A 112,063-nucleotide genomic window follows, 5' to 3' on the forward strand; every position below is an offset into this window, starting at 1 on the left:
CGGGCGCTGAGAGAAAAAACGCGGACAGCCTGCACCACCAAACAAATCTTTCCCGCCTTGACAAGCACCCCCGCGCCGTAGTCACAATCAAGCTTCGGGGTGCCCCACGCAACAACGAGGCGCGATGTCGCCGCCAGGCGACGAGCTACCCCACGGACTCACCCAGCCCGCAACCCAGCCAACTCCGCCCCCACCACCCCCACCGCATACCGCAACTGATCCTCCCGATGCTCGCTAGTAATAAAGAACCTCAACCGAGCCTGCTCCTCCTCCACCGCCGGATACAGAATCGGATCCACCACGACCCCCCGCTCATACAACGCCGAAGCCAACCTCAACGTCACCTCCGACCCCCCAACCACACAAGGCACGATCGGCGTCCCCCCAGCCGCCCCAGTAGGCAACCCGACCGCCGTGGCCAACTCCAAGAACAACCGGGAATTATCCCGCAACCGCACCAACCTCTCCGGCTCCTCCCGCAAAACCCGCAACGCCGCAAGGGAAGCCGCAGCGTTAGCCGGAGTAATCCCCACGCTGTAAACAAACCCGGGCAACGAATACCGCAGCCACCGCACCACCCGAGCCGACCCGGCGAGATACCCCCCGCACCCGGCCAGCGACTTCGACAACGTCCCCATCCAAAGATCAACCCCGGCACGATCAACCGCGAAGTGATCCCCGACCCCGGCCCCCCGAGGCCCCATCGTGCCAATACTGTGCGCCTCATCGACCATCAGCAACGCCCCATAACGCCGCTTAAGTTCAATCAGCGCAGGCAAATCCGCGACGTCACCGTCCATGCTGTACACGCCTTCGACCACAATCAGCACCCGCCGGAACCGCGACCGAGACCGACGCAACACGTCCTCCAGCCGTGCTGTGTCATTGTGCGGAAACGGTTGCCGCGTAGCCCCGGACAGCGCACAGCCCTGCAGAATGCTGTCGTGCGCCAGCGAATCATGCACGATCAGATCGCCCGGCCCCACCACATGCCCGATCGCCCCGACATTCGTCGCATGCCCGCTCACCAGCACCAGACTGTCCTCGACCCCGAGAAACGCGGCGAGCTCCGTTTCCAAGTCACGCGACAGATCCCGGTCCCCGGCGAGCAACCGGCTGCCGGACACCGAAGTCCCATACCGCTCGACAGCCTCATGCACCGCCGCGGTCACCGCAGGATGCCCGGCCAGCCCGAGATAGTTGTAGCTGGAGAAGGACAAATACTCGCGACCGGACACCGACGTCGTGGCATCCATCCGCCCCTGATGCTTGCGGAAGTACGGATTCGGCACCCCGAGATCGTCGAATTCCTTCAGCCGCGCCTCGATCGCCGCCGCCTCCGGGAACTCCTCGATCGCCGCGCTAGCCAGATCCCACACCGGTTCCGGTGCGGCCGGCACCGGAGCGGAAGGTGCCAAAACCGTTGCGGGAGCGAGCATCCCGGCCACCGCGCCCACCGTCAGCGCACCCGACTGCTCGACCTCCAACGGCAAGCCCGGGAACCGCTTGCGCAGCCGGCCTTCCAGCTCGGTGAGCATCAGCGAATCGAACCCGAGGTCGTCCACGAGCAACTGTCCGGCATACAGCTCGTTGACCGGAAACGCTGTCGTCCGCGCGACTTCTTCGAGCACGACCGCCAGCACATCCCGCGCGGACGTCGTCTCCTCCGGTTCCTCGACCGGCACCGCAGTGGCCCCCAGCGGCTCCAACGTCTGCGCCTTGGCGAGCTTCGCGTCGTCGACGACCCAGTGCCGTCGCGGGCTGAGCGGGCTCGGCGGCAACGTGCAACGCGGCAGGCCGTCCGTGACCGGTCGCAGCCCGACACCGGTCACCGCACGCGAAGCCAGCTCAGCCGGGGTGCCGTCCTCGACCGATTCCTCCCCCGGTGACACGATGCCCGCGAACACGCCGGGAAGCAGCTCGCCGCTCTGCCCGGATTCGAGCGCGACCGACGCGGTGACGAGCTTGGAAACCGCGTCAGCGACGTCGTCCGCGGCCACCGCGAGCCGCTCCGGAAAGAGCGTCCGGCGGGCGAGGGTGCCCGCGACGGCGGCCAGCGGCGGATTCTCCCTGCCGAGCGTGTCAGCCATCTCCCGGGCGTGCCGAGCCAGCCCGGTCCGGTCCCGCGCGGTGAGCAGCAACAGCCGCGGCGTCTCGGCGGACGAAGTTTCCCGCGCCGCCTCCTCAAGCACCACATGCACATTCGAGCCGCCGAAACCGAACGCGCTCACTCCGGCCCGGCGCGGTCCGGCGCTGTCCCACGGCGTGAGCTGCCCGGCCACCCGCAGCCCGGCTTCCCGCAGCGGCAGATGGTCCGCCTGCTCGAAATCCGGCTGCGGCAGAATCTGTCCCTTGTGGACGGACAAAATGGACTTGATCAGGCCGGCGATCCCCGCGGTGCCAAGGGAATGCCCGACCACCGACTTCGCCGCACCGAGATACGCCGGTTCGTCCGCGCCGCGGCGCAGCTCCGTCAACGCGCTGATCTCCACGTCGTCGCCGACCGCGGTCGCGGTGCCGTGCGCCTCCAGGAAACCGACCGACGCCGGATCGACCCCGGCGTCCTCGTAGGCCCGCCGCAGCGCCCGCAACTGGCCGGATTCCTGCGGCATCATGCCGCCCTTCACCGTGCCGTCATTGGACAATCCGACGCCGCGGATCACCGCGTACACCCGGTCCCCCGCCGCTCGTGCGTCCGCGAGCCGGCGCAGCACCAGGACGCCCGCCCCCTCGCCGAGCACGAATCCGTCGGCCCGGCGGTCGAACGGACGGCATTCGCCGGTGCGCGAGATCGCGCCGATCCGGCACAGCCCCACGAACAGGTCCGGGGTCAGGACCAGCTGCGCGCCGCCGGCGACGGCGATCCGGCACCGGCCCGCCCGCAGCGCGAACACCGCGTTCGCCACCGCGGTCAGCCCGCCGGAGCAGGCCGAATCGAGCACGTAGCTCTCCCCGTGCAGGTCGAAGACGTTGCTGATCGAACTCGGCCCCATGTTGAGCAGCAGCCCGGCCATCGCGGTGGCGTGCAGGCCGCTGACCGCGGACGCCGCCTCGGCCATCGCCGGATCCCCCGCCCGGCCGAACTCGCCGCCGATCAGCTGTTTCAGCCGCAGATGCAGCGTGCTCAGATCGCGGTAGCCGCTGTCACTGAGCGACATGATCACCGACGTGTCGTCGCGGTCGAACCCCCCGGCCTCCCATCCCGCGTCCTGCAGCGCTTCGCGGGTCAGGTCGACCAGCAGCCGGTGCTGCGGGTCGAGCGATTTGGCCCGTCGCGGCGGGATCTTGTAGTGCCCCGCGTCGAAGTCCCCGACGTCCTCCAGCAGCGCCATCCGGTCGGAGTAGACCGCGGTGCTGTCCCGGAAATCGTCGTTGTAGAACGCTTCGCGCCGCCACCGCGAATCCGGCACTCGCCGAAACTGCGGTTTGGGCTCGCTCAGCAGATCCCAGTACTCGTTGACGTTGCGCGCTCCCGGAAAACGGCATCCCATTCCGACAACGGCGATGTCCTGGCTATTTTCGGATTCTTCCCACCCAGATCTCGCAGACCCCATGGCATGACTTCCTCGTGCCGATTCCCACCCAGTCGACACCGAGATTGCCCGTTCTTACCCGGTTTTTCAAGGGCATTGGGCAAGGTGCGGAGGAATGCACAGAAACTCAACTCACGGTAGCCAAGCGATCACGCCACCAGGCCACAGTCGCGGTCGCCTGATCTTTCTCGTCAGCCGGAGTGATATCGAATAAGTCCTGTGCCGCGCGGGAATCCAGGACGAACGGGAGGTCGAACTGGTAGCGGACCTCTCGCAGCTCGCGCAGGATCGGCGACACGAGCGCGCCCGCGTTCAGTAACATTGGGGAAAGGCGTTGCACAGCCACTGGGGGCACTCCGGCGGCCTCGCACAACAGCGCGACCATCACCCGAGCGGACCGCGGCGGACCAGTCGGCGCATGCCACGCCTTGCCCCACGCCTTTTCCTCCCGCGCGGCCGCGACCAGCGTGCGCGCGACATCCGGAAGGTAGCTCCAACTGTGCGGCGCGTCCGGATCGCCGAGTACCTGCACTTTCTTCTGCTGCAGCACGTTCGGCACCACTCGAGCGGCGAGATGGCCGCCGTCGGTCACTCCGGGGCCGAAGAAATCGGAGGCGCGCACCTCGACCATGCGGATCCGGCCCTCGTCGTGCAATGCGCGCAAATGTCCGGACAGCAAAGCCCGGATCCGGCCCTTGGCTCCGGTGGCCGTGAGCGGCAGATTCTCCGTGAGCGGACCGTCGACCGGACCGTAGCCGTACAAATTCCCCAGCGACACCAGCAGCGCGCCGTTCGTTTCGGCCGCGGCGCAGATCGAGTCCCGCAGCGGCGGCCAATCGGTCGCCCACCGATGATACGGCGGGCTCGCGCAACTGTAGATCGCTGTCGCGCCCTTGGTCGCTTCGGTGAGCGCGGCCTGGTCGGCGGCATCGAGCGAGACGCGCTCCAGCCCCGGTTCGTTCTCTCCGGGCGAACGGGTGATCACCCGTACCCGCTCGCCTTGTCCGGCCAGCAAAGCGGCGGTGGCCGCCCCCGCGGGCCCGTGCCCGATCACCACCTGAAGACCCATGGCGACACCCTAGCGAGCAGCGCATCCTGTTGCGGCCGTTCACGACCTGGTCACCCGCCGTTCACTCCGGCGGTCGCCCCAGCGGTTTTCGAGCAGCTCGCGAACACCCGGGATCCACTCGGAATTATCCCAGGCCAGGACCAGTTTTCCGGCCCTAGTTCAGCCCGTTGCCGTGGTGTATGGTCGCCGATCGTGGACAATTCCGCCAAGGCTGCCCCGCACACCGTTCCGCCCACCGGGCACTGACCGCATTCCGGGGGCGCGAGTGAACACCCTGAAGATCATTCTGTTCTCGTTGTCGGCGATCTCCTCGTACGCGGCCTTGCTGTACAAGCTTTTCTCGATGCGCCGCTCGTGGCGCGACCCGGCCTACATCGTGCTGATGACGACGCTGATCCTGCAGTGCGTCACCTTCACCCTCGGCGCGATCTCGCTCAGCATCGGCTCGCTGTTCGGGATACCTAATCTGGCTATCTTGATCTTGCACCTGGCCGCGGTCGCGTACTGCATCAGCGCGCAGCTCCTGCTGATGCTGTGGGCGAATCCCCCGGCGGAAATCCGCACGCCGATCCAGGCGTGGATCGGTTCCGGCGCGGTGCTGTTCGTAGTGCTGACCGTGCTGTTCTTCATCGGCAACAAACCGGGCACCCCGGGCACCGCCTTCGCGGTGGGCAGCAGCGACCCGGTGATCCTCACCTATCTGCTGCTGTTCATCATTTCGCAGGCAGTGCCGTGCGTGACGATCTACCTGCAGTGCCTGCCGTACGCGCGGAGCACGTCGAGGGTGTGGCTGCGCCGGACATTGCGGACGCTCGCGGTCGGCGCGGTGGTGCTGTTCCTCTACTGCGCCACGCGCGCGGTGAACATCGTGAGCCCGGCGCTCGGCTGGCACCTCGGCACGTGGGCGATCGCGCCGTCGGTGTTCAGCGCGCTGGGCATCGTGATCGTGTCGTTCGGGCTGACCATGCCGTCGTGGGGCGAGCACGTGTCGTCGGTCGCGCGGTGGCAGCGAAATTACCGTTCTTATCGCGCGCTCTACCCGCTGTGGCATTCGCTGTACGAATCCTCGCCGGGCATCGCGCTCGAGCCGCCGACCGAGGGCGACACGGATCGGCGCTGGTCCGACCTGCACTACCGGCTGCATCGCCGGGTGATCGAGATCCGCGACGGCTGGCGTGCGCTGCGGCCGTACATGGACCGCGCCGACACCCCGGACGGCGACCAGGCGATCGCCGAGGCGCGCAAGATCCGCCAGGCGCTGGAGGCGAAGACGTCCGGAGTCACTCCGGCGGAAAACCAGGACAACGGCGCGTTCGACGACCACGACGCGAAGACGTTCGCCGCCGAAGTCGCCTGGCTCACCCAGGTTTCGGAGGCTTACGCCAAGCTCGCCTGAGGCTGCGGCTGGTCGCTCAGCAGCGTCTGGCCCTTCGTCAGCCACGCGAAACCGAACGCGAACACCGCGAGCGACTCCAGCCAGAGCGTCGGATGCAAGGCCGCGGTGGCGGCGCTGAAGAACAGGCCGTTGACGACGATCAGCACCAGGCACGCGAGCATCACGATGCCGCACGTCCGGTAGACGGCGTTGCGCGAACGTTTGCGCTTGGTCGGCGCGCCGTCGTCCTTGGTGAACAGGAAGAGACAGAAGAACGCGAGGGTGAGGAAGAAGATCGCGGCGAACACGAGGTGTGCGACGCCGATCGCGTGCTGGGTGGGGGTCGGCGAGGCCGGCTGGGTCGGGAACAGCGCGACGCCGATGCCGGCGATCGCCGCGACGTTCGCCGCGATGTCGTCGACGCGGCCGTAACCGCGGTAGGCGATCAGGAACACGCCGATCGCGCACAAGGTGCCGACGAAGACGTTCCGGAGATCGCTGTAGTAATAGCCGCTCAGCGAGCCGAGCAGACCGCCGCCTTCCAGCAGCTCCTTGCCGACGATCACGACGATCGGCAGCAGGATCCCGAGCACTCCGATGGCGCGGCGCAGGAACAGGTAAGAGCGCACGAAAGCGGTCATGGCACGGCCTTCCCGAAAGTCGTGCACTCTTTGTACCTGCTCCGTCACTCGCCCACCGGGCAAACGGGAAAGGCCACCGGTTCAGCCCAGCAGATTGTCCAGCTCGGCGAGCAATTTCGCCTTCGGCCGGGCGCCGACGAACGACGCCACCGGAGCCCCGTCGCGGAACAGCATCAGCGTGGGCAGGGCCATCACCTGGTAGGCGCGCATGGTTTCGGGGTTTTCGTCGGTATTGATCTCGCGCACGGTGAGGCCCGGCCGTTCCGCGGAGATCTCGGCGAGCACCGGCGCGATCATCCGGCACGGCGGGCACCAGTCCGCGGTGAAGTCGACCAGGACGGGCTGGCTGTGCTCCAGGACGTCGGCGGTGAAGGTGGCGTCGGTCGTCATCAGGACTCCTCGGGGTCGGCACTGCACGGGTCGGCCGGGCGCACGGTGGCGGCGGCGAGCTTGTCGAGCAAGGCGGAGCGAACTGCGGCGAGGTCGCGCATGCAGGCCTCGACCTCTTCCAGCTTTCGCCGGTACACGTCGACCGACGCGGGGCACGCGTCGCCCGCGTCGTGGCCGGTGCGGAGACAGTCGACGAACGGACGGGTGTCGTCGAGGCTGAACCCGACCGTGCGCAGGGTCTGGATTTCGGTGACCAGCCGCAGGTGGTCCTCGTCGTACTCGCGATAGCCGTTCGCCGCGCGCGCCGCCGGGAGCAGGCCCTGCGCCTCGTAGAAGCGCAGAGCCCGCGTGGTGGTCCCGGTCCGCTGGGCCAGTTCGCCGATCCGCATGTCTTCGACGCTAAACCTTGCCGTCAGCGTCAAGGCAAGGCGTGCGCGCGAGGCTGCGGATATTCGCGGAATTTGACCGCGTTCGCCGCGCGGCTGCCCATGTACTCGAAGACGCGGCGGCCGATCGGACCGGTCAGCTTGCGGTACATCTTGTTGCGCTTGTGCAGCTTCTCCTCGGTCGCCGGGACCAGGAAGTCCGCCGAACCGGCTCCGTTGCGCTGCCCGATGCGGGCGGGCTTGCGCAGCCGCTGCTCGTAGCGGGCGAACGCGGTCACGTGGTCGCCGCCGGCCGCGGCGAGTTCCCCGGCCAGGATCTGCGCGCCCATCATCGCGAGTCCGGTGCCGGACCCGCCCGGACCGGCGCACCAGGCGGCGTCGCCGAGCAGCACGACCCGGCCGCGGGACCAGCTGTCGAGCTTGATCTGGCCGACGGTGTCGAAGTACAGGTCAGGCGCGTCGGCGACGGCGGTCAGCAGCTGCGGGAGTTCCCATCCGGCTCCGGCGAAGACCTCGGTGACGATGTCCTTCTGCCGGGCCAGGTCGGGGCGGCCGTAACCGTCCGGGTCGCCGCGGAAGGCGAGGCCGACGGTGACGACCGCCGGGTCGCGGTGGCTGGTGACGATCGCGCCGAGGCCGGGTTCGTTGTAGAGCAGGCCCTCGTGGTCGAGGCGGAGGTGGTTGGGCGCGGTGAAGCCGGCGACGTGGTAGCCGAGGTCCGTGCGGAACTTCGCCTCCGGACCGAACGCGGCCGTCCGCACGCCGGAGTGGATGCCGTCCGCGCCGACGACCAGGTCGAACCGGCGCGGGGCACCGTGGCGGAAGGTGACGTCGACGCCGTAGGCGGTCTCGGTGAGCGAGGTGACCCGGTCGCCGAAGACGTACTCGGTGTAGCCCTTGGTGTGGTCGTAGAGGATGCGGGCGAGGTCGCCGCGGAGGACTTCCAGCTCGCCGTTGGTGAACCCGCTCGGCAGGGTGAAGGCGGGCTGTCCGGACGGGTCGAGCTGCACCTGCTCGCGCACCGCGGTCTCGTGCTCCCGCAGGTCGTCGAGCAGGCCCATCGCTTCGACGAGCTTCATCTGCTCGCCGCGGAAGTCGACGGCCTGCCCGCCCGGCCGCAGCTGCGGCGCGGCCTCCACGACGGTCACCGAATAGCCGTAACGGTGCAGCCAGTAGGCGGCGGACGGGCCCGCGACGCTGGCGCCGGACACGAGAACGGTCTTGCTGGTCATCTCTGCTCCCCTGGGTCGGTAGGCGATGCGGCAAGACTGCGGCGCACCGCTTACCGCGCCCGCACGGAGCGCTGACGATCTCGGTCAGTCCTGTGCGAGCCGGGTGAGCATCCGGGAGAAGACGCGGCCGAGCAGCTCCAGCTCGGGGCCGCTGACCTGGTCGAAGAAATACCGGCGCACGAGTTCGCCGTGCTGGCGCTGCGCCGCCGCGACGGCCGCCCGCCCGGCGTCGGTGAGCCGGACGTTCGCCCCGCGCGCGTCCTCGGTGCAGTTCTCCCGCACGACCAGCCCGCGTTTGCACATCCGGCTCACGTGATGCGACAGCCGGCTGCGATCCCATTCGACGGTCGCGCCGAGTTCCCGCATCCGCAGCACGCCGTCCGGTTCGTTCGCGAGCGGGACGAGGAGGGCGTAGTCGGCTCCGGAGATCCCGGCGTCGCGCTCCAGCTGCCGGTCGAGCGCACTGCCGAGCGCCCGCTGCACGCGCTGGTAGGAACACCAGACCTCGGCCTCGCGCCGATCGGGCACCACGTCCGCCATCCGGCGATTCTACAAAGAGAGGGCGGGATTCCGCGTCGGTGCGTAAGTTGGGAGAGTGACCGGGTCCGCGCGAGAAACCTTCTTTCGAGCCTTCCACGCAAGCCATCCGGCGGTTACCTCGCGCGCGTTCGGCGACGGGCGGAGCGCCGACGGACGGTCGAGTTACGAGCTTCTTCGCGACGAGATCGCCGGTCCCGGGCGCGTGCTCGATGTGGCTTGCGGCGACGGATTCCTGCTCGACCTGCTTGCCGCGGCCGGACACCAGGCGATCGGGGTCGACGTGTCGAGCCCGGATCTGGCTCTTGCCCGGCAGCGTTCGGCGACAGTGGCGGAGGGACGGGCGCAGCAACTGCCGTTCGCGGACCACGCGTTCGATTCCTGCGTGTCGCACATGGCGTTCATGCTGATGACTGACATCGATCAGGCAGCAGCGGAGCTGGCGCAGGTGCTCCGGCCGGGCGGGCAACTCTCGCTCGTCCTCAGCGGCGGGGCGGACGGAGGCGAGGCGCGCGCACTTTTCGGCAAGCTGTTGCGGGAAATCCTCGCCGGCGTACCGCCTGAGCAGCGCTTGCCCCCGCTCGGCGACAAGCGCACCCGGAATCAAGCCGGACTGGACGAAATCCTCGTCCCCGCCGGGTTCGCTCCCGTTCGGTGGCGCACCGAGGAGATCGATTTCAGCGGTTCGCTCGATCAGGTATGGGATTTCGTCTCGGCCGTCTACAACCTCTTTCCGCTGAGCGAATCGGCTTGCCACGCGCTGAAAACCGCCTTCTACGCCGAAGCTCCCGCTCTGACCAGACCCGATGGGCTGATTCCGCTTGCCTTCTCAGTGCATCTGGCCACCACCCGGACCGTCCACATAGGACACTAAACCCGCCCTAGTGGCACCCGTCACCTTCTGGCAAGATCGAGGGCTCTGACGTCTCCAGTTCACGCCGAAGGGGCAGGGCATTGGGTCTGGGCAGGAAACTGGCCGTCGCCACCACCGCGGTCAGCGCGGCGACGGCGTTGTTCACGGCGGCACCGGCAAGCGCCGCGCCCGCGGCGATCGACTGGAAACCCTGTCCTACCGGGCAGGGAGCCGAATGCGGCAAACTCACCGTGCCGCTCGACTGGGACCATCCCGGCGACGGCACGATTCAGCTCGCGCTCGCGCGGCGCAAGGCCACCGATCCCGCGCACCGGATCGGTTCGGTGCTGATGGATCCCGGCGGGCCGGGCGGCGCGGGGGCGGGCGAGGTGCAGAGCGGCTGGACTCTGTCGCCGAAGGTCGCCGCGCGATTCGACACGGTCGGGTTCGATCCGCGCGGGGTCGGGGAAAGCACCGCGATCAAGTGCGGCCTCGACGAGATCACCGCGAAAAACCCGGTGCAGCCGAAGGATTCCGCCGAGTTCCAGCAGCTGCTCGCGTACAACCGCGGGCTCGGCCGCAGCTGCGAGCGCATCACCGGACCGCTCGCCACCCACTCAGACACGCGCGGCGTCGTGCGCGACATGGACGCCATCCGCGCCGCGCTCGGCGACAAAAAACTCACCTACTACGGCGTTTCCTACGGCACGCTGATGGGCCAGCAGTACGCCGAGGCGTACCCGGACCGGGTGCGCGCGCTCGTGCTCGACAGCAACATGGACCACTCCATCCGCAGCACCTGGGAGTTCCTCAAGACGGAAACCCAGGCCACGCAAGAGTTGTTCGAGCAGTTCAGCGACTGGTGCGCTCGGACGACGTCGTGCGCGCTGCACGGCCAGGACGTCAGCGCGGTGACCGCGGACCTGTACGCCCGCGCCGAACGCGGCGAACTCGGCACTCCGGACGACAAACTCGACCCGATGGCGCTGGTCGGCATCTTCGCGCAGAACTTCTACGGCCCCACCTGGGGCAAGCTCGCGCAGAACCTGGTCAGCCTGCGCGACGGGAAGCCGATCGGCTCGGCCTTCGCCAAGGACGACCTCCCCATCCCGAACCCGTTCAACAGCATCTTCTGCTCGGACTGGCGGCTGCCGATCACGTCGTACCCGCAGCTCGACAGCTACCGCCGCGCGCTCACCGACGTGTCGCCCGACCTGCACTTCTCGCCGCTGGGCTGGAGCGCCGCGGCCGGCTGCGCGGGCTGGCCCGCCCCGGTGCGCAATCCGCAGCACCCGCTGTCGGTCCAGCGGGGCGTGCCGATGTTGATGCTGAACAGCCGTTACGACCCGGCCACGCCGTACAGCTGGGCGGTGCGCGCGTCGCAGCAGTCCGGTGCGCCGCTGCTCACCTACGAGGGTTGGGGCCACGGCGCGTACTTCAAGAAGAGCCAGTGCGTCATCGACGCCGCGGACTCGTTCCTGATCGACGGCACGAATCCAGGCCGGGGCAAGCATTGCCCGGCGGTCGAGCCGAGTGTTCAGTCCAGGATGGACGGTCTGCGGCCGCCGGCTACGCAGCCGTACTGACCTAACGGAAAGCGGGGCCCTGATCGGATCAGGGCCCCGCTTTTTCGTGGCTGCGGCGGCTCAGTAGTCGTCACGCCCGGTGAACTGCTGCTCCAGCAGTTCGGCCGAACCGGCGACGAGTTCGAGCGGATCGGTGAACTCGTTGAGGTCGAGGTTCAGCAGCGGCAGCGAATGCCGCAGCACGAGGTGCTCGCCCATCACCACGAGCCCGCCGACCACCAGTGTCTGGCCTACCTCGCTCAGCACGGTGAGCAGATCGACCTCGTCCACCCGGGCGAACGGGGTCGCGATCTGCACCCAGTCCTCGCGCTGGTCGAAAATCTCCCGGGCGATCACCACGACCTGCGCCCGCCCCGTCGTCTCCGCGTCGTCGCCGAACAGGACCCGGATCCGGATTTCGCCCGGGTCGTCCCGGATCACCCGGTAGGTCTGCCTGATGAAGGCGACCAGGTCATTCCACTGCGCCACGCGCTTTCCTCCCGTTGGTAGGCAACGAAGATCAGCGTAGCGGGACCCGGCCGTCCGTGAAGGGAACCTTCACGGACTCTGATTCCCTCAGGGTTCCCCTCACGGACTTCGGTCAGAGCAGTTTCCAGGCCCCGGTCAGTGCGTCGCGGAGGATCTGCTCCATCTCGTCGAACTGCGGCTGGTCGCAGATCAACGGCGGCGACAGCTGGACGACCGGCTCGGCGCGGTCGTCGGCGCGGCAGTAGAGACCGCCCTCGAACAGTGCGTTCGAGAGATAACCGCGCAAAATCCGTTCCGATTCGTCGGCGGTGAAGGTCTCCTTGGTCGCTTTGTCCTTGACGAGTTCGATGCCGTAGAAGAAACCGGTACCGCGCACGTCGCCGACGATCGGCAGATCGGTCAACCGGTCGAGGGTCGCCCGGAAGGCGGTTTCCTTTTCCAGCACATGGCCGTAAAGGTTCTCGCGCTCGATGAGGTCGAGGTTGGCCAGCGCGACCGCGCACGAAACCGGGTGCCCGCCGTAGGTCGAGCCGTGCATGAAGGTCGCCTCGCCGCCGGCGAACGGCTCCATCAGGCGGTCGCTCGCCAGCACCGCGCCGAGCGGCGCGTAACCCGAGGTCAGCCCCTTGGCGGTGGTGATGATGTCGGGCTGGTAGCCGTAGCGCTTGGCCGCGAAGTCGTAGCCGACCCGGCCGAACGCGCAGATCACCTCGTCGGACACCAGCAGCACGTCGTGCTTGTCGCAAATCTCGCGGACCCGCTCGAAATAGCCCGGCGGCGGAACAAAGCAGCCACCGGTGTTCTGCACGGGTTCGAGGAATACCGCGGCGACCGTATCCGCGCCCTCGAATTCGATTGCCTGCTCGATTTGGTCGGCGGCCCATCGCCCGTACGCCTCATAGTCGTCGGCGTGTTCGGGAGCGCGGTAGAAGTTCGTGTTCGGCACGCGCAGAGTACTCGGCACGAGCGGCTCGAAATCGGCCTTCGCACCGGGGATTCCGGTGATGGACAACGCGCCCTGCGACGTGCCGTGATACGCCAGCGCGCGGCTGATCACCTTGTGCTTAGTGGGTTTTCCGGTCAGCTTGAAGTACTGCTTGGCGAGCTTCCACGCCGTTTCCACGGATTCGCCGCCGCTGACAGTGAAGAACACGCGGTTGAGGTCGCCCGGCGAGGCGGCGGCGAGACGCTCGGCCAGTTCGAGCGCGGGCGGGTGCGCATGGCCCCAGAGGGGGAAGTACGCGAGCTGTTTCGTTTGCCGCGCAGCGGCTTCGGCCAGTTCCTCGCGGCCGTGGCCGACCTGCACCGCGAACAGCCCGGCGAGGCCGTCGAGGTAGCGCTTGCCGGTTTCGTCCCAGATGTAGGCGCCCTCGCCGCGCACGATCACCGGGATGTCGGCGGTGTCGGCGCGGCTGTGGCGCGTGAAGTGCAGCCAGAGGTTGTCGCGTGCGGCGGTGCCCGAGCCGGTGGTGATCCCGGCGGGTTCGGCGGTCGTGGTCATGGCTCCTCGAAACGGGCCTCGAAGCTGCCGGCACGCACCGTGGCGTACCGGCCGGACTTCTCGGTTATCGCACGAGCCGACGTCAGTTGGCAAGCGGATCCGTCGTCGATGCCACCCACAACGACTAATTTCATTAGTCTCATCGAGACAGACCTTCGGATTTCGTCGTCACCCGCGGTGCGTGCCCCACTGGTACGACTGTTTCCGCAGCTTGAGGTACACGAGCGTCTCCGCCGTGCGCACTCCGGGCAGCGTGCGGATGCGGTTGGAGATCACGTCGAGCAGCGCCTCGTCGTCGGCGCAGAGCACCTCGCACAGCACGTCGAAGCGGCCGGCGCAGAGCACGACGTACTCGATCTCGTCCATTTCGGCCAGTGCGTCGGCGACCGGATCGAGCGGGCCGTCGACCGTGATCGCGACCATCGCCTGACGGAAAAGCCCGATCTGCAAGGGATCCGACACCGCGACGATCTGGATGACGCCCGAATCGGACAGCCGCTGCACCCGCTGGCGGACCGCCGCCTCGGACAGCCCGACGGCCTTGCCGATCGTCGCGTACGGCCGTCGTCCGTCCTCTTGCAACTGGGCGATGATCTGCTTCGAGATGTCGTCGACCACCGGCGGCGCGGGCCGGTTCGGGTCCTGGCTCTGCATCCGGGGATCATCTCGGGTCGGACCCCGCGCGGGCAACCTGGGACGTGGCGAATGGGCGCCCAGAGTGTCCGGATGGCCCGCCGCCCCCGGTGGTCGACAACGGATTTCGTCGTCTTTCCGGCGTTGACAACGGCAAACCCGTCCTGTTCCATCCGTCGAATTCCAGCGCCGCCGACGGAGGGATCCCCATGCCGCCTCATCCGGTCCCCGTCCAGACCGACACTGCCGCCGGTTCGCCCGCGCCCCGCTCGCTGACCAGATCGATCGGGGTCGGCGGCGGAACCCTGCTGACGCTGAGCTGCGTGACCCCGGCGTCGTCGTTGTTCGTTCTCGTCCCGCCGCTGTTCGGCTCGCTCGGCACCGGCACCGCGCTGGCCATCGGTCTCGCCGTGCTGCTGTGCGTCGGGATCGCGTTCTGCTACTCCGAACTCGGCACGCTGGTGCCGAGTTCGGGTGGCGAGTACGCCATGGTGTCGACGGTGGTCAGCCGGTTCGCCGGATGGATCACCTTCATGCTGTCGTTCATCGTGATCCTCGTGGTGCCGCCGATCATCGCGATCGGAGTGGCCGACTACCTCGCGGTCATCGTGCACGTCGATCCGTCGGTGGCGGGCGCGCTGGTGATGCTGGCGTCGACCGGGATGGGCCTGGTGAACCTGCGCTCGAACGCGTGGCTGACCGGGATCTTCCTGGTGATCGAGGTGGTGGCGATCATCGTGGTGTCCGTGCTCGGGTTCGCGCACGCCGGCCGCCCGGCCGCGGTGCTCGTGCGGCCCAGCCTGGACGGCGTGCACCCGATCGCGCTGGTGTCGGTGATCGCCGGGCTGGCGGTGGCGTTGTTCGTGGTGCAGGGGTTCTCGACCGCGGTGTATCTGGCGGAGGAGATGCGGGAGCCGCACAAAACGGTCTCGCGGACGGTGTTCTGGACCCTCGGCATCAGCGCGGTGGTGATCCTGGTGCCGGTCGTGGCGATCACGCTGGGCGTGCCGGATCTCGCGACGCTCGGGAATCTCGACCTGACCGCGCTCGTGGTGAGCTGGAGCAGTTCGACCTTCGGCACGATCGTGAGCCTGTGCATCGCGGCGGCGATCGTGAACGCGGTGATCGTGATGGTGATCCAGAATTCGCGCGTGCTGTACGCCTCGGGACGGGATCGCGCTTGGCCGGAGCCGGTGAATCGCGCGTTGAGCGTGGTGAGTCCGCGCTTTGGTGCACCGTGGGTGGCGACGCTCGTGGTGGGCGTTTCGGAAGCGGTGCTGTGTTTCGTGCCGGTGGAAACGCTGAGCGGCGTGACCGGGGTGGCCGTGGTCGCGCTGTACCTGGCGATTTCGGTGAGCGTGCTGTGGGCGCGGCGGCCGGCGCATCGGCGGCCGCAGGTGTGGCGGATGCCGGGGTGGCCGGTGGTGCCTGCCGTGGCGGTGCTGGCGCTGGGATATGTGCTGGTGTCGCAGAGCTTGCTGGACCTGGCGATTACCGCTGGCGTGCTGGTGGTTTCGGCCGGGTACTGGTGGGGGTATCTGCGGCGGCGGGCGGATCGGTGGCTGGTGACGATTCCTTGACGCGGGCGCTGGTGAGAATGGGCAGCTCGGCCGGGTGCGTCGCCGCGTTTTCATTCGGCCGGGGTGCCTGTCTCGCTTTGCCGGACGTGGTCAAGCGGTTCGAGCAGGTGGTCTCGCAGGAGCGCGGTCATCTGCTCGGCTGCCGCGGCCATGACCAGCTCCGGGTAGGCCTGGCCTGTCTTGTCGCGGAGGCGGCGGAGCGGTTCCGTTCCGGCAACGGCGGCGAATTCCGCTCAGCCGTCGAGGGAGATTCCGTAGCGGGCGAACGGTTCGCGTCGATGCGGGACATCGCCGCGGTAGGTGAATCCAAGCCGTTCCATCGCCAACTCAGGCGGCCATTGTGGACGGAACGGTCAGCGAGGCATTGACCCGCGCGATGAATTCCGCGTTGGACTTCGTCGTGCGGACCTGTTCCAGGAACTGTTCCGCGGCTCGCTTCGGGTCCTGGGCGGCCAGTGCGCGGCGGACCTCGTTCATCACGGCGAGTTCTCGCGGCGGGACGATCAGTTCGTCACGGCGGGTGCCGGAGCCGAAGAAGTCCACCGCGGGGAAGACCCGGTGATCGGCGAGCATGCGGTCCAGGCGGAGTTCCGAGTTGCCGGTGCTTTTCAGTTCCTCGAAGAACACTGTGTCCGCCAACGAACCCGTGCCCACCAGCGCGGTCGCGATGATGGTCAGCGAGCCGCCGTCCTCGATGTTCCGTGCCGCGCCTAGGATTTTCTTCATCGGGTGCAGCGCGCTGGCGTCAACGCCTCCGGACAGGATTCGGCCGGAGGTGCGGGCTGCCAGGTTGTACGCGCGGCCCAGGCGAGTCAGCGAATCTAGCAGCAGCACGACATCCCGGCCGGTTTCGACCAGGCGTTTCGCGCGTTCCAGAGCCAGTTCGGCGACGGCGGTGTGTTCGGCGGGTTTGCGGTCGAAAGTGGACGCGACTACCTCGCCGTGCACCGAGCGGCTCATGTCCGTCACTTCTTCGGGGCGTTCGTCGGCGAGCAGCACCATCAGGTGCGCCTCCGGGTGGTTGACCGCTACGGCTTGCGCGATCGCTTGCAGCACAGTGGTTTTGCCGGTGCGCGGCGGGGCGACGATCAGCGCGCGCTGGCCTTTGCCCAGCGGTGCGACCAGATCGAGGACGCGCGTGGTGAGCTGGTGCCGGCTGGTTTCGAGGACCAGTCGCTGGTTCGGGTGGATGGGGGTGAGCTTGTCGAAATCGGGACGCTTTTCTCCGGGCGGACGGCCGTTGACCGAGACGAGTTCGCCGTCGTCGAGGACGAGTTCGTCGCCGCGGCGCAGGCCGTGGGTGCGGATGAGCGAGAGCGGCACGGACGGGCCGCCGGGGGCGTAGCCCAGCGCGGCGGTCTTGCCGTGGATGTCGAGAATTCCTTGCTGTGTCATGGTTTGTGGCTCCTTGAGCAGTGACAGTCGACGCGAGACGCGGACCGCCGAGTGAGACGAAGCAGGTCAGGCGACGGGCTTCGGGAAAGACGCCGATCCTCGTCGCGTGGACTCACACTGACGGAACGGGCGGAACCCCTGGGCGGCGGGGCCGACTTCCTGGGGTATGCGGTGAGAGTAGCGCATCGGGTCCGGCCGCACAACTGCGCACCGCACGGACTGCGCGCCCAAAAAAGGGCCTCGTGAGCGGCTACCCGGGAAAACCGGCGCTCACAAGGCCCCAACAACGCTGGCCGCGGGTCTATTCCCGGCGGCCCGCGGCGGTCACGGCATCTCCCACGGAGCCCGCGGCAGCACGTGCCCGGTCTCCAGCAGCGACTTCAGGTTCGACAGCACCGCCGCCCAGCCGCCGGACACGTCCTGGTGCGCCTTTTCGTCCGGCAGGTCCTCGTGGGTCACCGTCAGCCGGACGATGCCCTCGTGCTGTTCGATGTCGAACGTCGCGCGGGACGGCTCCTGGTCCTTCGGACCGTTCGGGTCGAACCAGGTGGTGACCAGGCGCTTCGGCGGGACGGCCTCGACGACCTCGCCCTCGACGTCGGCGATCCCGGACCCGTCGGCCCGCACGTGCGCCCACCGCGAACCCTTGTTCCAGTCGGATTCGTTGCGGTGGCCCCAGTACTGCCCGGTCAGCTCGGGATCGGTGAGCGCGTGCCACACCTTCTCCGGCGTGCTCTGAATGTAGGTCACGTACACAAAACTCGGCTTCATGGCTTCCTCTGCTCGACGTTTGACGGCACTGAGCATCCGCAGCCGCGGCTGCTCGAACCGGTCCACCCACCGCTCCTGCATCTCGTGCAGCGGCACCGGATTCAGGTAGTGCAGCTTTTCCCGGCCGCGGCGCACGCTGCTCACCAGATTCGCCGCCTCCAGCACGGCGAGGTGCTGGGTCGCGGACTGCCGCGTCATCTCCAGCCGGCGGCACAGCTCGCCCAGCGTCTGCCCGTTGTCCTCGCGCAGCTGGTCGAGCAGGTACCGGCGGGTCGGATCCGCCAGCGCCTTGAACACTTTGTCCAGGTCGGGTTGCACACTTACAGTAAGGCAGGCAAATGCCTGCCTGTCAAGTCAGCGGGAGTAAATACAGGTCAGCGCCGAGGCGAGTTACTGATCGCCTCGGCGCTGACTACTCAAAGTGTTCAGAAGACCTCAGGAGCGAGGGAAGGGGCCGCCATGTCGGCGTCGAACGGGAACATCGGCCGGACGATGCCGGAGTGGCCCAGCCGGAGCAGGTCCTGGTCGACGCCGCCGGGGGTGAGGGCCAGCAGCCAGTCCGCGGCCATGTCGTACAACTCCGGTTCGAGGTAGCCGATCTTCACGATCACGACGTCCGCCTCGCGCGGGCGCAGGCCGAGCGCGTGGAAGTCGGATTCGAGGTGATACGGCTTGCGGCGCGCGGTCACGATCACCCGCAGACCGCCGACGGCCAGCGCGACCGCGGTTCCGGCGACCGGGTCGTCGGCGTCGATCGCGGCCACCTGCGCGGTGAGCGCGACCGGACCGTGCGGGCCGGAGTCGACTTTTCCGCCCAGTTCCACCGAAATCGTCGCGCCAACGCCAGCCGCTACTGCCGTCTCGACGGCTTCCGGGTCCACAATGGCCGCGTACAAAGTGGTCAGCGGAGAGTCCACAATGGCCGAAGTGTTCAGCAGGACGTCGAGGCTCCACGACGTGTCCCCGGCGCCGCCAGCGGTCGGGTTGTCGCCGGAATCGCTGATGAAGAACGGCCTCGAGGTCGAGGCGACCGCCTGCGTGAGGCATTCCGGCAGGGTGCCGGTCGGGGCGACGAAAGCGAAGTCGTGCCGTGCGTCCCAATAGGACCGCGCCAGGTACTCCGCTTCCTTGGTGATCACCGAAACGTCGTCGCCCATCACCACCACCGCGGCCTGGCAACGTGGCTCGTCGGCCCACGCGTAGCCAACCCAGATCGCTGCGTCCAGGACTCCGTCGAGCGCCTCGACGTCGTCCACCGCCGCGTAAATGCTCTTCGCCGGTTCGAGCCGGGTGCTCGTCTTCTCCCCCGGCAGCAAAACCGGGACCTGGACCCAAGCCTTCTTCGGCCGGCCGCCGGACCGCAGCCGCGACACCAGGTTCCGCGCGGCCCGCTCGCGGGTCTCCCACGCGTCCTCGTGCGGGGCCATCCGGTAGCAGGTGATCAGGTCCAGCGCGGCGACCAGTTCGCGGGAAACGTTGCCGTGCAGGTCCATCGACGCCGACACCAGGACGTCCGGGCCCACGATGGAACGGATCTCCTGCGCGAGCGAAGCCTCCACATCGGACCGGCCGGCCACGCTCATCGCGCCGTGGATGTCGAAGAACAGCCCGTCCAGCTCACCCGCCGAACGCAGCCGGTCCAGGATTTCCCCGGACAGCTCGGCATAAGCCTCCTCGGTGACCGCACCGCCCGGAAGCGACCTGGCGTCGACCAGCGGTACCCATTCCACCTCGGAAGCCCAGTCCGCGTCGAGAAAGTCGTAGCGGGCCAGCAAATCGTCGCCGCGCGAGACGCGGAAGTCGTCCACAGTGGATCGATGCGGCGAAAACGTACTCGATTCGATGGCGATTCCGGTGATCCCGACCCGCAGCTTCTTCATCGTCCACTCCGTTTGATCGCTTGCTCGAACACCGCGTCCAGCGCGAGCGCGCCCGCGCCGTAAAGCCCCGCGTCCGCACCGAAACGCACCCGGTCGATCCGCAGTTCCCTGGTAGCCAAGGGAAGACACCGTTCGTACAGCGCACCGCGCACGGCCGCGACGAACGCTTCCGAACCGGACAGCGCGCCGCCGAGCAGCACTTCGTCCGGGTTGCTGAAGTTGACCACCGTGGCCAACACTTCCCCGAGCCGCAGCCCGGCGCGCCGCACGGCCGTGGTCGCTTCGGGATGCCCGTCCTCGGCGGTGGCCATCACCTGCGCAGTGGTCTCCAGCTTCAATCCCTGCGCCTGCAACTGTCCAACGAGTGCGGCACCGCTGGCCACCACTTCCAGACAGCCGCGATTCCCGCAGGTGCACGGCTGATCCTCAGCCGCGGGCACGCGCACGTGGCTGATGTCGCCCGCGACCCCGGCCCGGCCGCGATAAAGCTCGCCGCCCAGCACGATTCCGGACCCGATGCCGGTACCGGCTTTCACGACCAGCAACGTGCGGCCGGGCGCGCCGGACACGGATTCGCCCAGCGCCAGCATGTTCGCGTCGTTGTCCACGACCACCGGCAGTTCGAAGTGTTCCGCCAGCGCTTCCCGCACCGCGAAACCGCGCCAGCCGGGCATCCGCGAGGGCAGCGTGATGGTGCCCGCGTTGACATCGACCGGACCAGGGAACGCGACGCCGACACCGAGCGCGCGGCCCGGACAATCCGCGCCCGCCATCACATCGCGCACCGCGGCCGCGAGCCCGGCGACCAGTTCGCGCGGCTCCTGGCTGATGTCCAGCGGCCGTTCGTGCACCTCCAGCAGATTGCCCGCGATGTCGAGCGCGCCGATCCGCACGTGCCGGGAGCCGACGTCGGCGGCCCAGACGTGGCCGAACTCCGCGTTGACCGACAGCAGCTTCGGCCGCCGTCCGCCCGCGGACCGGCCCTCGCCGGACTCGCTCAGCACCCCGGCGGACATCAGCGCCTGCGTGCGCACCGACACCGTCGATTGCGGCAGCCCGAGCGCTCGCGCCAGGTCCATGCGCGACGTCGCGTGGCCGTGCGCGACCAGCCACAACAGCCGCAGCGGTCCGGCCGGATCCACCGCGTCACCTCTTTCATCAAGATTGATGTAACTAAACCGTTCGACAGGACTCTTGGCATTTCCCGTCTCTCGTGCAAGATTACCCGACAGCCAGGACGCGGCATACCACCTGGCAACGGTCTTTAATCAGAGTTGTTGGAAGTGATGCGAATGGCTCGACGCCCGTGGCGCGCCGCGCTCGGGGTCACGCTCGCCGCCGCGCTGGCGTTGTCCGGCTGCGCGGCGAGCCGGGAACCCCACGGCGGCGGTTCCGGCACCCCGAAAACCGGCGGCACCGTGCGGTTCGCGCTGCCCCCGTCGGCGACGCCGAACTGGATCATGCCGCTCTCGATCCCCGGCTACGGCGGGTCGTACAACGGCATGATCCGGTCGACCATGTACGTGCCGCTGTACAGCTACGACGGCGGTTCCGGCTCGGTCAACCTCGACGACGCCGCGAGCGCCGCGAACGTGCCGAGCTACTCCCCCGACGGCAAGACCGTGACCATCACGCTCAAGCCGCTGACGTGGTCCACCGGCGAGCCGCTGACCAGCCGGGACGTCGAGTTCTGGCTCAACCTCGCCCGGGCGGGCAAGGACAACTGGGGCAAGTACTCGAAGGGCTCGATCCCGGACAGCATCACCGGATTCCACGCCGTGGACGACCGCACCTTCACGTTCACCCTGGACAAGGCGTACAACCCCGACTGGTTCACCGCCAACCAGCTCAGCCTGATCGTCCCGATGCCCCGCGCGTGGGACCGCACGAGCGCCGCAGGGCCGGTCGGCGACCACGACCGCACCCCGGACGGCGCGAAACAGGTCTTCGATTTCCTGGTCAGCCAAGCGAAACAGCTCGGCACGTACGCGACGAATCCACTGTGGAAGGTCGTGAACGGACAGTTCACGCTGGCCGGGTTCACCACGTCCGGCGAGGTGACGCTGCGGAAGAACCCGAAGTACACCGGACCGGACCCGGCGAAGCTCGACACCGTCCGGTTCCTGACCTTCACCAGTCCGTCGGCGGAGTACAACGTGCTCCGCGCCGGCGGCATCGACTACGGCTACCTGCCGACGTCGAACCTCGGCCAGCGCTCGAAGCTGGAGGAGCAGGGCTACCGGGTCGAACCGTGGAACGGCTGGTCCATCACGTACTCGCCGTACAACTTCAACAATCCCAAGCTGGGCAAGGTGTTCTCCCAGCTGTATGTGCGGCAGGCGATCCAGCACGCGGTCGACCAGGACGCCATCACGTCGGTGATCTGGCGCGGCGCGGCCCGCGTCGGCTACGGCCCGGTCCCGCAGGACAACGACACGAAGTACTTGTCCCCCAAGCAAAAGACCAATCCGTATCCGTTCGACTTGAACAAGTCGAAGCAGCTGCTCGCCGACCACGGCTGGAAACCCGGCTCCGACGGCGTCCTCCTCTGCACGGACACCAAACTGTGCGGCGAAGGCATCGCCGAGGGCACCCGGCTGTCGCTGACCATGCTGACCGAATCCGGTTCCGACGAAACCGACGGCACCATGCAGGAGCTGCGCTCGGAGCTGTCGAAGGTCGGCATCGAGATGAAGATCAACGCGCAGCCGCTGAACACCGTGCTGGCCAACGGAACCACGTGCAAACCGGAGGACCCTTCGTGCAGCTGGCAGCTGTCCTACTTCGGCACGCAGGGCAGCTGGTACTTCTCGGCGAACCCGAGCGGCGAGGAGCTGTTCGCGACCGGCGCGGGCACGAACTTCGGCGGCTACACCGATCCGAAGGCGGACAAGCTGATCGCGGCCACCAACCTGGCGAGGGACGACCGGGCGATGCTCGACTACAGCGCCTACCTGGCCGAACAACTTCCCGTGCTGTGGCTGCCGAATCCGCCGTATCAGGTGTCGGCGATCGACACCGCGCTGCACGGCGTGACCCAGGACCCGATGGCCGGGCTGCTTCCGCAACGCTGGTTCTGGACGAGGTGAGGACATGACGCGCTACATCCTCCGCCGGCTCGTGCTGGCCGTGGTGGTCGTGCTGCTGGTCACCGTGGTGACGTTCGTGCTGCTGCATTTGCTTCCCGGCGGCCCGGCCCGCGGCGTGCTCGGGGTGAAGGCCACCGAGGCGCAGATCGCCGCGTTCAACCACGCGCAAGGCTTCGACCAGCCGCTTCCAGTGCAGTACTGGGATTATCTGCTGCGGCTGCTGCGAGGCGACCTCGGCGAGTCGTACACGCAGAACTCGCCGGTGAGCACGCTGCTGACCGAGCGCATGCCGAAAACCCTGCTGCTCACCGTGCTTTCCACCGCGCTCGCGATTCTCGTCGCGCTGCCGCTCGGTGTCTGGCAGGCGGTCCGTCGCGGCCGCACCGCGGATCTGCTCACCACGGCCATCACGTTCGTGCTCTACGCGACGCCGGTGTTCTTCCTGTCGCTGGTGCTGATCATCCTGTTCGCGCAGGTGTTGCCGTGGTTCCCGGCGCAGGCCGCGCAGGGCGAAACGATCGGCGAACTGCTGTCCCAACCGGGTGCGCTGGTACTTCCTGTGCTCGCCGGCACCGGCGCCGCGCTCGCCGCGTTCAGCCGGTACATGCGAGCGTCCACTCTGGACAGCCTGTCCGAGGACTTCGTGCGCACCGCGCGCGCCAAGGGCACGCCGGAGCGCACGATCATCTGGCGGCACGTCTGGCCGAACTCGCTGACCTCGGTCGTCTCGATGCTCGGCTACTACGTCCCGGTGGTGTTCGGCGGATCGCTGGTCGTCGAATCGATGTTCAACTACCCCGGCATCGGCCTGCTGTTCTGGACCGCGACCCGCACCGCCGATTTCCCGGTGCTGCTGGGCGTCGTGCTCGTGATCGCCGTCGCGACCGTGCTCGGTTCCCTGCTCGCGGACCTGATCCAGCTGGCGATCGACCCGCGGGTGCGGGTGAAGGGAGCGCGGTCGTGACTGTCCTTTCGCGGCTGTTTGCCCGCAAGTCCGCCGTCGCGGGCGCGGTCCTGCTGCTGCTCGTGGTGGCGTTCTGCTTCCTCGGGCCGCTGGTGTACGGCACCGACCAATCCCACACCGACCTCGCGTCGGCACGGCTCGGCCCGAGCGGAGCGCATCCGCTGGGCACCGACGACCTCGGCTACGACGTGGTCGGCAGGCTCATGGTCGCCGGCCGGACGTCGCTGGTCATCGGCGTGCTCGCCGGGCTGATCGCGACCGCGATCGGCGCGGTGTGGGGCGCGGTCGCCGGGTACACCGGCGGCTGGCTGGACACCGTGCTGATGCGGATCGTCGACACCGGCGTCGCGATCCCCGCGCTGTTCCTGCTGCTGGTGGCCGCGACGCTGGTGACGCCGAGCGTCGGCGTGCTGGCGCTGCTGATCGGCGCGGTGTCGTGGCTGGTGCCCGCGCGGCTGATGCGCGCGGAAACGGTGAGCCTGCGCGAACGCGATTACATCCGGGCGATCACCGTGCTCGGCGCGAGCCGCACCCGCGTGGTGTTCCGGCACATCATTCCCAACGCGATCGGCACCGTGGTGGTGAACGCGACGTTCCAGATCGCCGACGCGATCCTGCTCGTGGCGTACGTCAGCTTCCTCGGTCTCGGCGTGCCCGCGCCCGACACCGACTGGGGAGCGATGCTGTCTAAAGGAATTACCTACACCTTCGACGGCGCGTGGTGGCTGATCCTGCCGCCGGGCTTCGCGATCGTGCTGGTGGTGTGCGCGATCAACTTCCTCGGCGACGGGCTGCGCGACGCGTTCGCGGTGAAGGGGCGACGATGAGCGAAGCAGTGCTGGACATCCGTGACCTGCGGGTGTCCTATGCGGACGGTTCGGCGGCGGTCGACGGGCTGAGCCTGTCGGTCGCGCCCGGCGAGATCGTGGCGGTGGTCGGCGAGTCCGGTTCCGGCAAGAGCACGGCGGCGCTCGCGGTGCTCGGGCTGCTGCCGGACTCCGCGCGGGTCACCGGGTCGATCGAGCTGGCCGGGCAGAACGTGCTCGACCTGCGCGGCGAAGACCTGCGGAAACTGCGCGGCCCGGCGGCCGGGATGGTGTTCCAGGAACCGATGACCGCGCTGAACCCGTTGCGGACCATCGGTTTCCAGCTCGCCGAGGCCATCCGCAACCACGACCCGGAGAAGCTGCGCCACCGCCGCTATCACGACCGGTGTGCCGAGCTGCTCGACCGCGTCGGCGTTCCGGAACCGGCCGCGCGGCTGAAGCAGTACCCGCACGAGCTGTCCGGTGGTTTGCGGCAGCGCGTGATGATCGCGATCGCCCTCGCGGCCGGGCCTCGGTTGATCATCGCGGACGAGCCGACCACCGCGCTCGATGTCACGGTGCAGCAGCAGATTCTCGACCTGCTTCGCGATATCCGCGAACACGAGGGCACCGCGACACTGCTGATCACGCACAACATGGGCGTCGTCGCCGATGTCGCGGATCGCGTCGCGGTGCTGCGCCACGGCAAGCTCGTGGAAGAAGCTCCGGCGGCGGAACTGTTCGCCTCGCCGAAGGCGGATTACACCCGGGAACTGCTGGCCGCGGTTCCGCAACTGGGTTCGTTCTCGCACGAAGCGACGACCGAAGAGACCCGGAAACCAGTTCTGGCGCTGTCGAATGTGGTGGTCGAGTACGGCGGACGGCAGGTGGTAAACGACGTTTCCCTGTCCGTCTCACCGGGTGAGATCGTCGGACTGGTCGGCGAATCCGGTTCGGGGAAAACCACGCTCGGGAACTGTGCGCTGGGCCTGGTCACGCCGAAATCCGGCACCGTCGAAGTGCTCGGCGGACCGCTGCCGAAAGGCACCGGCCGCAGTGCGCGGGCGGTCCGGCGGCAGATCGGCGCGGTGTTCCAGGACCCGGCGTCCTCGCTCGACCCGCGGATGACGGTCGCGCAGACCGTCGCCGAACCGCTGGTGGTCCACACCTCGGCCGGGCGCGGCGAGCGCCAGCGGCGGGTGCGGGAACTCCTCGACGCGGTGGAGCTGCCGGAAAGCCTGCTGGGCCGGTACGGGCACGAGCTGTCCGGCGGGCAACGGCAGCGCGTGAGCCTCGCCCGCGCCCTGGTGCTGGGCCCGAAGCTGCTGATCGCGGACGAGCCGACGAGCGCGCTGGACGTATCCGTGCAGGCAGCGGTGCTGGAGGTGTTCCGGCGGCTGCATCGCGAGTTCGGTTTCGGCTGCCTGTTCGTGAGCCACGACCTCGCGGTGGTGGACAGCCTGTGCGACCGGGTGGCGGTGCTGCGCGCGGGCGAACTGGTGGAGGAGGGCCCGGCGGAAACGGTGTTGCGCACTCCGGAACACCCGTATACGCAAGCGTTGCTGCTGTCCTCGCCGGTGCCGGATCCGCAGTTGCAGCGGACCCGGCGCGAGGCGCTGGCCGGCGCGGACCCCGCGGCGTGACGGGGTTGCGGGCCGGAGTCGACATCGGCGGGACGAAGACCCTGGTGGTGGTGTGCGACGAGGACGGCGAGGAACTGGGGTCGACGTCCGCGCCGTCCGAAGCGCACCGGGGCGGCGCGGCGATCCTCGACCGCGCGGCGGAGCTGGTCAGCTCGCTGGTGCCGGACCACGCGGCGCTCGCCGGTGTCGGCGTCGGAGCGGCGGGAGTCGTTGACCCGGTGACCGGAACAGTGCTGGTCACCGGCGATTCGTTCACCGGCTGGGCGGGCACGCCGGTCAACGCCGCGCTGTCCGCGCGGCTCGGCGGGGTGCCGGTGCGCACGGTGAACGACGTCGACGGATTCCTGCTCGGCGAGCTGCTGCCGGGCGAGCGGAACGTGCTCGGCGTCGCGGTCGGCACCGGCGTCGGCGGCGCGCTGTTCGTCGACGGCAGGCTGCTGTACGGCGGCGCGACCGGTGCCGGAGAGATCGGGCATGTCGGCCGTTACGGGGAGGAACGCTGCACTTGCGGGCAGATCGGACACCTTGAGGCCTATGCGGCAGGCAGGTCCTTGACCCGGCGCTACGCCGAAGCGACCGGCCGGACCCTCGCCGCGGAGGAGGTCGCCGCGGAAGCGCTCGACGGGGACCAAGCCGCCCAGACGGTGTTCGCGGACGCGGGCCGGTTCCTCGGCCAGGCGATCGCGCACGCCGCCGGGCTGCTCGGCGTCGCGACCTGCGTGCTGGGCGGTTCGGTGGTCAAGTCCTGGGCGCTGCTGGAGAAGCCGGTGCGGGGAGCGCTGGAGGAACGGCCGCTGCTGTCCGGAAACCCGGTGTCGATCCGGCTCTCCCGGCACGGGGCGAAATCCGTGGCACTGGGCGCGGCCGGCCTCACTGCCGGTACGCACTGGCTACCGGACGTGAGCAACCCCTAAAACCAGTCCTCTGTGGACCATCGAGAAAACCCTGGCCTGGGGGTATACGCTGTCGGGCACCGACGGAGCCGGGGGCAACGATGCGCGCGAAGCTGGGCGGAACGGGACAGGCGAGAACTGCGGCGGACCACGTGCGTGAGCGTGGTCTCCACCCCGCTGACAGCAGGTGACTTGGTCTATACCATTTCGGTGATCAATTCCCGTCCGGTGGCCCACGAGGGGATCCCATGCCCGTCATCAGGCGCAATATCGTCCCGCTCCGGTATTCCGACCCGAGCGTCGTCGCTTACGTGCGCAGCCCGAGCGACTGGATGGTGTCCAATTGCGGCTGGATCCGGGGCCGCGAAGGGGTCCTGCTCGTCGACACCTGCGGCACCGAACGCGACACGCTCGACCTGGTCAGCGACGTCCGCAAGTACTCGACCGTCGAAATGCCGCTCACACTCGTGCTGACCCACGCGCACGGCACCCACCACAACGGGGCGGGCGTCGCGCTGCGCAACGGCGGCCGGATCCTCGCCGCGCCCACCGCGGTACCGATCATCCGGGCCGGACCGCAGTGCAACGAGGAGATCTTCGCCTGCTCGAACTGGGGCAAGCTCGAGGCGCCGCGGCCCGAGGCGGTGCACGCGGTGATCGAACCGGTCGAAGTGGACCTGGGCGGCGTGGTCGTCGAGGTCGTCCCATTTCCCGGGACCGCGCACACCGACGGCGACCTCGTGCTGTTCGAACCGCGCACCGGCACGCTCTTCACCGGCGACCTGCTGTCGGTCGGGTCGACGCCGTTCGCGGTGCACGGTTCGATCCCGGGCTGGCTGACCGCGCTGGACTGGCTCGACAAAATGTTCCCGGACGTCCGCACCTTCGTGCCCGGGCACGGCGGGCTGAGTCATCCGGGCAGTTTCCCGGTCGCGGTGCTGCGCACTTACCTGCACTGGCTGCTCGACGCGACCGCGGGCCCGGGCACGCCGGACTTTTCCGGACTCGCCACGATCGCCCGCCGCCGCTGGCCCACGTGGACGGTCCCGGAACGGCACATCGGGAATCTGCTGCGCGCGCACGCCGACCAGCACGGGGAACGGCTCGCGTCCGCCGAGGCGATGCGCGCGATCCGCGACGCCGCCGGCGGCAAGATCGACCTGGACGCGCTGCTCGGACTCGGCAAGTCTTAACCCGGGAAATCGATTCCCCGGTCCCGCACCCGCTTCATTCGCGGTCGCGGGACCGGGAAATCGCTATTCCCCCAGACAGCCAGAAGGGCGCCGCCGGGAATCCCGGCGACGCCCTTACCGCTGATCACTAGCCGCGGCCCCCGCGGCACAGCTGCCGAAAAGAACGCTCAGGCGCTGGCCTTCTTGCGCGTCGCACGCTTGCGCACCGGCTTGGCCGGGGCCTCGGTGTCACGCTCTTCGTAAGCCTTCACGATCTCCGCCGGGAGCCGGCCGCGGTCGGACACGGTGAAACCGTTGTTCTCGGCCCACTCGCGCATCGCCTTGTTGCGCTCGCGGTCCGCGGCGGTCGAAGCCGGCCGCGGGGCCTGCCCGGCGGCCATGCGGACCTTGCGGCCGCCGACCCGGCGCGAAGCGGCGATGTAACGGGCCAGCTCTTCCCGCAATGCGGCAGCGTTGTCTTCCGACAGATCGATCTCGTAGCTCACGCCGTCGAGACTGAACGGGACGGTCTGTTCGGCGATGCTGCCGTCGATGTCGTCCACCATCTCGACAAGGACTTTTTGCGCCATGATTCGCGTTCCTTCACCTTCTACAGGATGTGCCTTCGATTAGCCTATCGTGTCGAGTGACGGTCCGCGCAGCGCGACTCCATTCCGGTTCGGCGGCCGCTGCTTTCCCGGCCGGTTCCCGAACACCTTCGGTACTCAATCCGCGACTGCCCGCATTGGAAAGTTTCCAGCGCGGTTGCGGTAATCGCACCCGGTTTCCCGCTGAGCGGACCGGAACCCGCCCCCGGAAACGGCCGAAGGCCACCGGGTCGAAACCCGATGGCCTTCGGTGTCGCGGGAGAAACGCGAGCTAGCCGCGCCCGGCGGCCGCCCCTGTCTTCGGGTCGAGCGGGAGCTTGCCCGCCTGCGGCCACCAGAAGTTGAACATGTTCCAGAGTCCGCCCGCGCGAGTGTCGAACGAACCGTCGCCGACCCGGCCGGAGAACCAGTTGTCCTCGATGAACTTCAGCACCGAGGTCTGGTCGGTCCGGGTGTGGTCGACGTAGTTCACCTTGCTGTAGGGCGAGATGACCAGCAGCGGCAGCCGCGGGCCGTAGCCGCAGCGGTCGGCGTGCCCGCCGAGCCCAGCCGGTTTGCCGGTGCAGACGGCCTGGTCCTGCGAGGCGTCCTGCGAACCGTTGACGATCTTCGAGTTCTCGTGGTCGTACCAGCCGTCGGAGTCGTCGTAGGCGAGCACGATCGCGGTCGAACGCCACTCCGGCGACTGCTGGATCTTGTTGATCTCGTCCACGACGAAATGCTGTTCGTCGAGCGGGTCGGAATAGCCCGCGTGCCCGTCCTGGTACTCCGGCGCCTTGAGGAAGCTCACCGCGGGCATCGAACCGGCCTTGAGCGAATCGTCGAAGTCGCTCGTGTCGTACTGGTGGTTCGCCCGGTCGGTCTGCCCGATCGCCTGCACCGAGGACGGCGGCAGGTGGTGCGGGTTCGACGTGGACTTGTAGTACTGGAAGGGCTGGTGGTGCGGACTGTAGTCCACGGAGGACTGATTGCCGATGTTCGCGTGCTTCTGCCCGCAGACCGCGTAGCCGTTCTGCGTGCCGGTCGGCTTGAAGCCGCCCTGGAACCAGCCCCACGTGACGTGCCGGTCGTTCAGCAGGTCGCCGACGTTGCGGCCCTGCATCGCGCCGAGGTTGTCCTTGGAGGTGTGGTTCTTGCCCGAGCAGTCGTCCCACGCCGGGTCCGGGTCGTTGATCACGGTGCCGACGCCGTCCTCGTCGGGCGACGCGACGACGTACGGGTCGTTCTTCGGCTCGTGCGTGACCGGGTCGACCGCCTGGATCCCGTGCGTCTGCCCGGAGATCAGGTTGATCGCGCCCGGGGTGGACGGGCCGAAGACGGTGTTGAACGAGTTGTCGCTCAGCGAGTAGTGCTGCGCGTAGTTCCACATGCCGGTGACGGTGTTGCCGTCGTAGTAGTCCATGACCAGACCCGGTTCGCCGAACAGCACCGGCTGCCCGGTGCACTTGTCGGTCTCGGTCTTCTCGACGAACTTGTCCATCTTGCCGCCGTTGAACGCGGCCTGCTCGGCGCCGTAGCTGTGGTTCTGGTCGCAGGTGAGCGCCTGGTCCGGCCCGAGCCGCTTCGGGTTGTAGGCGTTCGGGTTGTGCGTGAGCAGCTTGTCGTCGAGGCCGTTGACCTTCGGCGTGTGCTTCGCGGCCTGGAACGGGGTGCCGTTCTCGTTGGTGGCGTTCGGATAGGTGCCGAAGTAGTGGTCGAACGAGATGTTCTCGCCGAAGATCACCACGACGTGCTTGATCGGGGTGAGCGTGGGCAGCCACGACGCCGGCAACTGGTGCAGCGGCTGGGCCTGCGCGGACGAGGCCGCGGAGCCGGTGACGATCGCGAGCACGGCCGCCGAGACGAGCGCGCCCGCACCGAGCAGGCGACGGCGCCGTCTGCCGAATGCTGTGTCCACTGAGGATTCCTCCTGGTTTCGCGGGTGGGGATCGGAGCGCGCCTCACGCGAGGAGCGCCCGGCCGAAGTGGTCGCCGGGACCGGTGACGCCGGGCAGCGCGAAGAAATAGCCGCCGCCGAACGGGGAGATGTAGTCGACGAGCGGCTCGCCGATGAGCCGCTTCTGCACCGCCTCGAACTGGCGCTCGAGATCCTGCTGGTAGCAGGTGAAGACGAGGCCCATGTCGAGGTTGCCGTTGGAGTCCGCGCCGCGGTCGTAGTTGACCGCGCGGCGCAGGATCCGGCTGTCGTCGGTCTGCGGGGTGCGCGGATTGGCCTTGCGGATGTGGCTGGTGAGCGGGATGACGGTGCCGATCGGGTCGTCGGCGTAGCGCGGTTCGTCCTGTTCGGACGCACCGTCCAGCGGAGCGCCGGTGTCGCGGCGGCGGCCGAACATGTTCTCCTGCTCGGTGATCGAGACCCGGTCCCAGAACTCGACCAGCATCCGGATCAGCCGGATCACCTGATAGCTGCCGCCCGCCGTCCACGCGGGCTCGCCCGCCCCCGACACCCACACCAGCCGGTCCATTTCGGACTCGCCCGGATTCGCCGTGCCGTCCTTGAACCCCATCAGATTGCGCGGGGTGCCCGACGGCCGGGACGGCGAACTGAAGCCGTTGATCCTCCAGCGCAACTGCATTCCGCCGCGGGTCGCGCGAGCCAGGTCGCGCAACGCGTGCAGCACGGTGTCGGTGTCCCCCGCGGACAGCGTGAGCGACAGGTCGCCGTGGCACTGCGGGGCGTCGAGCGCGTCGTTGGGGAACATGGTCATCGGCTTGAGCTTCTTCGGCTTGCGGTCAGCCAGCCCGTAACGACCGTCGAAAAGGGACGATCCCACGCCGACGATCACGCCGAGGTCGCTGTGCGGCACCACCGGACCAAGCACCCCGGAGTCAGCGGGCGGGGCGGTAATCCCCAACGCCGCCGGTGCACCGCCGTTCGTCAGAAACCGTGCGCGGTCGGTGATTTCCCGGAACAACTCGGTCAACTCAGCGCGGTTCTCGGCCACCACGTCAAAGGACGCGATGATGCTTTGCGCCGGAGGCTGCCGGAGAATCGCGGCCTGTTTGGGACCGTGGAACGGAACAGTGTTTGTTTCTTCGCTCGCGCTGGCTGTCACGCCGATGCCAGCAGCCGCAGTAATCCCCGCTCCCACGACGGTGCGACGCAGGAAGGACCGACGAGAGGATTCCGTCGTCACGAGATCCTCCTCGACTCCGCGATGGCAGCGATCGGAGCGAGCAGCTCGGTCAACTCACTGACGTCCGCGTTGAGCTTCTGCCGCTGCGACGCGGACAACTGGCTCACCGGCGTCCACGAGTTGTCCGGCTTCTTGGCACTGTCGAGCGTGGCTTGGGTGCGCTTCATCCAGCTGTCCACCTTGGACAGTGCTGGGTAGCGCGGAGCGAGCACCGGACGCAGGACGTCGAGGACCGCTTGAGTCCCATCGAGATTCGCCCGCGCGGTGGCGAGGTTAGTGCCGCTGCCGTAATCGGTGCGGGCGGTCAATTCGAATTGCAGGGTGTTCTCCACAATCTCGTGCGCGCGCAAGCCGAGGTCGTTCGGATTGACCTGACTGTCCGCAAAGGACTTGCGGAGCTTCTGCACGTCGCTGTCCAACTGATCGGCCACCGACCCGAGAGCGGCGAGATCTTCGTTGTGCCACAAGCCGGATTCGATCCGATGGAACCCGGTGAAGCCCGGACTCTTGACACCGTCAGGCAGCCCGTCGGCAGTGCCGTTGATAGCTTTGTCGGAGTCGCCAAAGGCGTTGTAAGCCGCGCCAAGCCGCTCGTAATCGAGATGCGCGACAAGCCAAGCGGCCTGACTCGCACCGCGATCGTTGCTCCGGATAGCGTCTTTCAATTTGCCGACGTCGGCGGCCAACTGGCCGAGCCTCTGCGTCACATGGCTTTGATAGGACTTCAACGGCCCGAGCAGATCATTCTGCGTCACCGGCGCGACGCCCGGACCACGTTCAGAACCACCGCTCACCGTGACCGTCGGCCCGACAATCGCCGCCGAATCCTCAGGGAGACAACGGAATGCGTAACTCCCGTTGCCGAGCGTAACCTGCATCGGCCGGGTCGTTCCGCTGCCAAGCCCCTCGACCTCGCCGTAGACCACTCCCGTCGCCGGGTCGATCAAATCCACCTCGGAGGTCACGGATCCGGTGTTGTGCAGATGAAAGGTCTGGACCCCAGCTCGAGGATCCGCCCAGCCCTGCCCGCAGGACGACCGCGAGATCTGAATCTCCGGATCCTGCGCCGAAGCCCCGTCGGGCCAGACCGCGAAGACGATCCCCGCCGCCACGACCGCAACCGCGACCCCACCGCCGATCCAGCGGGCGCGCACAGACCCCGGCACTCTTTCCTCCTGCCACACGTTCGGACTACCGGGACGGAATTATGCGTGCGGAAAGTGAAGAAACGCTGGTCGAGAACGTCGCCCACCCGGGAATTCACCAGGACTTCAACCAGAAACCGGAAGAAATCGGATATAGCCACCAAAGCGCGTGGTAATACCCCGCCCGATTCGCCTCGTATGCCCCGGCGTCCGCGAGGGGAACCCCGAGGGAATCAGAGTCCCCTCAAGGTTCCCCTCACGCCCACGCGCCACCCCACGCGAACCGCACAAACCCACCCAACCAGCGACGCACCCAGCCCCCCTCCCCACAACCAACCCACCCAACCAGCAATGCACCCAGCCCTCCCCGCAACCAAGGCACCCACCCCACCCAACAATCGAGGCACCCAGCCCCTCCCCCGCACCCCGATACGAAGCCTCCCTGCGGTCTGGGGTTGCTTGTCAAGGCATCTTTCCCGCCTTGACAAGCACCCACCGACCGTCAGCACATCAAGCTTCGGGGTGCCCCACGCCACCCCTCTCCCAGCGGCGCAGCCGCCTCGTCCCCCACCAAAAACCAAACACCCCACCCCACCACCCCCGCTAACGTGAACCAACCACTCCGAAGGACCGACCACCGAAGGACGGCCCCATGAACCACCCCGAACTAACCGAACGCTTCACAAGCCTCACCACCGCCCACCTGGCAGACGCCTGCCTCCGCACCCGCCTAACCGTCCGCTGCGCCCCAACCGGAACCACCGCCGTCCTCCCCGGCCGGAAGCTCGCCGGAAGAGTCCTCCCCGCCAGACACTCCGGCAGCGTCGACGTCTTCCTGGAAGCCATCACCTCCGCGACCCCAGGCGACGTCCTGGTAGCAGACAACCAAGGCCGCCAAGACGAGGCCTGCGTCGGCGACCTCATCACCGCCGAAGCAGCCACAGCCGGTCTCACCGGCATAGTCATCTGGGGCCTGCACCGAGACACCGCGGAACTACGCGAAATCGGCCTCCCGGTCTACAGCCTGGGCTCCCTCCCCACCGGCCCCCTGCACCTCACCGACCGCGCCGCCAACGCACTCGAATCCGCCACCGTCGGCGAATGGACCGTAACCACCGACGACCTGGTCTTCGGCGACGACGACGGCGTCCTCTTCATCCCAGCCGCCCAGGCCGAAGAGGTACTCCGGCTAGCCGAATCCATCCGCGACACCGAACACCGCCAAGCAGCGAAGATCAGCGACGGCGTCACCCTCCGCGAACAAGTCCGATTCACCGAATTCCTGACTCACCGCGAAACCGACCCGTCCTATACCTTCCGCCAGCACCTCCGCGCGAAAGACAGCGCCATTGAAGAATAAGAAAGCCGCCCTGGTCGCCGGCGTCGGCAGGCAAGCCGGAATCGCCGCCCGGCTGCAGGAAGACAGCTGGACCGTCGGCACGACGTACTGGTCCGACTACGACCGTCGAATGCCCTGGGGCGTCGATAAAAGCGTCCAGGGCATCGAAGCCGACCTAGCCGACCCGGAAAACCCGGCAAGACTGTTCAACCGGATCACCCTCGCCGCAGCCGGCGAACTCGGGCACCTAGGCATCACAGCGAACGCGGTGAACCCCGGCCCAACCGACACCGGCTGGGTCAACGGTCAACTCCTCGTCGCCAACGGAGGCGCAGCATGAACGACAAACACCTCGCCTACGTCCTGCTCCCCCGAGACGAAACCGTCCTGCTGATCCGCCGCGCCCCCGGAACTTTCCTCGGCGGGCATTGGGAATTCCCCGGCGGCACCGTCGAACCCGGCGAAGCACCGGAGACCACCGCGGTACGGGAAGTCGCCGAGGAAACCGGGCTGCGGGTACGGCTCGCCAGGGAACGCGCCCGCCGATCCTGGCCGGACCGCACCGGCAAACCGTTCACCGTGCACGCCGCCTACTACGACGCGCACCCGGAATTCCTCGGCGACCTTCAGCTCAACCCGGCCGAACACGACGACCACCGCTGGCTGACCCCTGCCGACGCGGCCGGACTCCCCCTGTCCGACCACGTCAGGCAGGTACTGCTCGGCTGAAATCCCGAGCCAGCTGCGCGGCCCGGTCCCGCAGCAACGCACGGGCCTCGGCCACGCACCGATGTTCGTCCGGCTCCACATCGGTCAGCGCGTACACCCCGGCGAAGCCCGCCGCCTGCCACTCGGGCGCCGACAGCAGACACCGGCCGGCCAAGGCGACCACCGGAGTACCGCCCGCTGCCCGAAGAACACCCACCGGCGCTTTTCCGTGCAGCGACTGGGTATCCAACGATCCCTCGCCGGTGACGACGAGCCGGGCGTCCCGGGCAGCGGCCGGGAAACCCAGCAGCTCCAACAGCAACTCGATACCCGGCCGAATACGGGCGCCGAGTCCGGTGAGCACACCGAACCCGACGCCGCCTGCCGCGCCAGCGCCCGGGGTGGTGGCGTGCGCGGAGCCCAAAACTTCGGCCCACCGAGTCAGCCCGCGTTCCAACGACGCGATCTCGGCGGGTCCAGCGCCCTTCTGCGGCCCGTACACCGCGGCAGCGCCGTCCACACCCAGCAACGGGTTGTCCACATCGGACGCCAGGACAACGTCCACTTCGGCCAGTCCGGAAAGATCCACTGTGGACAACTCGGTCAAGGCCGCGCCGCCCGGAGGAAGCGGCGCACCGGAAGCGTCGAGCAATCGCGCGCCCAACGCCGTCAGCAATCCGGCCCCGCCATCCGTGCAGGCGCTGCCGCCGACACCCAGCACGATCTGCGTCGCACCGGCGGCGCGGGCGGCCGCGATCAGCTCGCCCGTGCCATAGCTCGATGCCGTCAGCGGTTCCAGCCTGCCGCCGGGCAGCCGGTGGAGGCCGGACGCCTCCGCCAGCTCGACCACGGCGACCGTCCCGCGCTGCGCGTAGTACGCGGTGATCCGGCGGCCGGTCGGCCCGGAAACCCGCACCGGCACTCGCCGGAACCCGGCGGCGACAGCGGCGGCGACAGTTCCGTCGCCGCCGTCCGCCACCGGCAGCTGCCGCACCGGTTCACCGGGCGCGACCTCGGCGAACGCCGCGGCCACCACCTCCGCGACCTCCGCCGCGGTGAGCGAGCCCTTGAACTTGTCCGGGGCCACCAGAACCGTCACGCCGCGGCCTTGAACGCTCGCCAGTCGCCGATTTCCGTGATGTCCCGCAGCTGCACGTGCGAGGTCTGCGGCCGCCGCAGCAGCATCGCGAACGCCGAACTGCCGTCGGCCAGTTCGATCACGCCCAGCTCCAGCTCCGGCGGTTCGGACGGGAGCACGCGGTCGCGCAGCTGGTCCAGGGTGAGGTCGTAGACCTCGCCGGAGATCGCCGCGCCGCCGTGCGCTACCGGGACCAGCGCCGGGCATTGCCCGCCCACCGAATAGAACCGGTACTTCGCGGCCGTGGTCGTTTCGGCCACCAGTGGAGCGCCGTCGAGCAGGTGGTGCAGGGGTTCGCCGCGCATCGCGCCGCCGTTGAGGAACATCAGAGGCATGGTGGTCCCTTTCTCTTAGAGGATCGCCTTCACCACGTCGATTCCGAAATAGACGGTGAACACGAGCGCGAGCACAGTGAGGATCCACCCTGCTTCACGCCACTTCCCGCGGAAGGTCTTGATCAGCACGAACGCGATGAGGCCCGCGCCGACGCCGTTGGTGATGGAGTAGGTGAACGGAATGAGCGCGACCGTCAGGAACACCGGGATCGTGTAATCCGGGTCGTGCCAAGGGATGTTGCGGCACTGCGCCACCATCATCCCGCCGATCACCACGAGCGCGGGCGCGGCGGCCTGCGCCGGGACGATGCCCGCGATCGGCGTGAACAGCAGCGTCGCCCCGAACAGAAGTCCGGTCACGACACTCGCCAGCCCGGTCCGCGCGCCCTCCCCGACGCCGGCCGCGGACTCCAGGAACACGGTGTTCGGCGACGAGCCGGACATCCCGCCGGCGATCGCCCCGGCCCCGTCCACGAACAGGATCCGGCCCATCCTCGGCACCCGGCCGTTCTTCGACAGCCCGGCCTCGGCCGACACGCTGGTGATGGTGCCCATCGCGTCGAAGAAGCCGGACAGCACCAGGGTGAACAGGAAGATCGTCGCGGTGAGCGCGCCCGCCTTGGCGAATCCGCCGAACAGGTCGACGTGTCCGAGCAGACCGAAATCAGGGGCCGCCACCACGGAATGCGGCAGCGTCGGCGTCGTCAACCCCCAGTCGCCGACGCCGAATCCGTCGTGCAGCACCACCGCGAGCACGGTGGCGGCGGCGATGCTGAGCAGCACCGCGCCGGGCACCTTCCGCGCCATCAGCACGGTCATCAGCAGCAGGCCGAAGCAGAACACCGCGATCGGCAGGCCGGACAGATGCCCGTCGGTCCCGAGCCGCACCGGGACGGTCGTGTGCGCCGCGTCCGGAATACGAGTCACGAACCCGGCGCTCACCAGTCCGACGAGCGCGATGTACAGCCCGATGCCGACGGTGATCGCGGTTTTCAGCGGTCCGGGAATCGCGTTCATGATGCGTTCCCGGACGCCGCTGACCGCCATCAGCACAATGCAAACGCCCTCCAGCACCACGAGCCCGAAGGCTTGTGCCCACGTCATCGACGGGGCCATCTGGAACGCGACGATGCCGTTGATGCCGAGACCGGCGGCGAGCGCGAGCGGCGCGTTGCCGATCAGTCCCATGAGGACAGTCATCACGGCGGCGGCGAGCGCGGTCGCCGTGGTCACTTGCGCGGCACTGAGTTTCGCGCCGGTGATGTCGGCGGAAGCGCCGAGGATGAGCGGGTTGAGCAAAACGATGTAGGCCATCGCGACGAACGTGGTCACGCCGCCGCGTACTTCTCGGCCTACGGTGGTGTCGCGCGCGCGTATTTCGAAGAGTCGCTCCACAATGGACTTGCGCTGCGGTCCGGGAGCCGAGGTCACCGCTTCGTCGAGGCGTACCTGGGTCATGCGTCCTCCCCTTGCCGGTGGGTGTGCCGCACCGCACCCCTGGCATACGCAAGGGGCGGCACGGCGGGACGTTCGCGTTTTTCTGGTGCTCCGGTCAGCACCGGGATGGTGGCCCGGTGGGGTGGGGCGGTGGACGCTGAAGCCGATTCTGACCGGCATTCAGCACTCGCCGAGGCTCAGTACTCGATCCGGTCGGATCGGCCGAGCCAGGCGGAAAACGGGGCGAAAGCCTCCGGGGTGGACACTCGCGAAACCGGGGTCTGCCACGTTTCGCGCGGGTGCTCGAACAGCTCGTAGAACGCCCGGTCGTCGAATCCGGCGCGGGCGGCGTCGTGCCGGTCGGCCGCGTACAGCACGCGGTCCACGCGCGCCCACAGCGACGACGCGAGGCACATCGGGCACGGCTCGCACGAGGAGACGAGCACGCAGCCGGCCAGGCTGAACGTGCCGAGCTCCTGGCAAGCCGCGCGGATCGCGACCACCTCGGCGTGCGCGGTCGGGTCGAGCGACGGGGTGACGCGGTTGACGCCGGTCGCGACGATCTCGCCGTCCTTCACCACCAGCGCGCCGAACGGTCCGCCGCCGTCGGCGACGTTCTTCTCGGCGATCCGCACGCATTCGGCGAGCCAGGTGCGTTCGACGTCGGCATCGATGGACACGGTCATGACAGTACTGCTCCCAACAGCTCGGGTTTCGGTTTGCTCAGGACCAGGCCGGACCGGCCGGCGGGGCGTCGTCGCGCAGGACGGTGCCCTCGATCAGGCCGTAGGGCCGGTCGGCGGCGTAGAACACCTCGCCGGGGTTGTCGAGGCCGAACGGCTCGAGGTCGACGAGGAAGTGGTGCTTGTTCGGCAGCGCGAACCGGATCTCCGCGATCTCCGGGACGGCTTCCAGCACCGCCTGCCCCATCGCGTACAGCGTCTGCTGCAGGGACTGGCTGTGCGTGCCGCCGAACGCGTCGAGCAGCGTGGCGAGCGCGGTCTCGTGCGCGTGCGTCCAGTTAGCCTCCTCGACGGAGTACCGCCAGGTCGCGGACACCGCGGTGGCGAGGATCCGGTCCTTCACCTCGACGAGCGTGGTGTATTCGTCGCGCGGGAAACCCCAGAACTCGGAGCCGGTGGAGTTGAGCACGGTCAGGTCTTCCACCCCGCCGAGCACCCAGGCCCGCTCGCCGTCGTAGGTGACGCGCGTGGTGCGGGTCCCCGCCCCGGACCGCGCGAACGAGTGATGCGCCGGGCGACCGCCGACCTGCAGCCGCTCCCACGGATGGGCCACGATCCCGACGCGCGCGGCGTGGATGCTCTCCTGCGTGGACACGAAGTGCCGGGCCAGCCGTAGCGCGAAGTCCTCGATCTCGCCGATGCCGTCGCGGGCGAAGGCGAAGACGGTGTTCTTCTGCGTGTCGGTGGCCAGCACCTTGTCGTTGGCCCCGGTCAGGTGGGTGTCGCTCATGTCGCCCGACAGCGACACGCTCACGGTGAGGTCGGTGATCCGGTGCTCGTCACCGTCACGGTCGACGCGGACCAGCCGGTTTTCGGCCTTCCCGTAGCGGTTGTCGCCTAGCACGATCGCCATTGGCCATCCCTTCTCGTTCGCTCGCCGAGTGAGTACACCTGCCGCGGCGTGGCACGGGCCACGGCAGATCCACCGAAAGCGGCGAGCGGGAAGGGCCGGTTTTTCGTAGTTTCCGCCAAACCCCTCTGGTGTGCGGTACTGATGGGCGGAAGGAGGCACGCATGCGGCTGGGTGCACTGCTCGACACCCCGGAGCTGGGGTTGCGGCTGCTGGCGGGCGAGAAGGCGCGCGACCGCGAGTTCGGCCGCGTCTTCCAGGCGACCCTGCAGGATCCGACGCGGTACCTCGACGGCGGCGAGATCGTGCTGTGCGGAATGCGCTGGCTGCCGGGGCCGTCGGACGCGGACGCGTTCGTCGGCAAGCTCGCCGCCGCGGGCGTGACCGCGCTCGGGGCGGGCACCGCCGAGGTCGGCGGACCGGTGCCGGACTACCTCGTGACCGCCTGCGAGCGCGTCGGCCTGCCGTTGTTCGAGGTGCCGGTGTCGGTTTCATTCGCGACCGTGGCCGAGCGGGTGATCCTGGGCCTGGCGGCGGAACGCGCAGCGCCCGCCCGCGATTCGCACCGGCGGCTGGTGGCCGCGGTGACCTCCGGGCGCGGACTGTCCGCGCTGGTCAAAGCCGGTGCCGAGGAACTGGGCACCGGCTGCCTCGTGCTGAGCGCGACCGGACAGCAGCTGGCCGGCGGCCCCGAACTGCCCGCCGCGCGTCGCACCGCGCTGGCGCGGCGGTTCCTGCGCGCTGAGCGGCTGCCGTGCCAGGACGGTCCGGTCACGCTGCTCGGCGCGGCCGGGCGCTCCGGGCATCGGATCGCGAGCTGGTTTCTCGTGGTGGACGGCGATCCGGCGCAGTGGCCGTCCGCGCGCCGGGAGCTGGCGCAGGAACTCGCCGCGCTGATCGGGCTCGAACGGTCCCGGGTGGACGAGGCCCGGCGGATCGAGAACCGGGCGGCCGAACCGCTGTTGCGGCTGGTGCTCTCCGACGACGCCGCGCCGGGCGAGCTGACCTCCCGGCTGTCCGCCGCCGGGTTCGCGCCGCAGGAACCGGTGGCGACGCTGTCGGCCGAGGTCCGCGGCGGCGGGCCGGGGCTCGCGCAGGTGCTGGTGGAGGAGCTGCTTTCGGCCACCGGACAGCCGGTGCTGGTGGCGACCGTCGACGGGGAGACGTTCGGCCTCTTCTCCTCGCGCGACACCGGGACGTTGCGGGAAGCGGTCCACACCATCGAACCCGCGCTCGGGTCCGCGCGGTTGACCCTCGGCCTCAGCCGGGCCGCGGACGCCTCCGGGCTGCGCTCCGGCGTGCAGGAAGCCCGGCACGCGCGCACACTGGCCGCGTTGACGCCGGGCCGCGCGACGGTGCTGTCCGGCGATGAAGTGGCGTCCCATTTGCTGCTGCTCGCGGCCGTTCCGGAAGACTTGCGCCGGACGTTCGGCGAAAAAGTACTGGGGCCGGTACTCGCGTACGACGCCGCACACGGTTCCGAACTGATAACGACGCTCAAGGCGTTCCTGGAACATTCGGGATCTTGGACACAGACTTCGGCCACGCTCCACTTGCACGTGAACACCCTGCGATACCGGATCACCCGGATCGGCGAACTCACCGGGCGTGATCCGAGCCGGTTCGCCGACCGCGTGGATCTTTATCTGGCCGGCTGCTTCACGCAGAACTGGGGGTGGTCTTGACCATCCGTCCGAAATGTCCTGCGGAAACGCCGGGCCCGATGCTTTCCCGCACCCCGTAACGGAAATCCAACCAGTACGCTTATCCGTAAAGAATTATTGGGAATACTTGACCATTCGATGAAGCACGACGGCACTCGGGAGGAGGATGCACCATCGGAGGAAGCGTCCTACTCTGAGGTCATGTACATCGCATTGCTGTCCTACACAGCACCTCGAAACGAAGTCGACTACGCACTGGCCGAACACGCGGACTGGCTGCGCAGCCACTTCGCGCACGGATTGTTCCTCGTTTCCGGAAAAGGAAACGAGGACGCGGACCAGGTCATCATCTCCCGCCCGTGCCTGCGCGGCAAGCTCGACGCCGTGCTCGCCACCGACCCGCTCGTGCTGCAACGTCTCGCGCATTACCGCGTGATCGAATTCTCCGCCACCCGCACCGCTGATGAGTTCCTGACCGTCAACGAGGCGCTCGCCTCCTGATCGCACCGCTCCACGCAGATCGACCGAACGCCCGGACGCAGGTGGCCTCCGGACCGCTCCGCCCGCCACCTGCCGGACGTGCTCCCGCCGCGAACTCGCCTATGATCACGCGAGATCTTTCGTTCCGGCCCGGGAGACCGCATGCACACGCCCGACCTCGTGTTCCGAGGCCGTCGCCTCACCAGTGACCGCGCCCTGGTGATGGCCATCATCAACCGCACTCCCGATTCGTTCTACGACAACGGCGCGACCTTCGAAGAAGCCCCCGCGCAGGCGGCCATCCGCCGCGCGCACGCCGAGGGCGCCGACCTGATCGACATCGGCGGCGTGCCCGCGGGCAAGGGCCCCGAGGTCACCGCGGCGGAGGAGATCCGCCGGGTCGTGCCGACCGTCGAATGGGCCCGCGAGAACTTCCCCGAGCTGGTCATCAGCGTGGACACCTACCGCGCCGAGGTCGCCGACGCCGTCTGCCGCGCGGGCGCGGACCTGGTCAACGACAACTGGGCCGCGATCGAGCCGGAGATCCTCGACGTCGCCGCCGAACACGGCGCGGGCTACATCTGCTCGCACACCAACGGTCTCGTGCCGCGCACCGAAGCCGTCCGGCCGGTGTACGACGACGTGGTGGCCGCGGTGGTCGACGGCACGACCGCGCTGGCCGAGCGCGCGCTCGCCGCGGGCGTGCCGCGCGAGGGCATCATGATCGACCCCTGCATCGACTTCGGGAAGAACTCCTACCAGTCGCTCGAACTGCTGCGGCACGTCGACGCACTGGTCGCGACCGGCTGGCCGGTCCTGATGGCGCTGTCGAACAAGGACGTGATCGGCGAGACGCTGGACCTCCCGGTCGGCGAGCGGGTCGTCGGCACCCTCGCCGCCACCGCGATCTCCGCGATGCACGGCGCGGCGATGTTCCGCGCGCACCAGGTCCGCGAGACACGGCAGGTCGCGGAGATGGTGGCGAGCATCATCGGCACCCGGCCGCCGGCGAACGTTGTACGGTCGGTCTGATGCGCGAAATCTTTCCCGGAAACCAGGACCGCACCGAGGCCGACGTCGAGCAGCTCTACGTCTATCCGGACGCGCCGAAGTGGCTCGCGGTGAATTTCGTGTCGAGCGCCGACGGCGGGATCACCATCGACGGCCGCTCGGGCGGGCTGTCGACGCCCGCGGACCGGATCGTCTACCGGCTGGGCAACGACCTCGCCGACGTCGTGCTGGTCGGCGCGGGCACCGCGCTGGCCGAGGGGTTCGAGGGCCTCCGGCCGGACGAGAAGACCGCCGAGCGGCGGCGCAGGCACGGGCTGGCCCCGATCGCGCCGATCGCCGTGGTCAGCACCGGCCGTTCGCTGCCGCCGGACGCCCCGGTGATCACCAAGGCCCTGGTGCCGACGATCGTCATCACGAGCGCGGCGACGGATCCCGAGCTGCGCGAGGCGTGGGCCACGGCCGGGGCGGATGTCCTGGTCGCTGGGACAGGCGACCCAACGCTGCACGAGGCCACCGGCGACCCGGCCTTGCACGCCGACCCGGACGACCAGCGCCCGCGCCCTCGGCACGGCGACGTCGACCTGCGGGCCGCGGTGGACGAGCTGGCTCGCCGAGGCCTCCGCCGCATCGACTGCGAGGGCGGACCGCACCTGTTCGCGTCGCTGCTGGCCGCCGGTGTGGTCGACGAACTGCGGCTGACGGTCGCGCCGATGCTGATCGCCGGGGACGCGCCGCGGGTCGCGATGGGCGCGGCGATCGAGCCGCAGCGGCTCGAATTAATTTCCGCGCTGGTGGACGACAACTCAGTACTCTTGCGGTATCGCGTCCACTGACCCGGGGAGGGATCGTGGCCAAGACCGCTCTGCGCGATGTGCGCGTCTTCGACGGACAAGGGCTCACCGAACCGCGCACCGTCGTGATCGACGGGCCGGTTCTCGGCACAGATCCCGCCGGGGCAAGGGAAATCGACGCCGCCGGGGCGACGCTGCTGCCCGGCTTCATCGACGCGCACCTCCACCTGGACCGGCCGGAGCAACTGGCCGACCTAGCCGAATGGGGCGTCACGACCGGGCTCGACATGGCGTGCTGGCCAGCTGAGCGCGTAGCCGCGCTGCGCACCGCGGGCCCGGCCGATTTCCGCTCTGCGGGGCTTCCCTTGATCGGCCCGCACGGGCTTCATTCCACGATCCCGGAAATGCCCGCTTCCGCCATCGTCACGACCGCGGAAGCCGCCGTCCAGTTCGTCGAAGCGCGGGTCGCGGAGGGTGTCGACTACGTCAAAGGCGTCGCCGAGGCCCCCGGTGACGGCGGGCCGCCCGCGGAAGCGTTGCAGGCGTTGGTCGACACGGCGCGGGAGCGAGGTCTGGACGCTGTCGTGCACGCGGCGACCCCCGGCGCGTACCACCTGGCCGTGGCGACCGGTGCGCGATTCGTGACGCATGTGCCGGTGATCGGCCGGATCGCCGCCGAGGACGTCGCCGCGATGAAGGCCGCCGGACAGACGGCGATTCCGACGCTCACCATGATGGAAGGAGCGCTCGCCTTCTTCGACGGCGCCGCTGGCGATTTCGTGGCCAATACGGCTGCTCTGCACGCCGCAGGGGTTGAAATCCTCGCCGGAACCGACGCCAACGGAGGTTCCGGAGCCCCGCTCGCGGTCGCGCACGGGTCGAGCCTGCACCACGAATTCGAACTGCTGGCCGAAGCGGGGTTGAGCTCGGTGGAGATCCTGCGTGCCGCGACGTCCGCCCCGGCGCGGGCGTTCGGGCTGTCGGATCGGGGCGAGATCCGGCCTGGGCTGCGAGCCGATCTCGTTCTCGTGGAAGGCGATCCGGTGGCGGACCTGTCGGCGACCCGGGCCATCCGCACGGTGTGGTGCGCTGGAACGGAAATCACCCGCTAGCCGAGGTCGCGGAAGTACCGGTCCAGCGCAGTACCGTCCTCGACCATCCGGCCGCTCAGCTCGAATCCCGCCCGCCGCGCCACCGCGCCCGAACTCACGTTTTCCGGCTCCACCTTGATCACCGCCCGCTTCGCTCCCGCACTGGCCGCGTACCGGACGGCCAGCAACACCGCCCGCGTCGCGAACCCCTGCCCGCGCCACCGCGGATACAGCCCATACGCCACGTTCGCCTCCCCCGGCGCGAGATGCTCGCCGGAGAACCGCAGGTCGACCGTCCCCGCCAGCACGCCGTGCACCCGGATGCCGAACGCCCGCAAGGACCCGCCGGAAGCCCATTCCTGCTGGCAGTGCTGAAGATACTCCCGGGTCCCGGCAAGCGTCCCCGGTCCGCCGTTGAGCCAGCGGATCAGCTCCGGGTCCTCGCCCGCGAAGTGCGCCTCCGCGTCGTCCGGCCGCAGCGGGGACAAGGCGAGCTCTCCGTCGGACAGCTCCTCAAGACCGCTGAACGGCATCGTCGGCTTCCTCGAAGGTCTTCTGCGCCTTGGCCAGTTCGTCGGCCGCCCGGGCAGCGCGGTGTTCCGCCTCGGCGAGCCGTTCGCGCAGTTCGGTCACCCGGTCGTCGGCCTGTTCGGCGGTCCGTTCCGCGCGCTGCAGATTCCGCTCGGCCTCCGCCCGCGCCCGCACCGCCTGCCGCCGTTCCAGCGCGCGGACCCGGGATTCCTCCTCCGCCTTCCGGTCCTTTTCGGACTGTCGGGTCTTCTTGGCCGGCGCGGGATTCGTCGGCAGCGACAGCCAGCGGTCGGCGTCCTGACGGGCCTTCGACGTCAGCCGTCCGGCCAGCGCCAGCCGGGCGACCTCGGCGTCCGCGACGATCGCCTCCAGCGTTTCCTCCACCTCGCGCTCGACGGAATCGCTCAACTCGGACGCGTCCCGCACGATCCGCTGCACCAGCTCCGCCCGCCGATGTGCCAGTTCCCGCAACCGGGAGCCGTCGAGCTGTTCGTGCGCGTCGCGCAGCTTCTCGCCGAGCGAGGCCAGCTCGGACAGCGGAGCGGAACCGTCGCGCGCCAGGCGGTTGACGTACGCCGCGGCCGCGGTCGGCTTGCGCAGCGCGCGAATCCGGCGCGCCAGCTCGACGTCGCCCGCCTCCTTCGCCGCGCGGGCGGCCGCGGTGCGCTCCGCGACGAAGTCGGCCGGCTCACCCGCGTAGAGCCGGTCGGCGACGGTATCGAAATCCGGGGTTGCCACGTGTGCCACCGAACCACACGAGTAGTCCGAACGCGACGCAACGCGTAACGTGGACGTCCACCCAACAAGGTCGAGTGAAGCGGGACGGTGCCCATGACGCCTCCGGGCCGGCTCGCGCTGACGGCCAGCCCCCTGGTCGCCGGCGCGCTCAAAGCACTGCAAATCGCGACCGAGCTGCCGGTCGCGATGGGCGGACCGGTGTCGGCGGCCTCCCGCTCGCACGTGATCGACCAGCTCCGCGGCACCGCCACCCGGTCGATGCAGCACGTGCAGGTGGACACCGGGGCCGGGCTCGGCGGCAAAGCGGTGGCACTGGCCCGGCCGTCCACGGTCGTCGACTATCTCAACGCACAGGGCATCACGCACAAATACGACCACGCGGTGGCCCCCGAACGGCTGCGCGCGATGGTGGCGCTGCCGGTGCGCGTCGGCGAGACCACGCGCGCGGTGCTGTATGCGGCGTCCCGGGATTCGATCACGTTCGGCGACCGGCTGTTGCACGCGGCGACCGCGGTGGCGACTCGGCTGGGGCGCGACATCGAGGTGGAAGAAGAGGTGCAGCGACGGCTGGCCGCGCCGACGGCCGTCCCCGCGGCCGAACGCGGCGACCTGCACGCCGAGCTCACCGCGATCGCCGGGTCGATCCACGACGAAAGCGCTCGGCAACGGCTGCTGGCGGTGTGCGACCGGCTGCGCCCGGAACTGGACCTGCCCGGCGTCGCGCTGACCCCGCGCGAGGTCGACGTCCTGCGGCTGGTCAGCGAGGGCTGCACGAACGACGAGATCTCAGACCGGCTCGGCCTGCTGCCCAACACGGTCAAGTCGTATCTCAAGCACGCGATGCGGAAGCTGGCGGTGTCCAACCGGGTGCAGGCGGTGAACCGGGCACGCGCCGCCGGACTGCTGCGGGCCGGATGAGACGGCTGAGCGGCGTCACGATCGATTGCGCCGAACCGCAGGTTCTGGCTGGCTTCTGGAGCGCGCTTCTCGACCGTCCGGTCTCCGGAGAGCATGACGGACCGGACTGGGCCACGGTCGGCTCTCGGCTCGATGCCGCTCCCCGGCTGACGTTCCAGCGCGTCTCCGAGCCGAAGCGCGGCAAGGTGAGACTGCATCTGGACGTCGAGGTGGACGACGTCGACGAGGCCCTGGCGCAGATCGAACAGCTGGGCGGGCAGTGGACCGGGGAACGCCACGACTACCCCGGCGAGGGTGTCGTGCTGGTGATGACCGATCCCGAAGGACACGAGTTCTGCATCGTCCGATACCTCTGAGGTTCCGCTGCCAGTCCAGTGCGGACATACCCTCCATGTGGGGTGGCTGGATCCGAGGCGGTGAGCGAAAATCACCCGCGCGGGCAGTGCGGCCCGCAGACGCGAAGGGATCGGCACGTGTTCTATGACCTGAGTGTCCGCGATTTCCTCGACCGCGCCGAAACGGTGTACCCGGACCGGATCACGGTGGTGGACGAACCCGCCCAGCCCGCGGAGTCCTGGGGCTCGGTGCCCTACCGCGAACTCGCCCGCCGCGCCCGCGCGCAGGCGGCGAATCTCGACGCGCTCGGCGTTCCCGTCGGCGGCAGGGTCGCCATCGTCTCGCACAACTCCGCGCGGTTGTTGACGTCCTTCTTCGGCATCTCCGGCTGGGGCCGCGTCCTGGTGCCGGTGAATTTCCGCCTCGCCCCGGCCGAAGTTCGGTACATCGTCGAGCATTCCGGCGCCGAGGTCCTGATGATCGACCCCGAGCTGAAACCGTTGCTGGACAGCGTAACCGCGAAACACGTGTTCGTCCTCGGCGAGGACGACGACAAAATCTGGGGCGGCGACGGCGGACCGCGGCCGTGGGACGCCGACGAATCCGCCACCGCCACGATCAACTACACCTCCGGCACCACCGCGCGGCCGAAGGGCGTCCAGCTCACGCATCGCAATCTGTGGCTCAACGCAACCACTTTCGGCCTGCACACCACACTCAGCGACAACGACGTCCTGCTGCACACCCTGCCGATGTTCCACGCGAACGGCTGGGGAATGCCGTACGCGGTCACCGGCCTCGGCGGACGGCACATCGTGCTGCGCAAAGTGGACGGCACCGAAATCCTGCGCCGCGTGCGGGAGCACGGCGTGACGATCATGTGCGCCGCCCCCGCCGTCGTCACCGCCGCACTGGACGGCGCCGCTTCCTGGGACGGCGAGATCCCCGGCCGCGACCGCGTCCGGATCGTGGTGGCCGGCGCGCCGCCGCCGACCCGGACCATCGAACGCGTGCGCGCGGAACTCGGCTGGGAGTTCATCCAGATCTACGGCCTGACCGAGACTTCGCCGCTGGTCACGGTGAACCGCTTCCGCAGCGAATGGGCCGGACTGGACCCGCACGAGCAAGCGAAGCTCTTGGGCCGCGCCGGCGCCCCGGCCCTCGGCGTCCGCGTCACGATCGACACCGACGGCGAAGTCCTCACCCAAAGCAACCACAACCTGGACGGCTACTGGGAAAACCCGGACGAGACCGCGCGGGTGCAGGAAGGCAACTGGTTCCACACCGGCGACGGCGGCACCTTCACCGACGGCTACCTGACCATCGCCGACCGCAAGAAGGACGTCATCATCACCGGCGGCGAGAACGTGTCGTCGATCGAGGTGGAGGACGCGCTGAGCTCGCACCCGGCCGTCCGGGAGGCCGCGGTGATCGGCATCCCGGACGAGAAATGGGGCGAGCTGGTCACCGCCCTCGTGGTGACCGACGGCAGCGAGGTGACGGCGGACGAGCTGATCACGCACTGCCGCCAGCACCTGGCCGGGTACAAATGCCCGAAGCGGGTGGAGTTTCTCGCCGAACTGCCGCGGACGGCGACGGGGAAGATCCAGAAGTTCAAGCTGCGGCAGCCGTTTTGGGAGGGGCAGGACCGGCAGGTGAACTGACCCGGTCAGTCCCGGCTCGCCGCCCGTTTCCTGGACCACTCCGCAGCGTCCGCGCCATACCGGGCCAGCAGCCGCGCGAACTGGATCCGCTCCTCCGCCGACCACGCAGCCGTGATCTCCTCGAACGATTTCCGCTGCTCAGCGGCGAACCGAGCGCGTTCGGCCTCGCCCTGTTCGGTGAGTTCGAGGACGGTGCGGCGTCCGTCGGCCTGGGACGCCGCCCGGCGCAGCAACCCGTCGGCGATGCACGCGGCGACAGTCCGGCTGGCCACCGGCTGCGCGACACCCATCTCGACGGCCAGGCCGCCGACTGTCGTCTCGTCCGGCGCGTCGGCGATCACGTTGAGCACGAGATTGCGGGACAGGTCCTTGTTCGACGCCGGGGTGCGCCGCCGCAGCCGGGACAGCGCCGGGCCGATCTGGTCCAGCACCGGGTCGCCGGGAGTCCGCCCAGGGGAGCTGTTCATGCGCTTGATCCTAGGCCGCACCAGCCCAGTTGCATACCTCGGGACAAGTACATAGCATTAGGTATGTAAATACCTTGAGCAAGGAAACGAGACGAACCGCCATGACACTCACCGCCATCGCCAACGCCCGGGTCTTCGACGGGGAGAAGTCCCTCGGCGTGCGGACCGTGGTCCTCGACGGCACGAGGATCGTCCAGGTCGGCGGCGAGATCCCCGAGGGCAGCGAAACCGTCGACGGCACCGGCGCGACCCTGCTGCCGGGGCTCATCGACGCCCACGTGCACTCCGCCCCGGGCTCGCTGGCGCTGGCCCTGCGGTTCGGGGTGACCACCGAACTGGAGATGCAGGGGATGAACACCCGGGAGAACCGGGGACACCTCGCCGAGGACGACACGGTCGCCGACGTGCGGTCCGCGGGCTTCGGCATCACCCCGCCCGGCGGGCACCCCAGCGAGCTGATGCCGGAAGGTTTCCGGCCGAAGTGGGACCTCCCGCCGGTGATGCCGCTGATGCCGTTTTCCACCACGCCCGAGGAAGCGGCCGCCTTCGTCCCCCAGCTCCTCGCCAGGGGCTCCGACTTCATCAAGTTCATGATCGACGACGGCAGCGTCGAAGGGCACCCCGGGCTGCCGTGCCTCGACCAGGCCACCGTGAACGCCGGAGTGGCGGAAGCCAAGAAGTACGGCGCTCTCACCGTGGCCCACGCCCTGACCGTGGAGGCGACCAGAATGGCCGCCGAAGCCGGCATCGACGGCCTCGCCCACGTGTTCATGGACCAGCCGCACACCGCCGAGATCATCAGTCTCGTCAAGGACGCGGGCATGTTCGTCGTTCCCTGCATCAGCCTCAACGCCTCGCTGATGGGCATCACCGGCAGCGTGCTCGCCGACGACCCCCGGGTCGCCGCCCGGCTCGACCGCGCGTGGGACGAAACCCTGCGCTCCAGCTACAACCGCTACCCGCAGGGCAAGCTCGAAGACGTGTACGACACCGTGCGCGCACTGGACGCCGCCGGGGTAGATGTGCTGGCCGGCACCGACGTCTCCATGCCCGAGACGTTCTTCGGAGGTCTCGCGCACGGAGCGAGCCTGCACCACGAACTGCAGTACCTCGTGGAAGCCGGTCTCACGCCCGAACGCGCCCTGCGGGCAGCCACCGCGACCACCGCCCGCCGCTTCCGCCTCAGCGACCGAGGCCGCGTCGCCGAGGGACTCCGCGCCGACCTTCTGCTGGTCGACGGCGACCCGACCCGCGACATCAGCGACACTCTCAACACCCGTGCCATTTGGCGCCGCGGTGCCCGCCTGGCGGAATGACCCGGACGTCAGTGCCCCGAATCCTGCCCAGTGCGCGGGATTCGGGGACGACTACCGTCCTCTTTGGACAGTTTGCCAGTCAGTCGTCAGACGGCTGGTAAACCAACCGCAGCACCCCGTTGCGGAACGCCGTCGTGTCCGCCAGCTGAAAGTCCAGCTGCGGCCCCTCCGCCGGAAGCAACCGCCGTCCCTTGCCGACCACCACCGGGTACTGCAGCAGGGTCAGTTCATCCACCAGCCCGTGCGAAAGGAGCCACCGGACCAGCGTCGTGCTCCCGCTGGTCATGATGTCGCCGCCCTCGCTGGACTTCAGCTCCGCGATCGCCTCGCCGAGGTCGCCGCGCAGGAGGGTCGTGTTGTGCCAGTCCGCTGTGGTCAGGGTGGTGGACGCGACGTACTTCGGCACGCTGTTCATGAACTCCGCACCCGGGTCGTCCGTGCGGCCGGGCCACGCCTCCGCGAAGCCCTCGTAAGTCACGCGGCCAAGCAACATCGCGTCGGCGTCCGCCATGCCGTCGCCCACCGCGTGTTCGAGCTCGTCGTTCCAGTACGAGAGCGACCACTGGTCCGGCGCCTCGACCACGCCGTCGAGCGAGACGAACAAGGTGGACACGATCTTGCGCATCGAGCGACTCCTTGGGGTTCGGGATCGCCGACACTATGGCGCAACCGGACCCGCCGACGCAGCCAGTTGGCCCAATGCTTGGTCTGTCAGGGCACTTCCGTTACCAACTCGAGTGCCCGGCCGAGCGTCGCCAGCCGCTTTTCCAGGGTGTCGCCCGCCGGGTACAGCCGGACCGTGTCGACCCCGGCGGCGCGCCACACCTTCAGGCGCGCGCGGACCATGTCCTCGGTGCCGATCAGCGTCGTCGCGAGCACCATCTCGTCGGTCACCAGCCCGGCCGCGCCGTCGCGATCGCCGGACTGCCAGCGTTCCCGCACCTCGGCGGCGACCTCGGCCCAGCCCTGCCTGCTGTAGGCGTCGTGGTAGAAGTTCGTGCTCGCCGAACCCATGCCGCCCAGTGAAAAGGCCAGTTCCTTCTTGCGCCCGGCGACCATCGGGCGCAGTTCGTCCTCATCGGACGCGAACGCGACCTCCGCGCCTTGGCACACCACGAGATCGCGGCGGCTCCGGCCCGCTTTCGCGAGCCCGGCGTCGAGGTGGCGGAAGTAAGCGTCGGCGCCTTCGGGGACGAAGCTCGTGCCCAGCCAGCCGTCGGCGAGTTCGCCGGTGAGCTCCAGCATCCGCGGCGACAGTGTGGCCAGGTAGATCGGAATGTTCTCGTTCGGTTTCGCCGACAGCCGCATCGGGCGGGATTCGCCGGGCAACGGAATCTGGAAAGCCTTGCCCGCGAAGGAGATCTTCTCCCCGGCGAACGCGCTGCGGATGATCTGCACTGTCTCGCGCATCCGGGTCAGCGGCCGCGCGAACGGCACCCCGTGCAACCCCTCGATCACCTGCGGACCGGAGGGCCCGAGCCCCAGCGCGAACCGCCCGTCCGACATCTCGGCGAGCGTGAGCGCGGCCTGCGCGAGCGCGACCGGCGTCCGAACCCCGAGCTGCATGATGCCGGAGCCGAGCCGGATCTTGTCCGTGCGCGCGGCGAGGTAGCCGAGCACCGACGGCGCGTCCGAACCCCACGCCTCGGCCACCCAGCATTCGCCGAGACCCAGTTTTTCCGCCTCCAGAACGAAATCCCGGGTCTCCGGCCAGCCGGACGACGCCTCGACAGTGGTGGCCGTGCGCATCATCCGGCGGACTCCACGCGGTCCTTGATCGCGCCGAGCGTGGCGGTCATCGAGGCCTCGAACTCGCTCAGCCGGACGTGCACGATCTTCTGTTCCTTCTCCGGCATCCGCGCGATCACCTCCGTCACCCCGGACGGCCCCGGCCCCATCTGCGCCCACTGCGTGAGCCGCGTGCCGCCGTTCTCCGGGGCGAGGGTGAACCGCCAGACCGCGGTCGGATTGGCCGGATCGGTGACCGCCCAGGCGAAGACGCGCGGCTCCTCGCATTCGACGATGTAGGACGTGGTGTCCCATTCACCGCGCATCTCGTGGTGGTTGTGCCCGACGAAGGACCGGCCGAGCGCGGGCGCCGAGCCCTCGTCGCACCACCGGACCGACTGCAGTTCGCCGCTCAGCTCCGGCATGAGCACGACGTCCGAGGCGAACCGCCAGACCTGCTCGGGCGAGCCGTCGATCCACGCGTCCACCTGCACGGTCGGGGCGTCCGCGTACCGCGCGCCGGTCCACTCCATGGCGAGTCCTCCTCCGTTGACCGTCTCGACCAGCATAGTTGCGTAACGAGACTCACCCTGTCAATCGGCTCCGGCCCCAAGCCGTGAGGGGAACCCTGAGGGACTCTGATTCCCTCAGGGTTCCCCTCACGGACGGCTACTCCAAGGGCGCGAATCTTGCGTGGACGTCGGGGCGTTGTGCCAGGCGCTCGGGGAAGCCTGGGCCGCGCCGCATCCGGGTGTCGTCCGCCGACAACGGTTCGCCGCAATCCGCGCACACCACGGTCGCGGTCGTGTCGTGCCCGCAGGCGTCGTGGTGCAGCACGATCGGCGGGCCCGCGTCGGTGGCCAGCCACCGGTCGCCCCAGGCCGTCATCGCGGCCAGCACACTCCAGAAATCGCGGCCCTTCTCGGTGAGCACGTAGTCGTAGCGCACCGGTTCGGCCTGGTAGGCGCGCTTCTCCAGCAACCCCTCGTCGACCAGCCTGCGCAGCCGGTCGGCGAGGGTGTTGCGCGCGATGCCGAGCGCCTGCTGGAACTCGTCGAAGCGGCGGACGCCGTAGAAGGCGTCGCGCAGCACCAGCGGCGTCCACCAGTCCCCGAGCAGGTCCATGGTCCGGGCGATCGAGCACGGCCACTGCGCGAAGGAAGTGCGTTTCATGACGGCGAGGATACGCCGTCCCACAGTGCAACCCAGCAGGTCAGACGCGATGCCCAACGGTCACGTCGACAGTGTCGGGCACCTCTTCGTGCTCGTCGCCGACCGAAAGCGTCCCGGACGGCTCCACGAGAAGCACCACCGCGCCCTCCTTCGACGACGGTTTGTGGAACGTGGCGCGCGGGACCACGAACGCCTGCTCGCGCGTCAGCGTCACGGTCCGTTCGCCGTCCGCTTCGCGCAGGCCGAGTTCGATGCTGCCGTCGAGGACGAGGAAGAACTCGTCGGTGTTGTCGTGCTTGTGCCACACGTGCTCGCCGAGGAACCGGGCGAGACGGATGTCGTAGTCGTTGACGTTGGCGACGATCCGGGGGCTCCACGGAGCGTCGAACCCGGCGAGCACCGCCCGCAGGTCTAGGGGCTGAGTTGTCATAGTTCGATCTTGGGCCTGGTTTCCGGCGGCCGGGAGTGCTAGGAATCGCACATGTCGAAAGGATCCTCGCACCGCGTCGTGATGATCGTCGGCGACGGCTCGAACCCGTTCGAGATGGGCGTCGCGACAGAACTGTTCGGCTTGCGCCGGCCGGAACTGCGGCGCCCGTGGTACGACTTCGTGCTCGCGGCACCCGGCGGGCAGGCCCGGATGCACCTCGGCTTCTTCACCCTCGCCGACGTCGCCGGGCTCGAAGCCGCCGACGCCGCGGACACCGTGATCGTCCCGAACCGGCCGGATCCGCACACCCCCGCCGACCCGGAGATCATCGCCGCGATCCAGCGCGCGGACGCCCGCGGCGCGCGGTTGATGAGCTTCTGCACCGGCGCGTTCACCCTGGCCGAGGCCGGGGTGCTCAACGAGCGCCGCGCCACCACGCACTGGCAATGGGCCGAGGCGTTCACCGCGCGCTATCCGCGGGTCCAGCTGGAACCGGACGTCCTCTTCGTCGAGGACGGCACAGTTTTCACCGCCGCCGGAAGTGCCGCCGCACTCGACCTGTCGCTGCATGTGATCCAGCGTGATCACGGCGCGGAAATCGCCAACGCGGTTAGCCGTCGCCTCGTTTTCACCGGACATCGCGAGGGCGGCCAGCAACAGTTCGTGGAACGCCCGATGCCCGAGATTCCCGACGCTTCGCTCGCACCGGTGCTGGAATGGGCGCGTCAGCACCTCGACCAGCCGCTCACGGTCACCGATCTCGCCGCGCGCGTCGACCAGCGCCGCGACCCTGCACCGCCGGTTCCGCGCCGAACTGGGCACGACGCCGCTCGCCTGGCTCACCGCCGAACGCGTCACGCTGGCTCGCCGCCTCATCGAACGCGGCGAACATGGTCTGGACCGCATCGCCGCCCGCACCGGGCTGGGCACCGGCGCGAACCTCCGGCTGCGGCTGCGCAGGCACACCGGGCTGTCGCCGTCGGAATACCGGAAACGATTCGGCCCGGCGGCGTGACCCACCCGCGGGTCCACAGTGGACCCGACGAACGGATTGCTCCATTCGGCCTATTCAGCAAAATCCCCGTTAAGCCCCGATGACCAGAACCCACCGAAGGTTTTATGCCAGACGAACGAAAGTTGGCCGGAACGGACAGAATTCCGGCAGCCCCTCACCGGATCGCGCACAGATCCGCTAGCTTGGCCGCAGACCGGCCGAACGAACGGGGAGACACGCATGGCCAGACGCCGCCTGGAGGGAAGGAACGCCCGGAGCCGGGCTTTCGCCGCCCTCGCCGGAGGCGCGCTCGTGGTGCTGCCGACGGTGACGTCGTCCGGCATCCCGGTGGCGTTGCGCGCCGCGGACCCGCCGTCGGCCGCTCAATCCGCGCCGAACTCCCCTAGCCTGGCGCCCGGCATCACGCTCCCGCCGATCGGCGTGGACGGCAGCCTGCCGCAGCCGCCGGTCCCGCAAGCGCTCGGCGTGCCGGGCTACCCGAACGGCCCCGGCTCGGCCACCACCGCCGGACCGCTCGGCATCCCGGACAGCATGCTGCGGGCCTACCGCAACGCGGCCGACATCATGGCCCGCGAACAGCCCGGCTGCCACGTCGACTGGGCGCTGATCGCGGCCATCGGACGGGTCGAGTCGAACCACGCCCGCGGCGGCTACGTCGACGCCCGAGGCAACACCCTCGAACGCATTCTCGGCCCGGTCCTCGACGGTTCCGGCGGGTTCGCCGCGATCCGCGACACCGACCACGGCCGCTACGACGGCGACCCGGTGTGGGACCGCGCGGTCGGCGCGACCCAGTTCATCCCGTCGACCTGGGCGTCCTACGCCTCCGACGGCAACGGCGACGGCGTCTCCGACCCGAACAACATCTACGACGAGACGCTCGCCACCGCGCGCTACCTGTGCTCGGGAAATCTGGACCTCTCCAGCGACGACAACCAGCGTCTCGCGGTGCGCCGGTACAACAACTCGCAGTCCTATGTGGACACCGTGATGGCGTACGCGTACGGCTACCGCAACGGCGTCTCGAAGCTGCCGGACAGCCAGGTCCCGATCGGAGCCCCGCCCGGACCCGGCGCGGTCGAAGCCGCGGCGGGCAGCCCGGCGGGCGACGTCGCACCGCCCGTCCCGCCGCCGGTCACCCCGGCCCAGCCGAACCAGCCCGGCACGCCGACGCAGCTTCCGGGCAGCAGCACCGCGCCGAGCAGCAGCACCCCGGCGAAGCCGACCAGCACCCCGCCGACCACGCCGTCGAGCACCACGCCCACCAGCGCCCCGCCGACGACGCCGACCACCTCGACGAGCACGACGCCGCCGTCCAGCTCCGCCCCGGCGAACCCGGCCACGTCGACCACGACGACTTCCAGCACCACGACGGAGGCCGCGCCGACGCACTGACCGCGGCGTTCGTATAGTCCGGACCGACCGGAAACCGGACTGTTGGGGGCGATCGTGGCGTGGAATCCCCGGAACCTGCCTGACCTGGCGGGCCGGAGCTACGCGGTGACCGGGGGCAACGCCGGCATCGGCTACTTCATCACCGAGCAACTGGCCGCCGCCGGAGCACATGTCGCGCTGCTGGGCCGTGACCCGTCGCGGCTGAACGCGGCGGTCGAGATGGTGCGCACGCGCGTCGGTTCGGCTTCGTTGAGCACGATCCCGCTCGACCTCGCTGATCTGGACTCGATCCCGGCCGCGGTCGAGGCTCTCGGACGGCTCGACCGCGTGGACGCGTTGATCGAGAACGCCGGCATCACCGCGCCCGGGCCGGTGCGCCGGACCACGAAACAGGGCCTGGAGCTGGCGATCGGCACCAATCATTTCGGCCACTTCGCCCTCACCGCGCTGGCCATGCCGGTGCTGACCGCGTCGGCCGCGCGGGTGGTGCTGGCGGGCAGCCTGATCACCCGGATGTATCCGTACGACATCGACGATCTGCAGAGCTCGCACAAGTATTCGGACTTCCGTGCGTACGCGCTGTCGAAGCACGCCGTGCAGTCGTTCGCCATGGAACTCGACCGACGCCTGCGTGCGGCGGGTTCGCCGGTGCAGGCGATCCTCGCGCACCCGGGGTTCAGTCTTGAGCGGACCAGCCCCGCTCGACCGGGGATCACCAAACCGGTGCCGGTGATGCGGCTGCTCGCGCCTTACACGCACGGCAAGGATCACGGCGCGTGGCCCGCGGTCCGGGCCGCCGTCGATCCGGCCGCGACCGGCGGTTCCTACTACGGTCCGGCGTTCGGCGGAGTGGGCCGACCCCGCTTGGGGACGGCGATGGGCGCTTCTCGGGATCTTGCGCGGGGCCGTCGGTTGTGGACGCTTTCCGAGGAGGCGACCGCGATCCGGTTCGCACTCGGGGGTTCCTGACTCGCCGGCATCTTGGTAACGTCGTGTTTCTAGAAACGTCGTGTTACCGAATGGGTGTGCCTTGACCAGGCTGACGCGAGCCGAACAACAGCAGCTCACGCACGAAAAGCTGATCGAAGCGGGACGGGCGGTGCTCGTCCGGCGCGGGTTTCTCGCCGCGACCGTGGAGGAGATCGCCGCCGAAGCCGGGTACACGCGCGGCGCGGTCTACAAGCACTTCGGCGGCAAGGAAGGCGTGTGGCTGGCGATCATCGACGCCCGCGCCGAAGCGCACCTCGACCTGCTCAAAGCCGCTCTCGGCAAGGCGTCCACCCGGGACGACCTGATCGCCGCGCTCACTCCGAGCGCCATCGCCGACGACGACGAGGCCGCCCGGTGGAGCCGGACGACCGCCGAATTCGCCGCCGCCGTAACGAGACTTCCTGAAACCGCCGCTGCCGCCGTCTCCGCGCAACGGCGGCACGAAGTGGAAATCGTTGCCGTACTTGACGAACACTGCCGACGACTGGGAATCACGCCCGTTGTTCCGTTGCCGCAAGTGGTTGTGCTGCTCGGCGCGCTGAGCGGCGGACTCGCCCTCCGCCGGGGCGCCGATCCCGACACCGACGTAGCGGGCGTGCTCGCCGGCACCCTCGCCGCGGTGTTCCCCGCCCCACGGAGGACTCCATGACCGTTTCATTCGCCCACAACGGCGACATCGACCTCGCGTACGAAACCTTTGGCACCGAAGGACGTCCGGTGCTGCTGATCCAAGGCGGACTGGCCCCGAGGCAAGGCTGGCCGGACGAGTTCTGTGAAGCCTTGGTACACAAAGGTTTCCACGTCGCCCGCTACGACAACCGCGACGCGGGCCAGTCCTCGCGCGCCACCGCTGACTACACCCTCGCCGACTCCGCCGCCGACGGAACCGCCGTGCTGGACGCACTCGGCTGGCCCAGCGCACACGTCGTCGGCGTCTCCCTCGGCGGCATGATCGCCCAGGTAATGGCGACCCGGCAGGCGGAGCGAGTGCTGAGCCTGACGTCGCTGTCCTCCGCGCCGGACCACCTCCAGCGATGGAACCTGCGCAAAGTCGCCACGCTCGTCAAATTCGCTGTATTACACCGGAAACAGCCCAAAGACCCGGAATCCGCCGGTGAGCAGCTCGTCCGGATCTACCGGATCGTCGGCTCGCCCGGCCATCCGCACGACGAGGACTGGATCCGCGACGTCGGCCGCCGGACTTTCCGCACCCGCACCGATTTCGCCGCGCTCCGCCGGCAAGGCAAGGCGATGTACGCCTTGGGAGACCGGCGCGCGGAACTGGCGGGAGTACGCGCGCCGACCCTGGTCATCACCGGAGAAGCCGACCCCGTGCAGCCGGTCAGTGCCGGGCGCGCGACCGCCGAAGCCATTCCCGGCGCGAAATTCGTCACCTACGCGGGCATGGGGCACGACTTGCCGCGTCCACTGTGGCCGGACCTGATCGGCGAAATCGACGCTATCGCCAGTGTTTAAGCCTGCTTTCCGACCTGGTCGATCCGGGCGGCGATCCCGTCGAGAAGCCGGTCCAATCCGAACTCCGACGCGTCCGACGCCTGTTCCGCCGAAGGCTTGTCGAACCCGCCCGCAAGCCAGGTCCGGTTCATCGCCGGATGGGATTCGACGTCGAAATACGTGTACCAGAACGAAGAACGCTGCCCCCACCAGGCGTCGTTGGACTGCCCCGTGGTCTGTTCCAAGTGAACACTCTCCGCCTCGGCCGCCGCGTTCGCGTCCACATATCCCGCGACCGAATTGGCCGCCGCGACGACCTCGCACGCGGGCAGGCCCAGACCGTCCATAATGGACAGAAGATACTCCTGACCGGCCAGCTGCCCCGGACCGAGCGCGGGCCGCACCCGGGACCTCTCCCGCAGCCAGGGATGCCGGCGGTAGATGTCGCGCGTCCGGTCGGCGTAGACGCGGACCCGCGCACGCCAGTCCTCCGGCCGCGGCTCGCCGGGCCCGGGGAGATTCCGTTCGAGAAGAACGGTGTCGACCATGAGGTCGATCAGCTCGGTTTTGCCGGGAACGTAGGTGTAGAGCGTCATGGTGCCCGCCCCGAGTTCCTTGGCCACGCGGTGCATGGACGTCGCGACGAGCCCCTCGGCGTCCGCGACCGTGATGGCAGCCGCGATGATCTTTTCGACAGTGAGCGTCGGCCGCCTGCCGCGAGCCGAGGGTTCCGGGGCGCCCGCACAGTCGCGCCACAACAGAGCGAGCGTGCGCGCGACCTCCTCGCGCGCAGCCTCGGGACCGTCGCCCTCGTGCTCGACGGTCATCGCGTCCCCTCCCGGCCTTCGTACGTCAGCGTGGGATCTTACCTGCCGTTTCAGGACCTTCGTCCCCTCCGCGCCCGCCTGCTGGCCGCTACGCTGGGCAGCGAGGGAGGTGGTTCCGGTGACGGAACGCAAACCACCGGGCGTGTCGTACGGCACCTGGGTCGACCGGCAAATCGCCGCCGCCGAAGCCCGCGGAGACTTCGAAGACCTGCCCGGAGCGGGAAAACCGCTACCGCCCCCGACCGGCCGCGACGCGGCGACCGACTGGATGCTCCGAAACGCCCGCGAAGGAGACATCGACCGGTCCGCGTTCCTGCCGCCGTCGCTCGCCCTGCCGAGGGAAATCCAGGACCTGCCGGGGAAACTGGCGAAAATCCGCTCCGAACGCAAGGTGCGGGAGACCGTCGAGGACCTGAACGACCGCATCCGCAAGGCACACGCGATGCCCCAGGACGGCCCGGTGCTGCGAGCGCGGCCGCTGGACGTGGAGGAAACGGTGGCGAACTGGCGGGCGTGTCGCGGAGAGTCCTGAGCCGAACCCGTCCTGCCTAGCCGCTGCCGCCCCCTTTCCTCAAGGCGGCCAACTCGCGCCCCCGCTCGAAGCGTCCTGTGCGGCACGAGGCGGATCCGAGCCGTGGTGCCGCAGACGGCCGCGGGCACCGCCGGACCAGCCGCTTCCCCAACGGCCTCCACAACCCTGCTCCGCCTCAACCGGCCGCCGCCGGAATCCCCGCCCACCCTCTCCCTTCACACCCCGCCACCCACTCCCCGACTGCGGCTACGCTGGGTAGCACCTGGGCGAAGGGAAGAGAACCGTGGTCGGAGTTCGTCGGGTTGCCTTCGTGGTCGCCGCGGTGCTCTTGCTGTTCGGCGAGCCGTGGTCGGCGCTCGTGCTGCTGCCGGATTGGCCGGTCGCGGGCACCGTGGTCGGCACGGTCGTTTTCGGTGTGGCCGCACTGGGTTTTCCGGTGCTCATGGTGCTCGGGCACGGTCCGAAGCAGAACGACGCCGCCGCGCGGGCCGGGGACGTCACTCTCGGCACGGTCTGGGTGCTGTTCACCTGGAGCGTCCTCACGCACCTGCTGCGGCTGGTCCTGCTGGTGTCCGGAGTGGACGATCCCGCGCGGCCACGGATCGTAGCCGGGGTCACGCTCGCCGTCGCGGCGGTGCTGCTCGTCAGCGGGAACCGGATCGCCACGCGGGTGCCGCCGGTGAAGGCGGTCGACGTCGTGCTGCCGAAGCTCGGCGCCGGGCTCGACGGGCTGCGCGTCGCGGTCATCACCGACACCCATTACGGCCCGCTCGACCGCACCCGCTGGTCCGAACGCCTGGTCGCCGAACTGAACCGGCTGCGGCCCGACGTCGTCTGCCACGCCGGGGACCTCGCCGACGGGTCGGTCGCCAAGCGGCGCAAACAGGTCGACCCGCTAGGCGGCGTCCAGGCTCCGCTCGGCCGGTTCTACATCACCGGCAACCACGAGTACTTCGGCGAGGCCCAGGCCTGGCTGGACCACATGGCGAGCCTCGGCTGGGACACCCTGCACAACCGCTCGACCCTGATCGAACGCGACGGCGCCCGCCTGCTCTTCGCCGGCATCGACGACCCCACCGGAGCCGCCTCCGGACTGCCCGGCCACGGCCCCGACCTGGCCGCCGCGCTGGACGGCTCCGATCCCGAGGTCCCCGTCGTCCTCTTGGCCCACCAGCCAAAACAGGTCGCCCAGGCCCGCGAGGAAAACGTCGACCTGCAGATCTCCGGCCACACCCACGGCGGCCAGATCTGGCCGTTCCACCTCCTGGTCCGCTTGGACCAGCCCACCCTCTCCGGCCTCACCCGGCACGGCCCGACCCAGCTGTACAACAGCCGCGGCTCCGGCTTCTGGGGCCCGCCGTTCCGGGTCTTCGCGCCCAACGAGATCGCCCTGCTCACCCTGCGCAGCGCCTAACCGCAGCCACTGCCGCCCCCTCTGATCCACCACATCCCACCGACTAATTTTTTTGTCTTGACAACTCAACTCGTCGGATGCGAGAGTTCTCCCCAACGGCACCACCCGAGGAGGAACCCCATGCCCACCGTCACGTCCGCCGACGGCACCCAGATCGCCTACTCCCGCATCGGCTCCGGCCCCGCGCTGGTCCTCGTCGACGGCGCGCTCTGCTACCGCACCTCGACCCCCAACGACGACCTCGCCAAAGCCCTCTCCGACCGCTTCACCGTCTACACCTTCGACCGCCGAGGCAGAGGAGAAAGCGGCGACACCGGCCCGTACGACGTCGAGCGCGAAATCGAAGACATCACCGCACTGGCCAAGGAAGCCGGCGGCGAGATCTCCCTCTACGGCATCTCCTCCGGCGCCGCCCTGGTCCTGGAAGCCGCCCACCGCGGCGTGCCGGTCAAGAAGGTCGCGGTGTACGAACCGCCGTTCGTGGTCGACAGCACCCGCGCCCGAGTCCCCGCCGACTACCAGGCGAAACTCGAAGCGGCCGTCGCCGCCGGAAAACCAGGCGCCGCGATCAAGACCTTCATGGTCGAAGGCGTGGGACTGCCCGCCCTGATGGTCACCATGATGCGCCTGATGCCAGCGTGGCCGCGCATGAAACGCGTCGCCCACACCCTCGCCTACGACGCCCAGGTCATGGACGACAACCAGGCCGGCCGCCCCCTGCCCGAAGGCCGCTGGTCCGGAAATCACCGCCCCCACCCTCATCCTCGACGGCGGCAAGAGCCCCGCCTGGCTGCGCAACGGCGTCGCGGCGGCAGCAAGCCAGCTGCCGAACGCCGACTACCGCACCCTGCCCGGCCAGACGCACCTGGTGAAAACCGCCGCACTGGCACCGGTCCTCGCGGAGTTCTTCGCCACGAACTGACCCCGCCGCTGGAGCGGTTGAGGCAAGCTGCGAAACGTGGCCACGCGAGCATTGATCTTCGATTTCGACGGCACCCTCGCCGACACCGAAGCCGCGGTACTGCGGTCCTGGCAAGAAATGTTCGCCGGACACGGCGTAGAACTGCCGCTGGATGTCTGGCACACAGTCATCGGCACCCAGAACACCGCAGCGACGATGTTCAAACTGCTGGCCGAACAAGTCGAAGACCTGGACCCGGAAACGCTGCGCCCCAAGATGCGCGCGCGAGTACACGAACTCCTAGCCGAAGACGGCCCCCGAGAAGGCGTCCTGGACTACCTGAACGAGGCCGCCGCTCGCGGCCTGGCACTGGGCGTCGCCTCAAGCTCATCCGGCACCTGGGTACACGGCCAACTAGAACGCCTGGGCCTGGCCACCCGCTTCACCGCCGTGGAAACCGGCGACCGCCACAACCCCAAACCCGACCCAGACACCTACCTGGCAGCCCTGCGCACCCTAGGCGTCACCGCGGACGAAGCCCTGGCCTTCGAAGACTCACCCCACGGCGTCACCGCAGCGAAAGCAGCCGGAATCACCACCATCGCCATCCCCAACCCCATCACCGCACCCCTGGACTTCGGACACGCAGACCAAGTCCTCCCCAACTTCACCACCACCCCGCTAAGCACCCTGCTGCAGCAATAAGGCCCTGAGGGTTCCCCTCAGAGCCCCTGATTCCCCCAGGGTTCCCCTCACGACCAGCGACGGTCCGTGAGGGACCCCTTCACGGAATTAGATTCCCTCAAGAGCCCTTCACAGACCCCCCGCCCACCGCTCGCCCACCGCTCGCCCAGCCGCGCCCCACCCAGCCGCAGCCGCCACACCCACCCACCCAACCAAGCACCCACACCACCCCCGCACCCCGATACGAAGCCAAAAATGCGGTCTTGGGGTGCTTGTCAAGGCATCTTTCCCGCCTTGACAAGCACCCCAAGACCGTCATCACAATCAGCTTCGGGGTGCCCCGCGCAACAACGAGGCGCAATGTCGCCGCCAGGCGACGAGCTACCCCACGGACTCACCCAGCCGGTCCAAGAACCCCCGCTGCCCCTTAACCAACTTCTCCCGAGCCACCTCCACCGAGAACCACTCCACCCGATCCACCTCAGGAAACTCCCGCATCACCCCAGACCGAGGCGGCCACTCCATCTCAAACACCCCCGGAACCACACTCCCCGGATCAAGATCCCCCTCCACCGCCCAAGCGGTCACCACCTTCCCGGACTGCCGAACCTCCCCCAGCTCCACCCATTCCCCCTCCGGAACCGGCACCCCCAGCTCCTCCGCGAACTCCCGCCGAGCAGCCGCCTCCGGAACCTCCCCCTCCTCGATCTCCCCCTTGGGCAACGACCAAGCAGCCAGGTCCTTCTTCGCCCAAAACGGCCCGCCCATATGCGCGAGCAACACCTCGACCCCGCCCGCGGAACGACGGAAAACCAACACCCCGGCACTACGCCTGACAACCATCCCCCCAGTCTGCCCGCCCCGCTGACCAGCCCGAACACCACCACAGAAAAAACTTCCCGGCGATGTGTCGATCCACGTCCACCGCGTTCGACGCATAGGCAGAAGGCACCCAACAGCCACCAGCCACCCCGGGAAGGACCCCACGATGACCACCACCACCGCCCAGAAGACCTCGAAGACCGCCAAGACCGCGAACACCGCGAACACCGCCACCGAAACCACGAAGTCCCTGGCGGACCAAGCCCGCCCCACCGTACTGGCCCTCTTCCGCGCAGTGGTGTCGTTCCTCTTCCTCTGCCACGGCCTGATGGGCTTCGGCCTCTTCGGCGGCATCGACAACGCGGGCGGCGCGCTCCCGCTGGGCCAGTGGCCGGGCTGGTGGGCCAGCGTGATCGAGGTGGTCGGCGCGATCCTCGTCTTCGCCGGGCTCTTCACCCGCGTCTCCGCGCTCGTGCTCTCCGGCGTGATGGCCTACGCCTACTTCACCGTGCACGCCCCGGAAGGCCTTCTCCCCCTGCACAACATGGGCGAACCCGCCGCCCTGTACGCCTGGATCTTCCTCACCATCGCGGTCGTCGGCCCGGGCGCGGCCTCCCTGGACCGACTGCGCCGCCGCTGAAAACACCGTGCCAGAGCGGCAATCCCGGAAACCTAACCGGGGTTGCCGCTCACCAGCATCGCCCGCCCGAGCACGTGCTCCATCAACACCGTCAGCACCTGCTTGGTCGAGTCCCGCTCCCGCGCGTCGCACAGCAGCAACGGCACCTGAGGGTCAAGATCCAGTGCCCCGCGGACTTCCTCGGTCCCGTACCGGTAAGCGTCGTCGAAGCAGTTCACCCCGACGACGAACGGCAGCCCGCGCTGCTCGAAGAAATCCACTGCGGGGAAACAGGATTCGAGCCGCCGCGTGTCCGCCAGCACCACCGCGCCGAGCGCGCCGTCGGCCAGTTCGTCCCACATGAACCAGAACCGGTCCTGCCCCGGTGTGCCGAACAGGTACAGGATCAGCTCGGGGTTGATGGTGATCCGGCCGAAGTCGAGCGCGACCGTCGTGGTCGTTTTGCCCTCGACGCCGGACAGGTCGTCCACGCCCTCGGACGCGGCGGTGATCACCTCTTCGGTGCGCAGCGGCGGCACCTCGCTGACCGAGCCGACCAGGGTCGTCTTGCCGACTCCGAAGCCGCCCGCGACGAGCACCTTCACCGCCTGCGCGGTGAGCGACCGGCGGGGCTCAGAGTTTCCGGATGCCATCGAGAACCGCCTGGAGAATGTGGGGGCTGGGGGCGTCGGTCACCGGCGTCGCGGTGCGGAAGAGCACGAGGTTGCGTTCTATCAAATCGCTCAGCAGGACCTTCACCACCGGCAGCGGCAGGTCGACGCGAGCCGCCACCTCGGCCACCGAAACCGGGCGCTGGCACAGGGAAAGAATGCGCGCGTACTCCGGTTCGAGGCCGGGCGTCTCGCTCGCGGCGCGCAGCGCGACGACGAGCGTGATCAGGTCGAGCCCGCGGGTGTCGGACCGGGTCCGCCCGCCGGTGACAGCGTAGGACCGCACCAGCGGACCGGCCTCGTCCTCGTACCAGGACTCGCGGCCCTGGGCCATCATGGCGAGGTCCGCTGGACCGCTCCGGCCCGCGGCGCCGCGGTGAGCACCGCGCCGACCCGCTTGACCATCAGGTTCATCTCGTAGGCGACGAGCCCCATGTCCGCGTCGACCCCGGCCAGCAGCGCGAGGCAGGCGCCCCGGCCGGCCGCGGTGACGAACAGGAACGCGTGGTCCATCTCGACCATCGTCTGCCGCACGTTGCCGCCGCCGAAGTGCCGCCCGGTGCCGCGGGCGAGGCTCTGGAACGCCGACGCGACCGCGGACAGGTGCTCCGCGTCCGCCTCGGACAGGTTGCCCGACCGGCCGATCAGCAACCCGTCCGCGGACAGCACCACCGCGCGGTCCGCGCCGGCGACCCGCTGCACGAGGTCGTCGAGCAGCCAGTCGAGCTCGTTGACGCCGTTGTTCGCCATCAGTCGCGATCTCCGTACCTGTTGTCGTGCCCGGGATCGGCCTCGCGGGCCCGCCGGGTGCCCTGCTGGAAGGCGCTGAGCCGGGAGCGGGCCTGCTCCGGCGAATCCTCGCGGACGTCGTCGGGTTCCGGCTCCGTCCGGTCGCCGCGCAACTGCGGAACCAGGTTCTGCTGCCGCCGCCGCTGCGGAAGCGGCGGACGACCGGGCGGACGCGGCGGCGCGGACCGGCCGTTCTCGACAGCCGGACGCGGTGCGCGGCCGTTGTCCGCGGGCGGACGCTGCTCGTGCTGCGGACGGGTCTGCGGCGGACGGACCGGCGGCGCCTCGGCGACCGGGCGCATGGCGCGGCGGGTCGGCAACTCCGGCCGCTGCTGCTCCGGTGCCGCTCGGGGCTCCGGCGCGACCCGAGGCTCCGGCGCGGGACGCGACGCTTCCGCTTGCGCGGGTTCCGGACGCGACGCTTTCCGTTGCGGCAGTTCCGGTCGCCGAGGCTCAGCCCGCTGCGGTTCCGGCGCGGGCCGCGACGGCTCCACCGCGAGCCGGGACATCTCCGGCGTCCCGTCCGATTCCGGCTCCGCGTCGGCGTCGACGGGTTCCGTCTCGCTGATCGGCGCGAGCAAATCCTTGCGCACCAACACGATCGCCCGGGTCCCGCCGTACGCGGATTCGCGCAGGTGCACCGAGATCCCGTGCCGCGACGCCAGCCGCGCGACCACGAACAGGCCCAGCCGCGGTTCGTCGGACAGCGCCATGATCCCGAAGTCCGGCGGGTCGGCGAGCATCGCGTTGAACTCGTCGGCCTGCTCCTGCTCGATGCCCAGCCCCTGGTCCTCGACCTCGATCACGACGCCCTTGCCGACGACGTTGCCGCGCAGTTCGACGCGCGATTCCGGCGGCGAGAACGACGTCGCGTTGTCGATCAGCTCGGCGAGCAGGTGCACGAGGTCGCCGACGACCGGCCCGCGCACCGCGACCTCGGGCAGCTTCGCCGTCTTCACCCGCGCGAAGTGCTCGGTTTCCGCCGCCGCGCCGCGGACGAGTTCCACCAGCGACACCGGATTGCGCCACTGCCGTCCCGGCTGGCCGCCGCCGAGGATGATCAGGTTCTCCGCGTTGCGCCGCGCGCGGGTGGAGAGGTGGTCGAGCCGGAACAGCGTGTCCAGCTGGTCCGGGTCCTCCTGCTTGCGCTCGGCGGCGTCCAGCACCTTCAGCTGCCGGTGCACGATCACCTGGCTGCGGTGCGCGATGTTCAGGAACACCGCCTTGGTGCCCTCCCGGGTCTTGGCCTCCTCGACCGCGGCGGCGAGCGCTGACTGCTGCGCCAGGTTGAACGCCTCGGCCACCTCGCCGATCTCGTCCGTGCCGTGGTCGAGCAGGTGCCCGCCCTCGTCGAGGTCGACCGGTTCGCCCGCCCGCACCCGGCCGACGAGCTCCGGCAGCCGCACCTCGGCAGCGTCGAGGGTGTCCTCGCGCAGCCGGGCGAGCCGGGAGATGAAGCGGTTCGACAGCCGCAGCGCGATCAGCACCACGACGAGCGCGAAGAGCACCGCCGCCGCGCCCGCGATGATCGAGTTCCGCAGCGTGTCGTCCGCGTCGGTGATCGCCGCGTTGGTCGCGTGCGCGCTCTGCGCGGCGAACATCGTCATCAGCGTGGTGGCGACCTGCTTGGCGTCGGTCCGCCACTGCTCCAGCGGCACCGGCAGCTGTTTCGCGCCGGACAGCAAGGCGTTCTCGACCTGCGTCACGGTCGTCCACTCGGGACTCGAGACGAGCTTGTCGTAGTTCGCCCGCACCTCGGGCACCATCTGCGGCACCGACTGTTCGAGCTGCGCGTGGTACGCGCCGATCTGGCCGAGGTACGCGCGCTGCTCGTCGCCGGACAGCCCGCCCGCGGCGAGCCCGGCCGAGGCCAGCGCGTCGCTGCGCTGCATTTCCTCCGCGGCGTTGAAAATCGGGATCGCGGACAGCCGGGCGTAGGCGTTGTCCGCGCCGCGCGCGGCCTGCGCGAGCCCGGCGACGCCCTGGGTGAACTGGTCGATGATCTGGTTGTAGAAGGAGAAAACCTCGAGCCGCGGCACCTGGCCGGAGTCGACCCGCTGGCGCAGCTGCGGCAGTTTCGCTTCCAGCGCGGCGAACGTGGCGATGTTCTGCTTGACGCTCGCGGGCACGTTCGAGTCGCTCGCGAAGTTGCCCTGCAGCACCGAGGTGATCTGCGCGGCGGACGCGTCCGTCTTCGGCCGGGTGGCCAGCAGCGCGGCGCGCGCGGCGTCCTGTCCGGCCAGCACGCTCATCGACAGCTGCCGTTCCTGTTCCGCGGCGAGCAGGAACGGAATGCCGGGGCCTTCCGAACCGCGAATCTTCTGCGCGTAACCGCGCGCCTGGGTCGCGTCGAAAATCAGGTATCCGGCGAGCGCGATACCGACCACCAGCAACGCCACGCTCGGAATCAACGCGATCGCGAGCACGCGAGAGCGAATCGACGAGCCGCGGCCCTTTCGCCCGGAATTCTGCTTCACCGTGATCCGTTTTCCTTCCGGCACTGCTGTGGTATTCGGGTCCTCGGTGTTTTCGTTGCACCGGTCCGACCAGCCGGATCACAGTTCACCGCGGTCTGCGTTTCCCGCGACGACGGTAAGCAACCCGGACGGGCGAGTCAAGTCCGGACCCGCGTTGCCGTCATCCTCTTGTTACCTGCTAGTAACCCGCTGCGGTGCTTGGAAAACTGATCACCACCGGACGTGACCTTGGTCGCACCGGCCGCGCCGGCGCGCGCCGGGCCCCCGCGGGTGAGGTCGGTCACGACCCCGGGCGCGCGAAAACCAACCGGAAACTTATGCGCATTTCCGCATCGGCCGCGGAATCGAACGGAGAACCGAGATCAATTTCCGGAATTCAGCGCCGGACGCCATTCGGCGGCCGGTGTGCGGAAAACCGGGGCCCGGGCGCGGGATCCGTTTCCGGGGCGACCGCCGGACGGTCGCGGCGGAGCAGATCGTGCAGCATCTCCCGGCACGCCCACGCCAGCACCGCCACGGACGCGACCAGCACCGCCACCAGCGCCGATTCGACCGGATAGCGTCCGATGAAGTCGCCGAAACGCGCGAGCACGAAGCCGAGGGCCACGCCGACGAGCAGGGTCACGACATACGAGAGCGGCACTTCCCGACCGCGGGTCTCGATCATTTCGGCCCCTTTCGCCCCGGATTCGCGCGGCGGCGTCGCTCCCCGATCAGCTTCCGCCCGCGAAAAAACAGGGACCGAGCATACCCGCCAGGCAGCGGGCAGCGCGCCCGTCGATCACCCGAAGGGGCGAGCACGACACCGATTGTTCACCCAGGACCCGCGAATCCGGCCGGATCCCGGCGAATCCGCGCGGATATTGCGCGAATTCTTTTCAGCGCACCTCGCGCAGCACGGTCACCGCTCGCAGCACCTCGGCGTAAGTCGTGTACAGCGGGGCCAGCCCGAACCGCAGCACGTCCGGCGGCCGGAAATCGCCGAGCACGCCGCGTTCGTGCAGCGCGTCCATCGTCTGCTGCCCGCCAGGGTCGCGCACCGAGACCTGGTGTCCCCGCGAGTGCTCGCGCGGCGTCGGGATGTCGGCTCCCGGCAGCAGTTCGTCCGCACACCGGAAAAAGAAATCGCCCAGCGCCAAGCCTTTCGCGCGCAGCACGGAAAGGTCGACGCCGTCCCAGACGTCCAGCGCGGCGTCGAGCGCCAGCATCGAGAGGATGTCCGGAGTGCCGGCGCGGGCGCGCGCGATCCCCGCGCTGCCGCGGTAACCCGGTTCCATTCCGAACGGATCCGCATGCCCGGCCCATCCGGCGAGCGGCTGATCGAATTCCGCCTGATGCCGCTGTGCCACATAGATGAACGCGGGCGAACCCGGTCCGCCGTTGAGGAATTTGTACGTACAGCCCACCGCGAAATCGACGTCGCACGCGTCGAGCTGAACCGGAATCGCGCCGACGCTGTGGCAGAGATCCCACACCGCGAGCGCGCCGGCCGCGTGCACGGCCTCGGTGACCGACGGCATGTCGTGCAGCCGTCCGCTGACGTAATCGACGTGATTCACGAGCACCGCCGCCGTCCGCTCGCTCACCGCGCCGGGCAGTTCCGCCACCGGCACGCGCCGCACGGTGTGCCTGGTGAGCCGGGCCGCCTGGTCGGCCACGTAGCCGTCGGTCGGGAAGGTCGCCGCGTCGACCAGCACCTCGTCGCGGCCGGGGTTCGCCCGCACCGCCGCCACGAGCGCCTTGAACAGGTCCACACTCGTCGAATCCGCCACCACGACCTGTCCGGCCGCAGCCCCGACCAGCGGCGCGATCCGCTCGCCGACCCGCTGCGGGGCTTCCCACCAGCCCTCGGTCCACGACCGGATCAGCCGCCGACCCCACTGCTCGCGAACGACCCGGCTCAACCGCTCCGCGACGTGTTTCGGCGGCGCGCCAAGAGAATTCCCGTCGAAGTACGCGACTTCCGGGTCAAGGTCGAACTCCGCGCGCTTCGCGGCGAGCGGGTCGGCGGCATCGAGCGCGGCCGCCTCGTCGGCAAGACTCTCGCTGCGCACGGCGGATTCGGTCATCGACGCTCCTCGGGTCCCGGTTCGCCCCCTTTCTAACAGGAGCCGGGCCGGTCTATCGAGCGCCGAGGCTGGCCGGGATTCTCTATCGGCCGCCGCGCCGACGACCTACAGTGACCTGACCAGGCACCACCGGAGGAGGTCAGCGTTGACCCAGTCGATCGCCGAACAAGCCGAGGGCCGCACCATCCCGTCGCTGCTGCGGCGCAATGCCGTCGAGTACGGGGACCGGCCCGCGCTCACCTCGCTCGATCTCGAAGGCCGTCCGACGCTCACCTGGAGCGAGTTCCGGACCGCGATCGCCGAGGTGTCCCGCGGGCTCGCCGGGCTCGGCCTCGCCGCGGGCGACCGGATGCTGATCATGGCCCCGAGTTCGCCGGACCACCTGATCGCCGACCTCGCCGCGGTGCACCTGGCGGCCCTCCCGTGCACGGCGTACGCGACGCTCAGCCCGGAGCAGATCCGCTACGTCGCCCGGCACAGTGCCGCCCCGGTCGTCGTCCTCGCCGGTGCCGACGAGCTGTCCCGCTGGCTGCCGGTCCTCGACGATCTGCCCGCGCTGCGCCGCGTGGTGGTCATCGACGAATCCGCGATCCCCGACGGCGACGACCGGTTCGTCGCGTACTCGGCGGTGCGCGAAGCCGGCCGCGCCGCGCTCGCCGCCGACCCCGAGGCGTTCGACCAAGCCTGGCAGGCGATCCGCCCGGACGACCCGCTCGCGATGATCTACACCTCCGGCACCACCGGCGACCCCAAGGGCGTCGTGCTGTCTCACCGCAACGCGATCCACGAGGGCATCGCCGTGCACACACTGCACAAGGCGCCGATGCACCCCACGAACATCGCGTACCTGCCGCTCGCGCACATCGCCGAACGCGAGCTGTCTATCTATCTGCCGATCGTCGCCGCGGGCCACGTGCACACCGTCGGCGATCCGTCCGGCGTGGTCGCGGCGCTCGGCCAGGTGCATCCGCAGAGCTTCTTCGGCGTGCCACGGGTATGGGAAAAGATGGTGGCGGGCCTGAAGAACATGCTCGCCGGCATCCCCGAAGACCGGCGCGAGGCGCTCATCTCGGCGAACGAACTCCTGCAAGAGGGCTACAAACTCCGCAGCGCGGGCGAGGAGGTCCCGGCCGATCTCGCCGAGCGCATCGCGAAGACCGACGAGACCGTCCTCGCTCCGGTGCGTGGGCTGCTCGGGCTCGACCAGCTCCACATCGCGTCCAGCGGCGCGGCCGCGCTGCCGCTGGAGGTGCTGTACTTCCTCGCCGGGCTGGGCGTCGAGATCCGCGAGGTCTGGGGCCTGTCCGAGACCACCGGCGCGGCGACCGCGAACAGCGCCGACGCCTTCCGCGCGGGCACCGTCGGCCGTCCGATCGACGGCGTCGAGGTGAAGATCGGCGAGGACGGCGAACTGCTCGTCCGCGGCCCCATCGTGTTCCTCGGCTACCTGCAGCCGGACGGCACGATCGAACCGGCCACCGACGCCGACGGCTGGTTCGCCACCGGCGACATCGGCACGATCGACGACGACGGGTACGTCACGATCACCGACCGCAAGAAGGAACTGATCATCACCTCGAGCGGCAAGAACATCGCGCCGACCCGGATCGAGGGCTTGCTGAAGGAACACCCGCTGATCGGCCAGGCGGTCGCGATCGGCGACGCGCGGCCGTACGTGACCGCGCTGATCGTGCTCGACGACGAGATCGCGCCCGGCTGGGCAGCGGCCAACGGCGTCGAAGCGGCCGGGATCGACGCGCTCGCCGCGCACGAGGCGGTCCAGGCGGAGATCGCCCGGGCCGTCGAATCGGCCAACAGCAGGCTCGCGCGGGCCGAGCAGATCAAGAAGTACCACGTCATCACGACGGCGTGGACGCCGGAAACCGGCGAGCTGACCCCGACGCTCAAGCTCAAGCGCCGGGTGATCAACGACCGCTACGGCTCCGACATCGCCTCGCTCTATTCCTCGTAAGCGCTCACGAGGCCTGCCGGGAGTTCTCCGTCCACTTGCGCAGCCGAGGCGGCACGCGCTTTTCCAGTCCGTAGTTCTCCAGGTGGGCGGAGAACACCTCGTCGAACGCCTGCTGCACAGTCTCGGTGTCCCAGTCCGGGCGTTCCAGGATCGGCTGCTTCAGGTACGGCTGCCCCATCACGTGCAGCTGCGGGCCGTTGCACCGGATCATCTGCCCGGTGATGCCGTGCGATCCCTCGCCGAGCAGGAACAGCACGAGCGGCGCGATCTTCGCCGGCGTGCGCTCCGGCGGGCACGCGCGCAGCGCCCGCTCGGATTTCCAGACCATCCGGGTGTGCGCCACCGGGCACACCGCGTTCACCCGGATCCCGGAGTCGTCGAGGTCCAGCGCCCAGGAATAGGTCAGCGACGCGACCGCGCCCTTGCTCGCCGAGTACACGCCGAGCTTGCGCTGCCCGAGCGACGCGCCGGAGGAGATGTTCACGATCGACCCGCCGCCGCCCGCGGCCACCATCGCGCGGATCGCGGCGAGCCCGGTGTACATCACGCCGAGCACGTTGACTTCGACCAGCTGGCGGGCCTGTTCCGCGTCGTCCTCCCAGGGCAGCGCCTCGTAGTTGAGCCCGGCGTTGTTGACCAGTCCGTCGATCCGGCCGAACTCGGCGACGCACTGGTCGACGATCGCCTGCGCCTGCGCCGGGTCGGCCACGCTGTGCCCGTTCGCGACCGCGCGCCCGCCGTGGCCGCAGATCGTCTCCGCGGTGCGCTCGGCCAGCTCGGCGTCCACGTCGTTGACGACGACCGCGCCGCCCGCCCGGGCGACGTGCACGGCGAACGCCTCCCCGAGCCCGCGTCCGGCCCCGGTCACGACCACGGCCTTGTCCTGCAACAGTCTGTCCACGCTCACTCCCCGCTGGTGCGCCCGGCGCGAGGACGAACGCTCCGCCGGGTCTCTCCCAGTGTTGGACCGTTCGGCCCAGTCGCACCGGTCGATGGCGACGAACGGTGGTCGGGCTGCGCCGAACGAGGAAAGCTGATCAGTGGCACGGGTACCCCGCGGCAGGTCAGTCCGAACGGCTCCGCGTTCCGGCCACCGGATTCTTCCCGACTGTTCACCCTGGTGTGATCAGCGGCATACTGAGGGTGCACGCCCTGGCCGGAGTAGTGACACTCCTGGCCAGGAGCGCTACTGGCGAAGGCACAATGCGGGCACCGGCATTCACTCGATCGGGGAGGGGCAGTGGTCATCTCGTGACGACCGAAGCGACCTCTCGGCTGACGGCACCGCTGCGGAATGTCGAATATCGCGTGCTCTGGGCGGCGGAGGCCATCTCGAGCGCGGGCGACCAGCTGGCGAAGGTGGCGTTGTCCATCCTCGTCTACCACCGCACCGGTTCCGCGCTATGGGCTGCGGTCGTGTACGCGCTGACTTTCCTGCCCGCGCTCGCCGGCGGGCTCGGTCTGTCGTTCCTCGCCGACCGCTATCCGCGGCGGGCCGTGCTGAGCATGAGTGCCGCGGCGCAAGCGGTGCTCGTGGGGCTGATGAGCCTGCCCGGAATGCCGCTGGCCGCTTTGTGCCTGCTGCTCATCGCGGTTCAGCTGGCCGCGTCTCCCGCGAACGCGGCGCAGAACGCGATCACCCGCGAGGTGTTCGCCGACGACCATCTGTACCTGCGCAGCCAAGATCTGCGCGGGATCACCACCAACACCGTGCAGCTGCTCGGCCTGGCCGGCGGCGGCGTGCTGGTGACGGCCGTGGGCACGTCGTGGGCGCTGGCGATCGACGCGGTGAGTTTCGCGGTGGCCGCGGTGATCGTGCGGGTGTGGGTGCACAACCGGCCCGCTGCCGGAGGCGACCACAACACCTGGTTCTCCGCGACGCGCTGGGTGTTCGGGCAGCGGAAACTGCGCGTGCTGATCGCGTTGTCGTGGCTCGTGGGGCTGGCCGTGGTGCCCGAGGGGCTGGCCGCGCCGCTGGCCCAGCAGCTGAACGCGCCGTCCGCGGCGGTCGGCTGGCTGCTCGCCGCCGACCCGCTCGGCTTCGTCGCCGGGGCCTATCTGCTGTCGAAATTCGCGTCCGCCGAGGTCCGGCAGCGGCTGCTCGGAGTGCTGGCGACGACGTCGCTGGCCTTGCTCGCGCTGTTCCTGCTGCAGCCGAATCTGGTGGTCGCGCTGGTGCTGCTCGCGCTCGCCGGTGCGATGGGCGCCTACATCATCACCGTGACCGCGACGTTCTCCACCTGGGTGCCGAACGAACTGCGCGGCGGGGCCGGCGGGCTCTACCGCACGGGGCTGCGCGTGGCGCAGGGCATCGGGGTGGCTCTCGGCGGGGTGGTCGCACAGGCGACCGGGTCTGCCGTCACCGCCATCGCGCTGGCCGGGCTGGCCGGCGTGGCTCTGGCGATCCCCACCGCGTTCTCGTGGACCCGGGTGCGGCACGCGGTCGCGGCCGGGGCCTGATCGTGGGTTGCGGGATGAATCGGTGGCCGGGGTCGAGGCACCGGCCGAATGGGTCCGGGTACGCCGGACGGGAACTCGTTTCACGCTTCACGGTCACGCACGGAACACACCTCCGTTCGCATTGTCACGAATCCGTCGTGGATCGGTCACAGAACTCACGCTTCACGGTCACGCACAGCTGCTCACCTCCGCTCGCTGACAATTCATCGGAAAATGACAACAGGTCGATTCACGCTTCGCGGTCGCGCATGGGAAAACACCTCACTCGGGGGGACGGCGGGGACGCTCCTCCGCAATTTACTTCATGGATGCAGCAGTTGTCGCGGAAGGCGTCTCCGGGTTCGGAGACTACGACCGAATACAGCGTTCGAAGTCGGTGAGTGAGATGATACCGGCAACTGATAACGGCGCAGAACCGGGAACCGTCCGGGAACCGCATCCGACACCGGAGGAGGCACGGCCCGATGCCCGGAACCGAACCGGCGCGCGGTGAACGCCGCGGCCCCGGGGAGGAACCGCCCGCCGCGAAGGGCGGCGCGGGAAGGCTGCGCGCACTGATCGCCGGGAACCCCGTTTCCTCCTGGGATCTCTGGACGAAACCGCGCCGGATGATCGCTTTCCTGCTCGCCTGGGACGCGATCGCGGTGGCGCTGCTGACCTTCGGCGTCGTCACGTCGCCGAGCCCGGATCTCGTGGACTGGGGCCGGTTCGCGATCCTCGCCGGCTGCGCGACGGTGCACATCCAGCTCACCCGTCGGCAAGAGGAACGGCGGCGCAACCGGGTCACCGCCGTCCACATCGACCTGACCGGCATCTGGGTGTTCCCGGCCGCGCTGCTGCTGCCGATCCCGCTGACTTTGCTGCTGATCGCGCTGCTGCGCGTCCAGCGGTGGTTCAACTCCCGGCGGCCCCCGCACAAGTTCGTGTTCACCTCGTTCACGCATGCGGTGTCGGCACTTCTGGCGCACCACCTGTACCAGACTTTCGCGTCCGCCGAACTGGCCCGGCTCTCGCCCGCGAACTCGTTGCAGGTCTTCGGAATCCTGATGCTCGTCGGCTTCAGCTACGCGGCGCTGCAGGCGCTCGTGATCGGCGGCCTGCTCGCGCTCGGCGGCACGTCCGCGCCCACGCTGCGCAACGTATTGGGCACCAAGGACGACAACCTGCTGGAGCTGTCGACGATCAGCCTCGGGACCATCGCGACGATCCTGCTGGTGAACATCCCTCCGGCGATCGTGATCCTCGTGCTCATCACGGTGCTGGGCAACCGGCTGGCGGAAATCAACCAACTGCAGTCGGAAGCGCGCACCGATCCGAAGACCGGGATCTTCAATGTGCGCGGGTGGTCGGAGTCCGCGGAGCGCGCGCTCGCGCGGGCCGCGCGCGGCGGGGAAACCCTGGCACTGCTGATGATCGACCTCGATCACTTCAAGTGGATCAACGACACGTACGGCCATCCGGCGGGCGACGACGTGCTCCGCACGGTGGCGCAAACTCTCGACGAGATAACGCGTCCCAAGGACATCATCGGCCGCTTCGGCGGCGAGGAGTTCCTGATCCTGCTGCCCGACGCGGACACCACGGCGGCGAAGGTGACCGCGGAACGGATCCGTACCGCAATCGCCGATCAGCGCATCGTGACGACCGACAAACGCGGCGGTTCGGCATTGATCACCGGCCGCACCGCTTCGATCGGCGTCGCATTGCTCGGGGCTAACGGAACGACACTGGAACAGTTGCTGCAAGCCGCCGACGCGGCCGTCTACACCGCGAAGGAAGGCGGCCGGAACCAGGTGCGCTTCGCGGATGCGAATCTGCCTTCCGAGTGATCCACAATTCCGATCACCGGCACTGTTCGAGATTAATCGCGAAACCGATTCAGCAACTGTGCGCAACGGCCCGCACCCCGTTCCGCCGCCGGATTGGGCCGCCGGGTTAATTGTCGGCGCATCGGCAAACCTCGGCAGCCGGTTTTCGGACCGGAACGGCGGGCGCCGGGATTGCCGAACCCGGTTGGCCGAGGAACGAAAATCCGTCGCGCTCACGTCGGACTCAACCGCGGCTGGGCCCACCTCGGCCCGCACCCGGCCCGCGCGGCTCCCCGTGCTCGACCGCGACTGGGCCCACCTCGGACCGACCCTCCCGAGCCGCACGCTCCCGCACTCCGCATCGAGCCCGCCCCGCCGCGCTCCCGGCCGGGAGCGCCACCCCGGCGGCATTGAGTGCGTCCAGCACGGCGTTCGGCGGGTTCGGTATCGCGATGCCGCTAGGCGCAGCGCCCCGGCCCGCTGGGACAAGACAGGCTCCGCGGCTTCCGTACCGGCGAAAGTCCGTGAAGGGGCCCTTGAGGGAATCTGATTCCCCCAAGGGCCCCTTCACGGACGTCCGGATCACCCGGGGGTTACCCCCCGCACGGGTGAGGGGGACAGCCGCCTCCCGCGGCGCGCACCGGGCTGGCACCCTGGAGCGCATGCCAGCCACCGACGACCGTGCCCCGGCCGCCGTTCGCGTTCGACGACCCTGGTCGACGTCCGGCTGGCTGCTGCTCGTCCTGCTCGTGGTGTTCGGGTTCGGCCTGATCGCCTCGCGGCCCGCGTCCCCGCCTGACCAGGGCCCGCCGACCGGCGGCGTGCTCGCGGCGCGGAACGCGGTCGACGCGCTCGCCCACCCCGGCGGCGAGGCCACCGCGCTGGCGCTCCTGCCCAAGGACTTCACCGCGGTCACCGGCGTGAAGCCGGGCGCGCTGCCCGCTCGCGACGGCACCGTCCGCGCGGCGCACCTGGACGGCGGCTGCTCGGCCCCGTGGGGCGACGACAACACGAAGTGGGACTTCTCGGTCCCGTGCAAGGCGCACGACCTCGGCTACGACCTGCTCCGCTACGCCAACGACAAGGGCCACCCGCTCGACCAGTCCGCCCGGGCGTCGCTCGACGACCGGCTGGAGCAGGACATGCACCGCACCTGCGAGCTGAACCCGATGAACTCCGAGCGCACCTGCCAGCTCGTCGCGTCGGTGTTCACCGGCGGGCTGGTGGTCAACTCGTGGCACCAGCGCTGGGGCCCGCCGGTCGGCGACCCGATCGGCCCGATGGTGGCCGGCGTGCTGGTGATCGGCTGCCTGCTCGTGATGCGCCTGCGCGGCTGGCACACCGCCCGCCGGACGACCCCGCGGCCGCGGCTGCCCCGCGGCGTCCCCCGGCCGTGGGCGGTGCTCGGCATCGCCGGGGCCGCGGCGCTGCTGATCGGCGAATCGGCGACCGCGCTGGCCGACTGGGCGGGTGCGCCGGAGACCACCTGGTGGCCGCTGACCTGGCTCGCGCAGCTCACGCCACTGCTCTTCTTCGCGGGCGGGCTCGCCAACGCGGCGGGCTGGCGGGCCGAACGCGACCGCGGCTACCGGCATTACCTGGCCGAACGGTCCAGTCCTCTGCTGCGCCCGGCGTTGATCTTCGCCGTGGTCGCCCTGATCGTGCCGCTGGCGCTGGAGCTGCTGGGCATCCCGGCCGGGACCAACGCCACCGTCATGCGGATCGCTCTGCACCCGCTGTGGTTGCTAGGTGTCTACCTGCTGACCGTCGTCGGCGCGCCGATGCTGCTCGCGCTCTACCGCCGGACGCGGTTGTGGTCGGTCGCGGCGCTAACCGCCGTCGTCGTAGCCGGAGAGCTCGTCGCGAGTTGGACGGACGTCTCCTGGCCGCGCTACGCCGCCACGCTCGCCCTAGCGCTCCTCGCGCAACAGGTGGCGTTCGCGTACGCGGAGGGCGTCCGGCTTCGCCGTGCAGTGCTCGGCTTGGCCGCCGTAAGCGGTGTCGCGGCCCTCGCGGTGGCAGTGTTCGCCTTCGACGCTTCGCCGGTACTGCTCGGCAACCCGGGCGCGCCTGCCGCGTTGTCCGCGAGGCCGTGGACCGTGTTGCTGCTGGGCGTCTCGCAGCTCGGCCTCATTGGGCTCCTCGCGACTCCACTGCGTCGCTGGGCCGGGCGCGACCGCGTCACCCGCACCGCCGCGCTCATGCTGCGCGCCCCGATGAGCCTGTACCTCGCGTTCCTCGCCGCGATGCTGCTGCTTGTCGCCGTGGTCTACCTGCCCGGACCGATCGCGAACGGCCTGAGCTGGCTGCTGCGTCCGCGCACGCTCGCCGCCGTGGCGCTGCTGCTCGTGCCCGCGGCGCTGGTCTTCTGGTGGTTCGAGCGGCACCCGGGCAAGCCCGGCAAACCCGGTGCCGAGACGTCAGTCGCGCCGCTTCCGTACACCCCGACCGGCCGCCGTCCGGTGCTGCTCACTCGCGCGGCCGCCACGCTGGGCATCGGGTACGCGACGCTCGGCGTGTTCGGTCTCGCGCTGGCCCGGTTCGGCGCCGAAGCCGCGGACGCCGACGTGCTCGGCTTGCGGCTGGACCCGGTCCAGAGCCTCGTGCACCTGCTCCTCGGCGTCCTGCTGCTGCACGCGGTCCGGACCGGCGGAGCGGCGACCTCGGCCGCGACGTGGTTCGCCGCCGCACTGACCTGCGTGCCGTCGCTCGTGGCCGCCGCGGGCGGTGAGACGCACGGCTCGGCGGTCGTCGTCCTGCACCTCCTCACCGCAGTATTCGCCCTGGTCGGAGCGGGTTCGTGCCTGGTCCCCGCGAGGAGGGCGGCCGCCGCCGCGCCCTGACCGCGACACGCGTACCGCCGACCGGGCGAAAATGCTTCGGATACCGGACGATGGGTGGTGGACGCCACACCGTCCGGGGGAGGTGCGAATCCGTCGCAACCCCCGCCCGGCACCATGCGTCTCCAGAAGCGGACGACCAGAACGACGAGAAGGAGCCGACCGCGTGGACTACCCGCCTCGGAACGGGCAAGGCGATCGCCGCCCCGCCCGCTCGTGGCAGGACCAGCCCGGCCGGGGACCGGCGCGGCGGCCCGGGCCACCGCCCCGCTCGCGACGCGAACCGCAGGCGTCGGGTCCGCCTCGTCGGCAAGGGCCACCTTCGCGCCGACAGTCCCGCCGCGGCGGGATGCGCGGCGCGAAAATCGCTCTCGCAGTCGTTTCGCTGCTGGTCATGGGGCTCACCGGGTACGCGTGGGCGTCGCTGCAGGGGCTGGTCAACGGGCTGAGCTACTCCGACGTGATCGGCGAGGGCGCGGGCGGCGACAAGCCCGCCGACGGCGCCCGCGACATCCTCTTGGTCGGCCTCGACAGCCGCACCGACGCCCAGGGCAACCCGCTGTCGCCGGAACTGCTCGCCCAGCTGCGCGCGGGCGAATCGGACGGCGAGCTGAACACCGACACGCTGATCCTCGTGCACATCCCGAACGACGGCAGCAAGGCCGTCGCGATGTCGCTGCCGCGCGACTCGTACGTGGACATCCCCGGCTACGGCAAGCACAAGATCAACTCGGCGTACGCCAGGGCGATGCTGCAGGCGCGCAAGGACCTGCAGGCGCAAGGCGTGACCGATCCGAAGGAACTCGACGTCAAGGCCAACCAGGCCGGGGCGCGGCTGCTGATCTCGACGATCCAGGAGCTGACCGGGTCCACGATCGACAACTACGCGGCGATCAACCTGCTCGGCTTCAGCGACATCACGAAGGCCATCGGCGGCGTGGACGTCTGCCTGAAGGACAACGTCGACGACGACTACTCCGGCGCGAACTTCACCAAGGGCCAGCACACCATCTCCGGGGTGGAGGCGCTGGAATTCGTCCGGCAGCGGCACGGGCTGCCGCGCGGCGACCTCGACCGGGTGGTGCGCCAGCAGGTGTTCATGGCGGGCATGGCGCGCAAGATCCTGTCCGCGGGAACGCTGACCGACCCGGGCAAGCTCAACGCGCTGGTCGACGCGATCAAGAAGTCCGTGGTGCTGAACCAGAACTGGGACATCTTCAGCTTCGCCCAGCAGATGAAGGGCCTCACCGGCGGACAGCTCGAGTTCCGGACGATCCCGGTCGACAACGTCGAGTACCGCACGCCGAACGACGGCGTCGCGGTCAAGGTCGACCCGGCGAAGGTGAAGGCGTTCGTGCAGGGCCTCGCCGGCCCGCAGGCCGGAGCCGACGGCGCCCCGGCACAACAACAGCAGCAGAAGCCGGACGAGTCGCATAAGGACACAACGGTCGACGTGCGCAACGCGTCGGATCGCACCGGCCTCGCGGCGACGGTGTCCAAGCAGTTGGTGGACAAGGGCTTCACCGCGGGCAACACGGACAACGCGTCCTCGCGGAAGACGACTGTGATCTGGGTCCCAAGCGGCGGTGAAGCGGCCGGACAGGCGGTCGCCGACGCGCTCGGCACCAAGGCGACGGTGCAGGAGGACAAGAGCGTGCCCAAGGGCCACGTGAAGGTGTTCCTGGGTTCGGACTACCAGCCGTCCGCCGGTGCGTCGAGCGGAACCGGTGCGGCGCAAGCGCCTCCGGCCCAGCAGGCCGCACCCCCGGCCGAGCCGTCCGGTCCGGGAAGCGACGACCAGCCGATCACCGCTGACGGGGTGCCCTGCGTCAACTGACGCGTTGCTCCATTCGGGGCAAGTAGAAAATCTTCCCGAAACCCGCGTAATGAGCGGCCGCTTCGGCACTTTCACCACCGGGACGCAAGCCCGCGTCCGCGAAGTTGGTTGAGGGGCAGGGGCCGTGATCGACGCTGAGCACTACCAGCGAGTGCTGGGAGACGAGCTGCGCAAGCTCAGGCGTGGCCGGGGATGGACGCGCAAAGAGCTGAACGCGCATCTGCAGAGCGAAATCTCGCTGCAGACACTGGCGACGTACGAACTGGGCACCCGGCAGTGTTCCGTGGTACGCCTGGTCGAACTGTGCGTGGCGATGGACGAACTTCCGCAGGATTTGCTGGCGAAGGTGCACAGCCGGGTCTTCACCGAGGAACCCGGCCGGGTCCGCGTCGACCTGCGCCGGGTCGTCGAGGAAGCCGGTCCGGAGCTGACTCCGTTGCGGCGCTGGGCCGAAGGAAGGTTGCGGCAGAACGGAGTCGTGCTGCCCGCGTCGCCCGCCCGGGCGAGTGCCGCCTCCCGGCCTTCCGTTCCCGTACCTGGATCCTCAAGCACCCCAAGCCCTTCGGCCCCCGCGGCTTCCGGCCAGCCCGCTTCGGCGAGCGCCTCGACCGACGAGGTGTCGTTCGACTTCGCCGCACTGGAGCGCATGGCCGAACTGTGCGGCCTTCCGACGGCCGAGCTGGTTTCGCACCTGCGCAAGCTCGCTCCTGCCTGACCACAGACCACGAGGGGGACCTTCGTGACTCCTCCCCTGCCGCGAAAGTTCCCCTCGTTCTGCTCAGCCTCCGCGCGAGTCCGTCCGCGCAGGTTCATTTCCGCTCAGCGACAACGCTGCCTTGCCCGCGTCCACTGTGGAGCGACCACTCCCGGTTCGATGCTGCTGTCCGCCATCCCAAGTACTACGAGGGGAACTTTCGCGACTCCTCCCCTGCCGCGAAGGTTCCCCTCGTACCTGGTGGTCCACTGTGGACTGCCACAGAGACCACGAGGGGGACGTTCGCGACTCCATCCCCCGTCGCGAAAGTCCCCCTCGTGCCGCATCACCCGAGCAGTTCGTAGTCCTCCCGCCGCACCGTCCGGGTGTCCAGCCAGTACCGCCAGGTGAAGCCCGGCCACAGCGTCCGGTTCACGCCCTTCGCGTCCAGGTACCAGCTCTTGCAGCCGCCCTGGGTCCAGATGCCCCGGTCGAGTTTCCGCTGCACCTCGGCGTTGAACCGCTCCTGCACGTCCTCGCGCGGGTCCAGCGCCCGGTCGCCCGCCAGCCGCAACGCCTGCGCGATATAGGAAATCTGCGCCTCGATCATGAAGACCACCGAGTTGTGCCCCAGCCCGGTGTTCGGCCCGAGCAGGAAGAACAGGTTCGGGAAGCCGTTCACGGTGATCCCGAGGTGCGTCCGCATTCCCTCGCTCGCCCACTCCTTCGCGAGGTTCCGCCCGTCGCGGCCGACGATTTCCAGGCTGTCGAACGCGTCGGTCACGTGGAACCCGGTGCCGTAGACGATCGCGTCCACCTCGTGCTCGACGCCGGCGTTGTCGACGATGCTGTGCTCACGCACCTCGGCGACGCCGTCGGTGACCACGTCGACGTTGTCGCGGGCCAGCGCCGGGTAGTAGTCGTTCGAGATGAGCACGCGTTTGCAGCCCATGGTGTAGTCCGGGGTCAGCTTGGCGCGCAGCTCCGGATCCGACACCGCGCGGTCGATGTTGCTCTTCGCCAGCCGCTGCCCGATCTTCATGATCCACGGCTGGCCGTTGAAGCCGATCGCGCGCGCTTCCAGTGCCCAGTAAAGGAAATTCCGGTACAGCCGCTGCACCGGCGGCACCGCGCGGAACAGCCCGCGCAGCCAGCCCGGCATGTCGCGGTCGGCCTTCGGCATCACCCACGGAGGCGTGCGCTGGAACAGCGTCAGCTCGGCCGTCTCCGGCGCGATCTTCGGCACGAACTGGACCGCGCTGGCCCCGGTGCCGACCACCGCGACGCGTTTGCCGGCGAAGTCGAAGTCGTGCTCCCACTCGGCGGAGTGGAACGCGCGTCCCTTGAACCGTTCGATGCCCGGCAGGTCGGGGATCATCGGCCGGTGCAGCGCGCCGACGCCCGCGACCAGCGCCGGGGCCACGAACTCGTCGCCGCCCCGGGTGCTGACGCGCCAGCGGTTCTCCTCGGCGTCCCAGCGCGCGCCGGTCATCTCCTGGCCGAAGCGGATGAAGCGGCGCAGGTCGTACTTGTCCGCGACGCCGCGCATGTACTCGTAGATCTCCGGCTGCGGCGAGTACGCGCGCGACCAGCCGGGGTTCTGCTCGAAGGAGAAGGAGTACATGTGCGACGGGATGTCGCAGGCGCAACCGGGGTAGCTGTTGTCGCGCCAGGTCCCGCCGACGTCCCGCGCCTTCTCGAGAACCACGAAGTCGTCGCGGCCGTCCTTGCGCAGCTGAATCGCCATGCCGAGCCCGGAGAACCCGGTGCCGACCACGATCACGCCGGTCTCGGTGCGATTGCCCATGCGTCCTCCCGTTAACTGTTACCCGAAGTCCAGCTTACTCGGAGTAGGTTACTGGCGGTAGAGTGTGCGCCATGACCACCGCCAAGCGCAAGCGCATGCCCCGAGCCGAGCGGGAACGGCAGATGATCGAGGTCGCCGAGCAGGTTTTCGGCGAGCGCGGCTACGCGATGGCGTCGATGGACGAAATCGCGGAACTGGTCGGCGTGTCCAAGCCGATGCTGTACGAGTACTTCAACTCGAAAGAGGGCCTGCTGCTGGCGTGCATCCGGCAGTCGCGGGCGGCGCTGCAAGAGGCCACCGAGCATTCGATCGTCGGCGCGGAGTCCGCCCAGGACGCGCTGCGGCGCGGGCTGCTGGCGTTCTTCGTCTTCATCCGCGAGCGCCGCCAGGCCTGGTCGCTGCTGCGGCACGAGATGGCGCTGATCGGGACCCCAGCCGCGGACGAGATCGAAGAAACCCGCCGCCAGCAGACCGACCTGATCACGGCGTTGATGAGCGGTTACTTCGACAGCGAGGACACCCTGCGAGCCGAGGCGTCGGCCGAGTTCGTCGTCGGGGCCTGCGAGCGGCTGGCGATCTGGTGCGAGCGCTTCCCGGAGGTGACCCCGGAGAAGGCGACCGAGTACGCCATGGATCTGCTGTGGGCCGGGTTGTCACAGCGTGCGATCTGACTTGCACGTGAAGATGACCGTGCATTAGGCCATTCGGTCGTCACTCAGCGCACATCTCGTCCCGTTACTTGTGACACAGAGTTTTCATGCGGTATCGATGACACGGTAGAAAGACACACTGAGTGTCGCGCCAGCGGCCGGCAAGCAGGAATCGCGTCATGAGTTTGCGGTGGCCGGGTCTCGACCTGTGACGCATGCTGATGACGAGAGGGGTGAGGCAGTGGTGGAAACGATCACGGCGACATACGAGCACGACAACGACGACTGGACGATCACCGTCAGCGGCCGTGGCAAGGAGCTGACCGGCAAGGCGCCCGGCATCATCGCCGCCCGCGACCGGGCCGACCAGCTCGTGGAGAAGCTCGCCCCGAACGAGCGTCCCACGGTCGTGCACCTGCTGAACGGCAACGCACTGGAGTTCACCAGCGCGTACATGGCCGCCCGCCTGACGCTGCCGGAGATCGCACCGCTGGAAATCCCGCCTTCTGGCGGAGCCAAGGCGAGTGCGGCCGCTTCGGACTCCGGCAAGACGGAAGCCCCGGCCACTGCTCCGGCCGCTGGTGCCGGTGCTGCTGGTGGTACTGCTGCTTCGGCCACTGCTGGTGGTACTGCTGCCGCGAAGGCCTCCTCGGAGAAGCCCGCCGCGGAGAAGGCTCCCGAGCAGCCCGCCAAACCGGCGCTGCCGCCGAGCAAGCAGCTCCCGAAAGAGGTCGAAGACCGCAAGCCCGACGAAGCGAGCCGCCCCGGTGTGACCGCCGGCGCGTCGGCCACGCCGCCGGTCGCACGCGCCTGACCTGCACTGTTTCTCCGCGCGGCTCGCGTTTTTGGGCTTTTCCGCAGCTCGTCTTTCGCGGGCTTTTTGCTGTGCGCTGATTCGCGCCCCCTTGCGCAGCCGGGCGTTTGGGGCCAACTCGCCGATGCCCGCCTCGCACTCGGACGCCCGCGGGCCGCGGCTTCAGGCTCTTGCGCCAGGTCGCCGACGACTGACCTCGCACTGAGCCGCTTGCCTGACCCCGCTGACTCCCGCCCACCGGCAGGCCAGCCACCGGCCGACTAGGACGATCTCGACAGAAGGCAGCTCCGCGCGCTTCCGCACCGCAGATCCGCCCGCACGACGTCCGGAGACGGTCCCGGCACCCCTCTCCTGATCTAGCCCGCAAACAGTCGGCTATGCCCCGTACAGCGGGATGAAAACCGATGCGTCACCCAGGCGGGGTAGCCCAATGCGGCGAACGTGCTCCCCCAAACCGACCCAGGCGGGCGACCGCCGAATGAGTGACCCCTGGTTCAGTGGCACTTCTCACGGAGTTAACCCGCCGTGACGATCAAGGCTGTCGATCCGCCATCCGGGGAGGAAACAGCCCGTATTCGGCAGCTCACGCCCCGCCGAGCAGCCCCCGCCGGAGAGGCGACGCGGGGTAACCGGGTGAGCTGACACGAGCCGCGCAACGTGCGAACGCGCCAGCGCGGGGCACCGGTGCCGCTCCCAGCCGATCTCCCGGAAGGCCTAGGCAAGTCGCTCACGCCGCGCAAGCAGGTCGCGCAGGCTGCGGGCAAGCAGATCACTCGGACCACGCAGGCGGGTCGCTCAGCCCGCGACAGGCAAATCGCCCAAGCCGCGCAGGCAGGTCACTCAAGCTGCGGCAGGCAAATCACTCGGCCCGCACACGCGGGTCACTCAGCCCGCGGCAGGCAAATCGCCCCAAGCCACGTAAGCAGGTCGCTCAGCCCGCGCAGGAAGGCCGCTAAAACCACGCAGGCAGGTCGCTCAAGCCGCGTAGGCACGTCGCCCAGCCCGCGTGGCAGGTAAATCGCTCAGCCGTACAGGCAGGTCACCCGGGCCACACAGGCAACTCGCTCAAGCCTCAGCAGGCGAATCATTCAGGCTGCGCGGGGCAGGTCATTCACGCCGCGAGAGCGGATCGCCCAAGTCGCGCAGGCAGGTCACTCGTGCCGCGAGGGCAGATCACCCAAATCGCGCGAGCAGGTCACTCCCGCCGCGCGGGAAGATCGCCCAAACCACTGCAGGCAAATCGCCCATGCCGCGCAAGCCAGATCGAACCGGAGGCCCCCACGAAGACCCGGCAGCCCGCCCCGGAACCAGCGAAGGCCCGGAGCCTCGGCGCGGGAGGCGAACCGTCAGCGGAACAGCTTTCGCACCAGCAGCACGGCCACCAGCACGCCAGCCCCGATCAGCGGGTACTTGACCTTCGGGTTGTCGAGCTTCGCGCGCACGCCGTCCTTCGCCTGTTCGGCGAGTTTCTGCGGATTGGCCTTCGTGCCCAGCTGGTCGAGGGTCGCCGCCAAAGCGGTCCTCGCCTGCTCGATCTCACGCTCGATGGTCTCGGGGTCGCGAGCCACGTGCCCTCCTCGCCGCAGTCGGACTGTAGGCGGTCCACGGTAGAGGACAACCCCCGCGCGACGGCGACTGGCCACGCCGAGCCGACCCGAACGTGGCGCGCGCTACGATCACACCTGGTTCTTGGGGGCCGTAGCCCAATTGGCAGAGGCACACGGTTTAGGTCCGTGCCAGTGAGAGTTCGAGTCTCTCCGGCCCCACCCGCACGCTCTGCTCAGCAGGACATCGGCGAAGCCCCGGTCGGCGAGTGCCGACCGGGGCCGCGTCGTCTTCGCGTGACCGTCCGCTCGTCAGAACAGCCCGAACCGTCAGTTGAGTTCAGTTCATCCCAGAGCGGAAACCCGCACCGTCAGCAGTGCGGCGGCGATCCGACCCAGAACGCGATGTTGCTCTCCGGCACGAAACCCACGTTCTGGTATTTCCCGGAGACCTTGTCCCACTTTCCCTCACCCCAGTCGGTCCAGCAGTAATCCGGGTATACCGTCCATTCTTCCACGTCGTCGACCCACGGCGAATTCTCCAGCCTCGGCCACTTCCGCACGCTCATGTTGATCCTCGGCTGGAACCCGCACCAGCTGCAATCCTGCAAGCGGGCCTTGGCGTCCTGACCAGCCGCACGCTGCGGCTGCGCGCTGGCCGACACCGCCATCGGGCCGACCAGCAACCCGCAGGCGACAATTACCCCGACACCTCGCAACATTCTCATCGCGCTCCCCTTTGCGGTGGTGAGAACCGGGCTTCGCGGGAATGCGAAAACCGGTCAAGCACCTTTCAGGCTAGGAACGCCGCGCAGTGCCGGACAAGCAATTAAGCACCGGCTAAAACCGCGTCAGCCGCAAGCAACGTCGCCACGAGCCGCGCTCGCTCGTGAGGACAGCTGCTCCCGGGCCTGGGTCAAGGCCGCGATGCGTTCGTCCAGTACAGCCAACCGCCGGTTGACCAGCGCCACCGCGCTCGAGGACAACCGCCGCGAGGGCAGGTCGCCTTGGAGGCACGAGCCCAGCGGGCGGATGTCCTCCACGGTGAGCCCCGAATCGAGCAGGTAGCGGATGTTCGCCACCCGCTCGATCGCGGCCTCGTCGTAATGCCGGTACCCGTTGTGGGAGCGGGCGGCGGTCAACAGCCCCTGCTCCTCGTAGAACCGCAGCGCCCTGGTGGTGACTCCGGTGGCCTTCGCCAGCTCTCCGATCCGCACCGACCCGAGCGTACGCCGCTAAGCGATCACTGCGCCGCCGTCGACGGGCAGCACCACGCCAGTGAGGTATTCCGCGCTGGGGCTGGCGAGCTGGACGATCCAGTGCGCGACTTCTTCGGGCTGGGCAAGGCGCCGCAAGGGCACCATCGCCTGCAGGGAGGCGTGCTGCGCTTGGGCCTGCTCGGCGGTCAGGCCCTCGCGGGCGTAGATCTCGGTGGCGACCGGGCCGGGTGCGACCGCGGTGACGCGGATGCCGCTCGGGGCGAGTTGCACTGCCCAGCTGCGGGTCAGCGACTCAAGGGCGGCTTTCGTCGCCGCGTAGAACTCCCGGCCCGCCATCGGCCATCCGCGTTGCCCGATCGCGGTCGTCACGTTGACCACCGCGCCCTTGCTCTCGCTCAGGTGCGGCATCGCGGCCTGCACGAGGTAGACCGGCGCGAGCAGGTTCGTCGCGACCACCCCGTCGAAAGCACCCGGCTTGATCTCTCCCAGCGCGGCCGGTTCGACGATGCCCGCGTTGTTCACCAGCACGTCGATCCGGCCGAATTCGGCAAGCGCCGCAGCGATAATCGCCTCCGCGGCACCCGCCTCGGTGATGTCGGCGGCGAACGGGCGGATCGACGGGAAGCCCTCCGCGGTCTCGGCGAGCCGGAGCTCCGTCCGGCCGACGACCAGGACGTTCGCGCCCTGCCGGGCGAACTCGCGTGCGGTGACCTGTCCGATGCCCGTCCCGCCGCCGGTGACGATCACGGCCTTGTCTTGAAACTGTCCTTCACTCATGCGATCGACGCTAAACATTGCCGTATGCGTGAAGGTCAAGCCGCTCAGCGCACGCGGTCGTAAACCAGGGCCACTTCGCCGAGATCGCCGGTCTCCTGGTGCGCGACTGTCCACTTAGTACCCGGCAGGCCGTCGTCGAACAGGCGCGGGCCGCCGCCGGCGATTTGCGGGCAGATGATCAGGTACAGCCGGTCGATCAGGTCCTCGGCCAGCAGCGCCTTGATCACGCTGACGCTGCTGTTGACCAGGATGTCGCCCTCGCCGTCGGCCTTGAGCGAGGCGACGACCTCGGCGGCGGGCGCGTTCACGATGCGCGTGCGCTCCCACGGCGACTCGTTCAGAGTGCTCGACAGGACCACCTTTTCCGTTTCCACCAACCACTTCGCGTAGCCGCGGTCGCGCGGGTCGGCGTTCTCGTCGGCGGCGACGGTCGGCCAGAAGCCGAGGAATCCTTCCGCGTTGCGGCGGCCGAGCAGTGCGGTCGTCGCGTTCTCCCAGATGCGGGTCATCTGGTTGCGGGCGGTCTCGGTGGTGACGTACGGGATGATCGCGCTCATGTCGCCGGGGCCTTCCGGGCCGTGGTAGCGGCCGTCGAGGGTCAGGGCGAGGTTGGCGGTGACACGACGCTCGGTCATGACTGGGCTTCCTTTCGGGTGATGACTTCGGTGAGGTGGTCGAGGACCTGTCCCCAGCCGGTTTCGATTCCGGCGATGGCGGACACGGCCTCGACGGTCGTCGCGCTGATCTCCAGGCCCAGCCGCAGCTGGGCGCCGCCGTTCGCCGCTACGGCGAGGGCGAGGTCGTAGTGGCCGCTGAACGCGATGGCTCCGGCCGCGTCCAGCACCGACAGGTCGAACACGAGCCGCTCGGTTTCGCGAACGGTCCGGACCTGTCCTTCCGAGCGGTAAGTGCCCTCAGCGTCGCGGTAGGCGAGAACGACGCGCCCGCCCGGTTTCGGTTCGAGGACACACTCGGTGACAGTCAGGGACGGCGGGACCCACCACGACGCCAGCAGCCCGGCGTCCGTCCAGTACCGCCAGACCGTTTCCGGCGGCACCGGCAGCACGCGCTCGAAGGAGAACGCGCGACCATCGGCCCAGCGATCCCGGTCCGCCGCAGCGGTATCGGCTTCGATCGCCGCGCGGTAGCGGTCGAGCACGTCGCGCTCCCCCGAGTGCGCCTCGATCGTCGCGGCCAGCTTCTGGAGCTGGTCGGCGAATTCTCGCAGCGGAGCCGCTTCGGCCGCGTAGACCCGGCGCTGGCCGAGCGGGGCCATGGTGACCAGGCCGGCGCGGGCGAGGGTCTGCAGGTGCTTGGTCGTCTGCGGCTGCCGCAGCCCGGTCAGCTCGGCCAGCTCGCCGACCGACCGCGGCCGTTCAGCGAGCAGCCCGACCAGCTGCCACCGGGTGGTGTCTGCGAGTGCTGAGGCGATCCCGTCCATGCACTGAAGTATTCACCTTATCGAATATTCGTGTCAAGGAATTCTTTTTGCCTCGGGTGTCAGCTGGGCAGCAGCCGAGCGGCGAGGTTGCGGACTGCCAGTCCCGGCTTCGTCCGCGGGACCAGCATCGAAGCCGCAGTCCGGACCCCGCGCTGCTTGGGCGTCACGCGCGCTCGATGAGTCGCCTCGTAGTGCGCGAACGCCTCGGCGGGGGTGCCTTCAACGAGCGCCGTGGCCAGGGTGCGCGCCCCGACGATCGCGAGGCTCGAACCGTCGCCGAGCAGCGAGACGCACGACGCCGCATCGCCGACCAGCGCGACCCGGCCGCGGGACCACTTCGGCGGATCAACCACGGCGACGGCGTCGAAGAACACGTCGTCCGCGGCTTCGAAGCGGGCCAGCAACTCCGGGACTCGCCAGCCGAGGCCCTGGTAGGCAGCGGACACGATTTCCTTGCCCTGCCCGGGATTCGGCGCGCGGAAAATGAACGCGACACCGGAGTTTCCCCGCACCGGATGGATCGCCGCGAGCCTGCCCGGGGTGTTCAGCAGGACCACGTCCTCCGGATAGTCGGACGGCTCGCCGAGAGACACCGTCCCGACGTACAGCCCGGCGTGCCGGACGAACTTCTCCTCGGCGCCGAACACGAGCCGTCGCACCGTCGAGTGCACCCCGTCCGCGCCGATCACCAGGTCGAACCGGCGCGGCGCAGCGTGCTCGAAGGTGACGTCGACCCCGCCGTCGTCCTGCTGCAACGCGGTAATGCTGTCGCCGAAGAGAATCTCCGCGTCGTCGCGTGCCGATTCGAATAACGCGGAGGCCAGATCGGCGCGCGGGACCTCGATCTCCTTGCGCACCGCCATCCGCACGGTGGTGACCGAACGCCCACGCGCGTTGAGCACCCGCAGCCGCTGCGCGTGCGTCGCGACCTCGCGCAATCGCGGCACGACGCCCATCGCGTCGGCCACCTCCATCGCGTCGCCGCGGACGTCCACCGGGTTGCCGCTGCTGCGCTGGCCAGCCGACCGTTCTATGACGGTCGACCGGAAACCGTTGCGCGCCAACCAGAACGCGAGGGTCGAGCCAGCGATCCCGGCACCGCACACGAGGACGTCACGAGTCATGCACCCGACGATAACCGCACTCAGTGCAGATTTGCAATGAGTGCGGGTTTGCACCCGATGTCGTACGCTCCCGGAGTGTCTCTCCGTGATCGCAAACGCGCCCGCACCCGCCAAGCCCTGATCGACGCGGCGACGGACCTCTTCGAGCGCAACGGCTACGACGAGACGACCATCGCCGACATCGCCGCGGCCGCCGAGATCGGCACGCGCACGTTCTTCAGCTACTTCGCCAGCAAGGAAGAACTGGTGTTCCCGGACGCCGAGAGCCGGGTTCAGGCCTTGCTCGACGCCCTCGCGAACCGCGCCCCGGACGACCGGCCGATCGACCTGCTGGTCCGCGTCCTTTCCGACGGCGGCGAGGTCAGCGACGACATCGTCGGCAAGCTGACCCCGTTGCGGATGCGGCTGCTCCAGACCGTGCCCGCCTTGCAGGGCCGAGCGCTGCAAATCCAGTTCAACGCCGAACGCCGGATCGCCGAAATCCTCGCCGAAGCCTTCCCCGACGAACTCGACGACCTCACCGCCCGCACGTTGACCGGCGCGTTCGCCGGTGCGGTGCGCGGCGCGTCGCAGGCCATGCTCGACCGCGCCGACGAGCTCACCGCCGATCAGCGCACCGAAGCGACGCGGCAGGCCATCGTGAAGACGCTGGGGCCGTTGCTCAAACGCGACTGACGTGCTCCGCGCACAGGCACGCCACCGCGGTGTCGATCCACTCGCGGCCTTCCCATTCCGGGTGCCGCTGGATCAGCTCGCCCCGCACCTCCGCGATCACAGTCGCCTCGTCCATCTCCGAATCGCGGCGCCGCCAGGTCTCGTCGCGCAGCAGTTCGAGGTAGGCACGCAGGTCGTCGAGCAGTTCCGGACCGCTGATGTCGCCGTGGCCGGGGACGACGATTTCCGGTCGCTGCCGCGAAAGCTTCCGCATGACCTCGATCCAGCGGATCCCGGACACGTCGGTGTCGTGCGGCGGGAACCACGGGAAGATCGCGAACTGACCGGTCTCGGCGAGGTCGCCGGTGAACAGGACGCCCGCGTCCGGAACCGTCACGACCTGGTCGCCCTTGCTGTGCGCCCGGCCGGTCGCGCGCAACTGCACGACGCGCCCGCCGAGGTCGAGGTCGTGCGACGAGTCGTAGACGACGTCCGGGGTCGGCAGTTCGACGCCCTCCAGCTGCCGCGCGACCGGCTCCCCCAGCCCGGTGAACATCTGCAGGTAACCGGGCCCTTTCGCGACGAGGTCGGTCGCCTGCGCGCGGTTGACCAGGTAGGTCGCGGCCCCGGCGAAGGTCTGCGCGCCGAACGCGTGCTCGGGGTGGAAATGCGTGGTGGTAAGGAAAATCCGGCGGCCGCGCGCGTACTCGGTCGCGAATTTCAGCACGGTTTCCGCATTGCGCGAGCCCATGCCGGTCTCGACGACGAGCACGGAATGGGTCCCGCCGATGATCCCGACGTTCGGCACCAGCTGCACGCCTTGGTTCGGGACCACGACGAGGTCGCGGGCGAGTTCGCGCACGTGCGAGGTCTGCACGACGGGATCGGGGTGCGGGTAGTCGGGCATGGGCGGGTGCTCCTCGGGGACGCGGGATCAGTGACTGTTCCAGTCCAGCGGCCAGCTTGTGCGGTGTCCAAGACCGATCCGCTTTTTCCGATACCGCATGGGTATTGCCTGAGGTAGGGCATGGTTCTGGCCCGTTTGCCCAGATGATGTGATGGCGGCGGGTTCGTTGGATCGCCTCGCCGAGCTGGCGACGAAGGCCGCGCTGAACTGGATGATCGCCGCCGCCCGGGAAGGCATGATCGAACCGGTGCACGTGTCCAGCGAGGATCCGTGCGATGGCAGGTGAATACCGATCTCCGCGCCGTGAGCCGGAAGTTTGTTCTGCAACCCCAATCACAGCGGACGCTAGACCATCCCCCTTCCCATTTCAGACTGCCGCCCCCGCGCCACACGGAGCGACGGCATCTCGTTCGACACAGCCGAACATCCAGCCAACTCGTCGACGCGCCTTCCGACAGCGCCGCACGGGTATTGTCGCTGGTTGTGGATCTCCGTTCGCTCCGGTACTTCGTCGCGGTCGCCGAGGAGCGCCACTTCGGCCGGGCGGCGGCGCGGCTGCATATGACCCAGCCGCCGCTGAGTCGTGCGATCAAGCAGCTCGAAACCGATCTCGGCGCGGCCTTGCTGGACCGTTCGCCGTCCGGGGTCGTGCTCACCGCCGCTGGAACCGCGCTCTACGACGAGGCACGCACTCTGCTCGCGGGTGCGGACCAAGCCCGCGCGAGGGTCGCCGCGGCGGCTGGGTCTGGGACGCTCACGCTCGGCACTCTCGCCGACAGTTCGGAACCGGTCGGGATCCGGCTCGCCGGCGAGTTCCGCAAGCGGCATCCAGACGTGCGGATCAGCGTCCGCGAGGCCGATCTCACCGATCCGACCACCGGGCTGCGCGCCGGGCTCGTGGACGTCGCACTCACCCGAATTCCCTTCGACACCAACGGAATCCGCACGCACGTGCTGCGCTCCGATCCGATGGGCGTCGTCCTGCGCGCGGACGATCCGCTGGCCGGGCGCGACCAGGTGCGCCGGGAGGAACTCGCCGACCGGGCGTGGTTCCGGTTCCCGGACGGCACCGACCCGCGGTGGCAGGCGTTCTGGAGCGGCGGCGTCGCAGGCGGGCCGGTCGTGCGGACGGTGCACGAATGCCTGCAAGCCGTGCTGTGGAACGGAACCGTCGGGCTCGCCCCGCTCGCGCATTCGTTTCCCGAGGGCGTCGCGACGGTCCCGCTGGCGGACTATCCGCCGAGCCGGCTCGTGGTCGCCTGGCGCGAGGATTCGACGCCGCCGCTGGTCCGCTCGTTCGTCGAACTCGCGGTGCGCATCGCCGGGCTCGACCGCCGCGAAACCCCCGCGAACCCGTAGGCTGGGCCCGGACATCGGGGAGGTGTGGGCCGTGCCGGAACGCAATCCGCTGCGGGTCCTGCGCAAATGCGCGGACTGGTTCGAGAACCGCGGCGTCTACATCCCCGGCGAGGAAAGCCGCGCGGTCGATCCGGTGCGCGACTTCGGCTGGCTCATGGTCGCCTGGGGCGGCGGCGTCGCGGTGTTCATCCTGTTGTTCGCGTTCGCGGTCTGAATCCCGCCCTAAGCCTGTTGACATCGTGGTGACGACTGTCACCCGGAGTGCTCCTTCGATCACGGATCGGCCACGGCTGTACACCAGGTCCGCGTCTTCCGCACCGTGACGGCATTAGTGCCGCCAGAGTGGAGCGGGTCCGCTCGGCAGCTACGCCGAACGGCACACCGCCCCACCCCGACTGGAGTACCCCCGCGATGGCGCCCGCGCGCACCCCGAAGCTGTTGTTGACCGCCTGCCTGCTGTTTTCCGTGGCAGCCTGCGGCGGCGTCAACGCTCGGGAAGGCTCCGCCGCGATGGGCGTCGGGAGCCCGGCGGCGCAGCCCGCGGCCGCGCAGGCGTCCGGCGACCTGCAGTTCGGCGCCAACCACCGGTTCGCCAGCGGGATCACGGTCTCGCTGTCCGCCCCGCAGTCGTTCCAGCCGAGCCCGGCGGCGTATCCGCGCAGTCCGCGTGCGGCGGCGTTCTACATCCAGGTCACGAACAACGGCACGGACCCGTATCGGGTGTCCGGGCTTTCCGTCACCGCGACGGTCGCCGGGAAGCCGGCGAAGCAGGTGGTGGACGCCACGCAGGGGCTCGGCGGCGTCTCCGACGCGGGCAAGGACCTGATGCCGGGCCGGTCTACGCAGGTCACGCTCGCTTTCGCGGTGCCTGCCGAGAGTGCCCGGATGGCGGTGCAGGTGCGGCCCAGCACTGGCGAGCCCGCCGTCGTCACATATTGCGGAGACGCCTGAATTACCCTCGTCCCCATGACCGACCAGCGACTTGCCGTGGGCGACGAAGCGCCCGGATTCACCCTGCCGGACAGCACCGGCGAGAACGTCTCGCTCAGCGACTTCCGTGGCCAGGCCGTGGTGGTGTACTTCTACCCGGCGGCGAGCACGCCGGGGTGCACTAAACAGGCCTGCGATTTCCGGGACAATCTCGCGGAGTTGAACGACGCGGGATATCAGGTGCTGGGGATTTCGCCGGACAAGCCGGAGAAGCTGGCCAAGTTCGTGGCCGCGGAGAAGTTGACGTTCCCGTTGTTGTCCGATGTGGACAAGACGGTGCTCACCGAGTGGGGCGCGTTCGGGGAGAAGAAGAATTACGGGAGGATCGTCCAGGGGGTGATCCGCTCGACGTTCATCGTGGACGCGGAGGGAAAGATCGCCAAGGCCGCCTATAACGTGCGGGCTACCGGGCATGTGGCCAAGCTGATCCGGGATTTGGGGATCGCTTCCTGAATTGTTTCCCGGCGCGCGGAGAGGCCGGACAAGCCTCTCCGCGCGCTCGGTCAGCGACGCACCTGATAGCGCAGGTGAAGCACCCGGTCGCCCTGAACCACGTCAGGATCCTCCAGCAGGTGCTGTGCGTTGACTGCGCCGAAGTAGCGTTTGCCGGATCCGAAGACGACCGGGACGACGTCCATGCGCACCTCGTCGACCAGACCTGCGGCTAGTGCCTGGCCGCCTACGTCTCCGGCGGCGACTTCGACTACGCGGTCGCCTGCCAGCTCTTGTGCGGTGGCTACGGCTGTCTTGACGCCGTCGACGAAGTGGAACGGGGCCTCGGGGTTCCAGCCTTCGGGTGCTGGGCGGTGCGTTACGACGACTACGTGGTCGATTCCGCTTGGCGGCTTGCCGTCCCAGCCGTCTGTCAGGTCGAAGACGTGGCGGCCGGCGATCGTTACCCCGATCTGGTCCCAGTACGGGCGGGTGTAGTCGTAGGACGGCGGCGAGACCTTGAGCGCGCCGCTTTCGTCCAGCGGGACGTCGCCGCTGGTCAACCAGTCGAACAGCGGGCCGGGCTGGTCGTTTTCGTCGGCGATGAAGCCGTCTGCCGACACCGAGCTGTACATGACGACCTTGCCCACGGGGTCTCCTCTGCTTTGGGGGGTGGCCCCAAATTAGCGGGTGGCGAGCGGTCGCTCTTGTAAGAAATCAATCGGTCGGCAGCGGCCAGTTGTTCAGCGTGTGGCCGGGGTGGTCGCGGAGGAAGCGCCGCCGGACTCCGACGTACTGGGTTGGCGTGAGGCCGGTGAAGGCGCGGAACTCGTGGCCGAAATGGGCCTGGTCGAAGTAGCCCGCGCGACCGGCGAGGTCGCCCCAGTCGATCGGGCCGGTGGGGTCTAGCGCGAACACGGTGGCGGTGAAGCGGTGGGTGCGGGCCAGGCGCTTCGGGGTGACGCCGACTAGTGCCTTGAACCGCTTTGCCAGATGGGTGCTGCTGACCCCGGCTGACTCGCTCAGGTCGCCGATCGGCACCGCCCCAGTGGTCGCCGCGATGACGCTGCTCGTGTGGCGGACCAGCCCCAAGCCTGCGGTCTCGCTTAGCCGACGCATCAGCTCATCTTCGAGCAGTGTCAGCATCTGTTGCGGTTTGTTTGCCGTGGCCAGGCGGTCTCGTAGTTCTGAGACGGCGGAGCGGCCCCAGACCTGCTCTATCGTCACTGGCCGGTCGCACAGTTCGGCCGCGGGCATCGGCAGGAACGGGGCCAGGCCCCACGGTTTGAAGTGCACGCCGACGGATCGGGTCTGGGGCGGGTAGCCGAACTCGTACGCGCGGGTCGGCATGGTGATTACGCAGCCGTCGGGGTACTCGGCCGTCTCCAGGTCGGTGCCGGAGCGGATGCGGAACGGTGCTCCGAGGTTGACGATGAGCAGCGCCGCCGGCGCCGGTGGCAGCGTCAGCCGGGCGTACGGCGGCGCGCCCGCCAGGTAGTAGAGGTCGTCGATCAGCCCGTCCAGGGGCGGTCGCGGCGCTCTGGACACGTACTCCACGCCCACAGCATCGCCGACACCTGCCAGCGAGCGCTACTCACGGAAAATCGCCGGGAAGCGCAACGTGAAAGTCGTGCCTTCGCCGGGGGTGCTGGCGGCGGTTACCTCCCCGCCGTGGGCTTCGGTCAATTTGCGGACGATTGCCAGGCCTAGACCGCTGCCGCCGGAGATTCGGCTTCGGGAAGGGTCTGCGCGCCAGAAACGGTCGAAAACCCGGGGCAGATCTTCTGGAGCGATGCCGGTTCCAGTGTCGGCTACTTCGAAAATCACATCGTTTTCGCGCTGGGTCGCGGTGACGGTTACTGAGCCACCAGGTGGAGTGTGGCGAATTGCGTTGGAGACCAGGTTGTCGAGGGCTTGGCGCAGGCGTACCGGGTCCGCGGTAATGGCCGGGTTTTCCATGGGCGGTACGGACAGGTGGACGCCTGCGGTTTCGGCACGCGGGGCGTGGGCGGCGGCGAGGTGGGTCAGCACGGTGTTCGCGTCGATGGGTTCCGGGTGGACGCGCAGCGCGCCGGCGTCGGCCAGGGCCAGGTCCTGCAGGTCGTCCACGATGTGCTGCAGGTGGACTGCTTCCTCCAGCAGGGAAGCGACCAGGTCGTCGTCCAGCTGGCTGATGCCGTCTTGGGTGGCTTCCAGCCAGCCGCGGATGGTGGCCAGCGGGGTGCGGAGTTCGTGCGCTACGTCGCTGACCATCGCCTTGCGGGCGTTCTCCAGCTCTTCCCTCGCGCGTGCCATGTCGTTGAACGCCGTGGCCAGCCGGGCGATTTCGTCCTTGCCTTTGACCCGGACCCGGGCGCCCGTCTCGCCTGCTTTCAGGCGTTGGGCCGCACCGGTCAACGCGCGGAGGGGGCGGATCAGGCGGATCGACGCCAGCGCGGTGACGATGACCGTCAGCAGGAGGATCGCGGCGGTGACGGCGATGAGCTTCGTGCGGTTTTCCGCGGACAGGGTGAAGCCGGTCGGGGGCTGGTCGGTGCCCTTTTCGGTGATGTAGAGCCAGGCCGCGGGGGCGACGTAGGGGGTCAGCTGCTCTTTGCGGGCCGAGGTTACGCAGTTGGTGACGGTCTGGTCGGTGGCTTGGACGACCGGGCCGTCGAAGGTCCAGGACAGGGCCAGTTTCGCTACCGGGATGGCGCGGTCGTTGCGGCCGAGGCAGGCGTCGATCAGGCCGGACAGCTTGGCCAGGGCGGCTTGTTCGGTCTCGGTGGGGCGTTCCAGCAGACCGGTGCCGCATTGGGCGGTTCCGGCCGGGGCGATGACCCTCGGGTGGCCGCTCGGGGAGATCTCCAGGCTGCCCAGCCCGGTCCTGCGCTGGGTGCAGGACAGGACTTTTTCGGCCACTTCCTGGAGGTCGTCGCGTTCCTCGACGGGAAGCTTGTAGGGGCCGACCGCGTCGGGGTCGATCCGGTCCGGCGTGGATTTGACGCCTAGGCGGGTGTCGACGGCCAGCGGGTCGATGACCGCGGACGGTTGCGGCGGGAGTTTGCCCGGGTTCTGTTCCGAGCTGGCGATCAGCTTGCCCTGCGGAGTGGTCAGGACGATTTTGCGGCCGGTTTTCTCCGCGTAGTCGTTGATGGTTTTGCTCGCGCCGGACCACGTGGGATGAGTCGCCGCGTACGAGAGCAGAGCCTGGTAGATCGTGCCGTCGTCGGCGAAGAGCTGGCCTTGTTCTCGTTCGATGGCACCGGAAGTGGTCCGGGAAGCCAGCCACGCGGTAGCCGCGATCGCGCACACCGCGATGGCCGCGGTTACCGCGAAGAGGCGGAAGAGGAGGCTACGGGGCATCGGACTTCGCGGTCAGTTTGTAGCCCACGCCGTAAACCGTCAGGAGTTTCGCCGGCTTTCTCGGGTTGGGCTCGATTTTCTTTCTGAGATTCATGATGTGCACGTCAATCGCGCGCTGGGTGATATAGCGGTCGAAACCGTGCAGGTGTTCCAGGAGTTGCGCTCTGGTGAAAACCTGGTCCGGGCGGGCGGCCATGACCTCCAGGATCCGGAATTCCCCCGGAGTGGTTTCGATCGGATTTCCGCTTACCGCGACCTCGTGTTTGTCTTTGTCGACGGTCAGCGTGCCCACTTTGATGGGGCCGTCTTTCGCCGCGTTCGTTCTCCGGAGCAGCGTCCGGACCCTCGCCATGAGTTCGCGCGGGCTGTAGGGCTTCGTGACGTAGTCGTCCGCGCCCAGGTCAAGGCCCTGGAGCAGGTCGTCCTCGGTCGAGCGCGCCGTGAGCATGAGAATGGGCAGGTCGGAGGACGCCCGGATGGTCCGGCAGACGGTCAGGCCGTTCATGCCCGGGAGCATGACGTCCAGGATGAGGAGATCCGGTTCCGCCGTGCGAATTTCCGCCAGCGCGGCCTCGCCGGTGGGCGCGACGACGACGGTGTGCTGCTCGTGTTCCAGGTAGCGGCGGACCAGCTCCGCTTGTTTGGGATCGTCTTCGGCAAGGACGATATTGGCGCACATGCTTGCCGAGACTAGCCCGAGTCCCACCCCGGAGCCACCAGCACGGCTCCGAGGCGGACCGGGACAGTTATGCGCCGGCCAGTTTCCGCAAGGCCGGCAGAAGTGCGCGCAGGGCTTTGCCTCGGTGGGAAGCGGCGTCTTTTTCCGCCGGGGCCAGTTCCGCGCTGGTTTTCGTTTCGTTTTCCGGCACGAAGATAGGGTCGTAACCGAAACCATTGGTTCCGTGCTTTTCCCTCGTCAGCGTGCCCCGCCATTCGGCACGGACCGTCGTGGTCTCGCCGGAAGGAAGCGCCAGTACGGCCGCGCAGACGAAGGCCGCGCCCCGGCGCTCGTCCGGGGTGTCCGTCAGTTGCGCCAGAACCAGGTTCAGGTTCGCCTCGTCATCGCCGTGTTTGCCGGACCAGCGAGCCGAGAGGACGCCGGGCATGCCGTTCAGCGCGTCGACGGTCAGGCCCGAGTCGTCCGCGATGGCGGGCAACCCGGTGGCGGCGACCGCGTCCCGTGCTTTGGCTTCCGCGTTGCCTTCGAAGTCGGGGGCGGTTTCCGGGGCTTCCGGGAACTCCTCGACGTCGTTCAGGCCGAGCACCTCGACGCCCTGGATGCCTTCCGCTTCCAGGATCCGGCGCAGTTCGCCCAGTTTCTTCGCGTTCCGGGTGGCCAGGAGCAGCTTGGTCACTTCTGACCCTTCTTCTTGTCCGGACGCGGTTCCGGCAGCTCGCCCGGGTACGGCAGCGCCAGCGCCTCGTTCTGCAGCCGCGTCAGTTCCTCGCAGCCGGCCAGCGCCAGGTCCAGCATGGTGTCCAAAGTGGACCTCGCGAAGGTGGCTCCTTCACCGGTTCCCTGCACCTCGATGAGGGTTCCGGCGTCGGTGGCGACCACGTTCATGTCGACCTCGGCGCGCGAATCCTCCTCGTAGGGCAGGTCAAGCCGCACCCGGCCGTCCACGACGCCGACGCTCACCGCGGCCACCGAGGACGACAGCGGCTGCGGGTCGTTGAGCCGGTTCGCCGCGCCCAGCCAGGTGATCGCGTCCGCCAAGGCCACGTAGCCGCCGGTGACCGCGGCGGTGCGGGTGCCGCCGTCCGCCTGGATCACGTCGCAGTCGATGACGATGGTGTTCTCGCCGAGCGCGGCCAGGTCGATGCAGGCGCGCAGGGAGCGGCCGATCAACCGGGAGATCTCGTGCGTCCGGCCGCCGATGCGGCCCTTGACCGCTTCGCGGTCGCTGCGGGTGTTGGTCGCGGACGGGAGCATCGCGTACTCGGCGGTGACCCAGCCGAGACCGGACCCGGCGCGCCAGCGCGGCACGCCCTCGGTCACGCTCGCCGCGCACAGCACCCTGGTGTTGCCGAACTCGACGAGCACCGACCCGGCAGGCCACTTCTGGAACCCGCGGGTGAGCTTCACTTCGCGGAGCTGGTCGTCGTTCCTGCCATCTTTTCTCACCACGGGGAGCACTCTAGGACGTGCCCCCGACAGTTTCGCGATCAGAGGTCGTAGACCGCGCCCTGCGTCACTAGCTCGGCGTCCGGGAACACGGCCTTGGCCTCGGCCAGAACGGCATTCCGGTCGGTCCACGGGGCGACGTGGGTCAGCAGCAGACGGCCGACACCGGCTTCCTTGGCCAGTTCACCGGCTTCTTTCCCCGAGAGATGCACGCCTTGCGGACGGTCCGCGGCATCGGTCCAGGACGCTTCGGAGAGCAGGACATCGACACCGTCAGCTAGTTCGCCGAGGCCGCGGCACAGCCCAGTGTCGCCGGTGTACGCGAGGATGGTGCCGCCGTACGCGATGCGCAGGCCGAAAGCTGGCGTCGGGTGGTACACAGCGACGGCGGTCACGTCGAAGGGACCGATCTCGATCCGCTCTTCGCGCAGCTCGTGGAACTCGTACACATCCGACAGATCCGCGGCAGCGCGCTCAGCTGCGTCGGCTGCGTACGCGTGCGCGAGGCGCGAAGGCGCTTCTGTTGGCGCGTACAGCGGCAACCGCCGCGGCCGGGCCGGGTACGGCGGCGCGGGGTGGTAGCGGCGAAGCACTGTCAGGGAGTTGACGTCGGCGCAGTGGTCGGCGTGCAGGTGCGAGAGGACGAGCGCGTCGAGGTCGAACGGGTCCAGCACGGTCTGCAATTGGGCGAACGCGCCGGTTCCCAGCTCGAGACCGAGCCGGTAGCCCTCCGCTTCCAGGAGGTACCCGGACGCGGCCGCGCCCGGCCCGGGGATGCTGCCCGAGCACCCGAGGATCGTCAGTCGCACCCCGTCACCCTAACTCCGCTCAGCGGTGCCGCAGCGTCACGCGCTGACCGGGTCCAGCGCACCCGGCGCGAAGCCCATGAACCGCTGCGCCAAGCGGGCGAACGGCTCCGGCGAACCGGTGGCGAGGAACTCGTGCCGCGGCGGCTCGTCGCGTTCGGCGAGCAGGTCGAGTTCGGTCAGCACGCGGTAGAGGTCTTTGGCGGTTTCGTCGGCGCTGGAGACGAGCGTGACGTCCTGCCCCATCACGATCTGCAGCACGCCGGACAGCAGCGGATAGTGCGTGCAGCCGAGGATGAGCGTGTCGACCTCGGCTTCGAGCAACGGCTGCAGATATCCCTGTGCCAGACCGAGAATCTGTCGGCCGGTAGTGATGCCGCGCTCCACGAAGTCCACGAAGCGCGGACAGGCGACACTGGTGAGACGTACGTCCGGCGCGGCGGCGAAGGCGTCGTCGTACGCCCTCGAACGCACAGTGCCCTCGGTGCCGATCAGGCCAACGCGTCCGCTGTGCGTCGCGACTGCGGCCCGGCGCGCGGCGGGAAGGACCACTTCGATCACTGGTACGTCGTAGCGTTCGCGCGCGTCGCGAAGGCAGGCCGCAGACGCTGTGTTGCACGCGATCACCAACGCCTTCACCCCGCTCTCGACCATGTCGTCCAGAGCGGCCAACGCGTACTCGCGTGCGGTGGCGATGGGCAGCGGGCCGTACGGGTTGCGCGCGGTGTCGCCGACGTAGCGCAGCTGTTCCGCAGGCAGCAGTTCGAGAATCGAGCGTGCGACGGTGAGCCCGCCGACGCCGGAATCGAAAACACCGATGGGCGCGCCGGGAGAACTCACACCCCGAGGTTACCCGGGGTCGTCGGCTCGCTCTTCGGGGCTTTGACGCGCTCGCCGCGTGAGGTCAGCCACGCGGCGAGGATGCCGGCCAGCGCGCCGAAGAGGTGGCCCTGCCAGGAGATGCCGGGGTTGCCGGGCAGCAGGCCCCAGAGCATCCCGCTCCAGATGCCGAGCAGCACGACCGCGACCGCGATCTGCGCGAGCGACCGGTGGAACAGGCCGCGCACCAGCAGGTACGCGAGCCAGCCGAAGGCGAGCCCGGACGCGCCGACGGTGTAGGCGTCCGACGGCCCGACGAGCCACACCCCGATCCCGGAGACCGCCCAGATGATCGCCGTGACCACGGCGAACCGGCCGATGCCCCCCGCCATCGCGAGGAAGGAGAACACCAGCACCGGCACCGTGTTGGAGAACAGGTGCGACCAGTTGGCGTGCAGCAGCGGCGCCCAGAGAATGCCGTCGAGACTGGACGCGTGCCGCGCCAGGATCCCGCCGTCGGTGAACCTGCCCGGCAGGATCACGTCGAGCAGCTCCACGAGGTAGAGCACCGCCACGAACCCCAGCGCGACGAACGCCGCGGCCTTGGGATTGGGCGGCAGGATGCGCTTCGCGACGTCGACCGGCTTGCCGCCGCCAGCGGCGGGCGACGGCGACGTCGGCGGGAGGGGAGGCAGTGTGCTCACGACCTCAGGCTACGTCGGGGACGAGCGGACGGCCTCGGGAGAAATCCCTGAACTTGGGCTCCGGGTGCCGCTCCCCCGCCTGCGGTCCGTGAAGGACTCCTTGAGGTCCCTCAAGGGGCCCCTCACGGACCGGCAGTCACGCCATTGCGGGCTTCCGGAGCAAGTTTCCATAGGCGGCGGCGAACAAGGCCGAAAGCAGCGCGGCCACCGCCGCCACCGCGAAGCTCCACCCCGGACCGCCTGCCGACAGCACCACCGCGCCGACCGCTCCGGCGAGACTGCTGCCCACTACCCGGACCAGCGCGTTGATCCCGCCCGCGGCGGCCGTCTTCGCGGGCTCGACGTGCTCGACCGCCATGGTCCCCAGCGCGGCGTAACCGAGCCCGATGCCCAGCCCCAGCACCGCCGCGACGGCATACAGCCCAAGCCCGTCCCCCGGCAACGTCGTCAGCCACAACGCGGCCACCAGCACCACCGCCGAGCCTCCAGCGACCAGCGCGGGCGCGCTGAACCGACGCATCAACGCACCGGCCAGCACGGAAACCACCAGCATCACGATGGTCGTCGGCAAAAGATAAAGCCCCACCTGCAACACCGACGCCCCGAGCACGCCTTGCGCGTACGCCGAGAGCGTCATGATCGTGGCGAACAACGCGAAGCCGAGCAGGAACGACGCCACCGTCGCGCCGACCGTTTTTCGGTGCAGCAGCATGGGAATCTCAATCAACGGTGTCTTCGTGCGGCGCGCTGTCACCACCCACACCGACGCCAGCACCACAGCCGCGACCAGAAGCCCGACAGTCGCCCAGCCCCATTCGGATCCCTTGCTGATCGCCAGCAGCAGGCAGATCAGCCACCCCGACACCAGCACCGCGCCCAGCAGATCCGGCGAACCGCTCCGGACCGCGGCCGTCCGGTCGTCCTTGACAGCGGCGACCAGCGCGAACGCCACCACGCCGAGCGCCGCCAGCACCCAGAACACCGTCGGGTGATCGCCGCCGGCGAGCCCCGCGAGGATCATCCCGCCGCCGCTGCCCGCGCCGATCGTCGCGCTCAGAACACCGATCGCGGTCGGCAGCGATCGGGCGGGCAAAACGGTCCGGACCTGCCCGATAGCCAGCGGCAGCAACGGAGCGGCCGCGCCCTGCAGGATCCGGCCGACGACCAGCAGCGGCAGCGAGTCCGCCACCGCCCCCAGCACCGATCCCCCGGCCAGCAACGCGAGCACGACCAGCGACATCGTGCGCCTGCCGTAGAGGTCGCCGAGCTGCGCGACCAGCGGAATCGCGACCGCGCCCGCCAGCAGCCCGGCGGTCAGCGCCCACGACACCGAACTCAGCGGCACCCCCAGCTTGAGCTGCAGCCGCGGCAGCAACGGCACCACCACGGTCATCTGCAAAGTCCCGACCGCCACTGCGAACGCCAGCGCGGCGACCGTCCCCCAGTAGTTTTTATACATGTATAAAAAGTAGCATGGCGACATGCCAGCGCGCACCGGCCGACCGCCGAAGATCTCCAAGGCCGACATCGTGGCCGCCGCTCACCGGGTCATCGAGGAAGACGGCATCGACGCGTTGACCATGCGGCGACTGGCCCGCGAAGTCGGCAGCACGGCGATGGCGCTGTACCACCACGTGCGCGACAAAGAGGGCATGCTTCTCCTGCTGCTGGACGACTACGCGCACCGCGAGATGCCTCGGCCGGAGAACCTCCCGGAGGAACCGGCAGAGCGGATCGTGACTGTCGCGAAGGCGATGCGGGACGGGCTGGCGAGTTGCCCGTGGATCGTGGACGTACTGCGCTCCGACGATCTGCTGTCAGTCGGAGGGCTCTGGTATCCGGAGAAAATCGTTGCGGCGGCGGTAAAAGCCGGACTGCCGACCGAAGCGGCGGTGGAGGTCTACCGAGCGGTGTGGCACTACACGCTGGGCGAGATCAGCTCCCGCGCGGCCGCCGCGCGACGGCGGGACCAAGGCGGCGACACCTACCGCGAGCGAGTCTTCGCGGAATTGGACGCGACGGAATTCCCGACGCTCGCCGAGATCGGGCCGCACTGGGAAACCCTTACCGCACAAGAAAGTTACGAACGAGGCGTACGCGCGCTCGTCGTGGGACTACTGCCGTGAGGGGAACCCTGAGGGAATCAGAGTCCCTCAGGGTTCCCCTCACGGACGGTCAGGCCCAGAGCTGACCGTCAAGCCGTTCTGCCGCTTCGTCCAGCGACCCGGAATACGCGCCGGTCGACAGGTACTTCCAGCCTGCGTCCGCGACCACGAAAGCCACGTCCGCCTTCTCGCCGCGAGCAGCGGCCTTCTCCGCGACCCCGAGAGCCGCGTGCAACACCGCGCCAGTGGAGATCCCGGCGAAAATGCCCTCGTGCTCCAGCAATTCCCGCGTCCGCCGGAGAGCGTCGTACGCCCCCACCGAATAGCGTCCGTTGAGCACACTCTCGTCGTAGAGCTCCGGCACGAACCCCTCGTCGAGGTTGCGCAGGCCGTACACCAGCTCGCCGTACCGCGGCTCGGCCGCGATGACCTGGACGTCCGGCTTGTGCTCGTGCAGGTACCGGCCCACTCCCACCAGCGTTCCGGTCGTCCCGAGCCCGCCGACGAAATGCGTCAGCGTCGGCAGGTCCTTCAGCAGCTCCGGCCCGGTCCCGCGATAGTGCGCGTCCGCGTTGGCCGGGTTGCCGTACTGGTAGAGCATCACCCAATCCGGGTTCTGCTTCGCCAGCTCCTTGGCCCGCCGCACCGCCTCGTTCGAGCCGCCCGCGGCGGGCGAGAACACGATCCGCGCGCCGTACGCCTGCAGCAGCTGCTTGCGTTCGGTGGAGGTGTTCTCCGGCATCACGCACACCAGGCCGTAGCCCTTGAGCTTCGCGGCCATGGCCAGCGAAATCCCGGTGTTGCCCGAGGTCGGTTCGAGGATCGTGGACCCCCGCCGCAGGATGCCGTCCCGCTCCGCCGCCTCGATCATGGCCAGCGCGGGCCGGTCCTTGATCGAGCCGGTCGGGTTGCGGTCCTCGAGCTTCGCCCACAGCCGCACCTCGTCGGTCGGCGAAAGCCGCGGCAGGCCGACCAGCGGGGTGCCGCCGAGGGTGTCGAGGAGGGACTCGTAGCGGGCCATCGGCTCAGCGCGCGCCGCCCGCGACGGCGGGCAGGATGGTGAGGGTGTCGCCGTCCTTGACCTCGGCGTCGAGCCCGCCGGAGAAGCGCACGTCCTCGTCGTTGACGTAGACGTTGATGAAGCGGTGCAGCTTCTCCTCCTTGACCAGGCGCGCCTTCAGCCCGGCGTGCCGCGACTCGACGTCGTCGATGATCTCGAGGACGGTCTTGCCCGCCGCCTCGACGGACTTCTCGCCGCCGGTGTGGGTGCGCAGGATGGTCGGGATGGACACGGTGACGGCCATGGTTCTTACCTCCGGGTGGGTTCCTAACACGCTGACGTATCGGACGCCGCGCTTTATTCCGCGGTCAGTCGAGGATCTCGACCGGCTCCTCGGTGATCTCGGCGTCCACGATCCGGTACGAGCGGAACTCGTCCGAATCGGGCTCTCTTGTCGAGACGAGCACGTAGTGCGCGTCGGGTTCGGCGGCGATGTTCGCGTCGGTGCGCGAGGGGTAGGCCTCGGTCGCGGTGTGCGAGTGGTAGATGACCACCGGGACCTCGTCGTTCGCGTCCATCTCGCGGTAGAGCTTGAGCAGGTCGCCCGAGTCGAACTCGTAGAACGTCGGCGAACGGGCCGCGTTCAGCATCGGGACGAACCGCTCGGGGCGGTCCGAGCCGGCAGGACCGGCCACCACCCCGCACGCTTCGTCGGGGTGGTCACGGCGGGCGTGGGCGACGATCTCGTCGACGAGTTCACGGCGGATCCGGAGCACACGGACATCTTAGTTCGTGGACCGAACGAGTCCACACTGTGAGAGCTACCGCTCATCCGCAGGTCAGGGCACAATAGCGGGATGCCGGTGTCCTCGAAGATCCGCGAACGCTGCCGTGCGCTGCTGGCCGAGGGGGACGTCGTCCAGTACGTGTTTCCCGCCACGTCGCTGATGGTGTCGATGATGGCCGCGCACCGGAACTTCCTGGTCGTGGTCACCGATCGGCACGTGACGGTGCTCGTCTGCAGCTCTTTCCGCCGGTGGAAGCCGGTTTCGGTGTGGGAGCAGCTGCCGCGCTCGACCGAGCTGGGCCCGGTGGACGTGCATCCGTCGCTCGGGCCGACCGTGTCGTTCGGCGATCTGGTGCTGGAGATCGACGAGGAGTACGTGGCCGCCGTGCGCGCCGCCGACCTCGAGCGAAGCGAGGACGCCCTCCCGCAGGACCCGTTCTGACCTCAGCCCAGCGCCTCCGGCCACACATCCCGATACGCCGGGACGCCAGCCGCGGAGGTCGCCGACAGCAGCCCGTGCACCATCGCCCGCGAGAACACCCGCGCCGCCGCGGCACACAGCGCGTCCAACGCGCCCGCGCGCGCTGCCACCGCGAATGACCCGGGCTCGCCGGGCAGTTCGCGCGCGCCCGTCGCCAGTGCGAACACGGTGTCTCCGTCGAACATCGAATGCGCCGGACGCACCGCGCGCGCCAACCCGTCCTGCGCGGCCACCGTCAACCGGCGTGCCTCGGCCTTCGTCAGCGCCGCGTCGCAAGCCACCACACCGATCGTGGTGTTCAGATCGGTCCGCTGCCCCGGGACCTCGCCCGGCCGATCCGGCCAGCGGACGCCGAACTCTCCGTTCACCTCGTGGTCTCCGGCGAAGGCCCGCCCGGTCGCGAAATCCACCGCCTGGCCCGCCGCGTTCACCGCGACGATCGCGCCGACGGTCACCTCTCCGACAACCTCGCTCGCCGTTCCGATGCCACCCTTGAGAGAGCCGACCACCGCGCCCGAGCCCGCGCCGACGGTGCCCATCTCGACGGCTTCCCCGGCTGCTTCGCAAGCGGCGTAACCGAAATCGGCATCCGGCCGATTGCCCCACGCGCTGCGCGGCAGGTCGAACAGCACCGCCGCGGGCACGATCGGCACCACCTCATACGGTTGCGCCCCAACGGGAAACCCGTAGTTCCGCTCCGACAGCCACCGCATCACGCCGTCCGCCGCCGCGAGTCCGTACGCGCTGCCGCCGGAAAGGCAGACCGCGTTGACTTGCTGCACCAGGTTTTCCGGCTCCAGCAGATTGGTTTCGCGTGTGCCGGGCGCGCCGCCGCGCTGATCGACCGTGCCGGTCGCGCCGTCCGGCACGAGAACGACAGTGGTTCCGGAAGCCCAGCCGTCGTCAAGCCTCTGGTGATGGCCTACGAGCACGCCGGGAACGTCGGTGATTTTCCCGCCAGTCAGCCGGTCAGCGCTTGGATCAGCGTCTCCTGCACCCATGTCAGCCAATGGTAGACGCCCAGATGGGGTGCGCGGGGGTCGTCGTCCGGCAGTTCGTCGGGCATGTCCTCGGTGACGTCGAGCGCCGTGCCCAGCGCCAGCCGGACATCGTTCAGCGCGCCGAGCCACGCGTCGGCCTGCTCGAAGGTCAGCTTCACCGAACCGCCGTCGCGCGGGAGCGTGTCGAGCACGATCTTCGCGACGCCGACCTTCTTCTCCAGCAGCTCCGGCTCGTGCAGCGACCGCATCGCCGCCGCCGAATCGAGATCCTCGCGGCTCGGGTTGTCCGGGTCGAGCCGGTGGAAGTCCGGCAGCAGCCGCGACAGCACCGGGTCGTCCGGCGATTCGGCGGGGCCGGTGCGGATCCCGGTCAGCTCGGCGAGCTCGTCCTGCGGGGCCTCCTCGGCCCGCGCGGTGAGCATGTCCTCGAGCTGTCCGACCAGCCCGCGCAGCACCGCGGCTTCCTGCTGTTCGAACCCGGCGAGAATGGCGTCCCCCTTGCGCCGCCAGGCCTTCACGAGGGCTGTTCCATGGTCGCCCACAGGCCCGCCGCGTGCAGCTTCGCCACGTCGGTCTCCACCTTCTCCTTCGACCCGGACGACACGATCGCCCTGCCCTTGTTGTGCACGTCGAGCATCAGCTTCGTGGCGTGGTCCCGGCTGTAGCCGAACAGCTTCTGGAGGACGTACGTCACGTACGACATCAGGTTGACCGGGTCGTTCCAGACGATCGTCCGCCAGGGCTGGTCGGATTCGGCCAGCTCGGCCCCGAGTGGATCGACCTGCGTCTGTTCGGATGCGACAGGCGTGGACATGCACACCATGGTGTCACGGGGGCATCCCGGTACGCCGCGCCAGGTCCGTCCATGTGAGTGAATAGGCTGCTCCCATGGGTTCCCCCGAGCCGGTCACCAGCGCCAGCACGGCGCTGCTCACCGACCATTACGAGCTGACCATGCTGGCGAGCGCGCTCGCGGACGGGACGGCCGCCCGTCCGTGCGTGTTCGAAGTCTTCGCGCGGCGGCTTCCCGACGGCCGCCGCTACGGCGTCGTCGCGGGCACCGCGCGCGTGCTCGACGCGATCGCCGACTTCCGGTTCACCGACGCCGAGCTGACCATGCTGGAGCAGACCGCGGTCGTCGACCCGGAAACGCTGGCGTGGCTGGCCGACTACGAGTTCCGCGGCGACATCGACGGCTACCGCGAAGGCGAGCTGTACTTCCCCGGTTCGCCGATCCTCACCGTGACCGGCAGTTTCGCCGAAGCGGTGGTGCTGGAGACGGTGGTGCTGTCGATCCTCAACCACGACAGCGCGATCGCGTCCGCGGCGGCGCGGATGTCCGGCGCGGCGCACGGCAGGCCGATCATCGAGATGGGCGGACGGCGCACGCACGAGTACGCCGCGGTCGCCGCCGCGCGCGCCTCGTACCTGGCCGGATTCGCCACGACGTCGAACCTCGAAGCGGGCCGCCGCTACGGGATCCCGACCCGCGGCACCGTCGCGCACGCGTTCATGCTGCTGCACGACAGCGAGGAAGCGGCGTTCCGCGCACAGGTCAGCAAAATGGGCGCGGACACCACGCTTCTGGTGGACACCTACGACATCACCGCGGGCATCGAGGCGGCCGTGCGCGTCGCCGGTCCGGAGCTGGGCGCGATCCGGATCGATTCCGGAGACGTCGGCCCGCTCGCCCGCAAGGCCCGCGACCAGCTCGACTCGCTCGGCGCGAAAGACACCCGGATCGTGGTGTCCGGCGACCTCGACGAGCACGCGATCGCCGCGCTGCGCGCGGAACCGGTGGACGCCTACGGAGTGGGCACCTCGGTGGTCACCGGATCCGGCGCGCCGACCGCCGGGATGGTGTACAAGCTGGTCGAGGTCGACGGCAGGCCGGTCGCGAAACGCAGTGCGCACAAGGAATCCCGGGGCGGGCGCAAGCACGCGCTGCGGCGGCACCGCAGCACCGGGACCGCGGTCGAGGAAGTGGTCTGGACCGCCGCCAGCGACCGCCCGGAAGCCGGCGAGAACGATCTCGACCTGCAGATCCCCCTGGTGCGCGAGGGCGCGCCGGTGGATGATCTGCCCACGCTGGACGACGCGCGTGCCCGCCTGCGGCGCGCGCAGGTGAGCCTGCCGTGGGAGGGCCTCAAGCTCTCGCACGGCGAGCCCGCGATACCGACGACTTTTCTGTAGGGAGCCGACCATGGGAACCGCGCTGATCGTGGTGGATGTGCAGAACGACTTCTGCGAGGGAGGCTCGCTCGGCCTGCCGGGCGGGGCGGCCGCCGCGGCGGCCATCTCGCAGCGGATGGCCGACGGCGGCTACACCCACATCGTCGCCACTCGCGACCACCACATCGACCCGGGCGACCACTTCAGCGATACGCCCGACTTCAACACCAGCTGGCCGCGGCACTGCGTCGCGGGCACGGCGGGCGCGTCGTTCCACTCGGCGCTGGACGTGGTGCCGGTCGAGGCGGTGTTCTCGAAGGGCGAGTACACCGCCGCGTACTCCGGTTTCGAGGGCAAGTCCGGCGACGGCAAGACACTCGAGGAATGGCTTCGCGCGCATGACGTGACCGACGTCGACGTCGTCGGCATCGCCACTGACTTCTGCGTGCGCGCCACCGCTCTCGACGCCGCGGGTGCCGGGTTCAAGGTGCAGGTGCTGCTGGACCTGACCGTCGGCGGTTCGCAGCCGACAGTGGACGCGACGCTGAAGGAC

Annotated in this window: 113 protein-coding genes, 1 tRNA gene and 2 pseudogenes (1 of these 116 cut by a window edge); 51 read left to right on the forward strand and 65 right to left on the reverse strand. The window is 69.1% G+C overall.

The features are described from left to right. Positions 1–158: 158 nt before the first annotated feature. Entirely contained in the window at positions 159–3,554 is a 3,396-nt protein-coding gene (locus ACZ7SW_RS11650) for an aminotransferase class I/II-fold pyridoxal phosphate-dependent enzyme (protein WP_470230343.1), read from the reverse strand. Between the two features lie 106 nt (positions 3,555–3,660). Next, positions 3,661–4,602 (reverse strand): NAD-dependent epimerase/dehydratase family protein, encoded by a 942-nt coding sequence (locus tag ACZ7SW_RS11655; RefSeq protein ID WP_470230344.1) that lies wholly within the window; start codon positions 4,600–4,602, stop codon positions 3,661–3,663. Between the two features lie 265 nt (positions 4,603–4,867). Here ACZ7SW_RS11655 and ACZ7SW_RS11660 point away from each other — a divergent pair, with 265 nt between their 5' ends. Beyond that, on the forward strand, positions 4,868–5,998 hold the full coding sequence (locus tag ACZ7SW_RS11660; protein WP_470230345.1) for an MAB_1171c family putative transporter: 1,131 nt from the start codon (positions 4,868–4,870) through the stop codon (positions 5,996–5,998). On the opposite strand, the gene ACZ7SW_RS11665 is transcribed toward ACZ7SW_RS11660, so the two are convergent. The 5 genes from ACZ7SW_RS11665 to ACZ7SW_RS11685 form a co-directional block, all read right to left on the reverse strand. Further along, positions 5,980–6,618 carry a DUF998 domain-containing protein gene (locus tag ACZ7SW_RS11665; protein WP_470230346.1) on the reverse strand — a complete coding sequence of 213 codons (639 nt, stop codon included), beginning with the start codon at positions 6,616–6,618 and terminating at the stop codon, positions 5,980–5,982. The two genes, ACZ7SW_RS11660 and ACZ7SW_RS11665, sit on opposite strands and share 19 nt — an antisense overlap. A gap of 81 nt (positions 6,619–6,699) precedes the next feature. Further along, positions 6,700–7,008: a thioredoxin gene (trxA, locus tag ACZ7SW_RS11670; protein ID WP_470230347.1), complete on the reverse strand. Its 309-nt coding sequence runs from the start codon at positions 7,006–7,008 to the stop codon at positions 6,700–6,702. Then, positions 7,008–7,397, reverse strand: a complete 390-nt coding sequence (locus ACZ7SW_RS11675; protein ID WP_470230348.1) for a MerR family transcriptional regulator — start codon at positions 7,395–7,397, stop codon at positions 7,008–7,010. Before ACZ7SW_RS11675 ends, trxA begins: the two co-directional genes overlap by 1 nt. 29 nt (positions 7,398–7,426) lie before the next feature. Next, on the reverse strand, positions 7,427–8,626 hold the full coding sequence (locus ACZ7SW_RS11680) for an FAD-dependent monooxygenase (RefSeq protein ID WP_470230349.1): 1,200 nt from the start codon (positions 8,624–8,626) through the stop codon (positions 7,427–7,429). Positions 8,627–8,710: 84 nt separating this feature from the next. Beyond that, entirely contained in the window at positions 8,711–9,166 is a 456-nt protein-coding gene (locus tag ACZ7SW_RS11685; protein WP_470230350.1) for a MarR family winged helix-turn-helix transcriptional regulator, read from the reverse strand. A 55-nt stretch (positions 9,167–9,221) separates the two neighbouring features. Here ACZ7SW_RS11685 and ACZ7SW_RS11690 point away from each other — a divergent pair, with 55 nt between their 5' ends. Both ACZ7SW_RS11690 and ACZ7SW_RS11695 read left to right on the forward strand, forming a co-directional pair. Then, positions 9,222–10,037 carry a class I SAM-dependent methyltransferase gene (locus ACZ7SW_RS11690; RefSeq protein WP_470230351.1) on the forward strand — a complete coding sequence of 272 codons (816 nt, stop codon included), beginning with the start codon at positions 9,222–9,224 and terminating at the stop codon, positions 10,035–10,037. Between the two features lie 80 nt (positions 10,038–10,117). Beyond that, positions 10,118–11,602 (forward strand): alpha/beta hydrolase, encoded by a 1,485-nt coding sequence (locus ACZ7SW_RS11695; protein WP_470230352.1) that lies wholly within the window; start codon positions 10,118–10,120, stop codon positions 11,600–11,602. Positions 11,603–11,662: 60 nt separating this feature from the next. Here ACZ7SW_RS11695 and ACZ7SW_RS11700 read toward each other — a convergent pair whose 3' ends face one another. The 3 genes from ACZ7SW_RS11700 to ACZ7SW_RS11710 form a co-directional block, all read right to left on the reverse strand. Next, the gene (locus ACZ7SW_RS11700; protein WP_470230353.1) at positions 11,663–12,070 is read right to left on the reverse strand and encodes a hypothetical protein; all 408 of its coding nucleotides are present in this window, start codon (positions 12,068–12,070) and stop codon (positions 11,663–11,665) included. Positions 12,071–12,182: 112 nt separating this feature from the next. Next, positions 12,183–13,571 carry an aspartate aminotransferase family protein gene (locus ACZ7SW_RS11705; protein WP_470230354.1) on the reverse strand — a complete coding sequence of 463 codons (1,389 nt, stop codon included), beginning with the start codon at positions 13,569–13,571 and terminating at the stop codon, positions 12,183–12,185. Between the two features lie 168 nt (positions 13,572–13,739). Next, positions 13,740–14,225 carry an Lrp/AsnC family transcriptional regulator gene (locus tag ACZ7SW_RS11710; RefSeq protein ID WP_470230355.1) on the reverse strand — a complete coding sequence of 162 codons (486 nt, stop codon included), beginning with the start codon at positions 14,223–14,225 and terminating at the stop codon, positions 13,740–13,742. Between the two features lie 188 nt (positions 14,226–14,413). Between ACZ7SW_RS11710 and ACZ7SW_RS11715 the strand changes: the two genes are divergently transcribed. Beyond that, positions 14,414–15,784 carry an APC family permease gene (locus ACZ7SW_RS11715; RefSeq protein ID WP_470230356.1) on the forward strand — a complete coding sequence of 457 codons (1,371 nt, stop codon included), beginning with the start codon at positions 14,414–14,416 and terminating at the stop codon, positions 15,782–15,784. Between the two features lie 327 nt (positions 15,785–16,111). Here the strand turns inward: ACZ7SW_RS11715 and rho are convergent, their stop codons facing one another. The 4 genes from rho to ACZ7SW_RS11735 all read right to left on the reverse strand — a co-directional run bounded on the left by rho (position 16,112) and on the right by ACZ7SW_RS11735 (position 20,972). After that, a complete protein-coding gene (gene rho, locus ACZ7SW_RS11720) occupies positions 16,112–17,179 on the reverse strand; it encodes a transcription termination factor Rho (RefSeq protein ID WP_470230357.1) in 1,068 nt (355 codons plus the stop codon). Between the two features lie 324 nt (positions 17,180–17,503). Then, on the reverse strand, positions 17,504–18,268 hold the full coding sequence (locus ACZ7SW_RS11725; protein WP_470230358.1) for an ArsR/SmtB family transcription factor: 765 nt from the start codon (positions 18,266–18,268) through the stop codon (positions 17,504–17,506). 107 nt (positions 18,269–18,375) lie between these two features. Continuing rightward, positions 18,376–19,830 (reverse strand): M81 family metallopeptidase, encoded by a 1,455-nt coding sequence (locus tag ACZ7SW_RS11730; protein WP_470230359.1) that lies wholly within the window; start codon positions 19,828–19,830, stop codon positions 18,376–18,378. Continuing rightward, the gene (locus tag ACZ7SW_RS11735) at positions 19,827–20,972 is read right to left on the reverse strand and encodes an ROK family protein (RefSeq protein WP_470230360.1); all 1,146 of its coding nucleotides are present in this window, start codon (positions 20,970–20,972) and stop codon (positions 19,827–19,829) included. The genes ACZ7SW_RS11730 and ACZ7SW_RS11735 overlap by 4 nt, the downstream gene beginning before the upstream one ends. Before the next feature lie 150 nt (positions 20,973–21,122). Here ACZ7SW_RS11735 and ACZ7SW_RS11740 point away from each other — a divergent pair, with 150 nt between their 5' ends. From ACZ7SW_RS11740 to ACZ7SW_RS11765, 6 genes are all read left to right on the forward strand, one after another. Continuing rightward, on the forward strand, positions 21,123–22,919 hold the full coding sequence (locus ACZ7SW_RS11740) for a peptide ABC transporter substrate-binding protein (protein ID WP_470230361.1): 1,797 nt from the start codon (positions 21,123–21,125) through the stop codon (positions 22,917–22,919). Positions 22,920–22,923: 4 nt separating this feature from the next. Further along, on the forward strand, positions 22,924–23,883 hold the full coding sequence (locus ACZ7SW_RS11745; RefSeq protein WP_470230362.1) for an ABC transporter permease: 960 nt from the start codon (positions 22,924–22,926) through the stop codon (positions 23,881–23,883). Further along, positions 23,880–24,710 (forward strand): ABC transporter permease, encoded by an 831-nt coding sequence (locus ACZ7SW_RS11750; RefSeq protein WP_470230363.1) that lies wholly within the window; start codon positions 23,880–23,882, stop codon positions 24,708–24,710. Before ACZ7SW_RS11745 ends, ACZ7SW_RS11750 begins: the two co-directional genes overlap by 4 nt. Continuing rightward, complete coding sequence (locus tag ACZ7SW_RS11755; RefSeq protein WP_470230364.1) at positions 24,707–26,332, forward strand: dipeptide ABC transporter ATP-binding protein; 1,626 nt, start codon at positions 24,707–24,709, stop codon at positions 26,330–26,332. Before ACZ7SW_RS11750 ends, ACZ7SW_RS11755 begins: the two co-directional genes overlap by 4 nt. Beyond that, positions 26,329–27,246, forward strand: coding sequence for an ROK family protein (locus ACZ7SW_RS11760; RefSeq protein ID WP_470230365.1), 918 nt, complete (start codon positions 26,329–26,331; stop codon positions 27,244–27,246). Before ACZ7SW_RS11755 ends, ACZ7SW_RS11760 begins: the two co-directional genes overlap by 4 nt. Positions 27,247–27,473: 227 nt before the next feature. Continuing rightward, positions 27,474–28,418 carry an MBL fold metallo-hydrolase gene (locus tag ACZ7SW_RS11765; RefSeq protein WP_470230366.1) on the forward strand — a complete coding sequence of 315 codons (945 nt, stop codon included), beginning with the start codon at positions 27,474–27,476 and terminating at the stop codon, positions 28,416–28,418. 167 nt (positions 28,419–28,585) lie between these two features. Here ACZ7SW_RS11765 and ACZ7SW_RS11770 read toward each other — a convergent pair whose 3' ends face one another. From ACZ7SW_RS11770 to ACZ7SW_RS11785, 4 genes are all read right to left on the reverse strand, one after another. Beyond that, complete coding sequence (locus ACZ7SW_RS11770) at positions 28,586–28,987, reverse strand: histone-like nucleoid-structuring protein Lsr2 (RefSeq protein ID WP_470230367.1); 402 nt, start codon at positions 28,985–28,987, stop codon at positions 28,586–28,588. A 289-nt stretch (positions 28,988–29,276) separates the two neighbouring features. Next, complete coding sequence (locus ACZ7SW_RS11775; protein ID WP_470230368.1) at positions 29,277–30,902, reverse strand: phospholipase C; 1,626 nt, start codon at positions 30,900–30,902, stop codon at positions 29,277–29,279. A 43-nt stretch (positions 30,903–30,945) separates the two neighbouring features. Further along, positions 30,946–32,142: a Dyp-type peroxidase gene (locus ACZ7SW_RS11780; protein WP_470230369.1), complete on the reverse strand. Its 1,197-nt coding sequence runs from the start codon at positions 32,140–32,142 to the stop codon at positions 30,946–30,948. Next, positions 32,139–33,296 (reverse strand): EfeM/EfeO family lipoprotein, encoded by a 1,158-nt coding sequence (locus ACZ7SW_RS11785; RefSeq protein ID WP_470230370.1) that lies wholly within the window; start codon positions 33,294–33,296, stop codon positions 32,139–32,141. The genes ACZ7SW_RS11780 and ACZ7SW_RS11785 overlap by 4 nt, the downstream gene beginning before the upstream one ends. A gap of 643 nt (positions 33,297–33,939) precedes the next feature. Here ACZ7SW_RS11785 and ACZ7SW_RS11790 point away from each other — a divergent pair. Genes ACZ7SW_RS11790 through ACZ7SW_RS11800 form a run of 3 tightly spaced genes read left to right on the forward strand, consistent with a single transcriptional unit; the run spans position 33,940 to position 35,355 of the window. Continuing rightward, entirely contained in the window at positions 33,940–34,647 is a 708-nt protein-coding gene (locus tag ACZ7SW_RS11790; protein WP_470230371.1) for an RraA family protein, read from the forward strand. After that, the gene (locus ACZ7SW_RS11795) at positions 34,637–34,966 is read left to right on the forward strand and encodes a hypothetical protein (RefSeq protein ID WP_470230372.1); all 330 of its coding nucleotides are present in this window, start codon (positions 34,637–34,639) and stop codon (positions 34,964–34,966) included. The genes ACZ7SW_RS11790 and ACZ7SW_RS11795 overlap by 11 nt, the downstream gene beginning before the upstream one ends. Continuing rightward, positions 34,963–35,355 carry an NUDIX hydrolase gene (locus ACZ7SW_RS11800; protein WP_470230373.1) on the forward strand — a complete coding sequence of 131 codons (393 nt, stop codon included), beginning with the start codon at positions 34,963–34,965 and terminating at the stop codon, positions 35,353–35,355. The genes ACZ7SW_RS11795 and ACZ7SW_RS11800 overlap by 4 nt, the downstream gene beginning before the upstream one ends. Here the strand turns inward: ACZ7SW_RS11800 and ACZ7SW_RS11805 are convergent. The 5 genes from ACZ7SW_RS11805 to pucL form a co-directional block, all read right to left on the reverse strand. Next, positions 35,333–36,433 carry a glycerate kinase gene (locus ACZ7SW_RS11805; protein ID WP_470230374.1) on the reverse strand — a complete coding sequence of 367 codons (1,101 nt, stop codon included), beginning with the start codon at positions 36,431–36,433 and terminating at the stop codon, positions 35,333–35,335. The two genes, ACZ7SW_RS11800 and ACZ7SW_RS11805, sit on opposite strands and share 23 nt — an antisense overlap. Further along, positions 36,430–36,807, reverse strand: coding sequence for an allophanate hydrolase-related protein (locus ACZ7SW_RS11810; RefSeq protein ID WP_009082380.1), 378 nt, complete (start codon positions 36,805–36,807; stop codon positions 36,430–36,432). Before ACZ7SW_RS11810 ends, ACZ7SW_RS11805 begins: the two co-directional genes overlap by 4 nt. A 15-nt stretch (positions 36,808–36,822) precedes the next feature. Then, positions 36,823–38,265 carry an NCS2 family permease gene (locus tag ACZ7SW_RS11815; protein ID WP_470230375.1) on the reverse strand — a complete coding sequence of 481 codons (1,443 nt, stop codon included), beginning with the start codon at positions 38,263–38,265 and terminating at the stop codon, positions 36,823–36,825. A 176-nt stretch (positions 38,266–38,441) separates the two neighbouring features. Further along, entirely contained in the window at positions 38,442–38,930 is a 489-nt protein-coding gene (locus tag ACZ7SW_RS11820; RefSeq protein WP_470230376.1) for a nucleoside deaminase, read from the reverse strand. Between the two features lie 37 nt (positions 38,931–38,967). Continuing rightward, positions 38,968–39,840, reverse strand: a complete 873-nt coding sequence (pucL, locus tag ACZ7SW_RS11825; protein ID WP_470230377.1) for a factor-independent urate hydroxylase — start codon at positions 39,838–39,840, stop codon at positions 38,968–38,970. Between the two features lie 161 nt (positions 39,841–40,001). On the opposite strand from pucL, the gene ACZ7SW_RS11830 reads away from it, so the two are divergent. From ACZ7SW_RS11830 to ACZ7SW_RS11850, 5 genes are all read left to right on the forward strand, one after another. Further along, complete coding sequence (locus ACZ7SW_RS11830) at positions 40,002–41,522, forward strand: PucR family transcriptional regulator (RefSeq protein WP_470230378.1); 1,521 nt, start codon at positions 40,002–40,004, stop codon at positions 41,520–41,522. A gap of 180 nt (positions 41,523–41,702) precedes the next feature. Further along, positions 41,703–42,002 carry a YciI family protein gene (locus ACZ7SW_RS11835; RefSeq protein WP_116198492.1) on the forward strand — a complete coding sequence of 100 codons (300 nt, stop codon included), beginning with the start codon at positions 41,703–41,705 and terminating at the stop codon, positions 42,000–42,002. A 141-nt stretch (positions 42,003–42,143) separates the two neighbouring features. Then, positions 42,144–43,013, forward strand: coding sequence for a dihydropteroate synthase (gene folP / locus ACZ7SW_RS11840; protein WP_470230379.1), 870 nt, complete (start codon positions 42,144–42,146; stop codon positions 43,011–43,013). Continuing rightward, entirely contained in the window at positions 43,013–43,825 is an 813-nt protein-coding gene (locus ACZ7SW_RS11845) for a pyrimidine reductase family protein (protein ID WP_470230380.1), read from the forward strand. The genes folP and ACZ7SW_RS11845 overlap by 1 nt, the downstream gene beginning before the upstream one ends. A gap of 14 nt (positions 43,826–43,839) precedes the next feature. Next, positions 43,840–44,895 (forward strand): amidohydrolase family protein, encoded by a 1,056-nt coding sequence (locus ACZ7SW_RS11850; protein WP_470230381.1) that lies wholly within the window; start codon positions 43,840–43,842, stop codon positions 44,893–44,895. On the opposite strand, the gene ACZ7SW_RS11855 is transcribed toward ACZ7SW_RS11850, so the two are convergent. Together ACZ7SW_RS11855 and ACZ7SW_RS11860 are read right to left on the reverse strand one after the other, a co-directional pair. Continuing rightward, positions 44,892–45,407 (reverse strand): GNAT family N-acetyltransferase, encoded by a 516-nt coding sequence (locus tag ACZ7SW_RS11855; RefSeq protein ID WP_470230382.1) that lies wholly within the window; start codon positions 45,405–45,407, stop codon positions 44,892–44,894. The genes ACZ7SW_RS11850 and ACZ7SW_RS11855 overlap by 4 nt on opposite strands. Beyond that, entirely contained in the window at positions 45,388–46,152 is a 765-nt protein-coding gene (locus ACZ7SW_RS11860) for a hypothetical protein (protein ID WP_470230383.1), read from the reverse strand. Before ACZ7SW_RS11860 ends, ACZ7SW_RS11855 begins: the two co-directional genes overlap by 20 nt. Positions 46,153–46,236: 84 nt before the next feature. On the opposite strand from ACZ7SW_RS11860, the gene ACZ7SW_RS11865 reads away from it, so the two are divergent. The 3 genes from ACZ7SW_RS11865 (at position 46,237) to ACZ7SW_RS11875 (ending at position 49,061) form a co-directional block, all read left to right on the forward strand. Further along, positions 46,237–47,061, forward strand: a complete 825-nt coding sequence (locus tag ACZ7SW_RS11865; protein WP_470230384.1) for a helix-turn-helix transcriptional regulator — start codon at positions 46,237–46,239, stop codon at positions 47,059–47,061. Next, positions 47,058–47,417, forward strand: a complete 360-nt coding sequence (locus tag ACZ7SW_RS11870) for a VOC family protein (RefSeq protein WP_470230385.1) — start codon at positions 47,058–47,060, stop codon at positions 47,415–47,417. Before ACZ7SW_RS11865 ends, ACZ7SW_RS11870 begins: the two co-directional genes overlap by 4 nt. 117 nt (positions 47,418–47,534) lie before the next feature. Next, the gene (locus ACZ7SW_RS11875) at positions 47,535–49,061 is read left to right on the forward strand and encodes an AMP-binding protein (protein WP_470230386.1); all 1,527 of its coding nucleotides are present in this window, start codon (positions 47,535–47,537) and stop codon (positions 49,059–49,061) included. Between the two features lie 5 nt (positions 49,062–49,066). Here the strand turns inward: ACZ7SW_RS11875 and ACZ7SW_RS11880 are convergent, their stop codons facing one another. Further along, on the reverse strand, positions 49,067–49,528 hold the full coding sequence (locus ACZ7SW_RS11880; protein ID WP_470230387.1) for a MarR family winged helix-turn-helix transcriptional regulator: 462 nt from the start codon (positions 49,526–49,528) through the stop codon (positions 49,067–49,069). A gap of 101 nt (positions 49,529–49,629) precedes the next feature. Between ACZ7SW_RS11880 and ACZ7SW_RS11885 the strand changes: the two genes are divergently transcribed. Beyond that, positions 49,630–50,844 carry an amidohydrolase family protein gene (locus ACZ7SW_RS11885; RefSeq protein WP_470230388.1) on the forward strand — a complete coding sequence of 405 codons (1,215 nt, stop codon included), beginning with the start codon at positions 49,630–49,632 and terminating at the stop codon, positions 50,842–50,844. Between the two features lie 79 nt (positions 50,845–50,923). Here ACZ7SW_RS11885 and ACZ7SW_RS11890 read toward each other — a convergent pair whose 3' ends face one another. The 5 genes from ACZ7SW_RS11890 to ACZ7SW_RS11910 form a co-directional block, all read right to left on the reverse strand. Next, the gene (locus ACZ7SW_RS11890) at positions 50,924–51,469 is read right to left on the reverse strand and encodes a dihydrofolate reductase family protein (RefSeq protein WP_470230389.1); all 546 of its coding nucleotides are present in this window, start codon (positions 51,467–51,469) and stop codon (positions 50,924–50,926) included. Positions 51,470–51,555: 86 nt separating this feature from the next. After that, positions 51,556–52,593, reverse strand: coding sequence for an LLM class flavin-dependent oxidoreductase (locus tag ACZ7SW_RS11895; protein WP_470230482.1), 1,038 nt, complete (start codon positions 52,591–52,593; stop codon positions 51,556–51,558). Beyond that, positions 52,593–53,105, reverse strand: a complete 513-nt coding sequence (locus ACZ7SW_RS11900; RefSeq protein WP_470230390.1) for an SRPBCC family protein — start codon at positions 53,103–53,105, stop codon at positions 52,593–52,595. The genes ACZ7SW_RS11895 and ACZ7SW_RS11900 overlap by 1 nt, the downstream gene beginning before the upstream one ends. Before the next feature lie 136 nt (positions 53,106–53,241). Beyond that, a complete protein-coding gene (locus ACZ7SW_RS11905) occupies positions 53,242–53,745 on the reverse strand; it encodes a winged helix-turn-helix transcriptional regulator (RefSeq protein ID WP_470230391.1) in 504 nt (167 codons plus the stop codon). Positions 53,746–53,785: 40 nt separating this feature from the next. Next, positions 53,786–54,175, reverse strand: coding sequence for a cupin domain-containing protein (locus ACZ7SW_RS11910; RefSeq protein WP_470230392.1), 390 nt, complete (start codon positions 54,173–54,175; stop codon positions 53,786–53,788). Between the two features lie 51 nt (positions 54,176–54,226). Here ACZ7SW_RS11910 and ACZ7SW_RS11915 point away from each other — a divergent pair. The 5 genes and pseudogenes from ACZ7SW_RS11915 (at position 54,227) to ACZ7SW_RS11935 (ending at position 59,051) form a co-directional block, all read left to right on the forward strand. After that, a pseudogene (locus ACZ7SW_RS11915) lies at positions 54,227–55,190 on the forward strand (helix-turn-helix domain-containing protein). A gap of 219 nt (positions 55,191–55,409) precedes the next feature. Then, a complete protein-coding gene (locus ACZ7SW_RS11920) occupies positions 55,410–56,585 on the forward strand; it encodes a lytic transglycosylase domain-containing protein (RefSeq protein WP_470230393.1) in 1,176 nt (391 codons plus the stop codon). Positions 56,586–56,639: 54 nt separating this feature from the next. Then, complete coding sequence (locus tag ACZ7SW_RS11925) at positions 56,640–57,554, forward strand: SDR family NAD(P)-dependent oxidoreductase (RefSeq protein ID WP_470230394.1); 915 nt, start codon at positions 56,640–56,642, stop codon at positions 57,552–57,554. A 61-nt stretch (positions 57,555–57,615) separates the two neighbouring features. Beyond that, a complete protein-coding gene (locus tag ACZ7SW_RS11930) occupies positions 57,616–58,224 on the forward strand; it encodes a TetR/AcrR family transcriptional regulator (protein WP_470230395.1) in 609 nt (202 codons plus the stop codon). Next, on the forward strand, positions 58,221–59,051 hold the full coding sequence (locus tag ACZ7SW_RS11935) for an alpha/beta fold hydrolase (RefSeq protein WP_470230396.1): 831 nt from the start codon (positions 58,221–58,223) through the stop codon (positions 59,049–59,051). The genes ACZ7SW_RS11930 and ACZ7SW_RS11935 overlap by 4 nt, the downstream gene beginning before the upstream one ends. On the opposite strand, the gene ACZ7SW_RS11940 is transcribed toward ACZ7SW_RS11935, so the two are convergent. Continuing rightward, complete coding sequence (locus ACZ7SW_RS11940) at positions 59,048–59,857, reverse strand: TetR/AcrR family transcriptional regulator C-terminal domain-containing protein (protein WP_470230397.1); 810 nt, start codon at positions 59,855–59,857, stop codon at positions 59,048–59,050. The two genes, ACZ7SW_RS11935 and ACZ7SW_RS11940, sit on opposite strands and share 4 nt — an antisense overlap. A gap of 118 nt (positions 59,858–59,975) precedes the next feature. Between ACZ7SW_RS11940 and ACZ7SW_RS11945 the strand changes: the two genes are divergently transcribed. The 4 genes and pseudogenes from ACZ7SW_RS11945 to ACZ7SW_RS11960 all read left to right on the forward strand — a co-directional run bounded on the left by ACZ7SW_RS11945 (position 59,976) and on the right by ACZ7SW_RS11960 (position 63,409). After that, positions 59,976–60,389 carry a DnaJ family domain-containing protein gene (locus ACZ7SW_RS11945; RefSeq protein WP_470230398.1) on the forward strand — a complete coding sequence of 138 codons (414 nt, stop codon included), beginning with the start codon at positions 59,976–59,978 and terminating at the stop codon, positions 60,387–60,389. A 283-nt stretch (positions 60,390–60,672) separates the two neighbouring features. Beyond that, positions 60,673–61,803 (forward strand): metallophosphoesterase, encoded by a 1,131-nt coding sequence (locus ACZ7SW_RS11950; protein WP_470230399.1) that lies wholly within the window; start codon positions 60,673–60,675, stop codon positions 61,801–61,803. A 120-nt stretch (positions 61,804–61,923) separates the two neighbouring features. Beyond that, positions 61,924–62,725: pseudogene (locus ACZ7SW_RS11955) on the forward strand (alpha/beta fold hydrolase). A 36-nt stretch (positions 62,726–62,761) separates the two neighbouring features. Beyond that, the gene (locus ACZ7SW_RS11960) at positions 62,762–63,409 is read left to right on the forward strand and encodes an HAD family hydrolase (RefSeq protein ID WP_470230400.1); all 648 of its coding nucleotides are present in this window, start codon (positions 62,762–62,764) and stop codon (positions 63,407–63,409) included. Between the two features lie 360 nt (positions 63,410–63,769). Here ACZ7SW_RS11960 and ACZ7SW_RS11965 read toward each other — a convergent pair whose 3' ends face one another. After that, complete coding sequence (locus ACZ7SW_RS11965) at positions 63,770–64,231, reverse strand: NUDIX hydrolase (RefSeq protein WP_470230401.1); 462 nt, start codon at positions 64,229–64,231, stop codon at positions 63,770–63,772. Positions 64,232–64,376: 145 nt separating this feature from the next. On the opposite strand from ACZ7SW_RS11965, the gene ACZ7SW_RS11970 reads away from it, so the two are divergent. Next, positions 64,377–64,850 carry a DoxX family protein gene (locus tag ACZ7SW_RS11970; protein ID WP_470230402.1) on the forward strand — a complete coding sequence of 158 codons (474 nt, stop codon included), beginning with the start codon at positions 64,377–64,379 and terminating at the stop codon, positions 64,848–64,850. A 32-nt stretch (positions 64,851–64,882) separates the two neighbouring features. Here the strand turns inward: ACZ7SW_RS11970 and ACZ7SW_RS11975 are convergent, their stop codons facing one another. The 6 genes from ACZ7SW_RS11975 to kynU form a co-directional block, all read right to left on the reverse strand. Beyond that, positions 64,883–65,482, reverse strand: coding sequence for a GTP-binding protein (locus ACZ7SW_RS11975; RefSeq protein ID WP_354747177.1), 600 nt, complete (start codon positions 65,480–65,482; stop codon positions 64,883–64,885). Further along, positions 65,463–65,834, reverse strand: coding sequence for a DUF742 domain-containing protein (locus tag ACZ7SW_RS11980; RefSeq protein ID WP_470230483.1), 372 nt, complete (start codon positions 65,832–65,834; stop codon positions 65,463–65,465). The genes ACZ7SW_RS11975 and ACZ7SW_RS11980 overlap by 20 nt, the downstream gene beginning before the upstream one ends. Further along, positions 65,834–66,250, reverse strand: a complete 417-nt coding sequence (locus ACZ7SW_RS11985; protein WP_009082431.1) for a roadblock/LC7 domain-containing protein — start codon at positions 66,248–66,250, stop codon at positions 65,834–65,836. Before ACZ7SW_RS11985 ends, ACZ7SW_RS11980 begins: the two co-directional genes overlap by 1 nt. Continuing rightward, positions 66,250–68,766 carry a sensor histidine kinase gene (locus ACZ7SW_RS11990; RefSeq protein ID WP_470230403.1) on the reverse strand — a complete coding sequence of 839 codons (2,517 nt, stop codon included), beginning with the start codon at positions 68,764–68,766 and terminating at the stop codon, positions 66,250–66,252. Before ACZ7SW_RS11990 ends, ACZ7SW_RS11985 begins: the two co-directional genes overlap by 1 nt. Before the next feature lie 376 nt (positions 68,767–69,142). Next, positions 69,143–69,433, reverse strand: coding sequence for a hypothetical protein (locus tag ACZ7SW_RS11995; RefSeq protein WP_470230404.1), 291 nt, complete (start codon positions 69,431–69,433; stop codon positions 69,143–69,145). 211 nt (positions 69,434–69,644) lie between these two features. Further along, positions 69,645–70,835 (reverse strand): kynureninase, encoded by a 1,191-nt coding sequence (gene kynU / locus ACZ7SW_RS12000; protein ID WP_470230405.1) that lies wholly within the window; start codon positions 70,833–70,835, stop codon positions 69,645–69,647. Between the two features lie 145 nt (positions 70,836–70,980). Between kynU and ACZ7SW_RS12005 the strand changes: the two genes are divergently transcribed. Then, positions 70,981–72,807 carry an AMP-dependent synthetase/ligase gene (locus tag ACZ7SW_RS12005; RefSeq protein WP_470230406.1) on the forward strand — a complete coding sequence of 609 codons (1,827 nt, stop codon included), beginning with the start codon at positions 70,981–70,983 and terminating at the stop codon, positions 72,805–72,807. Between the two features lie 4 nt (positions 72,808–72,811). Here the strand turns inward: ACZ7SW_RS12005 and ACZ7SW_RS12010 are convergent, their stop codons facing one another. After that, a complete protein-coding gene (locus ACZ7SW_RS12010; protein WP_470230407.1) occupies positions 72,812–73,708 on the reverse strand; it encodes an SDR family NAD(P)-dependent oxidoreductase in 897 nt (298 codons plus the stop codon). Between the two features lie 374 nt (positions 73,709–74,082). On the opposite strand from ACZ7SW_RS12010, the gene ACZ7SW_RS12015 reads away from it, so the two are divergent. The 5 genes from ACZ7SW_RS12015 (at position 74,083) to ACZ7SW_RS12035 (ending at position 82,467) form a co-directional block, all read left to right on the forward strand. Then, positions 74,083–75,267: an MFS transporter gene (locus ACZ7SW_RS12015; protein WP_470230484.1), complete on the forward strand. Its 1,185-nt coding sequence runs from the start codon at positions 74,083–74,085 to the stop codon at positions 75,265–75,267. A 464-nt stretch (positions 75,268–75,731) separates the two neighbouring features. Continuing rightward, a complete protein-coding gene (locus ACZ7SW_RS12020; RefSeq protein WP_470230408.1) occupies positions 75,732–77,096 on the forward strand; it encodes a GGDEF domain-containing protein in 1,365 nt (454 codons plus the stop codon). 641 nt (positions 77,097–77,737) lie between these two features. Continuing rightward, positions 77,738–79,918 carry a phospholipase A2 gene (locus ACZ7SW_RS12025; RefSeq protein ID WP_470230409.1) on the forward strand — a complete coding sequence of 727 codons (2,181 nt, stop codon included), beginning with the start codon at positions 77,738–77,740 and terminating at the stop codon, positions 79,916–79,918. Positions 79,919–80,081: 163 nt separating this feature from the next. After that, positions 80,082–81,752, forward strand: a complete 1,671-nt coding sequence (locus ACZ7SW_RS12030; protein ID WP_470230410.1) for an LCP family protein — start codon at positions 80,082–80,084, stop codon at positions 81,750–81,752. A 124-nt stretch (positions 81,753–81,876) separates the two neighbouring features. Next, positions 81,877–82,467, forward strand: coding sequence for a helix-turn-helix domain-containing protein (locus tag ACZ7SW_RS12035; protein WP_470230411.1), 591 nt, complete (start codon positions 81,877–81,879; stop codon positions 82,465–82,467). A 325-nt stretch (positions 82,468–82,792) separates the two neighbouring features. Here the strand turns inward: ACZ7SW_RS12035 and ACZ7SW_RS12040 are convergent, their stop codons facing one another. Continuing rightward, positions 82,793–84,253 (reverse strand): flavin-containing monooxygenase, encoded by a 1,461-nt coding sequence (locus tag ACZ7SW_RS12040; protein ID WP_470230412.1) that lies wholly within the window; start codon positions 84,251–84,253, stop codon positions 82,793–82,795. Between the two features lie 71 nt (positions 84,254–84,324). Here ACZ7SW_RS12040 and ACZ7SW_RS12045 point away from each other — a divergent pair, with 71 nt between their 5' ends. Both ACZ7SW_RS12045 and ACZ7SW_RS12050 read left to right on the forward strand, forming a co-directional pair. Then, positions 84,325–84,924 (forward strand): TetR/AcrR family transcriptional regulator, encoded by a 600-nt coding sequence (locus ACZ7SW_RS12045; protein WP_470230413.1) that lies wholly within the window; start codon positions 84,325–84,327, stop codon positions 84,922–84,924. A 220-nt stretch (positions 84,925–85,144) separates the two neighbouring features. Further along, positions 85,145–85,717, forward strand: coding sequence for a hypothetical protein (locus tag ACZ7SW_RS12050; protein WP_470230414.1), 573 nt, complete (start codon positions 85,145–85,147; stop codon positions 85,715–85,717). Positions 85,718–87,063: 1,346 nt separating this feature from the next. Here ACZ7SW_RS12050 and ACZ7SW_RS12055 read toward each other — a convergent pair. Then, complete coding sequence (locus ACZ7SW_RS12055; RefSeq protein ID WP_037358573.1) at positions 87,064–87,285, reverse strand: DUF3618 domain-containing protein; 222 nt, start codon at positions 87,283–87,285, stop codon at positions 87,064–87,066. Between the two features lie 124 nt (positions 87,286–87,409). On the opposite strand from ACZ7SW_RS12055, the gene ACZ7SW_RS12060 reads away from it, so the two are divergent. Next, positions 87,410–87,483: transfer RNA gene (locus ACZ7SW_RS12060), tRNA-Leu, on the forward strand. A gap of 149 nt (positions 87,484–87,632) precedes the next feature. On the opposite strand, the gene ACZ7SW_RS12065 is transcribed toward ACZ7SW_RS12060, so the two are convergent. The 6 genes from ACZ7SW_RS12065 to ACZ7SW_RS12090 form a co-directional block, all read right to left on the reverse strand. Further along, positions 87,633–87,989, reverse strand: a complete 357-nt coding sequence (locus ACZ7SW_RS12065) for a hypothetical protein (RefSeq protein WP_470230415.1) — start codon at positions 87,987–87,989, stop codon at positions 87,633–87,635. 123 nt (positions 87,990–88,112) lie between these two features. Further along, a complete protein-coding gene (locus ACZ7SW_RS12070; protein ID WP_470230416.1) occupies positions 88,113–88,478 on the reverse strand; it encodes a MerR family transcriptional regulator in 366 nt (121 codons plus the stop codon). An 18-nt stretch (positions 88,479–88,496) separates the two neighbouring features. After that, positions 88,497–89,258, reverse strand: a complete 762-nt coding sequence (locus ACZ7SW_RS12075) for an SDR family NAD(P)-dependent oxidoreductase (RefSeq protein ID WP_470230417.1) — start codon at positions 89,256–89,258, stop codon at positions 88,497–88,499. Between the two features lie 44 nt (positions 89,259–89,302). Continuing rightward, a complete protein-coding gene (locus ACZ7SW_RS12080) occupies positions 89,303–89,893 on the reverse strand; it encodes a dihydrofolate reductase family protein (protein ID WP_470230418.1) in 591 nt (196 codons plus the stop codon). Further along, positions 89,890–90,699 carry a metalloregulator ArsR/SmtB family transcription factor gene (locus tag ACZ7SW_RS12085; protein ID WP_470230419.1) on the reverse strand — a complete coding sequence of 270 codons (810 nt, stop codon included), beginning with the start codon at positions 90,697–90,699 and terminating at the stop codon, positions 89,890–89,892. The genes ACZ7SW_RS12080 and ACZ7SW_RS12085 overlap by 4 nt, the downstream gene beginning before the upstream one ends. Positions 90,700–90,758: 59 nt before the next feature. Beyond that, a complete protein-coding gene (locus ACZ7SW_RS12090) occupies positions 90,759–91,823 on the reverse strand; it encodes an FAD-dependent oxidoreductase (protein ID WP_470230420.1) in 1,065 nt (354 codons plus the stop codon). 75 nt (positions 91,824–91,898) lie between these two features. On the opposite strand from ACZ7SW_RS12090, the gene ACZ7SW_RS12095 reads away from it, so the two are divergent. Then, on the forward strand, positions 91,899–92,498 hold the full coding sequence (locus ACZ7SW_RS12095; protein WP_470230421.1) for a TetR/AcrR family transcriptional regulator: 600 nt from the start codon (positions 91,899–91,901) through the stop codon (positions 92,496–92,498). On the opposite strand, the gene ACZ7SW_RS12100 is transcribed toward ACZ7SW_RS12095, so the two are convergent. After that, a complete protein-coding gene (locus ACZ7SW_RS12100) occupies positions 92,485–93,384 on the reverse strand; it encodes an MBL fold metallo-hydrolase (RefSeq protein ID WP_470230422.1) in 900 nt (299 codons plus the stop codon). The two genes, ACZ7SW_RS12095 and ACZ7SW_RS12100, sit on opposite strands and share 14 nt — an antisense overlap. Before the next feature lie 151 nt (positions 93,385–93,535). On the opposite strand from ACZ7SW_RS12100, the gene ACZ7SW_RS12105 reads away from it, so the two are divergent. The 5 genes from ACZ7SW_RS12105 to bcp all read left to right on the forward strand — a co-directional run bounded on the left by ACZ7SW_RS12105 (position 93,536) and on the right by bcp (position 96,186). After that, the gene (locus ACZ7SW_RS12105; RefSeq protein ID WP_470230423.1) at positions 93,536–93,670 is read left to right on the forward strand and encodes a hypothetical protein; all 135 of its coding nucleotides are present in this window, start codon (positions 93,536–93,538) and stop codon (positions 93,668–93,670) included. Between the two features lie 197 nt (positions 93,671–93,867). Then, positions 93,868–94,743, forward strand: a complete 876-nt coding sequence (locus ACZ7SW_RS12110; protein ID WP_470230424.1) for a LysR family transcriptional regulator — start codon at positions 93,868–93,870, stop codon at positions 94,741–94,743. A gap of 31 nt (positions 94,744–94,774) precedes the next feature. After that, positions 94,775–94,957 (forward strand): hypothetical protein, encoded by a 183-nt coding sequence (locus ACZ7SW_RS12115; RefSeq protein WP_470230425.1) that lies wholly within the window; start codon positions 94,775–94,777, stop codon positions 94,955–94,957. 197 nt (positions 94,958–95,154) lie between these two features. After that, positions 95,155–95,694: a hypothetical protein gene (locus tag ACZ7SW_RS12120; RefSeq protein ID WP_470230426.1), complete on the forward strand. Its 540-nt coding sequence runs from the start codon at positions 95,155–95,157 to the stop codon at positions 95,692–95,694. A gap of 15 nt (positions 95,695–95,709) precedes the next feature. Continuing rightward, complete coding sequence (bcp, locus tag ACZ7SW_RS12125; protein WP_470230427.1) at positions 95,710–96,186, forward strand: thioredoxin-dependent thiol peroxidase; 477 nt, start codon at positions 95,710–95,712, stop codon at positions 96,184–96,186. A 50-nt stretch (positions 96,187–96,236) separates the two neighbouring features. Here bcp and ACZ7SW_RS12130 read toward each other — a convergent pair whose 3' ends face one another. The 10 genes from ACZ7SW_RS12130 to ACZ7SW_RS12175 all read right to left on the reverse strand — a co-directional run bounded on the left by ACZ7SW_RS12130 (position 96,237) and on the right by ACZ7SW_RS12175 (position 105,423). Then, positions 96,237–96,815, reverse strand: a complete 579-nt coding sequence (locus ACZ7SW_RS12130) for a dihydrofolate reductase family protein (protein ID WP_470230428.1) — start codon at positions 96,813–96,815, stop codon at positions 96,237–96,239. Between the two features lie 67 nt (positions 96,816–96,882). Further along, complete coding sequence (locus tag ACZ7SW_RS12135; protein WP_470230429.1) at positions 96,883–97,722, reverse strand: AraC family transcriptional regulator; 840 nt, start codon at positions 97,720–97,722, stop codon at positions 96,883–96,885. Positions 97,723–97,755: 33 nt separating this feature from the next. Next, a complete protein-coding gene (locus ACZ7SW_RS12140) occupies positions 97,756–99,510 on the reverse strand; it encodes a sensor histidine kinase (RefSeq protein WP_470230430.1) in 1,755 nt (584 codons plus the stop codon). After that, on the reverse strand, positions 99,500–100,189 hold the full coding sequence (locus tag ACZ7SW_RS12145; protein WP_470230431.1) for a response regulator transcription factor: 690 nt from the start codon (positions 100,187–100,189) through the stop codon (positions 99,500–99,502). Before ACZ7SW_RS12145 ends, ACZ7SW_RS12140 begins: the two co-directional genes overlap by 11 nt. Positions 100,190–100,256: 67 nt before the next feature. Continuing rightward, positions 100,257–100,865, reverse strand: a complete 609-nt coding sequence (rdgB, locus tag ACZ7SW_RS12150) for an RdgB/HAM1 family non-canonical purine NTP pyrophosphatase (RefSeq protein ID WP_470230432.1) — start codon at positions 100,863–100,865, stop codon at positions 100,257–100,259. Then, positions 100,862–101,638: a ribonuclease PH gene (gene rph / locus ACZ7SW_RS12155; RefSeq protein ID WP_182891025.1), complete on the reverse strand. Its 777-nt coding sequence runs from the start codon at positions 101,636–101,638 to the stop codon at positions 100,862–100,864. Before rph ends, rdgB begins: the two co-directional genes overlap by 4 nt. A gap of 38 nt (positions 101,639–101,676) precedes the next feature. Continuing rightward, the gene (locus ACZ7SW_RS12160) at positions 101,677–102,444 is read right to left on the reverse strand and encodes an MBL fold metallo-hydrolase (RefSeq protein WP_470230433.1); all 768 of its coding nucleotides are present in this window, start codon (positions 102,442–102,444) and stop codon (positions 101,677–101,679) included. Between the two features lie 36 nt (positions 102,445–102,480). After that, complete coding sequence (murI, locus tag ACZ7SW_RS12165; protein WP_470230434.1) at positions 102,481–103,281, reverse strand: glutamate racemase; 801 nt, start codon at positions 103,279–103,281, stop codon at positions 102,481–102,483. Then, positions 103,278–103,964: a rhomboid family intramembrane serine protease gene (locus tag ACZ7SW_RS12170; RefSeq protein WP_470230435.1), complete on the reverse strand. Its 687-nt coding sequence runs from the start codon at positions 103,962–103,964 to the stop codon at positions 103,278–103,280. The genes murI and ACZ7SW_RS12170 overlap by 4 nt, the downstream gene beginning before the upstream one ends. A 136-nt stretch (positions 103,965–104,100) precedes the next feature. Beyond that, complete coding sequence (locus tag ACZ7SW_RS12175) at positions 104,101–105,423, reverse strand: MFS transporter (RefSeq protein ID WP_470230436.1); 1,323 nt, start codon at positions 105,421–105,423, stop codon at positions 104,101–104,103. A 22-nt stretch (positions 105,424–105,445) separates the two neighbouring features. Between ACZ7SW_RS12175 and ACZ7SW_RS12180 the strand changes: the two genes are divergently transcribed. Next, positions 105,446–106,090, forward strand: coding sequence for a TetR/AcrR family transcriptional regulator (locus ACZ7SW_RS12180; RefSeq protein WP_470230437.1), 645 nt, complete (start codon positions 105,446–105,448; stop codon positions 106,088–106,090). 49 nt (positions 106,091–106,139) lie between these two features. Here ACZ7SW_RS12180 and ACZ7SW_RS12185 read toward each other — a convergent pair whose 3' ends face one another. The 3 genes from ACZ7SW_RS12185 to ACZ7SW_RS12195 form a co-directional block, all read right to left on the reverse strand. Further along, on the reverse strand, positions 106,140–107,090 hold the full coding sequence (locus tag ACZ7SW_RS12185) for a PLP-dependent cysteine synthase family protein (RefSeq protein WP_470230438.1): 951 nt from the start codon (positions 107,088–107,090) through the stop codon (positions 106,140–106,142). Between the two features lie 4 nt (positions 107,091–107,094). Beyond that, a complete protein-coding gene (locus ACZ7SW_RS12190; protein WP_370934711.1) occupies positions 107,095–107,373 on the reverse strand; it encodes a MoaD/ThiS family protein in 279 nt (92 codons plus the stop codon). A 64-nt stretch (positions 107,374–107,437) separates the two neighbouring features. Beyond that, positions 107,438–107,845, reverse strand: coding sequence for a M67 family metallopeptidase (locus tag ACZ7SW_RS12195; RefSeq protein WP_470230439.1), 408 nt, complete (start codon positions 107,843–107,845; stop codon positions 107,438–107,440). A gap of 81 nt (positions 107,846–107,926) precedes the next feature. On the opposite strand from ACZ7SW_RS12195, the gene ACZ7SW_RS12200 reads away from it, so the two are divergent. Further along, positions 107,927–108,298 (forward strand): hypothetical protein, encoded by a 372-nt coding sequence (locus ACZ7SW_RS12200; RefSeq protein WP_470230440.1) that lies wholly within the window; start codon positions 107,927–107,929, stop codon positions 108,296–108,298. 2 nt (positions 108,299–108,300) lie between these two features. Here ACZ7SW_RS12200 and ACZ7SW_RS12205 read toward each other — a convergent pair whose 3' ends face one another. The 3 genes from ACZ7SW_RS12205 to clpS are packed head-to-tail and all read right to left on the reverse strand — an operon-like array spanning position 108,301 to position 110,152. Further along, positions 108,301–109,338, reverse strand: coding sequence for a P1 family peptidase (locus tag ACZ7SW_RS12205; protein WP_470230441.1), 1,038 nt, complete (start codon positions 109,336–109,338; stop codon positions 108,301–108,303). Further along, positions 109,299–109,856 (reverse strand): DUF2017 domain-containing protein, encoded by a 558-nt coding sequence (locus ACZ7SW_RS12210; protein WP_067593672.1) that lies wholly within the window; start codon positions 109,854–109,856, stop codon positions 109,299–109,301. Before ACZ7SW_RS12210 ends, ACZ7SW_RS12205 begins: the two co-directional genes overlap by 40 nt. Continuing rightward, complete coding sequence (gene clpS / locus ACZ7SW_RS12215; protein ID WP_067593947.1) at positions 109,853–110,152, reverse strand: ATP-dependent Clp protease adapter ClpS; 300 nt, start codon at positions 110,150–110,152, stop codon at positions 109,853–109,855. The genes ACZ7SW_RS12210 and clpS overlap by 4 nt, the downstream gene beginning before the upstream one ends. Before the next feature lie 74 nt (positions 110,153–110,226). Here clpS and ACZ7SW_RS12220 point away from each other — a divergent pair, with 74 nt between their 5' ends. Next, positions 110,227–111,531 carry a nicotinate phosphoribosyltransferase gene (locus ACZ7SW_RS12220; protein WP_470230442.1) on the forward strand — a complete coding sequence of 435 codons (1,305 nt, stop codon included), beginning with the start codon at positions 110,227–110,229 and terminating at the stop codon, positions 111,529–111,531. A gap of 10 nt (positions 111,532–111,541) precedes the next feature. Further along, on the forward strand, positions 111,542–112,063 hold the 5' portion of the coding sequence (locus ACZ7SW_RS12225; RefSeq protein WP_470230443.1) for an isochorismatase family protein. The gene runs 54 nt beyond the window's last position; 522 of the gene's 576 nt are visible here — the first part of the coding sequence; the start codon lies at positions 111,542–111,544; its stop codon lies beyond the right edge, outside the window.

It is taken from the genome of Amycolatopsis sp. NPDC114484, assembly GCF_055633755.1.

Coding starts and splice junctions, on each gene's coding strand:
- ACZ7SW_RS11650 (WP_470230343.1), bottom strand. CDS start 3,554: ATGGGGTCTGCGAGATCTGGGTGGGAAGAATCCGAAAATAGCCAGGAC.
- ACZ7SW_RS11655 (WP_470230344.1), bottom strand. CDS start 4,602: ATGGGTCTTCAGGTGGTGATCGGGCACGGGCCCGCGGGGGCGGCCACC.
- ACZ7SW_RS11665 (WP_470230346.1), bottom strand. CDS start 6,618: ATGACCGCTTTCGTGCGCTCTTACCTGTTCCTGCGCCGCGCCATCGGA.
- trxA (WP_470230347.1), bottom strand. CDS start 7,008: ATGACGACCGACGCCACCTTCACCGCCGACGTCCTGGAGCACAGCCAG.
- ACZ7SW_RS11675 (WP_470230348.1), bottom strand. CDS start 7,397: ATGCGGATCGGCGAACTGGCCCAGCGGACCGGGACCACCACGCGGGCT.
- ACZ7SW_RS11680 (WP_470230349.1), bottom strand. CDS start 8,626: ATGACCAGCAAGACCGTTCTCGTGTCCGGCGCCAGCGTCGCGGGCCCG.
- ACZ7SW_RS11685 (WP_470230350.1), bottom strand. CDS start 9,166: ATGGCGGACGTGGTGCCCGATCGGCGCGAGGCCGAGGTCTGGTGTTCC.
- ACZ7SW_RS11705 (WP_470230354.1), bottom strand. CDS start 13,571: ATGACCACGACCGCCGAACCCGCCGGGATCACCACCGGCTCGGGCACC.
- ACZ7SW_RS11710 (WP_470230355.1), bottom strand. CDS start 14,225: ATGCAGAGCCAGGACCCGAACCGGCCCGCGCCGCCGGTGGTCGACGAC.
- ACZ7SW_RS11715 (WP_470230356.1), top strand. CDS start 14,414: ATGCCGCCTCATCCGGTCCCCGTCCAGACCGACACTGCCGCCGGTTCG.
- rho (WP_470230357.1), bottom strand. CDS start 17,179: ATGACACAGCAAGGAATTCTCGACATCCACGGCAAGACCGCCGCGCTG.
- ACZ7SW_RS11730 (WP_470230359.1), bottom strand. CDS start 19,830: ATGAAGAAGCTGCGGGTCGGGATCACCGGAATCGCCATCGAATCGAGT.
- ACZ7SW_RS11740 (WP_470230361.1), top strand. CDS start 21,123: ATGGCTCGACGCCCGTGGCGCGCCGCGCTCGGGGTCACGCTCGCCGCC.
- ACZ7SW_RS11745 (WP_470230362.1), top strand. CDS start 22,924: ATGACGCGCTACATCCTCCGCCGGCTCGTGCTGGCCGTGGTGGTCGTG.
- ACZ7SW_RS11755 (WP_470230364.1), top strand. CDS start 24,707: ATGAGCGAAGCAGTGCTGGACATCCGTGACCTGCGGGTGTCCTATGCG.
- ACZ7SW_RS11765 (WP_470230366.1), top strand. CDS start 27,474: ATGCCCGTCATCAGGCGCAATATCGTCCCGCTCCGGTATTCCGACCCG.
- ACZ7SW_RS11770 (WP_470230367.1), bottom strand. CDS start 28,987: ATGGCGCAAAAAGTCCTTGTCGAGATGGTGGACGACATCGACGGCAGC.
- ACZ7SW_RS11790 (WP_470230371.1), top strand. CDS start 33,940: ATGAACCACCCCGAACTAACCGAACGCTTCACAAGCCTCACCACCGCC.
- ACZ7SW_RS11800 (WP_470230373.1), top strand. CDS start 34,963: ATGAACGACAAACACCTCGCCTACGTCCTGCTCCCCCGAGACGAAACC.
- ACZ7SW_RS11810 (WP_009082380.1), bottom strand. CDS start 36,807: ATGCCTCTGATGTTCCTCAACGGCGGCGCGATGCGCGGCGAACCCCTG.
- ACZ7SW_RS11815 (WP_470230375.1), bottom strand. CDS start 38,265: ATGACCCAGGTACGCCTCGACGAAGCGGTGACCTCGGCTCCCGGACCG.
- ACZ7SW_RS11820 (WP_470230376.1), bottom strand. CDS start 38,930: ATGACCGTGTCCATCGATGCCGACGTCGAACGCACCTGGCTCGCCGAA.
- pucL (WP_470230377.1), bottom strand. CDS start 39,840: ATGGCGATCGTGCTAGGCGACAACCGCTACGGGAAGGCCGAAAACCGG.
- ACZ7SW_RS11830 (WP_470230378.1), top strand. CDS start 40,002: ATGCGGCTGGGTGCACTGCTCGACACCCCGGAGCTGGGGTTGCGGCTG.
- ACZ7SW_RS11835 (WP_116198492.1), top strand. CDS start 41,703: ATGTACATCGCATTGCTGTCCTACACAGCACCTCGAAACGAAGTCGAC.
- folP (WP_470230379.1), top strand. CDS start 42,144: ATGCACACGCCCGACCTCGTGTTCCGAGGCCGTCGCCTCACCAGTGAC.
- ACZ7SW_RS11845 (WP_470230380.1), top strand. CDS start 43,013: ATGCGCGAAATCTTTCCCGGAAACCAGGACCGCACCGAGGCCGACGTC.
- ACZ7SW_RS11855 (WP_470230382.1), bottom strand. CDS start 45,407: ATGCCGTTCAGCGGTCTTGAGGAGCTGTCCGACGGAGAGCTCGCCTTG.
- ACZ7SW_RS11865 (WP_470230384.1), top strand. CDS start 46,237: ATGACGCCTCCGGGCCGGCTCGCGCTGACGGCCAGCCCCCTGGTCGCC.
- ACZ7SW_RS11870 (WP_470230385.1), top strand. CDS start 47,058: ATGAGACGGCTGAGCGGCGTCACGATCGATTGCGCCGAACCGCAGGTT.
- ACZ7SW_RS11880 (WP_470230387.1), bottom strand. CDS start 49,528: ATGAACAGCTCCCCTGGGCGGACTCCCGGCGACCCGGTGCTGGACCAG.
- ACZ7SW_RS11885 (WP_470230388.1), top strand. CDS start 49,630: ATGACACTCACCGCCATCGCCAACGCCCGGGTCTTCGACGGGGAGAAG.
- ACZ7SW_RS11890 (WP_470230389.1), bottom strand. CDS start 51,469: ATGCGCAAGATCGTGTCCACCTTGTTCGTCTCGCTCGACGGCGTGGTC.
- ACZ7SW_RS11895 (WP_470230482.1), bottom strand. CDS start 52,593: ATGCGCACGGCCACCACTGTCGAGGCGTCGTCCGGCTGGCCGGAGACC.
- ACZ7SW_RS11900 (WP_470230390.1), bottom strand. CDS start 53,105: ATGGAGTGGACCGGCGCGCGGTACGCGGACGCCCCGACCGTGCAGGTG.
- ACZ7SW_RS11905 (WP_470230391.1), bottom strand. CDS start 53,745: ATGAAACGCACTTCCTTCGCGCAGTGGCCGTGCTCGATCGCCCGGACC.
- ACZ7SW_RS11910 (WP_470230392.1), bottom strand. CDS start 54,175: ATGACAACTCAGCCCCTAGACCTGCGGGCGGTGCTCGCCGGGTTCGAC.
- ACZ7SW_RS11920 (WP_470230393.1), top strand. CDS start 55,410: ATGGCCAGACGCCGCCTGGAGGGAAGGAACGCCCGGAGCCGGGCTTTC.
- ACZ7SW_RS11935 (WP_470230396.1), top strand. CDS start 58,221: ATGACCGTTTCATTCGCCCACAACGGCGACATCGACCTCGCGTACGAA.
- ACZ7SW_RS11940 (WP_470230397.1), bottom strand. CDS start 59,857: ATGACCGTCGAGCACGAGGGCGACGGTCCCGAGGCTGCGCGCGAGGAG.
- ACZ7SW_RS11965 (WP_470230401.1), bottom strand. CDS start 64,231: ATGGTTGTCAGGCGTAGTGCCGGGGTGTTGGTTTTCCGTCGTTCCGCG.
- ACZ7SW_RS11970 (WP_470230402.1), top strand. CDS start 64,377: ATGACCACCACCACCGCCCAGAAGACCTCGAAGACCGCCAAGACCGCG.
- ACZ7SW_RS11975 (WP_354747177.1), bottom strand. CDS start 65,482: ATGGCATCCGGAAACTCTGAGCCCCGCCGGTCGCTCACCGCGCAGGCG.
- ACZ7SW_RS11980 (WP_470230483.1), bottom strand. CDS start 65,834: ATGGCCCAGGGCCGCGAGTCCTGGTACGAGGACGAGGCCGGTCCGCTG.
- ACZ7SW_RS11985 (WP_009082431.1), bottom strand. CDS start 66,250: ATGGCGAACAACGGCGTCAACGAGCTCGACTGGCTGCTCGACGACCTC.
- ACZ7SW_RS11995 (WP_470230404.1), bottom strand. CDS start 69,433: ATGATCGAGACCCGCGGTCGGGAAGTGCCGCTCTCGTATGTCGTGACC.
- kynU (WP_470230405.1), bottom strand. CDS start 70,835: ATGACCGAATCCGCCGTGCGCAGCGAGAGTCTTGCCGACGAGGCGGCC.
- ACZ7SW_RS12020 (WP_470230408.1), top strand. CDS start 75,732: ATGCCCGGAACCGAACCGGCGCGCGGTGAACGCCGCGGCCCCGGGGAG.
- ACZ7SW_RS12025 (WP_470230409.1), top strand. CDS start 77,738: ATGCCAGCCACCGACGACCGTGCCCCGGCCGCCGTTCGCGTTCGACGA.
- ACZ7SW_RS12040 (WP_470230412.1), bottom strand. CDS start 84,253: ATGGGCAATCGCACCGAGACCGGCGTGATCGTGGTCGGCACCGGGTTC.
- ACZ7SW_RS12045 (WP_470230413.1), top strand. CDS start 84,325: ATGACCACCGCCAAGCGCAAGCGCATGCCCCGAGCCGAGCGGGAACGG.
- ACZ7SW_RS12065 (WP_470230415.1), bottom strand. CDS start 87,989: ATGAGAATGTTGCGAGGTGTCGGGGTAATTGTCGCCTGCGGGTTGCTG.
- ACZ7SW_RS12075 (WP_470230417.1), bottom strand. CDS start 89,258: ATGAGTGAAGGACAGTTTCAAGACAAGGCCGTGATCGTCACCGGCGGC.
- ACZ7SW_RS12080 (WP_470230418.1), bottom strand. CDS start 89,893: ATGACCGAGCGTCGTGTCACCGCCAACCTCGCCCTGACCCTCGACGGC.
- ACZ7SW_RS12085 (WP_470230419.1), bottom strand. CDS start 90,699: ATGGACGGGATCGCCTCAGCACTCGCAGACACCACCCGGTGGCAGCTG.
- ACZ7SW_RS12090 (WP_470230420.1), bottom strand. CDS start 91,823: ATGACTCGTGACGTCCTCGTGTGCGGTGCCGGGATCGCTGGCTCGACC.
- ACZ7SW_RS12100 (WP_470230422.1), bottom strand. CDS start 93,384: ATGCCCGACTACCCGCACCCCGATCCCGTCGTGCAGACCTCGCACGTG.
- ACZ7SW_RS12105 (WP_470230423.1), top strand. CDS start 93,536: ATGGCGGCGGGTTCGTTGGATCGCCTCGCCGAGCTGGCGACGAAGGCC.
- ACZ7SW_RS12120 (WP_470230426.1), top strand. CDS start 95,155: ATGGCGCCCGCGCGCACCCCGAAGCTGTTGTTGACCGCCTGCCTGCTG.
- bcp (WP_470230427.1), top strand. CDS start 95,710: ATGACCGACCAGCGACTTGCCGTGGGCGACGAAGCGCCCGGATTCACC.
- ACZ7SW_RS12140 (WP_470230430.1), bottom strand. CDS start 99,510: ATGCCCCGTAGCCTCCTCTTCCGCCTCTTCGCGGTAACCGCGGCCATC.
- ACZ7SW_RS12145 (WP_470230431.1), bottom strand. CDS start 100,189: ATGTGCGCCAATATCGTCCTTGCCGAAGACGATCCCAAACAAGCGGAG.
- ACZ7SW_RS12175 (WP_470230436.1), bottom strand. CDS start 105,423: ATGTATAAAAACTACTGGGGGACGGTCGCCGCGCTGGCGTTCGCAGTG.
- ACZ7SW_RS12180 (WP_470230437.1), top strand. CDS start 105,446: ATGCCAGCGCGCACCGGCCGACCGCCGAAGATCTCCAAGGCCGACATC.
- ACZ7SW_RS12185 (WP_470230438.1), bottom strand. CDS start 107,090: ATGGCCCGCTACGAGTCCCTCCTCGACACCCTCGGCGGCACCCCGCTG.
- ACZ7SW_RS12190 (WP_370934711.1), bottom strand. CDS start 107,373: ATGGCCGTCACCGTGTCCATCCCGACCATCCTGCGCACCCACACCGGC.
- ACZ7SW_RS12200 (WP_470230440.1), top strand. CDS start 107,927: ATGCCGGTGTCCTCGAAGATCCGCGAACGCTGCCGTGCGCTGCTGGCC.
- ACZ7SW_RS12205 (WP_470230441.1), bottom strand. CDS start 109,338: ATGGGTGCAGGAGACGCTGATCCAAGCGCTGACCGGCTGACTGGCGGG.
- clpS (WP_067593947.1), bottom strand. CDS start 110,152: ATGTCCACGCCTGTCGCATCCGAACAGACGCAGGTCGATCCACTCGGG.
- ACZ7SW_RS12220 (WP_470230442.1), top strand. CDS start 110,227: ATGGGTTCCCCCGAGCCGGTCACCAGCGCCAGCACGGCGCTGCTCACC.